The 97,007-nt window shown below is 70.9% G+C and carries 76 protein-coding genes, 1 tRNA gene and 1 pseudogene (1 of these 78 cut by a window edge); 35 read left to right on the top strand and 43 right to left on the bottom strand.

The window, feature by feature from the left end; translation table 11 throughout:
- The 8 genes and pseudogenes from ACYVK5_RS10970 to ACYVK5_RS10935 form a co-directional block, all read right to left on the bottom strand.
- Positions 1-634, bottom strand: a pseudogene (locus ACYVK5_RS10970) (IS1634 family transposase); the annotation flags it as partial.
- 532 nt (positions 635-1,166) lie between these two features.
- Positions 1,167-1,382, bottom strand: coding sequence for a hypothetical protein (locus ACYVK5_RS10965; protein WP_460704747.1), 216 nt, complete (start codon positions 1,380-1,382; stop codon positions 1,167-1,169).
- Positions 1,383-1,645: 263 nt separating this feature from the next.
- Positions 1,646-2,008: a hypothetical protein gene (locus ACYVK5_RS10960; RefSeq protein WP_460704745.1), complete on the bottom strand. Its 363-nt coding sequence runs from the start codon at positions 2,006-2,008 to the stop codon at positions 1,646-1,648.
- A gap of 166 nt (positions 2,009-2,174) precedes the next feature.
- Positions 2,175-2,486 carry a hypothetical protein gene (locus tag ACYVK5_RS10955; RefSeq protein WP_460704743.1) on the bottom strand — a complete coding sequence of 104 codons (312 nt, stop codon included), beginning with the start codon at positions 2,484-2,486 and terminating at the stop codon, positions 2,175-2,177.
- Between the two features lie 95 nt (positions 2,487-2,581).
- On the bottom strand, positions 2,582-9,061 hold the full coding sequence (locus ACYVK5_RS10950; RefSeq protein WP_460704741.1) for an RHS repeat-associated core domain-containing protein: 6,480 nt from the start codon (positions 9,059-9,061) through the stop codon (positions 2,582-2,584).
- A gap of 107 nt (positions 9,062-9,168) precedes the next feature.
- Positions 9,169-12,798, bottom strand: a complete 3,630-nt coding sequence (locus tag ACYVK5_RS10945; RefSeq protein ID WP_460704739.1) for a LamG domain-containing protein — start codon at positions 12,796-12,798, stop codon at positions 9,169-9,171.
- Positions 12,799-13,159: 361 nt separating this feature from the next.
- Complete coding sequence (locus ACYVK5_RS10940) at positions 13,160-13,861, bottom strand: response regulator (RefSeq protein WP_460704737.1); 702 nt, start codon at positions 13,859-13,861, stop codon at positions 13,160-13,162.
- The gene (locus ACYVK5_RS10935; protein ID WP_460704735.1) at positions 13,858-15,390 is read right to left on the bottom strand and encodes a sensor histidine kinase; all 1,533 of its coding nucleotides are present in this window, start codon (positions 15,388-15,390) and stop codon (positions 13,858-13,860) included. Before ACYVK5_RS10935 ends, ACYVK5_RS10940 begins: the two co-directional genes overlap by 4 nt.
- Positions 15,391-15,577: 187 nt before the next feature.
- Between ACYVK5_RS10935 and ACYVK5_RS10930 the strand changes: the two genes are divergently transcribed.
- Positions 15,578-16,261 carry a response regulator transcription factor gene (locus ACYVK5_RS10930; protein ID WP_460704733.1) on the top strand — a complete coding sequence of 228 codons (684 nt, stop codon included), beginning with the start codon at positions 15,578-15,580 and terminating at the stop codon, positions 16,259-16,261.
- A gap of 4 nt (positions 16,262-16,265) precedes the next feature.
- Positions 16,266-17,624 (top strand): sensor histidine kinase, encoded by a 1,359-nt coding sequence (locus tag ACYVK5_RS10925; protein ID WP_460704731.1) that lies wholly within the window; start codon positions 16,266-16,268, stop codon positions 17,622-17,624.
- Positions 17,625-17,646: 22 nt separating this feature from the next.
- Here the strand turns inward: ACYVK5_RS10925 and ACYVK5_RS10920 are convergent, their stop codons facing one another.
- The 4 genes from ACYVK5_RS10920 to ACYVK5_RS10905 form a co-directional block, all read right to left on the bottom strand.
- On the bottom strand, positions 17,647-18,687 hold the full coding sequence (locus ACYVK5_RS10920) for a zinc-dependent alcohol dehydrogenase family protein (RefSeq protein ID WP_460704729.1): 1,041 nt from the start codon (positions 18,685-18,687) through the stop codon (positions 17,647-17,649).
- 174 nt (positions 18,688-18,861) lie between these two features.
- Positions 18,862-21,420, bottom strand: a complete 2,559-nt coding sequence (locus ACYVK5_RS10915) for an ABC transporter permease (protein WP_460704727.1) — start codon at positions 21,418-21,420, stop codon at positions 18,862-18,864.
- A 102-nt stretch (positions 21,421-21,522) separates the two neighbouring features.
- Positions 21,523-24,156 (bottom strand): ABC transporter permease, encoded by a 2,634-nt coding sequence (locus ACYVK5_RS10910; protein ID WP_460704725.1) that lies wholly within the window; start codon positions 24,154-24,156, stop codon positions 21,523-21,525.
- Positions 24,153-24,965, bottom strand: a complete 813-nt coding sequence (locus ACYVK5_RS10905) for an ABC transporter ATP-binding protein (protein ID WP_460704723.1) — start codon at positions 24,963-24,965, stop codon at positions 24,153-24,155. Before ACYVK5_RS10905 ends, ACYVK5_RS10910 begins: the two co-directional genes overlap by 4 nt.
- Positions 24,966-25,247: 282 nt before the next feature.
- On the opposite strand from ACYVK5_RS10905, the gene ACYVK5_RS10900 reads away from it, so the two are divergent.
- On the top strand, positions 25,248-28,208 hold the full coding sequence (locus ACYVK5_RS10900; RefSeq protein ID WP_460704721.1) for an FtsK/SpoIIIE domain-containing protein: 2,961 nt from the start codon (positions 25,248-25,250) through the stop codon (positions 28,206-28,208).
- Here ACYVK5_RS10900 and ACYVK5_RS10895 read toward each other — a convergent pair.
- A complete protein-coding gene (locus ACYVK5_RS10895) occupies positions 28,201-29,742 on the bottom strand; it encodes a ricin-type beta-trefoil lectin domain protein (RefSeq protein ID WP_460704719.1) in 1,542 nt (513 codons plus the stop codon). The two genes, ACYVK5_RS10900 and ACYVK5_RS10895, sit on opposite strands and share 8 nt — an antisense overlap.
- Positions 29,743-30,229: 487 nt before the next feature.
- Between ACYVK5_RS10895 and ACYVK5_RS10890 the strand changes: the two genes are divergently transcribed.
- From ACYVK5_RS10890 to ACYVK5_RS10875, 4 genes are all read left to right on the top strand, one after another.
- Positions 30,230-31,513, top strand: coding sequence for an ABC transporter substrate-binding protein (locus ACYVK5_RS10890; RefSeq protein WP_460704717.1), 1,284 nt, complete (start codon positions 30,230-30,232; stop codon positions 31,511-31,513).
- Between the two features lie 224 nt (positions 31,514-31,737).
- On the top strand, positions 31,738-32,640 hold the full coding sequence (locus ACYVK5_RS10885) for a carbohydrate ABC transporter permease (RefSeq protein WP_460704715.1): 903 nt from the start codon (positions 31,738-31,740) through the stop codon (positions 32,638-32,640).
- Positions 32,637-33,521 carry a carbohydrate ABC transporter permease gene (locus tag ACYVK5_RS10880; RefSeq protein WP_460704713.1) on the top strand — a complete coding sequence of 295 codons (885 nt, stop codon included), beginning with the start codon at positions 32,637-32,639 and terminating at the stop codon, positions 33,519-33,521. The genes ACYVK5_RS10885 and ACYVK5_RS10880 overlap by 4 nt, the downstream gene beginning before the upstream one ends.
- Positions 33,522-33,685: 164 nt before the next feature.
- A complete protein-coding gene (locus tag ACYVK5_RS10875) occupies positions 33,686-34,945 on the top strand; it encodes an ABC transporter substrate-binding protein (protein ID WP_460704711.1) in 1,260 nt (419 codons plus the stop codon).
- A 181-nt stretch (positions 34,946-35,126) separates the two neighbouring features.
- On the opposite strand, the gene ACYVK5_RS10870 is transcribed toward ACYVK5_RS10875, so the two are convergent.
- Entirely contained in the window at positions 35,127-35,588 is a 462-nt protein-coding gene (locus tag ACYVK5_RS10870) for a hypothetical protein (protein WP_460704709.1), read from the bottom strand.
- A gap of 287 nt (positions 35,589-35,875) precedes the next feature.
- On the opposite strand from ACYVK5_RS10870, the gene ACYVK5_RS10865 reads away from it, so the two are divergent.
- Positions 35,876-36,124 (top strand): WhiB family transcriptional regulator, encoded by a 249-nt coding sequence (locus ACYVK5_RS10865; RefSeq protein WP_123813288.1) that lies wholly within the window; start codon positions 35,876-35,878, stop codon positions 36,122-36,124.
- A gap of 111 nt (positions 36,125-36,235) precedes the next feature.
- On the opposite strand, the gene ACYVK5_RS10860 is transcribed toward ACYVK5_RS10865, so the two are convergent.
- Positions 36,236-37,726: a sensor histidine kinase gene (locus ACYVK5_RS10860; protein WP_460704784.1), complete on the bottom strand. Its 1,491-nt coding sequence runs from the start codon at positions 37,724-37,726 to the stop codon at positions 36,236-36,238.
- A 173-nt stretch (positions 37,727-37,899) separates the two neighbouring features.
- Between ACYVK5_RS10860 and ACYVK5_RS10855 the strand changes: the two genes are divergently transcribed.
- From ACYVK5_RS10855 to ACYVK5_RS10845, 3 genes are all read left to right on the top strand, one after another.
- On the top strand, positions 37,900-38,424 hold the full coding sequence (locus ACYVK5_RS10855; RefSeq protein WP_460704706.1) for a DUF2505 domain-containing protein: 525 nt from the start codon (positions 37,900-37,902) through the stop codon (positions 38,422-38,424).
- A 399-nt stretch (positions 38,425-38,823) separates the two neighbouring features.
- Entirely contained in the window at positions 38,824-40,362 is a 1,539-nt protein-coding gene (locus ACYVK5_RS10850) for a GH1 family beta-glucosidase (RefSeq protein ID WP_460704782.1), read from the top strand.
- A gap of 44 nt (positions 40,363-40,406) precedes the next feature.
- Positions 40,407-41,417 (top strand): LacI family DNA-binding transcriptional regulator, encoded by a 1,011-nt coding sequence (locus ACYVK5_RS10845; RefSeq protein ID WP_460704780.1) that lies wholly within the window; start codon positions 40,407-40,409, stop codon positions 41,415-41,417.
- Between the two features lie 117 nt (positions 41,418-41,534).
- Here the strand turns inward: ACYVK5_RS10845 and ACYVK5_RS10840 are convergent, their stop codons facing one another.
- Positions 41,535-42,293, bottom strand: a complete 759-nt coding sequence (locus tag ACYVK5_RS10840; RefSeq protein ID WP_460704704.1) for a helix-turn-helix domain-containing protein — start codon at positions 42,291-42,293, stop codon at positions 41,535-41,537.
- Positions 42,294-42,427: 134 nt separating this feature from the next.
- On the opposite strand from ACYVK5_RS10840, the gene ACYVK5_RS10835 reads away from it, so the two are divergent.
- Positions 42,428-46,006 carry a bifunctional proline dehydrogenase/L-glutamate gamma-semialdehyde dehydrogenase gene (locus ACYVK5_RS10835; protein WP_460704702.1) on the top strand — a complete coding sequence of 1,193 codons (3,579 nt, stop codon included), beginning with the start codon at positions 42,428-42,430 and terminating at the stop codon, positions 46,004-46,006.
- A 143-nt stretch (positions 46,007-46,149) separates the two neighbouring features.
- Here ACYVK5_RS10835 and ACYVK5_RS10830 read toward each other — a convergent pair whose 3' ends face one another.
- A complete protein-coding gene (locus tag ACYVK5_RS10830) occupies positions 46,150-46,599 on the bottom strand; it encodes a MaoC family dehydratase (RefSeq protein WP_460704700.1) in 450 nt (149 codons plus the stop codon).
- Positions 46,600-46,751: 152 nt separating this feature from the next.
- On the opposite strand from ACYVK5_RS10830, the gene ACYVK5_RS10825 reads away from it, so the two are divergent.
- From ACYVK5_RS10825 to ACYVK5_RS10815, 3 genes are all read left to right on the top strand, one after another.
- A complete protein-coding gene (locus ACYVK5_RS10825; RefSeq protein ID WP_460704698.1) occupies positions 46,752-47,369 on the top strand; it encodes a biotin transporter BioY in 618 nt (205 codons plus the stop codon).
- Between the two features lie 193 nt (positions 47,370-47,562).
- Positions 47,563-48,885, top strand: coding sequence for a Glu/Leu/Phe/Val family dehydrogenase (locus ACYVK5_RS10820; RefSeq protein WP_460704696.1), 1,323 nt, complete (start codon positions 47,563-47,565; stop codon positions 48,883-48,885).
- A gap of 303 nt (positions 48,886-49,188) precedes the next feature.
- Positions 49,189-50,253 (top strand): class I SAM-dependent methyltransferase, encoded by a 1,065-nt coding sequence (locus ACYVK5_RS10815; protein WP_460704694.1) that lies wholly within the window; start codon positions 49,189-49,191, stop codon positions 50,251-50,253.
- Positions 50,254-50,405: 152 nt separating this feature from the next.
- Here ACYVK5_RS10815 and hemQ read toward each other — a convergent pair whose 3' ends face one another.
- The 3 genes from hemQ to ACYVK5_RS10800 form a co-directional block, all read right to left on the bottom strand.
- Positions 50,406-51,212 carry a hydrogen peroxide-dependent heme synthase gene (hemQ, locus tag ACYVK5_RS10810; protein ID WP_460704692.1) on the bottom strand — a complete coding sequence of 269 codons (807 nt, stop codon included), beginning with the start codon at positions 51,210-51,212 and terminating at the stop codon, positions 50,406-50,408.
- Entirely contained in the window at positions 51,209-52,363 is a 1,155-nt protein-coding gene (locus ACYVK5_RS10805) for a ferrochelatase (RefSeq protein ID WP_460704690.1), read from the bottom strand. Before ACYVK5_RS10805 ends, hemQ begins: the two co-directional genes overlap by 4 nt.
- A 79-nt stretch (positions 52,364-52,442) precedes the next feature.
- Positions 52,443-53,330 carry a LysR family transcriptional regulator gene (locus ACYVK5_RS10800; RefSeq protein ID WP_460704688.1) on the bottom strand — a complete coding sequence of 296 codons (888 nt, stop codon included), beginning with the start codon at positions 53,328-53,330 and terminating at the stop codon, positions 52,443-52,445.
- 73 nt (positions 53,331-53,403) lie between these two features.
- Here ACYVK5_RS10800 and ACYVK5_RS10795 point away from each other — a divergent pair, with 73 nt between their 5' ends.
- The gene (locus tag ACYVK5_RS10795) at positions 53,404-54,693 is read left to right on the top strand and encodes an MFS transporter (RefSeq protein WP_460704686.1); all 1,290 of its coding nucleotides are present in this window, start codon (positions 53,404-53,406) and stop codon (positions 54,691-54,693) included.
- 203 nt (positions 54,694-54,896) lie between these two features.
- Here ACYVK5_RS10795 and ACYVK5_RS10790 read toward each other — a convergent pair whose 3' ends face one another.
- From ACYVK5_RS10790 to ald, 3 genes are all read right to left on the bottom strand, one after another.
- Positions 54,897-56,039 (bottom strand): glycerate kinase, encoded by a 1,143-nt coding sequence (locus ACYVK5_RS10790; RefSeq protein WP_460704778.1) that lies wholly within the window; start codon positions 56,037-56,039, stop codon positions 54,897-54,899.
- Between the two features lie 144 nt (positions 56,040-56,183).
- Positions 56,184-56,810 (bottom strand): GNAT family N-acetyltransferase, encoded by a 627-nt coding sequence (locus tag ACYVK5_RS10785; protein WP_460704684.1) that lies wholly within the window; start codon positions 56,808-56,810, stop codon positions 56,184-56,186.
- A gap of 161 nt (positions 56,811-56,971) precedes the next feature.
- Positions 56,972-58,066: an alanine dehydrogenase gene (ald, locus tag ACYVK5_RS10780; protein WP_460704682.1), complete on the bottom strand. Its 1,095-nt coding sequence runs from the start codon at positions 58,064-58,066 to the stop codon at positions 56,972-56,974.
- A gap of 92 nt (positions 58,067-58,158) precedes the next feature.
- Between ald and ACYVK5_RS10775 the strand changes: the two genes are divergently transcribed.
- Entirely contained in the window at positions 58,159-59,070 is a 912-nt protein-coding gene (locus ACYVK5_RS10775) for a LysR family transcriptional regulator (protein ID WP_460704680.1), read from the top strand.
- Positions 59,071-59,099: 29 nt separating this feature from the next.
- Here ACYVK5_RS10775 and ACYVK5_RS10770 read toward each other — a convergent pair whose 3' ends face one another.
- Positions 59,100-59,585, bottom strand: coding sequence for a MarR family winged helix-turn-helix transcriptional regulator (locus tag ACYVK5_RS10770; protein WP_460704678.1), 486 nt, complete (start codon positions 59,583-59,585; stop codon positions 59,100-59,102).
- Positions 59,586-59,743: 158 nt separating this feature from the next.
- A complete protein-coding gene (locus ACYVK5_RS10765; RefSeq protein WP_460704676.1) occupies positions 59,744-60,505 on the bottom strand; it encodes an isoprenyl transferase in 762 nt (253 codons plus the stop codon).
- Positions 60,506-60,776: 271 nt separating this feature from the next.
- On the opposite strand from ACYVK5_RS10765, the gene trhA reads away from it, so the two are divergent.
- Positions 60,777-61,472, top strand: a complete 696-nt coding sequence (gene trhA / locus ACYVK5_RS10760; protein WP_460704776.1) for a PAQR family membrane homeostasis protein TrhA — start codon at positions 60,777-60,779, stop codon at positions 61,470-61,472.
- A gap of 141 nt (positions 61,473-61,613) precedes the next feature.
- On the opposite strand, the gene ACYVK5_RS10755 is transcribed toward trhA, so the two are convergent.
- Genes ACYVK5_RS10755 through mca form a run of 3 tightly spaced genes read right to left on the bottom strand, consistent with a single transcriptional unit; the run spans position 61,614 to position 63,948 of the window.
- Positions 61,614-62,645 carry a carbon-nitrogen hydrolase family protein gene (locus ACYVK5_RS10755; RefSeq protein ID WP_460704674.1) on the bottom strand — a complete coding sequence of 344 codons (1,032 nt, stop codon included), beginning with the start codon at positions 62,643-62,645 and terminating at the stop codon, positions 61,614-61,616.
- Positions 62,642-63,016, bottom strand: a complete 375-nt coding sequence (locus ACYVK5_RS10750; protein ID WP_460704672.1) for a hypothetical protein — start codon at positions 63,014-63,016, stop codon at positions 62,642-62,644. Before ACYVK5_RS10750 ends, ACYVK5_RS10755 begins: the two co-directional genes overlap by 4 nt.
- Positions 63,013-63,948 carry a mycothiol conjugate amidase Mca gene (mca, locus tag ACYVK5_RS10745; protein WP_460704774.1) on the bottom strand — a complete coding sequence of 312 codons (936 nt, stop codon included), beginning with the start codon at positions 63,946-63,948 and terminating at the stop codon, positions 63,013-63,015. The genes ACYVK5_RS10750 and mca overlap by 4 nt, the downstream gene beginning before the upstream one ends.
- 153 nt (positions 63,949-64,101) lie before the next feature.
- On the opposite strand from mca, the gene ACYVK5_RS10740 reads away from it, so the two are divergent.
- Together ACYVK5_RS10740 and greA are read left to right on the top strand one after the other, a co-directional pair.
- Positions 64,102-64,521, top strand: a complete 420-nt coding sequence (locus ACYVK5_RS10740) for a DUF4307 domain-containing protein (RefSeq protein WP_460704670.1) — start codon at positions 64,102-64,104, stop codon at positions 64,519-64,521.
- A gap of 152 nt (positions 64,522-64,673) precedes the next feature.
- Positions 64,674-65,153: a transcription elongation factor GreA gene (greA, locus tag ACYVK5_RS10735; RefSeq protein WP_460704668.1), complete on the top strand. Its 480-nt coding sequence runs from the start codon at positions 64,674-64,676 to the stop codon at positions 65,151-65,153.
- 208 nt (positions 65,154-65,361) lie between these two features.
- Here greA and ilvA read toward each other — a convergent pair whose 3' ends face one another.
- Complete coding sequence (ilvA, locus tag ACYVK5_RS10730) at positions 65,362-66,564, bottom strand: threonine ammonia-lyase (RefSeq protein WP_460704666.1); 1,203 nt, start codon at positions 66,562-66,564, stop codon at positions 65,362-65,364.
- Between the two features lie 188 nt (positions 66,565-66,752).
- On the bottom strand, positions 66,753-68,084 hold the full coding sequence (locus tag ACYVK5_RS10725) for an AI-2E family transporter (protein WP_460704664.1): 1,332 nt from the start codon (positions 68,082-68,084) through the stop codon (positions 66,753-66,755).
- A gap of 219 nt (positions 68,085-68,303) precedes the next feature.
- On the opposite strand from ACYVK5_RS10725, the gene ACYVK5_RS10720 reads away from it, so the two are divergent.
- On the top strand, positions 68,304-68,882 hold the full coding sequence (locus tag ACYVK5_RS10720) for a hypothetical protein (protein WP_460704662.1): 579 nt from the start codon (positions 68,304-68,306) through the stop codon (positions 68,880-68,882).
- 78 nt (positions 68,883-68,960) lie between these two features.
- Positions 68,961-69,629: a peptide-methionine (S)-S-oxide reductase MsrA gene (gene msrA / locus ACYVK5_RS10715; RefSeq protein ID WP_460704660.1), complete on the top strand. Its 669-nt coding sequence runs from the start codon at positions 68,961-68,963 to the stop codon at positions 69,627-69,629.
- A gap of 57 nt (positions 69,630-69,686) precedes the next feature.
- On the opposite strand, the gene ACYVK5_RS10710 is transcribed toward msrA, so the two are convergent.
- Both ACYVK5_RS10710 and ACYVK5_RS10705 read right to left on the bottom strand, forming a co-directional pair.
- Positions 69,687-70,217, bottom strand: a complete 531-nt coding sequence (locus ACYVK5_RS10710) for a GNAT family N-acetyltransferase (protein WP_460704658.1) — start codon at positions 70,215-70,217, stop codon at positions 69,687-69,689.
- Positions 70,214-70,987, bottom strand: a complete 774-nt coding sequence (locus ACYVK5_RS10705) for a GntR family transcriptional regulator (protein ID WP_460704656.1) — start codon at positions 70,985-70,987, stop codon at positions 70,214-70,216. Before ACYVK5_RS10705 ends, ACYVK5_RS10710 begins: the two co-directional genes overlap by 4 nt.
- A 137-nt stretch (positions 70,988-71,124) precedes the next feature.
- Here ACYVK5_RS10705 and ACYVK5_RS10700 point away from each other — a divergent pair, with 137 nt between their 5' ends.
- Genes ACYVK5_RS10700 through ACYVK5_RS10690 form a run of 3 tightly spaced genes read left to right on the top strand, consistent with a single transcriptional unit; the run spans position 71,125 to position 72,757 of the window.
- Positions 71,125-71,466, top strand: a complete 342-nt coding sequence (locus ACYVK5_RS10700; protein ID WP_460704654.1) for a hypothetical protein — start codon at positions 71,125-71,127, stop codon at positions 71,464-71,466.
- Positions 71,463-71,909 carry a hypothetical protein gene (locus ACYVK5_RS10695; protein WP_460704652.1) on the top strand — a complete coding sequence of 149 codons (447 nt, stop codon included), beginning with the start codon at positions 71,463-71,465 and terminating at the stop codon, positions 71,907-71,909. The genes ACYVK5_RS10700 and ACYVK5_RS10695 overlap by 4 nt, the downstream gene beginning before the upstream one ends.
- A complete protein-coding gene (locus tag ACYVK5_RS10690; RefSeq protein ID WP_460704650.1) occupies positions 71,906-72,757 on the top strand; it encodes an HAD family hydrolase in 852 nt (283 codons plus the stop codon). The genes ACYVK5_RS10695 and ACYVK5_RS10690 overlap by 4 nt, the downstream gene beginning before the upstream one ends.
- Before the next feature lie 173 nt (positions 72,758-72,930).
- Here ACYVK5_RS10690 and ACYVK5_RS10685 read toward each other — a convergent pair whose 3' ends face one another.
- From ACYVK5_RS10685 to ACYVK5_RS10670, 4 genes are all read right to left on the bottom strand, one after another.
- Positions 72,931-73,326, bottom strand: coding sequence for a hypothetical protein (locus tag ACYVK5_RS10685; protein ID WP_460704648.1), 396 nt, complete (start codon positions 73,324-73,326; stop codon positions 72,931-72,933).
- A 173-nt stretch (positions 73,327-73,499) separates the two neighbouring features.
- Entirely contained in the window at positions 73,500-74,123 is a 624-nt protein-coding gene (locus ACYVK5_RS10680; protein ID WP_460704646.1) for a hypothetical protein, read from the bottom strand.
- Between the two features lie 450 nt (positions 74,124-74,573).
- Positions 74,574-75,140: an LPXTG cell wall anchor domain-containing protein gene (locus ACYVK5_RS10675; RefSeq protein WP_460704644.1), complete on the bottom strand. Its 567-nt coding sequence runs from the start codon at positions 75,138-75,140 to the stop codon at positions 74,574-74,576.
- 90 nt (positions 75,141-75,230) lie between these two features.
- Positions 75,231-76,181 (bottom strand): LysR substrate-binding domain-containing protein, encoded by a 951-nt coding sequence (locus ACYVK5_RS10670; protein WP_460704642.1) that lies wholly within the window; start codon positions 76,179-76,181, stop codon positions 75,231-75,233.
- 22 nt (positions 76,182-76,203) lie between these two features.
- On the opposite strand from ACYVK5_RS10670, the gene ACYVK5_RS10665 reads away from it, so the two are divergent.
- The 3 genes from ACYVK5_RS10665 to ACYVK5_RS10655 all read left to right on the top strand — a co-directional run bounded on the left by ACYVK5_RS10665 (position 76,204) and on the right by ACYVK5_RS10655 (position 80,245).
- The gene (locus tag ACYVK5_RS10665) at positions 76,204-76,605 is read left to right on the top strand and encodes a DUF5997 family protein (protein WP_460704640.1); all 402 of its coding nucleotides are present in this window, start codon (positions 76,204-76,206) and stop codon (positions 76,603-76,605) included.
- A gap of 10 nt (positions 76,606-76,615) precedes the next feature.
- On the top strand, positions 76,616-77,998 hold the full coding sequence (locus ACYVK5_RS10660) for a class I SAM-dependent methyltransferase (RefSeq protein ID WP_460704638.1): 1,383 nt from the start codon (positions 76,616-76,618) through the stop codon (positions 77,996-77,998).
- A gap of 294 nt (positions 77,999-78,292) precedes the next feature.
- Positions 78,293-80,245 (top strand): adenylyl cyclase, encoded by a 1,953-nt coding sequence (locus ACYVK5_RS10655; protein WP_460704636.1) that lies wholly within the window; start codon positions 78,293-78,295, stop codon positions 80,243-80,245.
- A 413-nt stretch (positions 80,246-80,658) separates the two neighbouring features.
- Here the strand turns inward: ACYVK5_RS10655 and ACYVK5_RS10650 are convergent, their stop codons facing one another.
- Positions 80,659-81,060 carry an FKBP-type peptidyl-prolyl cis-trans isomerase gene (locus ACYVK5_RS10650; protein WP_460704634.1) on the bottom strand — a complete coding sequence of 134 codons (402 nt, stop codon included), beginning with the start codon at positions 81,058-81,060 and terminating at the stop codon, positions 80,659-80,661.
- 191 nt (positions 81,061-81,251) lie between these two features.
- Positions 81,252-82,172: a LysR family transcriptional regulator gene (locus ACYVK5_RS10645; protein ID WP_460704632.1), complete on the bottom strand. Its 921-nt coding sequence runs from the start codon at positions 82,170-82,172 to the stop codon at positions 81,252-81,254.
- Positions 82,173-82,324: 152 nt separating this feature from the next.
- Here ACYVK5_RS10645 and ACYVK5_RS10640 point away from each other — a divergent pair, with 152 nt between their 5' ends.
- Positions 82,325-83,257, top strand: coding sequence for a DMT family transporter (locus ACYVK5_RS10640; protein ID WP_460704630.1), 933 nt, complete (start codon positions 82,325-82,327; stop codon positions 83,255-83,257).
- A gap of 143 nt (positions 83,258-83,400) precedes the next feature.
- Complete coding sequence (locus tag ACYVK5_RS10635; RefSeq protein ID WP_460704628.1) at positions 83,401-85,413, top strand: glycoside hydrolase family 15 protein; 2,013 nt, start codon at positions 83,401-83,403, stop codon at positions 85,411-85,413.
- 79 nt (positions 85,414-85,492) lie between these two features.
- On the opposite strand, the gene ACYVK5_RS10630 is transcribed toward ACYVK5_RS10635, so the two are convergent.
- The gene (locus tag ACYVK5_RS10630) at positions 85,493-86,341 is read right to left on the bottom strand and encodes a Bax inhibitor-1/YccA family protein (protein ID WP_460704626.1); all 849 of its coding nucleotides are present in this window, start codon (positions 86,339-86,341) and stop codon (positions 85,493-85,495) included.
- A 283-nt stretch (positions 86,342-86,624) separates the two neighbouring features.
- On the opposite strand from ACYVK5_RS10630, the gene ACYVK5_RS10625 reads away from it, so the two are divergent.
- Both ACYVK5_RS10625 and ACYVK5_RS10620 read left to right on the top strand, forming a co-directional pair.
- Positions 86,625-87,716, top strand: coding sequence for an ABC transporter ATP-binding protein (locus ACYVK5_RS10625; protein ID WP_460704624.1), 1,092 nt, complete (start codon positions 86,625-86,627; stop codon positions 87,714-87,716).
- The gene (locus tag ACYVK5_RS10620; protein ID WP_460704622.1) at positions 87,713-88,609 is read left to right on the top strand and encodes an ABC transporter permease; all 897 of its coding nucleotides are present in this window, start codon (positions 87,713-87,715) and stop codon (positions 88,607-88,609) included. The genes ACYVK5_RS10625 and ACYVK5_RS10620 overlap by 4 nt, the downstream gene beginning before the upstream one ends.
- 320 nt (positions 88,610-88,929) lie before the next feature.
- Here the strand turns inward: ACYVK5_RS10620 and ACYVK5_RS10615 are convergent, their stop codons facing one another.
- The gene (locus ACYVK5_RS10615; protein ID WP_460704620.1) at positions 88,930-92,322 is read right to left on the bottom strand and encodes an efflux RND transporter permease subunit; all 3,393 of its coding nucleotides are present in this window, start codon (positions 92,320-92,322) and stop codon (positions 88,930-88,932) included.
- 295 nt (positions 92,323-92,617) lie between these two features.
- On the opposite strand from ACYVK5_RS10615, the gene ACYVK5_RS10610 reads away from it, so the two are divergent.
- The 3 genes from ACYVK5_RS10610 to ACYVK5_RS10600 all read left to right on the top strand — a co-directional run bounded on the left by ACYVK5_RS10610 (position 92,618) and on the right by ACYVK5_RS10600 (position 94,529).
- Positions 92,618-92,866: a hypothetical protein gene (locus ACYVK5_RS10610; protein WP_460704618.1), complete on the top strand. Its 249-nt coding sequence runs from the start codon at positions 92,618-92,620 to the stop codon at positions 92,864-92,866.
- A 303-nt stretch (positions 92,867-93,169) separates the two neighbouring features.
- Positions 93,170-93,811, top strand: a complete 642-nt coding sequence (locus tag ACYVK5_RS10605) for an ArsR/SmtB family transcription factor (protein ID WP_460704616.1) — start codon at positions 93,170-93,172, stop codon at positions 93,809-93,811.
- A gap of 115 nt (positions 93,812-93,926) precedes the next feature.
- Positions 93,927-94,529 carry a ClpP family protease gene (locus ACYVK5_RS10600; protein WP_460704614.1) on the top strand — a complete coding sequence of 201 codons (603 nt, stop codon included), beginning with the start codon at positions 93,927-93,929 and terminating at the stop codon, positions 94,527-94,529.
- Positions 94,530-94,821: 292 nt separating this feature from the next.
- On the opposite strand, the gene ACYVK5_RS10595 is transcribed toward ACYVK5_RS10600, so the two are convergent.
- The 3 genes from ACYVK5_RS10595 to ACYVK5_RS10585 all read right to left on the bottom strand — a co-directional run.
- Positions 94,822-95,292, bottom strand: a complete 471-nt coding sequence (locus tag ACYVK5_RS10595; RefSeq protein WP_460704612.1) for a helix-turn-helix domain-containing protein — start codon at positions 95,290-95,292, stop codon at positions 94,822-94,824.
- 257 nt (positions 95,293-95,549) lie between these two features.
- Positions 95,550-95,626, bottom strand: a tRNA-Leu gene (locus ACYVK5_RS10590).
- Between the two features lie 117 nt (positions 95,627-95,743).
- On the bottom strand, positions 95,744-97,007 hold the 3' portion of the coding sequence (locus ACYVK5_RS10585) for an NAD(P)/FAD-dependent oxidoreductase (RefSeq protein WP_460704610.1). It continues 170 nt past the right edge of the window; 1,264 of the gene's 1,434 nt are visible here — the last part of the coding sequence; the start codon falls outside the window, past its right edge — the gene reads right to left on this strand; it ends in the stop codon at positions 95,744-95,746.

Genomic DNA, 97,007 nt, shown 5'->3' with positions numbered 1-97,007 from the left:
AACACCCGCGACCCGACACCAACATCGGCATAACCACGACCTCGGCGTAATTCGAGAACCCGGGTTTACGCAGGTCGTCGGCCTTGTCGGTCTCGAAGTAGAGAGTCGAGACATCGAACAGCACCAGGCTCGTGGGGCCGAGCGAGGCCCGGGAGGCCAGAGCCCGAGTGAGCTGGTCGCGGAAGGTCGTGTCTGCGTAGACCGGAAGCCGTCGCCGCAACGTCGGATACGAGACCGCCTCGATGCCCGTCTCGGCAAGAACTCGCAGGCTGTCCTGCTTCGAGGTCGGTTCGATGATCCTGGCCAGCACCATCTGACGGAACACCTCATCCTGACCGCTCGCGTCGTCCAGGCCGAGGGCGTCGAAGCCGGCGTTCAGCACGTCGATGAGGACCTCGGCCCGTGACGCGGTCACCGGCACCCGCGCACCCCGGCCCGGCTTGGGCACCGGACCGGCCAGATCCAGGCCCAGGTCGAGCTCGTCCTGCCCAGCCGCGATCTTCTGCGCCGCGACCGCCTTCAACAGCGCCAGTTCCTCACCGTCGTGCGCGGACCCGAGGTGCTCCAGGTCCAGTTTCCCACCCCGTTTGGAGTAAACAACCTGCACCGCCGTCGCACCAGACGCCGTCGTCACCGTTCGAATGTACGGAGCCACAACCCGCAGCATACGAGACCCCGTTAGTGCCCCAATCCACGCCCGTGATCCCGCAAAACCCCAGGTCAACGAGCTACGGAACTCCAGACCCGCCAGAAGTGATCAAAGTCAGGTACCTGTTCAGCCGCACGTCTCGTGAGGCTGTGACCTGCGGGAACGTGTAGGTTGGGTGGGTGGTCGAGCCGTCGCGTGAGCAGATCGTCGAAGCGCTCGCGCTGCGTGACGAGAGGATCGCGGCGCTGGAAGCGCAGCCCAGGCGATGTTCGACACCCTGGTCGGCGCGTTGCGCACCACCACCGCGGCGCGGGCTGCGCCCGCGTTGACGCCGCTGACCCGGGTGACCAGAATGGCGCCGTTCTCGAGCCAGTTCGGGATGATGCTGGCCCCGAGCATGTCGCAGCCCGACATTGGCCACCGCGTCTGTTCGGATGCCCGGGGGGGCAGGCGCAGTCGACCAGTAAATCCCTGGAACAATCAGGATTACGCCGCTCCTGGCCGTTTGGCCGGGCGTTCACTTATAATCGTACGTATAGCACCATGCGAACGCTTCGACGATCTCCTCCGGAATCCCCGGGTGGGCCGCCCGAAAATCGGCGGCGGCCTGTTCACCCATAGATGAGATATCCGGCGCCGTCATATGCGCGGTGGACCGGTAGAAATCCTCCTCCAAATCGCGCACTTGTTGCACCAGGTCGTCCGCATAATTGGCGCCGAACTCGCTTCTCACGAGATTGTCGTCACGCAATGGTGACCGCGCGCTTCCCCGGCCGGTCCACACGAGAACGGCTCGGGTCAGGTCCTCATATGCCATATATCACCGACTCCAAAGGCCATTGCCGCTCCAGCTGATGGATCTATCCCTGTAATCGAGAGAACGCTCGGATCTACCCTGGACCGGACCACCCCAGACTCGCTCGAGCCAGTGAATAGGGAATTCGAAGGCAGACCATCAACGCACCAAAGCACTAATACTGAGTCCAGGCAGCCAAACTACGAGCCGAAAAGTGCATCAAAGTATCTGTCACGTAAGGGCATGATCTCTGAGACGATAGCTGATTGAACACGGAGCTCTCTCAACATCTCCTCAGCCGGTCGCGCACGAGTATCCAGGTCGCTGGCGAGCCTCGATGCAAGTCCTTGATACTCATCGGGGCCCTCCTTCAATGCCTGCCAGAGCAGGACGCGCATCTTCTTGCCGCCATGGGCATACCACCCCGGAGGTCGTCGACCGCCAACCGTACGGCAGAGCAACACATCCACAATCACCTCCCTCCACTCGAACTGAACTTCGATTGTGATCGGATCCATCACGAACACGAGAACATCCGTGACGGAATCGTGGTCCAACGTCACAGTTGCACCATAGGAGTCCAGGAGGAACGCGAATTCCGAACGCGCCAGCGAGAGAATTCTACCCCGGTCGTCATCGTCAGAAATCAAGTCCGGGAACACCCCCGTTGACCCGTCGCGCTCGAGAGGCCGAACGGACGATCAGGCCCGTCAAGACCCCGAAGACTTATCAACCGCCCTCCAGACGATCGACAAGATCACGCAACGACCTGGCCACGACCGGCCAACGTCCGTCGATGGCCATAAAGCGCACACACGGCATGCTCGCCCGGTAGTCCAATGCGATTGGGCGGTCGTAGCCCAGCTCTCCGATCAATACTGACCGTGCAGGATCGATGGCATCCGGCTCGACACCAAACCAGGCAGAGTCTTCCTCTTGGCGCCAATCCTCTGTCATGCCGACGACCTCATCGAACGTGTAGAAGCGCCACGACCGATCCGGCGCTTCGCCGAAGATCTCCTCGACGAGAGTTGGCAACACGCGAGGATCCTGTCGGTACGCAGTCCACTGAGGAGTGTTGATGGCCGCATCCCATTCATCAGGAAGAGGAAATCCCGCAACCAATCGACTAGACATCACTGTCCTCTCACCGTTCTTCCGGTCAGGCCGCCCATGGTATCGAGTATCCCCTGACGCAGGTCAGCCGGCACGTAAGGGTCTCCCATTCTGCCGTTAACCGAGCGCGACAGCCACTCGACGTTCAAGCTTCCGTCCCCCTGAAGGATCGCCGTAAAACCGGCCCTCCTTTTAGTGGGCGCTCCCATTGCCTGGGTCATACGAGCGTCCACGACGGCATGGCCTCCGCGACGAGGCACATAGCCATTTGGCAAGTTCGCACCCGCCCGGCTTGGGAACGCCAACACCGCGCCAGTTGCTTCGTCGTAAACGCCACTGAACCCCTGACCCGCTGAGAAGCCGTCCAAGTACGAGGACGCCAGATCCGACGCCTTGCCCAACGTTGTCAGCGCACCGGCGGTCTCGTTGTTCGCGGATTTCATGCCAGCGCGGGCGAGGACTCTGCTGGCGGCTTCGACCTTCTTGTAGAAGGAGATGACGCCGTCGATCATCTTGTACAGGACCTTGATGGCCTTGGCGCCCTTGCCCCATGGGGTGATGCCGATCGCGAGCATGGCGCACGAGCCGATGTCTGACTCGAGACAGCCCATGAGGTCGTTGTAGCCGACGAAGTCCTTCAGGAGTTCCCACCCGAGCTCCAGGGCGACATCGGCGACGGACTTGTCCATCACTGCTTGAGCCTTGGCGATCTCCTCCTGGGTCGGTCCGACAGTCGACGCCCCCGTAGTCCCGACACGATCACCAGGCACGATCGGACCGGGCCCTGGCACAACGGGACCATCACCCGTGATCGTGCCAGCCCCTTCAACCTCCAGAGTCACTTCGTCAGATATTGGCGTCACGATGGGCGTGATCGGCTTGATCGCGAAGAGCCCATCAGGATCCGACAGCGTGGTCGGATTGTTGTTGGAGTAGTTGTACCCGTGCATCTGGGTCGGGTCAGTCAGATCCATGACCGGATCCAGACTGATGAACCTGCCCAGAGCGGGGTCGTACTCACGCGCGCCCAACGAGACCAGACCCGTGGTAGCGCGGTCGTCGTACCCGCCGACGAACCCGCGCGTACCAGGCCACTGGTCCGGGCCCACGCTGCCCGAGCCGCGTTCCGTACCGAACGGGGTGGTGCGCCGCTGAGCGACGTCCGACAAGTCCGCAGCATTGACGGTCAGCTGACCGGTGCCGTGGTGATCCGCCAGAACGAACTGGGTAGCCCCGGCGTCGTCGACAACCGCCATGTGCCCGTCACCCAGATCGACGTACTGCGTCATCTTGGTATCGCCGGAGGCGGTGGACGTCGAGCTGATCTCCGTCGGCCCAAGGTACAGGGTCGACGTCGTCACCCCGTTCGTGTCGGTCTCGTGGCCGACCAGACGGCTACCGTCCGCGTCGTACACGTACTCCGCACTCGACCCGTCCGCGTTGACCACACTCGCCAGACGACCATCAGCACCCCAATCAAGCGTCTGAGTGTCACCGCCGATCTGCCGGGACGTGGTCCGGCCCACCGCGTCGTAGGTGTACTGCTCCATCGACTCGACCGCCGGACTTCCTCCAGAAGCGGCCACTGTCTGGTTCACCTGTGCGACCGCGTGAGGCTGGGTCTCGCTGTACTGATAGTTCCGGCCAGTCAGGGGATGCTCGGGATTGGTGTGCTGGACTTCACTGAGCCGAGACCCGGCCTCGTCGTAGGACCACTCGTGCCAGTAGTAGGCCGGTCCGCCGAGCATGCCCGCGTCAGCGCCGGCCTGTCCGGAACTCGCGCAACCAAGGACGTCCTGCGTCCACGCCTCGGTGAGCTGGGCCAGATGGTCATAGTCGAAGCACTGAACCTCCGTGCCGGTCCGAGAGACGTCGGTCAACGACAGGATGTTGCCGGCCTCGTCGTATTCGTACGTCTCGTTGCGGTCCACGCCGGGCTGGTCGAGGCGGTCGATGCGATACGTGGACAGGCGGTTGGTGCCGTCCTCGTACGTGTTGGTCGCCCATAGGGACTTGCTCAGTGGGCCGTGCATCTCGGTCTGCGTGAGCTTGCCGACGTAATCGTAGGTGTGGGTTGCTTCTACGCCGTTGGATGCCAGGGTGCCGGTGATCCAACCGGTGTCAGGGTCACGTTCGTATGCCACCGATACCCCATCCTGAGACCCGAGCAGGGCGGGCCTGGGCTGGCCGGCGAGATTACCGGCCACCGTGTAGGAGGTGGGGGTGATGTAGGTGCCGGCCAGGTCGCCCTCGGACTCGGGGATCAAAGTCAGGGTGCGGCGGGCCCGGTAGAGGCTGTCGTACTCGATGACTTGTGTCGTGTACGCGTTGCCGTCCACGTAGCTGGTCGCGGTGGCGGGTTGTCCCTTCCCGTTGCGGACCGTGTCGTAGGTCCAGGACCTCAGCAGCGTCCCGCCCGATCCTCCCGCGCGGACCTCGGTGGGCCTACCGAGCCCGTCATACGCGTGCCACGTGATCTCGTTCTCGGCATTGGTGGTGGTGATCAACTGTCCGCGGTCGTCATACGTGCTGGTCGTGGTGCCAGAGTCGGGGTCGGTCGTGGAGGCCTGCCGACCGCGCTGGTCGAACTCGTACGACCACTCGTTCCCCTCGGGATCGGTGACCGTGGCCAGTTCTCCGCGCGGAGTGTACGTGTAGCTGGTGGCATCGAACCCGGAGGTGTCTCCCGGCCGTGCATTGACCGCGTCGAGGTGTCGGCGCAGCTCGATCGTCTGCCCACGCGCGTCCGAGATCGCAGTCGTTGCTGTCCCACCGGTCAGGGGGATCGTCGTGGTGCGGTCCCCGCGGTAGATCCACCTCGTCGTGCCAACGGTGTACTCGCCGTCCGAGTCGCTGTACATGGTCCGCGATCGTGTTGGCCGGCCCGTGCCGTCGAAGTCTGTGCGGATCATCGTGTCGACCGACGAGGAGTCGTACGGATCGAAGATCCCGGCGGCGGGCGCCTGGTCGTTGTAGTACGGCTCGTAGGACTGGTGGTTCAGTCCACGTGCGTCGTAAAACGTGTCCGAGATGATCCGCCCGCTTTCAGGGCCGGGGACCTGGGTCTGCCGCACACGCAGCTGCCCATCGTAGATCGTCCAGGAGGTGCGCTGCTCGCCGTTGTCGTTCAGGACCGTGGTCCCTACTGCGGCGGGCTTGCCCTCGGCGATGCGGTAGGTGTACTGCATCGAGGGCAGCTGCGTGGTAGCCCTGTCGGTCAGCCAGACCTTGCCTACCCGGCCCAATGCGTCGACGTGCACGGACGTGTTCTTGCCGTTGGCGTCTACGACCCGCGTAGGGGTACCGCGCCGTGGGTCCAGCATCGTGGTCGTGGTCAGCGCCGTCGCGGAGTCTCCTGGAGTCGCCGGCGGCGTTGTCTCCGTCATCGACGTGGCGAACCCACTCGCCGGCGAGTACGACGTCGTCGTGGTGCGTCCGTCCGAACGGGTGCTACGCGACAGGGCGCCGTTGCCGTGGTCCGTGACCCGAACGTCGGCGGACAGATCCGTCACCGACGTGACCCGGCCGTACGAGTCGTAGGTGGAAGACGCCTCGACGTACTCGGCGGTTGTGCCGTCGAACCCGGCGAGGTCCGCGGTGCGGGTGATGCGCCCCGCCGTCGGCGCGGCACCGTAGCCCTGTCCGTCGTACGCGTAGCGGACGTCGTTGACCACCTCACCGCCCGCGTAGTCGGGCGCGCCCTGCCAGCAGCCGATAGCCCAGGTCACCTTCCGGCTGTGCAGGCCCAGGATGTTCTTGGACGCGTTGGTCGCGTACCACATCTTCGAGCAGCGCTCATCGCCGGTGACGCTCGTGTCTCCCGCATCATGCACATGCGTGATACGGCCGGCAGTCGTCTCGAATAGGTTCGACACCTGCGTGGTCCGCCACGGCGACCCGCCGGTACCGAGCGATGTCCAGGTCTTGGACTCCTTCGTACGAACGAACCCGGATCGAATGGTGCCCCAGTCACGCTCGCTGATGGCGGTGCGGTGCCACCACGGCCGGTTGACCGTCTTGGACAGGATCTCCCCGTCGATCTCGGCGAACTGCGCGGTCTTGTAGGCGAACCCGGCCAGCCAGTCACTGTCGGTGATCGGATCCCCTTCGCCGCTGCCGAGAGAGACCTCGACGGAGCGCTTCCCGCCCGACCTGTTGGACCGGTCGCCGTCCATGCCGCGCAGGAACCATGATTCGGACTGGCTGACCTGCTCCGTCACCGACCCGGTGGTGGTACGGACATGGCCGTAGCCGCGCCAGTCCGACCAGGTCTTCTCCTCATCGGGCGTCAGTCCGGTCGACTCGTCCCAGTGCCATGCGCCTCCGCCGAGGTACTCGTACCGGGTCTCGGAGTCCGGGGCGCCGCCCGTGCGGTCCGTGGTCACCGTGGAGGTCACGACGTACTTGTTGAACCAGTCGGTCACCGGATCCAGCTCAGCGCCGGGCAGCCGGCGCTGCGGGAAGCAACGCGTGGTGTTGGTGTTCTCGGCCGGGAGGTTGCTCGCCTGGCATGCCGGGTCCGAGTAGCCGACGTCGACCTGTCCGCCTGTCTCGTCCACCACCGTGGCCAGGCGCGCCTTGACGAACGGCGCCTGACCGTCCCCGGTCTCGTCGAGCCGGTTCACCAGTTGCTCGTAGCCGAACTCCACCGGCGGCAGAGCAACGTCACCTGACAGGTCCGCGTCGGTGGCGTGCCCGGTCTTGCCGGTGCGGGTGATCGACTTCAGCAGCAGCTGGTAGTCAGTGTCCGCGGTGCCCCACTGGTGCTTCAGGCTCCACGTGTCCACCGGGGTGAACGCCCCGTCGACATGGACCCTCGTCGTGATCGACGTGAGCCTGTCGCGGACCCAGAACGACGCGGAGGTCCGGCCGTTGTCACACGTTGCCGTCGAGCTGCAGTTCAGGTCCCACGGCGTGTCGAACCAGCCGTTGGGCTGCTCGTTGATGTCGTCGCACTGGGCGCCTTCCACCGCACCTGGGATGCACCGCTCGCCGTACCCGAACGTCACCCTGCCCAGCGGCGTCGCGCCCGACACATCCGACGAGTCGAGACCATAGTCGATGCGGTCGAGCGTCCCGCCACGCGTGTAGCGGACGTTGTCCTCCGGGTCGCCCAGGCTGCCGTAGGAGTTGGTGTCCTCGGTGTAGTAGTACGAGATCGCGTTCCCCGCCGGGTCCACCGCGTAGTCCAGGTTCCACCGCCACGCTTGATCGCAGACCGACGCCGCGCGTGTAGAGGCATGGCAGGGGTCCCCGGCGTCATCACCGAGTACCGGCACTGTCCATGTCGAGTTCGTGACGCTGTCGCCCGAACTCCAGCCTGGCAGCCGGTGATACCCGAAGTAGTACTTCACGCCCTGGGGAGTGGTGACACGCCAGTACTCGTTGTTGTTGTCGCCGTTGGCCCGGGCGCTGTTGGTGAGCAGGTCGACCTTCGTGCCGTCATCCTTGGCCAGCCGCCAGGAGTTCTCCCCGTCCGGGACCAGCTCACCCGCGGCTCCGTTGAACGAGATGTGCGCGTTGTCGTAGTCCCAGCACTGGTCACCGATCGCGTGACCCTCGTCGTTCTTGACGTCGTCGATCGAGCAGGACTTGTACTTGCGCTCGATGAAGCCCGGCCACAGATCGAACCCGTCGCCGACCAGGGATCCCTGGTTGTTCGTGCTGGACGTGCGCCCGTCGATCCCACCCGAGTTGTAGGACAGCCCGAGAGTCGGAGTGAAGGAACCCGGAACGTCCGGCACACCGATCGGATAGTTCCACGCGAACGAGCCTGACCTCAGGTCCGTCGACCATGAGGCGGACTTCGACAACGGCGTCGCGCCGAAGTCTCCCGTGTCACCCGAGGTCGCGGCCGCCACTGCCAGCGTAGTCGGTTCCGCGGCATTGAGTTCGACGCTCTGCGCGGTCAGTGTCTGCTTCTCAGCGTCGTTGACCGTCTCGACCGGCACGCCGGACTCGTCCACCAGCGTCAGACGCCCGCCATAGCCGCCACCGGACGCCCCAGCGAACTTCGAGTAGTCGACCTCCACGTCGACCACGACGTCACCCGCCCCTGCACCACCGGTGCGGGCTCCGGGCGCTGCGGGCCCGGACTGCTTCGGGACCGACAGGCGTACCGCCGGTCCAGCACCGTCGGACGGCGTGCTCACCTTGACGGTGACCTCATCCAGCTCCGCACCGGCACGCCGGGTGACGGCAACGGGCAGGTCTCCCACCGTCGTCGGGCCGCCCACCGCAGCCCGACGCTTGCCACCATCGCGCTCATCGATGGCGTTCCCAGGAGCGACCGGGATCGTGGCCGTACCGCCGCGCGGCAGGCCCTGGGCCGGAGCGGCGGGATCCGGCAGCTCGGGCAGGTCGGCGGCGCGCGCTCCCCTGTCCTGGCCGGACACGACGGTACCGAGGTCGGCCTCCGGCGGCTCGCTCGGTGCCGCCGACGCCGGCGCCGTCATCGCCGGCACCAGCAGTGTGGCAACCAGGGCCGTCGTTATGGTCATTCCCGACCACAACGCCGCCCCGCGCCGCCGACTCTCGCTGGTCCGCCAGGAACGGGTCACCGGTGAGCTGATCGTCATCTCGTTCACCCTCATACCGTTCGTCATGGTCATGCTCCCGGGACCGCTGTGGGCAGGTCATCGCCCGTGGCCAGCAGTTCGATCTGCGTGGACGACAGCACGCCCTGGAACACCCAGGCGTCATCGATCACGCCAGGCCAGTGTTCGCCCCAGGCGTCACCCGCCCGGCCCGCACCGAGCGTCACCCGCCTGGCGGGAGTGAGCAGCTCTACCTGCTCCAGCTGCGCCATGTCCGGACTTGCGCCGTTGATCCACAACCGGGCCGTGCGCGCCACCGAATCGTAGGTGACCGCCACATGTGTCCAGTCGGTCGAGTCAGCACCGGTCCAGTCACCCGTCAGGCGCGAGACAGTCCCACCGGTCCCGTCGGTATCCCGAACCACCAGCTCCCACACCGTCACCGGCGCCCCCGTCTCGTCCGTGCCCGGAACAGCTCGCACCCGCAGTGCCGACTCGTTCAGGCCCGTCAAGGACATCACCGTGGCCGGCTCACTCAACACACCGACCGATGAGACGAACGCCGCGACCGTCAGGCTGCTGGACGTATCGATCGGCATCTGACCCCATGGGGTGTAGGCGTGCTGGGTCCCGTCCAGGTCCAGAGCCCGCAGACCGACCTTTCCCCATCCGAAGTCGCTCAACCCCGCACCGGCCTGTGGCGCCATGACCGGCCCCGGCACGCCGGCGTCGTCCACATACTGGTTGGGAACTTCTCCGTTGGTGTCCAACTCCTCGAACGACCACCGGGATGCTACGGCCGGACGTCGATCTGCCAACTTCTTGGCTTCCACGCCCGGGACGTACCGGTTGTAGAGCCTCACGCTGTCAATCTTCCCCGGCCAGTACGACGTCGGATCGGCAGTGGCCGAGTAGCGTCCCGCGCCGATGGTGACCGGTCCGGACTCGTCCACCGGTTCGTAAAACTTCATCGACGAACTGGACACACCGTCGACATATATCAGTAGCGTGTTCGACAACGAATTGTGCACGCCGACCAGGTGCGTCCACCGCCCGGACCGTACCGGCACGTCGGAACTGGCGGCCCGGATCGCCTGATTGGGAGTGTATCGGCCGAACGCCCATCGATCGGTGCGCCCGTCCTCCGAGCCGGTGTAGTACAGCTTGTAGTCCATGTAGTCGGGCCCAGCCTGGGACACGAACACGGCCTGCCCGGGCGTCTTGGCGTCCAGGTACACCCAGGCCTCGACCGCGAACGAAGAGGTGGTGGCGACACGCTCCGAGGACGGCGCGGTTCCCGAGTCTCCGGTGCTGTCCAGTACCAGGGCATCGCCGTCGACGCGCTCACCCGCAGGCAGCGTAGCCACGTGCGCGTCTCCAGAGAGAGTCAAAGGGCTGTCGGTCTGGGCGCCGTCGAACCCCCACGTGGAGACTGGCAGCCGACCTGCTCCGATCCGCACCTGATAGACGCCCGTGTCGGACTTGTTGCCTGCCGCGTCCAGCGCCTGCGCATTGACCGTGTAGACACCGGGCTCCGACGGCATGAGCCAGAACCCAGCCTGTGCCGCGGAAACCTCCGGGCTTGACCCGGTCGGCTGCGCGTTGATCTCGTACCGATACTTGACCACGTCGCCCGAAGACGAAGAGAAGTTGAACTTGCCGGACTGTCCCACCCCGTCGAGCCACGGATCCTCAGGGTCTTCCGGGTCCGACGCCGACCATCGACCGGACGTGATTTCGGGGGCTTGTGGAGCCGAGGTGTCGTACCTGAAGTGACACTTCCACCCCGAACCCTCGTACGACCACGCGCTCCAGTCGTGCCCGTCCCACACCCGCACGGCCCACCGCAGCGTCTGATTCTGCGGAATCTCCGCCTTGGGGACTTGCACGCTGAATGCCGATCCATTCGCCTTCGAACTCGACGGCACCAGGCCCGAGGTCCATACCTGATCGTTGTTCAGGTCCATGATCGTGAACCGGACCCGCAATCGGTCCACATCCGGATCCGTGGCCTGAGAAACCACCAGCTTGTCGATCGACCGGATCTGAGGCGCATCTGCGAAGTCCGCGCACGTCCCGCCGGGGTTCATCGACAACTGGGTCGCCTTAACTCGGTTCGGCGGGCGGTTGTACTTCACTCGCACATAGCCGTCGCGCGAGAACTTCTTCCAGTAGGACTTGTCGGTCTCGGAGTACGCGCGCATCCCGAGAGTCAGGCGCCCCCATCCCTCGTCGGCGAACCACTGCATCGTGTCCCGGATGCCGAACTCCGCGTCCGCCGCACTGTTGCACGTGGACTGGTTCCCGCCGTAGTGGAACGAGTCGTGCGCGATCAGTTCCTTCCAGAACGTCGAGTTGCTCGTCTTGTTCCACGACGTGTTGGACGAGTTGATCGCCCCTACACGCCACAGGTCGACGCGGTGGTTCGAGCACACCGCGGAGTGCGTGTTCTTCACCACGAACTCGGCGGAGAGGATCCTGGTGCCCTTGAACCGCGACACGTCGAACTGGTACATCAGCCGGTAGGTCGACCCGCCCGGGCAGTCCGACCAGCCCGTACACGTGCCCAGACCCTGTGTCGACTTCCCGTTGAACTTCCAGCCCATGTTGTCCGGGTACGACTCGTTCGGCGACGCCCACGCTCCCGCCTTCGGCGTATGCCACTGCGGATCGATCACCACCGGGAACGTCGTCTCCGGATCCGTCAGCAACTCCTGGTCCGGGATCAGCGTCAGCCGGTCGCGCTCCGCCGAGACCTCGACGCCAACCTCGGCGAACGTGTCGGGGTCGCCCGTCTCGCCCGCCGCGTCCGCGGCGGTGTCCGCGTCACCAGCGCCCGAAGCGCTCGACCGAACGGCCGTCTCCTCGGCAGACTGCCCGCCAGCCTGATCAGGCTCGGCAACCGTGTCCCACATCGCCGCCGGCGGAGCGGCGAACACCACGCCCGCCGCACCCTGGTCCCGGGCTTCCAGACCACCATCCTCGGTCTCCGAGACGTCGAGCCCCTGGGTCTCCAGAGCGAACCGGATCTCGGCCAACTCCGGCGACGCGGCAGCCTCGGGGGTCTTGACCACGAAGTACGAGGCGTACCCGTCCTCCGTGGCCGTCATCTGCAGGTCCACACCGTCCAGTACCTCGCTGTACGTGGCGGTGTCCCCGTCCAGCCCCGGACTCGGCAACGGCTCCGGCCACGTCAGCTGCACGACCCGCCCCATCCGGTCCATCCGCACCAGCGGGCCGTCGCCACCGGCGGAGAACTCGACATCCACCGTGGAAGCCACCGGCGCCACCACGCCGTCAGCCTCTCGCAGCGCGGTGTCCACGCGGGCCCAGTCGCCGTCGACCCGCGTCCACTGCGGAACCACGAACGAACGCCCCTCCAGGGTGCCGTCCGGCTGTGCCCATACCTCGCCCTGCTCGCTGCGCTGAGCGACGACCTCGACCGGCTCACCGGTATCGGCGGCCTCGGCCAGCGCCTCCGACTCGGCCTGCGACACCGTCTCGATGTCCTCGACCGGCTGCGACCCGTCACCCGGCGCCTCCAGGACCGGCCGGCCGTCGTCCGCCAGCCCGTCCCCGGTCGGACCGTCCTCGGCCTCGGGCCCTTCCTCGACGGGATCGGTCACCGGCAGTTCATCCGCGAACGCTGGTGCCGACACCGCCGGCACGAGCACCACACCGCTCAGGGCAGCGACGGTCACGAACGCCGCCGCGAGAACAGGCCATCTAACCGCCATCGAAGGTCGAACCGCCACAACTGCTCCATCCGTATCGAACAGGACGACACTCACGGAGCCGTCGGACCGTCGACAACTTACCCAGGATCAGGTAAGTCGTGTCAACGTTTATGCCTATTCGAGGCGCGATTTCACCCATAACGCAAAGCTCGCCACGGCACGGAAACCTGTCGGCAAGTTCCCGGCCATCGTCACGTCACGAATGCCTTCGGGCGCGCCACGCCCGAGCACCGCCGCGCAAGGACGACTACATCGTGTGCATTCGGACGGCTAGGAGGGGCGCGCGAAGACGGTCAGCACGCGCGGGCCAAGACCGGCAGGACACTCACGCCCCCGGCCGCACCAGCCCCGTCTCGTACGCCGTCACCACCGCCTGGACGCGGTCGCGCGCACCCAGCTTGGCCAGGACCCGCCCGACGTGCGTCTTCACGGTCGCCTCGGCGACGTACAGCTCCGCCGCGATCTCCTGGTTCGACCTGCCGCGCGCCATCAGCACGAGCACCTCGCGCTCGCGCTCGGTGAGCGCGCCCAGCGCCGCGTGGGCCTCCGCGCCCTGCGGGTCGGTCGCGGGCAGCGCGGTCACCAGGTGCTCCAGCAGCCGGCGCGTCGAGGACGGCGCGATCACCGCGTCACCCCGGTGCACGGTGCGCACGGCGGCGAGCAGTTCCTCCGGCGGGGCGTCCTTGAGCAGGAACCCGCTCGCGCCGACCCGGATCGCCTCGAGCACGTATTCGTCGAGGTCGAACGTGGTCAGAACGACGACGCGCGGCGTGTCCTCCCCGGGGAGGACGCCGTCGCGCCCCAGCAGCCGTTCCGTGGCCTGCAGGCCGTTGAGGTTGGGCATGCGCACGTCCATGAGGACGACGTCGGCCGGGGTGGCGGCGAGCAGCCGCAGCGCCTGGAGTCCGTCACTCGCCTCGCCGACGACGGTGAGGTCGGGCTGCGAGTCGATCACCATGCGCAGGCCGGCGCGGACGAGTTGCTGGTCGTCGACGAGGACGACGCGGGTCGGGGCGGTCTCGGTCATGACTCCTCGTCGGTCGGGGTAGCGGGTCGTGCGTCAGACGCCCTGGCGGCGGGCGTAGGGGCCGGCGCTCCCGCCGTTCCGCCGGCCGGCGCCTCCGTCGCACCGTTGGCTGGATCGCCCGTCGGCGGGCCTGCCGGCGCGTCGTTCGCCGCGTCCGCCGGTATACCGGTCGGCACGTCGGCCAGTGTGCCATCGGCGACGCCGGCCGGCGCCAGTTCAAGGTGTCCGACGTCGCCCACCGCGGCCGGCACCGGGACGACGAACCGCACCTGGAAGCCGCCGCCGGACCTCGGGCCGGCGGTGAGCCTCCCACCGAACAACTCGGCTCGCTCCCGCATCCCGACCAGACCGTACCCCGCGCCGGGGGCGCCGGGCTGGGTGTTCGAGGCGAGCCCGCGGCCGTCGTCGGACACCGTGAGCTCGATCTCGCGCTCGCCCCAGCGGATCAGGACGGTCACGCGGGGGCTCGGCCCGGCGTGCTTGCGCACGTTCGTGAGCGCCTCCTGGGCGACGCGGTAGATGTTGAGCCCGATGCCGGGCGGGAGCTGGCGTTCCTCGCCGATCCGGGCGTAGGAGACGCGCAGCCCGTCGGAGCGGGACTGCTCGACGAGCGCCTCGATCTGCGTGACGTCGGGCTGGGGCGCGATCGGGGCGGGCCCGTCGCCCTGGCCGCCGGAACCCTGCTCGCCCGACAACGCCGGTGCGCCGCTTCCGGGGACGCCACCCGGGGGCGGGGACGTCCGCAGCACCCCGAGGATCTTGCGCATGTCGGCCAGAGCGGCGCGGCCCGTCTCGGCGATGGTGTCCAGGGCACGAGTCGCCGCGGCAGGGTCGGACCTGGCGGCGTAGCGGCCGCCGTCGGCCTGGGCGATGACGATCGACAACGAGTGCGCGACGACGTCGTGCATCTCGCGGGCGATCCGCGCACGCTCGGCGCCGGCTGCGATCGCCGCCTGCTGGTCGCTCTCGAGCTGGAGCCGCTCCGCGCGATCCCTCAGCGCGTCGAGCATCGCCCGGCGCGACCGGCGGAACAGGCCGAGCGCCCAGGCGGTGCAGAAGATGAGGAACGCGAACGTCCCGGCGCCCTCGGCGGCGCCGTTGTCGTCGCCGAGCAGGAGCTTGATCTCCAGGAACAGCAGGAGACAGCCGGCCGCCGCCGCGATGATGCCCGCCCGCGGCCCCCACCGCGGGCCGTAGGCGGTCAGGCCGTAGAGGGAGTAGGGCAGCATGAGATCGACCGGCATCAGGACGGGCACGGCCAGCGCCATGTGCGTCAGCGCGAGAACCAGCATGGCGGCCGTCGAGGCCACGGGCCGGGTACGCACCCAGGCCATCGGCACCATCATGAGCACGGACCACACGACGGGGAACCACGTCGGGAGGTTCGCCTCCCACACGACGGCCCCGTACGAGCCGGTCGAGGAGACGAGCACGAAGCCCCCGAGGATCACCGCCACGGTCACGTCGGTCGCGAAGCGGTGACGCTCGAACCACCCGGACACACGTTCGTACAGACTGGGGCTCTCCACGGTCGCCAGCGTATGGCCAGCCGTTGACCCGCGCGTCATACCGTGGTAGCACTTTCCCTGGACAGGGGGAGGATTCGCACGGTTCGTGGCGGCTTCGCCGAGCGACGCGCCGAACCGATTCGTCAAACCACTAGATATACCCCTGCCGGTGGCAGCCAGGACGCGCGTTATGCCCTACCATGGCGGAATGACTCACGTACTCCTAGCCGAGGACGACCCGGCCATTGCCGAGCCGTTGGCGCGTGCGCTCACCCGTGAAGGTTACGATGTCGTCGCGCAAGGAACCGGCAAAGGTGCGATCGAGCACGCGAGTGCCGCGGACATCGTGGTTCTGGACCTGGGCCTGCCTGACATGGACGGTTTGGACGTCGCGCGGGAGATTCGCGGTAACGGCCTGACGGTTCCGGTCCTCGTGCTCACCGCTCGCGCCGACGAGGTCGACCTCGTCGTGGGCCTCGACGCCGGCGCCGATGACTACGTCACCAAGCCCTTCCGGCTCGCCGAGCTGCTCGCGCGCGTGCGCGCGCTGCTGCGCAGGACGCACGGCGAGACCGGCGAGGAGGAGGAACTGCACGCACAGGACGTGCGGGTGGACGTCTCCGCGCACCGCGCGTTCCAGGGGGACCGTGAGCTGCACCTGACCACCAAGGAGTTCGACCTGCTCCGGGTGCTCGTGCAGAACGCCGGCTCCGTCGTCGTCCGCGACACCCTGATGCGGGACGTCTGGGGCTCGGACCCGGTCGGCTCCACCAAGACCCTCGACATGCACGTGTCGTGGCTGCGCCGCAAGCTCGGCGACGACGCGAACGCTCCGCGCTACGTCTCGACCGTGCGCGGTCTCGGCTTCCGCTTCGAGATCGGAGCGAGCTAGCCACATGCGCCACCGCATCGTCCAAGCGACGATGGTCGCGGTCGCGGTCGCGGTCCTGCTGCTCGGAGTACCCTTCGCCATCTTCGGTGCGCGGTTCGTCTACGACACCGAGGTGAAGCGGATCGAGCAGCGGGCCGTTGCCATCACGGAGGATGTCACCCGTGAGGTGTCCCGCCCGGGATACGTCGAGGGCGAGCTCCCCGAGACGCTCCTCGCGGACGCCGTGCAGCCGGCCGAGACCGAGACGCCCGCGCGCGTGACGGTCAGCCTGCCCAACGGAACCCTCCTCTCGCGCGGCGAGGCGCCGACGGGCTCCGTGATCGACGCTTCCTGGAGCACCATGACCCCGCGCGTCGTGGCGGTCACCATCGAGGTCTCCGCCTGGCCCGCCTACATCAAGTCCGGTCAGCTCGTCTTCCTCATGCTGATCGGCAGTGCCGCGGCGTTCACCGCGGGATCGGTGACCGCGGCCTGGCAGGCCGAGCGCCTGGCCCGGCCGTTCGTGTACCTGGCGGGCGCGGCCGAACAGCTCGGCGCCGGGCAGGTCCGGCCCCGGCTCGACCCGTCCGGCGTCGAGGAGATCGACCTGGTCGCCGCCGAGCTGGCGCGCAGCTCGGACCGGCTGGCCTCCCGGCTCGCCGTCGAGCGGCAGTTCACCTCCGACGCCTCCCATCAGCTCCGCACACCGCTCACGGCCCTGACGATGCGGCTGGAGGAGATCACCCTCATGTCCTCGGAGCCCGAGGTGCAGGAGGAGGCCCGGATCTCGCTGGAACAGGTGGAGCGGCTGGTCGGCGTCGTCGACGATCTGCTCGCCCGCTCCCGCAAGGCGCAGGGCGGCACGACCGAGTCCGTGGACCTGGCGGTGGTCTTCCGGCAGCAGCACGAGGAATGGCGCGACACGTTCGAGGCCGCCGACCGCACGCTCGTCGTCGAGGAGCCCGGTGACGAGCGCGTGCTCGCCACGCCCGGCGCCCTCGCCCAGACCCTGTCGACCCTGCTCGAGAACTCGCTGCGGCACGGCGCCGGCGCGACGACCCTGCGGTCCCGCCCGTCGGGCACGCGCGGTATGGTCGCGGTCGAGGTCACCGACGAGGGCGAGGGCGTCCCCGAGGACATGGTCGGCCAGATCTTCGAGCGCGGCGTGACCTCCGGCAACGGCACGGGGCTCGGGCTCGCGCTCGCGCGCGACCTCGTCGCGGCCGACGGCGGGCGGCTCGAGCTCAGCCAGCGCAAGCCGCCGGTGTTCTCCGTGTTCCTGGCGGGCGTGCCGCGCACCTACGACCCGCAGGCAGTACTGCCGGTCGGGTCGACGGTCTCATCGATGGAGAACGGCAAGCGGCGACGCTGGGGGCGGGGCTGACGCCAGGGGCGAAGCTGAGGAGCTACGCCCCCGGGTGGATCATCGTCATCCCGGCGACCGTCGCACGGTCGAAGCGCGGCAGCAGCTCCGCCGCCTCGGCGAGGCCGATCACCCGTTCCACGAGGTCCTGGGGGCGCAGCACGCTCTGTTCGATGAGCGCGAGCATCCCCGGGTAGTCCGCCGCGGACATGCCGTGGCTCCCCAGCACGTCGAGCTCCCACCCGATGACGCGGTCCATCGGCACGCGCGGATGCCCGTCGACGGGCGGCAGCAGGCCGATCTGCACGTGCCGGCCACGGCGCCGGAGGCTGAGCAGGGCGTCGGCGCAGGTCCGCTCGCTGCCGACGGCGTCGACGGCGACATGGGCGCCCCCGCCGGTCAGCTCGTGGACGACGTCGGGCACCCGGGTGGCGTCGTCGGACACGACCACGTGCTCGGCGCCGAGGGAGCCGGCGACGGCGAGCGCCTCCCGGTTGCGGTCGACGACGACGACGCGCGCGCCGAGCGCCCGCGCGATCATCACGGCGCTCAGCCCCACGCCGCCTGCGCCGATGACGGTGACCCACTCGGATTCCCGGACGGCGGCGCGGCCGACGAGGCCGCGGTAGGCCGTGGCGAAGCGGCAGCCGAGGGCGGCGGCCGCGTCGGAGCTGACGGTCTCGGGGACGGCGACGAGGTTGGTGTCGGCGGCGTGCAGCGCGACCTTCTCGGCGTAGGAGCCCCAGTGCGTGAAGCCGGGCTGTTCCTGGTCGGGGCAGACCTGCGCGTCGCCCTGGGCGCACCAGGTGCACCGGCCGCAGCCGCAGACGAACGGGACGGTGACGCGGTCGCCGATCCTCCAGTTCTCGACGCCGGGGCCTAGTGCGGTCACGACGCCGGCCAGCTCGTGGCCGGGGACGTGCGGGAGGGCGATGTCGTCGTGCCCGGCCCAGGCGTGCCAGTCGCTGCGGCACAGCCCGGTGGACTCCACCTGGACGACGGCGCCGCCGTCGGGCGCGACGGGCTCGGGGACGTCCCGCACCTGGGGTGTCGCGCCGATGGCGTCGAAGATCACTGCTTGCATCGCGGACCTCTCGTGGATGGCTCTCGGAGGGACGACCCAGGCTACCGGCGGCGCGGCCCGGCCTCCGTGACACGGGACCGTCGAGGTAGCGGGCTGTACGAGCGGCCTCGCGCCTCGGCGGTCTCGCGGCCGGGGTCGTCGATCGCCCCAGCACTTCTGGTGTCGTAGCAGGCGTCACTCGGCCGCGAGCGCCTCCACCGGGGAGGTGCGCACTGCCCGGCGGGCAGGGAGGACGGAGGCGATCAGGCCGGCGACGAGCGCGACGGCGAGGACGGCGATGAGCTGGGTCCAGGGGATGGTGAAGGTGACGTCGCCCATGACGGACAGTGCGGTGACGGATCCGGCCCAGCCGAACACGAGGCCGAGGACGATGCCGGCCACCGCTCCGACGCCGGCGACGAGGACGCCCTCGACGGCGAGCGTTCCGCGCAGTTGCCTTGTGCTCATGCCGATCGCACGGAGCATCGCGTTCTCGCGGGTACGTTCGACGACGGACAGGGACAGGGTGTTGGCGACGCCGACGATCGCGATCGCGATCGCGACGGCGAGCAGTCCGAGCACGAGTCCCAGGACGACGTCGACCATGCGTTCGTATCCGGCGCGCGCCGCGACGGGGCCGACGACGAGCACGTCCTGGGTCGCGAGGCTCTCCTGGGTCTGGGAGAGCGCGTCGATGGGGTCGGCGTCCGGGTCGACCGATGCCCAGATCTGGCGTGCGGCGTCGGGGTCGATCGTGTCGAGGTCTGCGCGGGTGACCAGGCCGGCGAGGTGCTCGTTGCTGGTGACGGTGACGGTCAGTGGTGTGGTGTCGCCGGGTCCCGTGACCTCGACGGTGTCGCCTTCGGTCACGTCCAGGAGTGTCGTCTGGGGATCGGTGAGCAGGATGGTTCCGGGGCTCAGGCCGTCGATCGCGGCCGGGTCGTTCACAAGCGCACGCAGGTCGGCGGGTTCGGCGCCACGGAGGTAGAAGTCCTCCCCGTCGACGGTCGCCGAGGTGTTGCGGACCTCGATGGCCCGGTCCACGGGCGGGAGCGCGGCGACGTGGTCGGCCGTTCGTTCGGGTAGCTCTGTACCGGTCGGGTAGACCTGGAGGTCGACGGGGTACCGTTCGGCGAGGGAGGTGTCGGCGACGCTCCGGGCGCTGGCCGCGCCCGTCGACATCATGACGACGAGGGTGACACCGATCAGCAGGGCCGACGACGTCGCGGCGGTGCGGCGGGGGTTGCGCCGGGTGTTGGCCCCGGCGAGGCGGGCGGTGGCGCCGAGCTTGTCGGTGAGGCGTCCGAGGAGTGCGGTGAGTGGCGTCGACCAGAGCACGGCCCCGAGGACCACGCCGATGAATGCCGTCGTTCCGCCTGCGACGCCGACCGCGAGCCCGGTCGTGGCGCCGTCCTGCGTGCCGAGCCAGGCTCCGGTGCCGAGGAGGGCGAAGCCGGCGCCGGTGGCCAGCACGGTGAGCGCCACGCGAGCGCGTCCGGCACCTCGGTGGAAGCGGGGGACGCCGGAGGGCTGCAGCGCCTCCAGCGGTGCGACGCGGGTCGCCGACCGCGCCGGAGCCAGGGCCGCCAGTACCGTCACCGTCGTGCCGGTGAGGAGCGGGGCGGCCACGACGGCGGGTGTGATCTCGATCGTCGCGGGGAGCGGCACGCCGACGTCGAGGCCCGGCGCCAGTAGGAGGGTGAGTTGCGCGAGTGCCGCACCTGCCACGACGCCGCCGAGTGAGGCCAGCACGCCGAGGACCGCCGCCTCCAGCAGCATGGACCGGTACAACTGCCCGCGTCCGGCCCCGATGCAGCGCAGCAGCGCGAGGGTGCGGGTGCGCTGGACGACGAGCACCTGAAACGTGTTCGCGATGACGAGGCCGGCGACGACGAGTGCCACGGCGGCGAACGTCAGGACGAGCACCAGGAACACGAGGTTCTCACCGCCCGTCTTCTCGGCGGCCAGCTCCTCGGCCAGCTCCCGTACGCTCTTCACGGTCACGTCGCCGGGACTTGCCGCCGCGGTGGCCAGCGTGTCGCGGATGCCGGCCGCCGGTTCGCCGTCGTGCAGCGTGGCCGGCTCCAGGACAGCGACGATCTCGAGCGGGTCGCCGCCGGGCCACTGCTCTGCGAACCAGGCGCCGGCGTCCCCCGGGTCCAGGACCACGGCCCCGCCGCTCTGGGCGTACGCGCCGTACGGGTCGTCGGCGAGTCCGACCACGCGCAGGCCGGTCGCCTCGTGCTCGTCGCCGCCCTGCGGCGCGGTGATCTTCCAGGGGCCGGTCTCGACGGTGTCCCCGACGCTCAGCCCGAGACGTTCGGCGAGGTCGCCGGACAGCGCGATCTGGCCGTGCGTCGTCGGCCACGCTCCTTCGGTCAGGTCGAGCGGGAGGAGCCGCTGGTCCGACGGCGCGACGACGGCGGGCGCGTACGCCCGGTCGTCGCCGTTGCCGAGCTGGACCTGGGCGGGGAGCAGTGCTCGGGCGGCGGTGACCCCGTCCGCGGCGCGTACGGCCTCGAGGTCGTCCCGCCAGGCGGTACCGCTCGTGGTGACCACGAGGTCGCCGTCGGCATATTTCGCGGCCACCATGTCGTACGTGGTGCGCGTGGCGACGTCGCCGGCGAGCAGCGCGACGACGACGAACGCGGTGCTGATCATGATCGCGACGGCGGCGGCCGCCAGCCGGCCCGTGCTGCGCCGCATCTGGGCGAGGGTGTAGCGGGCGGTGGGGTGGCGCGCGATGGTACCCACAGCGGTGTTCTCCTTCGAACGAGTCGTTCTGACGAAACCGCCGGGGTAGCGGGTGCCCGTGCGGGACCCGCTACCCCGGCGGTGAGGGACGAGAGTGGGTCGTCACTCCGCGGCGAGCGCCTCCACCGGGGATGCCTTCAGTGCGCTGCGCCCTGGTGCCACCGACGCGACGAGGCCGGCGATGAGCGCGACGACCAGGACGAGTCCGAGGTCGAGCCAGGGGACGGTGAGCGTCACCTCGCCCATGATGGACAGTGCGGTGAGTGCTCCGGTCCAGCCGTAGACGAGGCCGAGCACGATGCCGAGCACGGCCCCGACCCCGGCGATGAGCATGCCCTCGACGGCGAGCATGCCGCGTAGCTGGGGTTTGCTCAGGCCGATGGCCCTGAGGGTCGCGGACTCGCGCCGGCGTTCGATGACGGACAGGGACAGGGTGTTGGCGACGCCGATCACTGCGATCACGACGGCGACGGCGAGGAGGCCGACGACGATGCCGAGCATCACGTTGATCACCTGTTCGAACTGGGCGCGCTGTGCGGCGGGGCCGGTGACGAACACGCCGTCGTCGGAGGTGGCGTCCTGGACGGCCGTGAGGACGTCGGCTGCGTCTGCGTCCTCCGCGAGGGAGGCCCAGGCCTCGCTGAACGCCGCGTCGGGGTCGACCTCGCGTAGGTCGGCGAGGCTGACGAAGCCGCTGAGGCCGTCGCTCGGGGTCGACGCGACCGTGAACGGCACGGCGTCGCCGGTTCCGGTGATCTCCAGGGTGTCACCCTCGGCGACCTCGAGGTACTCCATCTCGTTCTCGCTGAGCAGGACGGTGCCCGGCGCGAGGTTCTCGAGGGCGGCAGTGTCGTTGACGGTGGTGCGCAGGTCCTCGGGGTCGGCGCCCCGGAGGTACATGTACTCGTCGCCGGGGAGTTCGGCGTCCGTCGCGTAGATCTCGGTGACGGTGCTGACGTGGTCGACGCCGGCGACGGTGTCCACGGCCGAGGGCGGGACGCTGCCGGAGCCGGGGATGACCATGAGGTCGACGGGGAACGTCTCGTCCAGGGTCGAGTCCGCGGTCTGGCGGGCGGCGGCCGCGCCGGTCGTCATCGCCACGATGAGCGTGACGCCGATGAGCAGTGCCGTGGCGGTGGCCGACGTGCGCCGCGGGTTGCGCAGCGTGTTCGCGGCGGCCAGGCGGGACGCGGGGCCTGTGCGGGCGACGAGCTTTCCGAGGAACGCAGCGACCTTGGGCAGCCAGAACACCGTGCCGATGATGACGCCGATGAGCGAGATCGCCACGCCGAGCACGGTGGCGGCCAGACCGACGTCGACCCGCCCGTCCGTACCGAAGGAGACGCCGAGCCCGACCAGGGCGAACCCGCCGATGGTGGCGAGCGCGGAGAAGACGGCGCGTACCCGGCCCGCGCCCTTGCGCACGCTCAGGGTCTCGGCCGGCCGCAGTGCGGCGAGCGGGGCGACGCGGGTGGCGTTCCTGGCGGGCGCCATCGCGGCGACGAGCGTCACGAGGACGCCGACGGCGAGCGGGATGAGCACGACCTGCGGGGTGATCGTGACGGCGGCCGGCAGCGGCACCCCGATGTCGAACTGCGGGGCGACGAACAGGGCTGTCTGGGCGAGCAGGACGCCGACGGCCACGCCGCCGAGCGAGGCGACGAGGCCCAGGACGGCGGCCTCGAGCAGCACGGAGCGGTACAGCTGTCCGCGTCCGGCCCCGATGCAGCGCAGCAGCGCGAGGGTGCGGGTGCGCTGGGCGACGAGCACCTGGAACGTGTTGGCGATGACCAGGCCCGCGACGAGGAGCGCGACCGCGGCGAACGTCAGGACGAAGACGAGGAACACGAGGTCCTCGCCGCCGGTGCGCTCGGCGCTGACCTCCTGGGCCCGCTCGTCCACGGTCTGGACGTCGTGCTCGCCGCTGCTCACCACCGCGGCGTCGACGGCGTCGCGGACGGCCTGCGTGGGCTCGTCGCCGGACATCGCAGACGGCTCGAGGAGTGCGGCGATCTCGAAGGGTTCGCCCGGTACGGGATCCTCGCCCCACTCGTCGATGTCGGCGGCCGTCGCGACGACGGCGCCGCCGCTCATGGCGTAGGCGTTGTAGGGGTCCTCGGTGATGCCGACGACGCGGACGGGTTCGGCGACCTCTTCACCGTCGCCGGTCTCGGGGTCGGTCTCCACCCAGCGGTGGATGTCGATCTCGTCACCGATGGCGACGTCGAGACGTTCGGCGACGTCGTCGGGTACGGCGATCTCGCCGCGTTCGGACGGCCACTTGCCGCCGGCGATCTCGAGCGGCATGAGGCGGTCGTCCTGCGGGCGGGCGATGCCTTCGGCGTACGCGTAGGTGCTGCCGTTGCCGAGATTGAGGTAGGTGCTCCGGACGGCGTCCGCGGCGACGACGCCGTCGGTGCCACGCACGGCCTCGACGTCCTGACGCCAGTCGTTCCCAGAGGTCGTGACCAGGATGTCGGCGTCGGCGTAGCGTGCGGCGATCGTGTCGTAGGTGGCGCGGGTGATGACGTTGCCGGCCAGGAGCGTCACGGCGACGAACGCCGTACCGATGAGGATCGCGATCCCTGCGGCGGTCAGGCGGCCGGCGCTGCGGCGCATCTGCGCCATCGTGTAGCGGGCCGTGGGCAGGTTGTTGCGCTTCGGGGGCACCGCCGCGACACCGGCGGGCGCGGTGCCCGGTGCGCCGGTGGACGGCGCCGTCGTCGTGGTGGTCATCGGGCACCAGCCCCGGGGACGACCGGCATGGTGCCCGTCGAGACGTTCGGCTCCAGCGTGCGCAGCGCGTCCAGGCCGGCCAGCGCCGACTCGGGGGTCGGGTCGGAGATGTCACCGGCGATACGGCCGTCGGCGAGGAGGACGACACGGTCCGCGTAGGCCGCGGCGGCGGGGTCGTGCGTGACCATGATGATCGTGCGACCGAGCTCGCGGACGCTGCGGCGCAGGAAGCTCAGCACCTCGGCGCCTGACCGGGAGTCGAGGTTGCCGGTGGGCTCGTCGGCGAAGACGACGTCGGGCTGCGCGATGAGCGCGCGAGCGATCGCGACGCGCTGCTGCTGACCGCCGGACATCTCGGCCGGACGGTGGGTCAGGCGCTCCGTCAGGCCCAGCGTCTCCACGAGAGTGGCGAACCACTGGCGGTCCACCGTGCCGCCGGCGAGCTCCACGGGGAGCGTGATGTTCTGCTCTGCCGTGAACATCGGCAGGAGGTTGAACTGCTGGAACACGAAGCCGACGCGGTCGCGGCGCAGCTTCGTCAAGGCACTGTCGTTGAGCGCGGTGACGTCGGTGGTCCCGACGAACGCCTGCCCGGACGTCGCGCTGTCCAGCCCGGCGAGCAGATGCATCAGCGTCGACTTGCCCGAACCCGACGGGCCCATGATCGCCGTGAACTCGCCGGCGGCGAAGTCCACGTCGACGCCCGCCAGAGCGTGCACGGCGGCCTCCCCGGATCCATAGGTCTTGGTGAGGTCACGCGCCCGGACGGCGCGGGTGCCGTCGACGGGGACGTACACGGTGGTGTCCACGGAAGTTCTCCTCGAGATGAAGGGACGTTTTCTCCAGCACCCAGGAATCTACGGACCGGCTGGCCGGGCCCGCGTCGTGCGACGGGATGGTCCTGTGCGACGGCTATGTCATACCTGAGTCGTACAACCACCCTGAATCTGTAGGACCGGGGGCCCGGGGGTACCCCGATCACGAAGATCCGCGCTGGTGACGGCGACGCGAAGCTGTGGAGAACGCCCGTCGCGCACAGGGCGGGCGGATGCGCCGCCCGCCCGCGGCGGCCGTGCGGCAGCGTGGAGCCCATGACCGTCCGTGTGACCGTGCACCCGGGCGAGGACGTCGAACTGTCCGACGGCGTCCCGCCCGCCACCTTCCGCGATCCGCTCGCCGCGCTCGTCCGCCGCCCCGAACTGCGCCGCGCCACACTGCTCGCCGACGGCGACCCCGTCCCCGAGGACTGCCGCGCCGGCGAGCGCCCGCTGCTGCCCGGAGCCACCCTGACGACCCCGTACCAGCACCCCGCCACGACGCCCGACGACGCCGCGGTGCTCCGCGCGCCGTGGATACTCACCCGCACCACCGGGACCGCCGCGGGCATCCTCGTTCCCGTCGGCCGGCCACGAGACCTCGCGTGCGGCGCACGGCAGCTGATCGGCGCCCACCCGACCCCGGGCACGTGGCGCGGGCTGCGCCTCCGGCGCAGCGGCCCGCGCCGGATCCTCGCCCCGCCACGGACACCGGCCGATGCCACCTGGGCTCTCAGCCTCCTGCCGGTACTCGTCTCCGTCGGCCTGGCCGTCCTCCTGCGCCAGCCCACGCTCGCCCTGTTCGCGCTCGTGGGCCTCGCGGCCCTGCTCCCCCAGGCGCTCCGGCGCCGCGCCGCTCCCGGCATCACGCCCGGAACGACCTCCGGCAGGGCCCGGCCCCACCGGGCCGGCCCCGACGCCCTGCTCGCCTTCGCCGTCGCCGCCCACCACACCGCGCCGGGCACCTGGCGCGCCGCCCGGGCCGCCTGGGCCGCCTGGGCGAGGACAGGCGCACCGCCAGGATGGCCCGGCGGGATGTGGGACGACCTCCTCGGCGACGGGACCGTGGCCGTCGCCGGCGCGGACGAGCCCACCCACGCCGTCGCCCGCGCCATCGTCGCCGACCTCGCCGCACGCGGCCGGCCCGTCCAGATCCTCGGCACCACCCGCCACTGGGCCTGGTGCCGCTGGCTCACCCCACCCGCACCCACCCCCGACCCACCCACCGCACACGAACCCCGCCACCACGCCCCGCTCCCCGACAGCGACACCACCGACGACACCAGCGCACCCGTCCTCGTCGTCGACCACGGCACACCCCACGACCACGCCACCGCACGCCACGCCGTCGCCCGAGGCGCCGTCGCCGTCGTCCTCGGCACCACCGACAGCTGCCGCACCGTCATCACCATCCGGGACAACCGCCTCCACGTCACCGGACCCGAGGTCCGCCGCCGCACCCGACCACTCATCGGCGTCACCACCGAGTGGGCGGAACACTACGCCCGGCGCCTCGCCGGCGCCCGGCACCTCGGCCGCACCCTCCCCACCCTCACCGGCACCACGACCGCCACCACCCTCGCCACCACGAACCTGCCCGACGACGTCCCCCTCAGCAGCCTGCACGACCTCGACGGACTACCCGCCGACCCGGCCGGCCCGCGCACCGGCAGCTGGGCCGTACCCCTCGGACGCGCCACGACCGGAACCGTCACCTGGGACCTCGTCACCGACGGACCACACCTCCTCGTCGCAGGCACCACCGGATCCGGCAAGTCCGAACTGCTGCGCGCACTCGTCCTCGGGCTCGCCCTCCAGCACCCACCCCAGCACCTGATCCTCGGCCTCATCGACTTCAAAGGCGGCGCCGGACTCGGCGCCCTGACCGGACTCCCGCACGTCGTCGGGCAGGTCACGGACCTCGACGCGGCGCTCGCGGCGCGGGCGCTCGCCGGGCTGCGGGCCGAACTGCGGCGCCGCAAGGCGGTCCTCGCCGAGCAGGGCGTGGCGGATGTCGCGGCGCTGGCACCCGGCGTGGTGCCGCGCCTGGTCGTGGTCGTCGACGAGTTCCGAGCACTCACCGACGAACTGCCCGAGCTCCTGCCCGGCCTCGTCCGGATCGCCGCCCAGGGCCGGTCGCTGGGTGTGCACCTCGTCCTCGCGACGCAGCGACCGGCCGGCGCGGTCAGCGCCGACGTGCGGGCGAACGTCACCGCGCGGCTCGCGCTGCGCGTCACCGACCCGCTCGAGTCCCGCGACGTGGTGGACTGCCCCGATGCGGCGGCCCTGCCGGTGGACCGGCCCGGTCGCGCGGTCCTGCGGATCGGGTCGGGCACCCCGGCCGTGCTGCAGTGCGCTCACACCGGCCCCGGCCGTCCGGCGGCCCCGGTCCGGCGGGCCGTACCGTTCGGCAGGACCGGCAGCGAGCAGCCCGGCGGTGGGCGGACCGAGACGGTGCTCGGCACGACGCCTGTGCGGGGACGGCACCGGTCCACGACCGGGCAGACAGGTCCGGTCCCGCTCGCGGTGGGACCCGGGAGGCCCCTCGAAGGGCCCGCCGGCCTCGTCGCCGCGATCCGTACGGCCTACGGTGGCCCCGCTTCCCACGCGCCGCTCTGGCTCCCGCCCCTCCCGGAACAAGTGGCGTTCGCGGACCTGGCCGACGGGGACGGGCACCCCGATGCCCGCGGCCTCCTCCTCGCCCTCGGCGACCTCCCGGACCAGCAACGCCGGACGACGATCCGCTGGGATCCCGCCGACGGAAACCTGGCCGTGCTCGGCCGTGCGAAGTCCGGCCGCACGACCGTGCTCGCCGCTCTGGCCGAGGCCGGGCGGGCGCGCGGCATGACCGTACGGACCGTCACGCCCGCCGCGCTGTCCGACACACCGGCCTCGGCATCCACGCCGGGGCACGGCCCGGGATCAGCACACGCCGCCGCGCCGGTTCGCGACCCCGATCTCCTGCTGGTCGACGACCTGGATGCCGTCCGCGCGGCCCGCCCGGGCTGGGAACCGCCGCCCGGCGTCCCGGTCGCCGTCGCCACGCGCAACCCTGCTGCCGCCCACGCCTACGGCGTCGGGCCGCGCCTCGTCATGCTGAGTCGCGACCGTGCCGACGACATCGCCCTGGGCGCCCCCGCGACCCTCGCGGGCTCCGGAGGCGTCCCAGGGCGTGCCGTGTGGTGCGGGCGTACCGGGACGGTGCTGTGTCAGACGGCCTCCCCGACGGTCACCTGAGCCACCACTTCTGGTTCGCGCCGCCGTGGCACTCCCAGATCACGAGCTTCGTGCCGTCGTCGCTGTTCCACCCCTGGACGTCGACGCACTTGTTCGCGGCGATCGAGACCAGGTCACCGGCCCCGGACAGCACCCACTGCTGCGCGACGTTCCCGTTGCAGTTCACGATCTGCACGGTCGTGCCGTTCGCGGGATCGCCCCAGGCGAGGTCCATGCACATGCCGCCGGCGCGCACCGTGCCGTCGGAGTGGAACGTCCACCGCTGCGCGGCGGTGCCGTTGCAGGTCCAGATCTGCAACGGCACGCCGTCGGAGAAGTTCGAGTTCGGCACGTCGATACATTTGCCCTCGTACCCGACGATCTCCTGCCCGCCACCGCCTCCCCCGGTCGTCGTGAGGCTCAGGCCGTAGTTGGACAGGAGGGGGTTGATGGGCTGGTAGATGAACCGGCCGTTGCTCGAGCAGTCGCCGATCCGGCCGGAGGTCACACCCTGCGCCTGGTCGCCGGAGATCACGGAACCGCCGGAGTCGCCGCCCTCGGCGCAGGCCGAACCGGTCGCCATCCCCGGGATGTCACCGTTCCCGTAGTTGATGGTGACGTTCTTCTCCTGGATCACACCGCAGCGCCAGCCCGTGGTCCGGCCCGAGCGGCACACCGACGCGCCGATCGGCATCTCGTTCGAGCCCGCGACGGCGACGGTGCCGCCCCCGTAGTTGTTCACCGCCGGCGTGGGCGTCCAGTTGCTGTTGGTCCTGACCCACGCCCAGTCGTGTCCCGGGAACTGCGAACCGGCGTAGGTGCCGAGCGCGGCGCCGTCGGGCGCGTTGACCGCGTCGCCGGTGTTGCCGCAGTGGCCGGCCGTCACGAACCCGCCCGCCACGGCGAAGCCGATCGAGCACAACGTCACGTACCCGTCGCCGGTGGGCCGGTGGAACTCGTTGCCGCCCACGATGTCGCGTGCGGGCACGGGAGCCGTGTCGGAGTGCTCGACTCGCACGACGCCGGACGGCACACCCGCGTCGTCCGCCAGTGCACGCGCGGCCTCGGCGTCAGCAGCCTCGATGACCAGCGTGTTCGTCTCGGGATCGGCGTACCAGGCGTGCACCGACCGCGGCGCCCCGACCTCGTCGAGCGCCTCCTTCCAGCGGGTGAGCTCGTCGAGACCGTGCCGCACGACGACGGCCTCCGCCCCGGTCTCCCGGACCGCGTTCGCCGCGGCCCTCGTCGTGACCGCCACGCGGACGTCGTCGCCGCTCTCCGGCACCCAGGTGCCCGCGTAGTCGCCGCCGAGCGACGAGGCGAAGTGCTCCTCCAGACCCGCCGCGCTCGCGTCCAGCGCGAGGCGTGCGGGGATCTCCTCGGGCGTGAGGCCGAGGTCCCGCTCGAACGCCTCGGCCTGCTCCGGCGGAATGCCCGCCACGTCCGACGCCGTCGGGGCCGGGCCGGCGGCCCGCTCGGCGCCCGTGGCCGGAGCGCCCACGAGCGCGGCAGCGGCCAGCACGGTCACTACGGCCAACGGCGTCAGCGCTGTCACAGGCTTGCGATACGACCTTCTCGACGATCTGAGCATCAGCTACTCCCTCGGTGGGACCCGGCCGAGCCGGGGTGTGCGGGTGGGGGATGCGGCGCGCGGGAGACGACGACGGTGTCGTGCACTCACACACCGGCGATGCGGACGACGTCGCCCGCATCGCATGATGGCCACCCGCGATGCTAGTGAAAGCCCGACCGTTACTGAACAGTGACCAAGCAAGGATGTGGGAACCACCTATTCCCTGCTCGACTCCGCCGAATTCGGGCATATGTGCTGGTGAGAGGCATCGATGATGTCTCCAGATCACGGTCCGGCGTCAAAAGTCGCCACCAATTGACACCCTGCTCGGACACCCGTTGCATGGAAGGCAGGCGACGGGGTCCGCAGACCCCGGCCGTTCGCCGGACGGCGCAAGGCGGCATGGCAGCGCGCGCCAACCATCCGACGGGCACATCTCCGAACGACCGAGGAAGGCTCAGGACTCGAAATGCGAGTACATCGAAAGTCGGCCGGCGTGGTGGCTTCGGCCGCCGTGCTGGGTATGGCGTTGGCGGCGTGCGGCGGCGGCGGTTCGGAGGAGGCCGGCACCGAAGGCGGCGCGGATCAGGTGGAGGTGTTCACCTGGTGGGCGGCGGGTTCGGAGAAGGCAGGTCTGGATGCGCTGGTGGGCGTGTTCGAGGAGCAGCACCCGGACACCGAGTTCATCAACGGTGCGGTGGCCGGTGGTGCGGGGTCGGCGGCCAAGGACCTGCTGCAGACGCGTCTGCAGGCCCAGGACCCGCCGGACACGTTCCAGGCCCACGCCGGTGCGGAACTGCAGGACTACATCGACGCCGCCCAGATCGAGGACGTGTCCGGGCTGTACGACGAGTTCGGGCTCACCGACGTCTTCCCGGCCGACCTGGTCGAGCGGATCTCCACCGAGGACGGGGCGATCTACTCCATCCCGTCCAACATCCACCGCGCGAACGTGCTGTGGGCCAACCCGAGCGTGCTGGAGGACGCAGGGCTGGACCCGAGCGCGGAGTACGCGGACCTGGACGCGTTCATCGCGGACCTGGAGACGCTGGACGGGGAGGGAGTGACCCCGATCTCGGTGGCCACGACCTGGACGCAGGTGCACCTGCTGGAGACCATCTTGCTGGCCGGCCTGGGCCCGGAGGCGTATCAGGGCCTGTGGGACGGGTCGACCGACTGGACCTCCGCCGAGGTGACGGGCGCGCTGGAGGACTTCGAGACGATCATGTCGTTCACGAACTCCGACCGGGACGGCCTGGACTGGCCGGAGGCCACCCAGCAGGTCATCGACGGTCAGGCCGCGTTCAACATCATGGGTGACTGGGCCGTGGCCGCGTTCGAGGAGCAGCAGAAGGAACTGGGCACCGACTTCGTCGCCGTGCCCTCCCCGGGCACCGACGGCGTGTTCGACTTCCTGGCCGACTCCTTCACCAAGCCGGTCGGCGCTCCTGATCCCGCGGGCACCGACGCCTGGCTGGAGACCATCGGGTCCCTGGACGGACAGGTCGCGTTCAACAAGGCCAAGGGCTCCATCCCGGCCCGGACCGACGCAGACCCCGCCGAGTTCTCCGAATACCAGCAGACGGCGATCGAGTCGTTCGCGAACGACACCATCGCCTCATCGCTCGCCCACGGTGCCGCCACTCCGGTGGCGACCTTGAACGCGATCAGCGACGCGACGAGCAAGTTCACCACCGGCGCTTCCGACCTGGACGCCTTCCAGGCCGAGCTCGCCGCAGCCGCACAGAGCTGACACGACCGATGCGCCGCGCACCGGCTCCGGCCGGTGCGGGACACGGTGCAGGAACGGCAGGGTGCCGTGCACGGATGCGAGAGCCCGGACAGGCTCACGAAACGCGTCCGGCACGGCGCCCTGTCGCTTCCCGGAGGCAGGAGGCGGCAAACGCCACCGACGGCCCACGCAACCTCGCGTTCCTCCGAGCGCGGAACCCCGTCTCACACTCGTAAAGTGACGACATGCTGAAGAAACTGCGGCGGGTGGGGCCTCCCTTACTCCTGCTCGCCCCCTCTTTGCTGCTTCTGGGGGTGTTCGTCTACGGGCTGATCGCGGCGAACTTCCAGATGTCGTTCACCGACAACCACACCGCGGCCCAGGCCACCGGACAAGCCCCCGCCGCCACCGTCTGGTTCGACAACTACCTCGCCCTGCTGGCCAGTCAAGACTTCCAGCATTCCCTGACCAACCTGGTCCTGTTCACAGCCGTGTTCCTGGCCGGGACCATGCTCATGGGCTTCGGCTGGGCCTGGCTCCTGGACAAGCCCGTCAAGGGCGAAGGATTCTTCCGCGCCATCTACCTGTTTCCCATGGCCGTGTCCTTCGTGGCCTCCGGCGTGGTCTGGCGCTGGCTGCTCAACTCCAACCAGGACGAACAGGCCTCCGGCCTCAACCGCCTGTTCCAGATCGTCGGCCTGGACTTCCTGCAGAACAACTGGTGGAACAACGTCACCGTCGGCATCACCGCCATCGCGATTCCCGCCATCTGGCAACTCTCCGGCTACGTCATGGCACTCTTCCTCGCCGGATTCCGCGGCATCCCCGAGGAACTCCGCGAGGCCGCACGCATGGACGGCGCCACCGAGCTCCAGCTCTACCGCCATGTCCTGTTCCCCCAGCTGTCCCCCGTGGCTCTCTCCGCCCTCATCATCATCGGCCACATGAGCCTCAAGTCCTTCGACCTGATCATGTCCATCTCCAAGCCGGCCAACTACCAGACGAAGGTCCCCGCCGTGGACATGTTCGTGTTCAAGTCCAGCTTCGACTACGCCAATGCTGCCGCTGTCGGCGCCATTCTCCTGATCATCGTCGCCGCCGTCATCGTGCCCTACCTCGTCCACACGCACCGGGAGGAAAAGCGATGACCACCCTCCTGGAACCGATCAGCAGGAAGACGCCCGCGCAACGCGGCGCCACGACCCCTGCTCGCTACGCGGCCGGCCGGACCCTGCGCTACGCCGTGATGCTGCTCGTCGTCATCGTCGTGCTGATTCCGGTGTACGTGCTGTTCGTCACCAGCTTCAAGGGCGCCGGCGACGCCGCGCCCACGCGCGCGTGGGCGCTGCCGACCCTGTGGACCCTGGAGAACTGGCAGGGCGCCTGGACCACCCTCGCGCCCGCCATCGGGCGCTCCCTGCAGATGGTGATCCCCTCGACGATCATCTCCGCGTTCCTCGGCTCGCTGAACGGCTTCGTGCTGGCCCGCTGGCGCTTCCGGGGTGCCGACATCGTGTTCACCCTCATCCTGTTCGGGATGTTCATCCCCTACCAGGCCGTGATGATCCCGCTGAACCAGCTCGTCCTGGGCATGGGCATCCCCAGCGGCATCCCCTCGCTGATCCTGCTGCACATCGTGTACGGCATCCCGATCACCACGCTGATCTTCCGCAACTACTACATGACCGTGCCCGCCGAGCTCATCGAGGCCGCCCGCGTGGACGGGGCCGGCATGCTGCGCACCTACTGGAACGTGCTGCTGCCCATCTCCATCCCGAGCTTCACCGTCGTGCTCATCTGGCAGTTCACCAACGCCTGGAACGACTTCCTGTTCGCCGTCTTCTTCTCCTCCAGCCAGAACGGCCCCGTCACCATCGCCCTCAACAACCTCGCCAACGGCGCGCTCCTGCAGAACTACGGCGTCTCCATGGCCGGTGCCCTGCTGGCGTCGCTGCCGACGCTGCTGGTCTACATCATCCTCGGCAAGTACTTCGTCGGCGGCCTCATGTCCGGCTCCGTCAAGGGCTGAAACTCACGGCTCCGCCTGTTCGCTATGCTCCTGGGCACCACCACCCAGCCGGGCAGCGGATGTCTCACCCCCAGCCGGAGTCCAGGCAGTTCTCTGCCCGGTCTCCAACGACGAAGGAAGTTCAGGTCCACCAGATGCGAGTGACTCGGAGGACGACGGCGGCGGTGGCGACAGCTACCGCGCTCGTCATGACGCTTGCCGCCTGCGGCGGCGCATCACCAGGAGAGACCACGCCATCTCTCAGAACCCATGCTGACGTCGGTGTGTACACCTGGTGGGCCGCGGGAGTCGAGAAGACAGCGCTGGACGCGCTGGCTGAGGTGTTCGAGGAGCAGCACCCGGACATCGAGTTCATCAACGACGGCGTCACCGGTGGCAGCGGCTCCGCGGCCAAGGACCACCTCCAGTCACGTCTGGAGAACCAGGACCCGCCGGACACCTTCCAGGTCCACGCCGGCGCGGAGATCGACGACTACATCAAGGACGGCTACGTCGTCGACGTGTCGGACCTGTACGAGAAGTACGGTTTGACCGACGCGTTCCCCGAGGACCTGATCGATCGACTGTCGACCGACGACGGGAAGATCTACTCGGTCCCCTCGAACATCCACCGCGCGAACGTGATGTGGGCCAACCCCACCGTACTGGAGGACAACGGGATCGATCCCTCCGCCCGGTACGAGAGCATCGGCGCCTTCATCACGGACCTCGAGAAGCTCGACAAGGCCGGCGTCACGCCGCTCTCGGTCGGGACCACGTGGACGCAGGTGCACCTGCTGGAGACGGTCCTGCTGGGCACGCTCGGCCCCCAGGCCTACAACGGGCTCTGGGACGGCCGCACGGACTGGACGAGCCCGGAGGTCACCACCGCGCTCCAGAACTTCAAGACGCTGATGTCGTACACGAACGACGACCGCGAGGACCACGACTGGGCGACGGCCACCGAGATGGTCATCAACGGCGAGGCCGCGTTCAACGTGATGGGCGACTGGGCGGTGAGCGCGTTCGACGAGGCGGAGATGACCCTCGGCGAGGGCTATGTGGCCGTCCCGGCCCCCGGCACCGCCGGCACGTTCGACTTTCTCGCCGACTCGTTCACGATGACCGCCGGCATCCTGAGCCCGGAGGACACGGAGGCCTGGCTGGAGACGGTCAGCTCGCTCGAAGGCCAGGTGGCGTTCAACAAGATCAAGGGTTCCATTCCCGCCCGCACCGACGTGGACCGCGACGAGTTCACCGAGTACCAGCGGCTGGCGATCACGTCATTCGAGGAGGACGCGATCGTCTCCTCCCTGGCGCACGGCGCCGCCGTCCCGGTTGCGCAGCTCAACGCGATCTCCGAGGCGACGCTCGCCTTCGCCGGCCCCAACGGCAGCGGCGACGTCGCGGCCTACCAGGCCGCCCTGGCGGCGGCCGCGGGCTGACGCTCCGCGGGAGCAACACGCCGAGGTGACGGGTCCGGCGGCCCGTCACCTCGGCCTTCTCATGCGGCTGACACGTCGCGGTGGTGCCGGCGCAGCGGACGGCCGCGGACCGTCGCCCCGGATCGTCACGGGCCGCGACGACGCGCCTCCGGAACTGCGCCGCGACCTCGCACAGAATGCATCAATCCTCATGGACGGACGTCCTAGTCGTTGCTTCTATTACCGGCGGCATCATGAGCAGCACCAGCACCACGACCGCGAGAAGGACGACCGTCCAGCCACTGATCACCGCCCACAGCGGTCCGCCGCCCAACGCCCCTGCCAATCCCGCGAAGATCTGGAACAACTGCCAGGTGACGGCGAAACCTCTTGCCACGCGGCTCCCCCGCAGCAGTGCCCTCCCGGCGGCCACGAGAGCCCATGCCGCGCCACCCAGGGTGAGCACGAGGAAGATGGCGACCTCAGGAGCCTCGGAGCCGCGCAGCGCCATCTCTCCGAGGATTGCCAGCGCGAAGGCGCCGACGCCGACGGCCTCTACCACAAGGAGTGCCAGAAGTGAACGTAGCAATGGCAAAGATCTGCTCACAGTATCGCTTTCGTGTGTGGGGTTGTCAGAGGAGATAGCGGTGAAGTGCAGATTCACAATAATGTGACGGAAACCTCACCTGCTGTGACAGGGAAAGTTTGCTGCAACCCCTTGTGCGCGGCTTCACGAGATGTGAACCTAGTACCAGCAAGCCCAACCCCCCGAACACACCTGAAGTTCGAGCGCCCTCGGCGCACTGCGGCCGAAAACGTTGCACAGCCGCTGCCCACGGACGCAGAGCATGCCCGGGCCGGTGTGCGCCCCCAGAACGCACGACAACGGCGCGGGTCATCACCGCCCGGCACCCGAACGGCAGGTACGTTCCACCACAAGGAGTATCCGACATGGACTGGCGCCACCGTGCAGCGTGCCTCGAAGAAGACCCTGAGCTGTTCTTCCCCATCGGCAACACCGGACCTGCCTTGCTGCAGATCGAGGAGGCCAAGGCTGTGTGTCGTCGATGCGACGTCGTCGACACCTGCCTCAAGTGGGCGATCGACTCCGGGCAGGACTCCGGCGTCTGGGGCGGCATGAGCGAGGACGAGCGCCGCGCGCTCAAGCGCCGCACCGCCCGCGCCCGCCGCGCCGGCTGAGGGCCACCCCACCAGTCACGCACCCCCACGTTCGTCGGCGAAGCGCCCGGGACTCCCCCATCGTCCCGGGCGCTTCGTCGCGTCCAGCCGGATGCGGACGACCGCGAGGCCTCACGACGCCCGCCCGCCGCCGTCGCGCAGCACCAGGCGCAGCTCCACCTCGGTGCCGCCGCCGTCGCGCGCGGACCACTCGATCGTCCCGCCGAGCTCGTTCATCACGAGCGTCCGCACGATCTGCGTGCCCAGGCCGCTGCCCGGTCCGGCCCCGCCCGCGGCGCCGTCCTCTCCCGACGGCAGCCCGACGCCGTCGTCGGACACGATCACCCGCATGTCGCTGCCGCTGCGCTCCACGTTCACCTCGACCGTGCCCGAGGCCCGTCCCCCCGGGAACCCGTGCTCCACGGCGTTCGTCACCAGCTCCGTGAGGACCAGCGCGAGCGGCGTCGCGTCCTGCGCGGGCACGAGCCCGAACGACCCGTTCCGTACGGTCCGGACTGTGGTCTGGGCCGACGCCACGTCCGCGGTGAGGCGCAGCGCGCGACCCACCATGTCGTCGAGCTCCACCTGTTCCTCGAGCGTCTGCGAGAGCGACTCGTGCACGAGCGCGATGGTCGCGACGCGGCGCATCGCCTCCTCCAGGGCCGCGCGCGCCTCGGGCACGTCCATGCGCCGCGCCTGGAGCCGCAGCAGCGCTGCGACGGTCTGCAGGTTGTTCTTCACGCGGTGGTGGATCTCGCGGATCGTCGCGTCCTTCGTGATCAGTTCCCGCTCGCGGCGCCGCAGCTCCGACACGTCGCGGCACAGCAGCACGGCACCGATGCGGTGACCGTGGTCGGTGAGCGGCATGGCACGCAGCGACAACGCGACCCCCCGCGCCTCGACGTCGGTGCGCCACGGCGCCCGGCCCATCATCACCAGCGGCAGCGACTCGTCGACGGGGTTCGCCTGCCTCTCGACGACCCGGGCGACGACCTCGACGAGCGACTGGCCGCCCAGCGGCCCGATGACGCCGAGCCGGTGGAAGCACGACAGCGCGTTCGGGCTCGCGTACAGGACCTCGCCCTCGGAGTTCAGCCGGATCAGGCCGTCGCCGACGCGCGGCGCGCCCCGTCGCGGCCCGGTCGCGGCGTTGGGCAGCGGGAACTCGCCACGGGCGATCATCGCGACGAGGTCGTCGGCCGCCTCGACATAGTTCAGTTCGAGGCGCGACGGTGTGCGGCCCGACCCCAGGTTCGTCTGCCGGGAGACGACGGCGATCGCGCGTCCCTTGTGCACCACCGGTACGGCCTCCTCACGCACCGCGTACGCGCCGAACCAGCGGGGCTCCCGGGCGCGCTGGGCGCGGGTCTCCTCGATGGCGCGACGGAGCTGCGGGCGCTGCCCCTCGGGCGCGTACGACCCGACGATGTCGTCGTAGTGCACGGTCGACCCCGTCGACGGCCGGCACTGGGCGAGCGCCACGAACCCGTCCGTGGTCGGTAGCCAGAGCACCAGGTCGGCGAAAGCGAGGTCCGAGATCACCTGCCAGTCGCCGACGAGAAGATGCAGCCACTCGACGTCGGCCGGTTCCAGCTCGGCATGCTCGAGGATCAGGTCACTCATCGCGGACACGGCTCAAGCGTAGAAGGTCGCGCCAGGAGTCCGTGCGCCGGGTCCGCCGTCGGTCCCGCTCTCCCCCGCTCCGGACCGGGTTCCCCGGCCGCCCTCGGAACCTGCGGGCAACCCCGACACGTTAGAGTTCTGACCACTGGCACGACCGACCTCGAGGAGAGCACGTGCACCTGACGGTCGACCTGACATACCCCGCCGGCCTTGACGACGTCTCGGCGATGTTCGCCGACGTGGAGTTCGTCCGCTGGCGGTCGGAGCGGACCGTGCGTGCCGGGACACCGGGCGGTGGCACGGTCGAGCAGGTGGACGTCACCGGCTCCGTGGACCACGGATTCACCGTGGTGGTGCGCCGGACGCTCGCCACCGACCAGATCCCCGCGCAGGCGCGCTCGTTCGTGGGCGGCGCCCTCGAGATCCGCCAGGCGGAGGCCTGGGAGGCCGCGGCGGACGGCAGGCGCGTCGGCACCCTGTCCGTGGAGATCATCGGCGCGCCCGTGCGCATCACGGGGACGGGCCGGCTGCAACCGCTGGCCGACGGCGGCACGCGACTCACCTACGACGGCGACGTCCGGTCGACCGTCCCGCTGTTCGGCGCCGTGGTGGAGGAAGCGGCTTCCAAGGCCGTCCGCACCGCGCTGGAGGCCGAGGCCGAGGCGGGCCGCGCCTGGCTCGCCGGCGAGCGGCCGTAGCGACACCGGCAGCGGGATGAGGTTTCCGTCCTGGGCACGAGGTTTCCGCGCGTCCGCCGGGAGGGGGCGGCGGAAAACTCGTGGCAAGGACGGGAACCTCGTGTCGGGGCCCGGACCACAGGCTCCACGGCGACCAGGAAGCCGGGCCGTCCGTGAGAGGTCGCGCAGGTAGGCGCTGTCCGCGCGCCGTCTTAACCGTTTCACGTCGCTCGACGCCGCGCACCGGCGTGGCGAAGACTCGTGGGCCGTGCGGCGCGCGCCGTTCAACGGCCCCGGCTTGACACGACACGGGGATCAGACAACGATCGTTCGGGCATGGGAGCGCTACCACACCTCATCCGAGTGCTGCCGACCGGCACAGGTCGTCCGGCCGCACCCGCCCACGTCGAAGGGAACACGATGGACGTCGAGATCGCAGCAGCGACCGGACCTACGGGCGGAGGCACCCTGGCCGCACCGGGAACCGCGCTCCCGTACACCCCGAGTACGCCCCGCCCGGCGCGCGGTGCCAACGGGAGCGGGCGCGTGGACTTCCCGCCGGACTTCCTCTGGGGCGCGGCGACCGCGGCCTACCAGGTCGAGGGCGCGGCACGCACCGACGGACGGGAGGACTCGATCTGGGACGTGTTCGCGCGCGTTCCCGGCGCCGTCCTCAACCAGGAGGACGGCGAGGTCGCCTGCGACCAGTACCACCGATACCCGGAGGACGTCGCACTGATGCAGGAGCTCGGCATCAAGGCCTACCGGTTCTCCACCTCCTGGGCCCGCATCCAGCCCGGCGGCCGCGAGTTCAACGCCGCGGGCCTGGACTACTACGACCGTCTCGTGGACGAGCTGCTCGGCGCCGGCATCCTTCCCTGGCTCACGCTCTACCACTGGGACCTGCCGCAGGGCATCGAGGACGACGGCGGCTGGCCGGTCCGGGACACGGCCTACCGCTTCCGCGACTACGCGGTCGCCACGCACGAGCGCCTCGGCGACCGGGTCGGCGTGTGGACCACGCTCAACGAGCCGTGGTGCGCCGCGTTCCTCGGGTACACGGGCGGCCAGCACGCGCCCGGCCGGCAGTCCCGCGAGGACGGCCTGGCCGCCGCGCACCACCTCATGCTCGGCCACGGCCTCGCCATCGAGGCGCTGCGCGAGCGCGCGCCGGACGCGAACCTCGGCATCACCCTGAACTTCGAGGTGGAGGACCCGCTGAACCCGGACGACCCCGCCGACGTCGAGGCCGCCCGCCGGCTCGACGGCGCCTTCAACCGGATCTTCGCCGACCCCGTCCTGCGCGGCGCCTACGCGGACGACGTCCTGGCCGACGTCGAGCCGTACGGCCTCACCGAGCACATCCGGGACGGTGACCTCGAGACCATCTCGACGCCGATCGACACCCTCGGCGTGAACTACTACCACGGCAACGCCGTGGCGGCCGTCCCCGCCACGAACCCGCTGGCCGGCAACGCCCCGCTCAGCCGGCCGACGTCGTCCCCGTTCCCCGGCGGGGACGGCGCGTACGTGCACCCGCGCGGCCTGCCGCTCACCGACCAGAACTGGGAGATCCAGCCCGAGGGCCTCACGCGGCTCCTGCTCCGGCTGCAGCAGGACTACACCGGCCCTCGCGGCATCGCCATGTACCTCACGGAGAACGGCTGCGCCTACGACGACGTGCCGGACGCCGACGGCTATGTCGAGGACCACGACCGCATCGAGTACATCGACGGTCACCTGCGCGCCATCAAGGACGCCATCGACGAGGGCGCTGACGTCCGCGGCTACTTCGGCTGGTCGCTGCTCGACAACTACGAGTGGGCCTGGGGCTACGGCAAGCGGTTCGGCCTCGTCCGCGTCGACTACGAAACCCAGGAACGCGTCGTGAAGGCCTCCGGACGCTGGTACGGTCAGGTCGCAACGGGCGGTTCCGTGCCGGAGCTGCCCGCTCGCTGAAGCACTCGGCCGCACGCGCGGCCGGCCTACTGAGGGGGTGCGCGCTGGCGCCTGAGGGACCACCCACGCTGGACGACGTCGCGCGCACTGCCGGAGTATCACGGTCCACCGCGTCCCGCGCGATCAACGGTGGCCTGCGCGTCTCCCCGGAGGCGCAGGCGGCCGTCGACGACGCCGTCGCCCGGCTCGGGTACCTGCCCAACCGCGCCGCCCGCTCCCTGGTGACGCGGCGCACCGACTCGATCGCGCTCGTGATGCCCGAGCCGGACGAGCGCATCTTCACCGACCCGTTCCTCGCGGCGACGCTGCGGGGCGTCTCCGCCGGCCTCGCCGGGACCGACCTGCAGCTCGTCCTGCTGCTGGCACGGCCCGGCGAGCGTCCGGGCCACATGGCCCGCTACCTGGGCAGCGGACACGTCGACGGCGTCATCGTCACCTCGCACCACCGGGGCGACCGGCTGGAGCCGGAGCTGGCCGGCGGATCGCTGCCCGCGGTGTTCGTGGGCCGGCCGTTCGAGGCCGAGGGCCTGCGCTGGGTCGACGTCGACAACGTGGCAGGTGGCCGACTGGCCACCCGTCGGCTGATCGACCGGGGATGCCGCCGCATCGCCACCCTCTCGGGACCGCTCGACATGACCTCGGGCGTGGACCGTCTGGCGGGCTGGCGGGCCGAGATGCGGGAGGCCGGGCTGCCCGACGACGCCGTCGTCGAGGGGGACTTCACCATCGCCGGCGGGACCGAGGCGACCCAGCGCCTGCTCGACGAGCACCCCGACGTGGACGCGATCTTCGCCGCGTCCGACCTCATGGCGGAGGGCGCCCTGCGCGCGATCACCGCCCGCGGGCTGTCGGTACCGGACGACGTGGCGGTGACCGGGTTCGACGATCTGGGCGTCGCGGCCTCCACGACTCCCCGCCTGACCACCGTGCGCAACCCGGCAGTCGAGATGGTCAACGCGGCCACGAGCACGCTGCTGGCGCTGCTGGCGGGCGAGAAGGTTACCCCGGACCCCCAGGTCTTCGAGGTCGAACTGATCGAGGGCGCCTCGGCCTGAGCCGCGCTCCGTGGTTTCTGTGGTCGGTACTTTCTTGAGTGATCGGCAGATCGAACTGCCGATCACTCAAGAAAGTACCGGCCACGCGCCTGACAGCACCCGCACGCCGCCGCCCCGTCACGCACTGCGGCGCCGGAACGCCGCCGGGGTCTCGCCCGTGACCCGCGCGAACGTGCGCGTGAACGACGCCTGGTCCGAGAAGCCGGCCGCCGTCGCGACCTGCGCCAGCGGCACCATCGTCGATGTGAGCAGGTGCGTCGCGCGGTCCACCCGCAGCCGCAGCACGAGCTGCCGCGGCGAGAGCCCGAACACCCTCCGGACACGGCGGTCCAGGGCGCCGGCGCCGTATCCGGACAGCGCGACCAGGTCCCGCACCGACGGCACCTCCCCGAGGTCCAGGCGCGCCTCGACCTCGTGGCGCAGATGAGCCATGTCGCGGATCGTCGCGTCGTCGGCGTCCCCGGAGCGCAGGTCCTGCGAGACCGAGACCAGTCCCACGAAGTCGCCCGCCGCGTCCTGCACCGGCAGCTTGGCCGTGAGGAACCAGCCGGGCGCCCCGCCGACGTGGCGGATCAGCTCCAGCTCGCCGCGCAGCGGCCGTCCCGTCACCCGGACCTGGTCGTCCTGGCTCTCGTAGCGCTCGGCGAGATCGGCGACGAAGAGGTCCGGCGCCCGCCGCCCGACGACGTCACGCCGCGACCGCTCGCGCGTCCGCGCCACGAAGACCTCGTTGACCAGCACGTATCGGCCGCCCGCGTCCTTCGCGCAGAACATCACGCCCGTCAGTTCGTCCATCAGCGAGACCATTGCCGGGCTGAGCGCCTCCAGCAATGCCCTCGCCTCGGGCCAGGTCGCCTCGGTCGCGGAGATGCTCATCGTCCCATCATCTCGCCCATCTCCCGCCGGCGTGTCCGCGGCGCCGGCCTGCGGTTCGGCCTTGACCGGAATCTCTCCGGGGAATGAGGAATTCCGCCAATACGCTCCGCGCGCGCAGGGTGCACCCTGGAGGGATGAAGACTTCTGCCCAGCACCCCCGTGCAGTCTCGGTGCACGACGACGTGCCGGCAGGCGCCACGAGCGCCGCCGTCTCCGCCGAGTCCCTGGCCGACGACGCCGTCGCCCTCGCCCGCCGCTGGATCCGCGCGAGCGAGGAACGCGCCACCCGTCCGTCGGCCGCCGACCGCGCCGCCGCGCGCGCCTCCGAGTCGCTCAGCGCCCTGGTCTCGGACCCCGCCGGTCTCGAACTCGCGATGAGCTTCGTGGACGACGTCGCCCGCCCCCAGGACTCGCATGTCGCCGCCAAGGCCCTGGCCCGGCTCGGCAGCCAGGCCGGCACCGCCACCTTCCTGGGTCCGGTCGACAAGCTGCTGTTCCGCGCCGGGGCGCTGGCCGCGCCCGTCGCACCCGCCGTCGTCGTCCCCGCCGCGCGTGCCCGGCTCAAGCAGCTCGTCGGCCATCTCGTGGCCGACGCCGGCCCCGGGCTCACCGCCCACCTGTCCCGCACCCGCGCCCAGGGCTACACCCTCAACGTCAACCTGCTCGGCGAGGCGGTACTCGGCGAGGCCGAGGCGGCAGCGCGCCTCGACCGCACGATCAGGCTCGTCGAGCGGCCCGACGTCGACTACGTGTCCGTCAAGGTGTCGAGCGTCGCGGCGCAGCTCGTGACCTGGGACCTGCCGGGCTCCCGCGACCGCGTCGTCGAGTCGCTCCTCCCGCTGTACCGCGCCGCGCGCGAGCACGGCGTCTTCGTCAACCTCGACATGGAGGAGTACCGCGACCTCGCGCTCACCGCCGAGGTGTTCAAGGCGGTCCTCGACCGGGACGAGTTCCGCGAGCAGGAGGCCGGCATCGTGCTCCAGGCGTACCTGCCCGACGCGCAGGGCGCCCTGGACGACCTCACCGCGTTTGCGCAGAAACGCGTCGCCGCGGGCGGCGCCCGGATCAAGGTGCGGCTCGTCAAGGGTGCGAACCTGTCGATGGAGCGCGTCGAGGCGGCCCTGCACGACTGGCCGCAGGCCCCCTACCCGACCAAGCCCGACGTGGACGCCAACTACGTGCGCCTCCTGGACGACGCGCTGCGGCCCGAGCGTGCCGCCGCCGTCCGGATCGGCGCAGCCTCGCACAACCTCTACCACGTGGCACTCGCCGTGCAGCTGGCCCGCGGACGCGGCGTCGCCGACGCGCTCGACATCGAGATGCTGCAGGGCATGGCGCCCGCCGAGTCGGCGGCCGTGCGGGACGAGATCGCGCCCGACGGCGGTCGCGTGGTGCTCTACACGCCGGTGGTGCGGGACGAGGACTTCGACGTCGCGATCTCCTACCTGGTGCGTCGCCTCGAGGAGAACGCGACCAAGGAGAACTTCGTCTACGCGATGTTCGCCGAGGCGCACGAGGGCGGTGCCGCCGTCGATCCGATGGAGCTGCAGGAAGCGGCGTTCCGCGGATCGGTCGCCAACGGCGTGCACTACGGCCCGTCCGACGTCGCCTCCCGCCGCGTGCCGCGCGCCGCCCTCCCCGGGCTCCCGGAGACGGGGCCGTCCGAGGACGCGCTGCCCTCCGACAACTCGGCCGGGTTCCGCAACGCCGTGGACACCGACCCCGCCGTCGGCGCCTCGCGCGACTGGGCCGCGCACGTGATCGGCGACCGCGCGGGCTTCGTCCCCGCCATCGCCCGGCCGCTCGCGACCGTCGAGCAGGTGGACGACGTCGTCGCCACGGCGGGCCGGGCCACGGCCGCCTGGTCCCAGGTCGCCCCCGCCGACCGCGCGAAGGTGCTGCGTGCCGCCGCCCGCCACCTGGAGGCCGCGCGCACCGATCTGGTCGCCGCCGCCGTGCACGAGGCCGGCAAGACCGTGGCCGAGGTGGACCCCGAGATCAGCGAGGCGATCGACTTCGCCGACTACTACGCGGTGAGCGCCGAGCGCCTCGACCCGGCGTCCGGTGCGTACCCGGGCGCGGAGTTCCACGCGGGCGGCGTCACGCTCGTCACCCCGCCCTGGAACTTCCCGGTCGCGATCCCGATCGGCGGCGTCCTCGCCGCGATGGCCGCCGGCTCCGCCGTGATCGCCAAGCCCGCGCCGCCCACGCCGCGCTGCTACGAGCTGGCGGTCGACGCGGTGCACGCGGCGCTCGACGAGGTCGCCCCCGAGATCGGGCTGGACCCGGCCGTGGCGCGCGACGTCGTCCAGTACGTCCGGGTGCCCGACGGCGACCTGGGCCGACGCCTCGTGACGCACGACGGCGTGGCCCGCGTGGTGCTGACCGGCGCGATCGAGACCGCCGAGATGTTCGCCTCCTGGCGGCCCGGCCTCCAGATCCTGGCGGAGACGAGCGGCAAGAACGCGCTGGTCGTCACGCCGTCGTCGGACCTGGACCTCGCGGTCGCGGACGTGGTGCGCTCCGCCTTCGGGCACGCCGGGCAGAAGTGCTCGGCGGCGTCGCTGGTGATCCTCGTGGGATCGGTCGGTGACCCGAGGAGCGTGACCGGGGAGCGGTTCCGGCGCCAGCTCGTCGACGCGGTGCGGTCGCTCGCCGTCGGTCCGCCGACGTCGTTGTCCACCGTGATGGGCCCGCTGACCGAGCCCGCGCAGGGCAAGCTGCTGCGCGCGCTGACCACGCTGGAGCAGGGCGAGTCGTGGCTGGTGCGGCCGCGCCGCCTGGACGCCGCGGCCCGCGAGGCGGGCCTGGCGTACGGCCGCCTGTGGACGCCCGGCGTGCGTGAGGGCGTCCGGCCGGGGTCGTTCTTCCACCTGACCGAGGTGTTCGGGCCGGTGCTCGGCATCATGACCACGCGCACCCTGGACGAGGCGATCGAGCTGCAGAACGCGGTCTCGTTCGGCCTCACCGGCGGCCTGCACTCCCTCGACGAGGCGGAGATCGACCACTGGCTGGACCGCGTCGAGGTGGGCAACGCCTACGTGAACCGGCACATCACCGGGGCTGTCGTGCAGCGGCAGTCGTTCGGCGGGTGGAAGGCGTCGTCGGTCGGACCGGGCGCCAAGGCCGGCGGGCCGAACTACGTGGCCCAGCTGGGCGCGTGGTCCGACGCGGTGGACGTCCCGTCGCGCGACGACGACCCGGACGGCTGGCTCGCCGCCGCCGTGGCCGACGACGAGCGCTGGTGGGCCCGCGAGTTCGGCGTGGAGCACGACCCCACGGGGCTCGACGCGGAGGCGAACGTGTTCCGCTACCGGCCGGTGCCGGGCCTGACGGTGCGCGTGGGAGACGGCGCGCGCGAGGTCGAGGTGAAGCGGGTGCTCGCGGCGGCCGAGCGCGCGGGCGTGCCGGTCGACGTGTCGCGGACGGCTGTCGTCGGCGAGGGCCCCGCTCCGGCGGGCACGCCACGGACCGCCGTCGGGCACCTCACGCACGACGAGTTCGCCGAGGCGGTCGCGGACGGCCTGGTCACCGGAAGGATCCGGGTGCTCGGCGAGGCGCCGGGCCTGCGGGAGGCCGCGGCGAGCCGCCTGGCGACGGTCACGGTCCTGGACGCACCCGTCCTGGCCAGCGGGCGCCGTGAGCTCCTGACCATGCTCCGCGAGCAGGCGATCAGCCGCACGATGCACCGCTACGGGCACATCCGCCGCTGAGCGGAGTACTGGCCCACCGCGGCGGCGGGCCGGAGCAGCGTGCTGAGCTGGGTTCAACAGGGTTTCGAATCCATTTAAAGGGTCTCAGAAGGTCTGCGGGACCCTGTTGAACTCCCGTCAGTTACCCGGGGCGATGGCTCGGGTCAGGCCGGGATGTGGAGGGCGATGGTGCGGGCGATCAGGGCGGGCTTCGCCTCGCCCTCGATCTCGACCGTGACGTCGCTCTCCACGCGCGTGCCCCGCTCGCCGGGCGTGACCGCGGCGACGACGGCCGTCGCGCGCACCCGCCTGCCGGAGCGGACCGGGGTGAGGAAGCGCACCCGGTCGGACCCCGCGTTGACCACCATCGCGGCGCCGTCCACCACGAGCAGCCCGCGCATCAGGCGCGGCAGCAGCGACAGTGTCAGGTAGCCGTGTGCGACCGTCCCGCCGAACGGCCCGGCGCCCGCGCGCTCGGCGTCGACGTGGATCCACTGCGGATCCTCGGTCGCCTCGGCGAACCGGTCGATCCGCTCCTGGTCCACCTCGACCCAGTCGCCGGGGCCGAGCGTCGTCCCGACCAGGCGTTCCAGCTCTCCGAATGTGGTCCGCATCGTCACAGTTCCTTTCAGGTGGTGGCTGCCGCAGCGTGCCTCAAGTCTCCGCGACCCGGAAGGTGGTTGTCGGTTTCCCACAAGTTGACCGCGCTTTCACGGGCATCTGATCCCGACGACGCCGTGCCCCACCGCCTCGTACTGTCGTGTTCATGACAAGCCTTGCCTTCCCCCTCGTGCCGCGCACGAACCCGCGCCGCGTCCTCGCCGACCTGATCCCAGCCGAGTCGAGCCGTGCCCGCGCGATCACCCGGGACGTCACGCTCGTGGTCGCCGTCGCCGCCCTCACGGCTCTGGCCGCACAGCTCCGCATCCCGATCCCCGGCCTGCCCGTCCCGATCACCGGACAGACCTTCGCCGTGCTGCTCGGCGCCGCCGCGCTCGGCCCGTTCCGCGGCACCGCCGCCCAGGTCCTGTACGTGGGCGTGGGCCTGGTCGGCCTGCCGGTCTACGCCGGGGGCGGCGCCGGGGCCGAGGTGCTCTTCGGCGCGTCGGGCGGCTACCTGATCGGCTTCGTCGTGGCGAGTGCCGCGGTCGGCGCGCTGGCCCGGCGCGGCATGGACCGCGGCGTGCTCGGCACCGTGCTCGCGTTCGCCGCCGGTTCCGCGGTGATCTACGCGATCGGCGTGCCGTGGCTGGCGGTCGTCGCCGGCATGGCGCCGGGCGAGGCCTTCATGGCCGGCGCTGGCGTGTTCCTGATCGGCGACGCGATCAAGGCCGTCCTCGCGGGCGCCCTGCTGCCGGCCGCGTGGCGGCTCGCCCGGGACTGAGTCCGTCCCTCACCCGCCGGTCACAACGGCGGGCGGGATGTTTGCCGTATCGTCACGATTCGATCCGGCATTCATCCTGCCTGCCTGGCCCGTTGAGGGATAGATTGAAGACAGGGCGCAGATCCCGCGCTCTGATGATCCCGCGCCATCGGCCCCACAAAGGCATCGGCGCCCGTTCTCCCCGGAGGACCATGTGACAACGACGTCCGCCACCGAGGCCGCTGAGGCCGCCCCGGTCGCTCCCACCACACCGACCGGGGAGGCCCCTCCGGCCACCGGTTCGGCACTCGACACCGCGCACGCCCAGCTCGCCGCTGCGGTCGACATCCTCGGTTACGACGACGGCCTGCACACCATGCTGCGCATGCCGCGCCGTGAGATGCACGTGGCCGTGCCCCTGCGCCGCGACGACGGCACCACCGAGGTGCTGCACGGGTTCCGCGTGCAGCACAACGTGAGCCTCGGCCCCGGCAAGGGCGGTCTGCGCTACCACCCGAGGGTCGAGATCGACGAGGTCCGGGCCCTCGCCATGTGGATGACCTGGAAGTGCGGCGTGGTGAACCTGCCGTACGGCGGCGCCAAGGGAGGCGTCGCCATCGATCCGCGCGGCTATTCCACCGGCGAGCTGGAACGCGTCACCCGGCGCTACACGTCCGAGATCATGCCGATGATCGGCCCGGACAACGACATCATGGCGCCCGACATGGGCACCGACGCCCAGACCATGGCCTGGGTCATGGACACGTACTCGGTCGCCAAGGGCTACACGATCCCTGCCGTGGTCACCGGCAAGCCGCTCGCCGTGGGCGGGTCGCTGGGTCGCGGCACGGCGACGTCCGCGGGACTGGTGCACGTCACGGCCGCCGCCCTCGCGGACGCGGGCGTGCCGCTGGAGGGCACCACCGTGGCGATCCAGGGTTTCGGCAAGGTCGGCGGGCACGCCGCCGAGATCTTCGCCGAGCGCGGCGCGAAGGTGGTCGCCGTCAGCGACCAGTACGGCGGCATCCGGAACGACGGCGGCCTGGACGTTCCCCGCCTCATGGAGCACGCGCGTGCCACCGGCTCGGTGGTCGGGTTCGACGACGCCGACCCGATCACCAACATCGAGCTGCTCGCGCTCGACGTCGACGTGCTGGCCCCCGCCGCCATCGAGGGAGTCCTCGACGAGCACACCGCGGGCACGGTCCGGGCGCGCTGGGTGGTCGAGGGTGCGAACGGTCCGACGACGGAGGCGGGCGACACCCTGCTCGCCAAGAACGACGTCGTCGTGGTGCCGGACGTGCTGGCGAACGCGGGCGGCGTCGTCGTGTCCTACTTCGAGTGGGTACAGGCGAACCAGACGTACTGGTGGACCGAGCAGGAGATCGCCGAGAAGCTCGAGCACAGGATGCACCAGGCGTACCGGGGCGTGGCCGAGCTGGCGCGGCGGGAGGGCCTGTCGCTGCGTGACGCGGCCATCACGATCGGCGTGCAGAAGGTCGCGGAGGCCCACCAGATCCGCGGCCTCTACCCGTGAGCCGCGGGCACACACCCGTGGGGTGAAGCCTCCGGACAAGCCGGCCCTCCAGGGGTCGCGGCCCCCGACTCGTTCTCTGCCGGTACACCGCTGAGCGGTCGGTCAGACATCGAGTGGTCGGCTTGATGTCGGGTGATCGGTCGCTCGGGGGACCGATCATCCGACATCAAGCCGACCATCCGACGTCTGACCGACCACACGGCGTCAGTCCGACCGCCTGGCGTCCCGTGGGCGTCCGCCGATCCCTGCCACCAGCCGCAACTCGATTTCGGTGGCGGGGATCGGCCGCTCTACGATCGGCCGATGCATGAGGACCCCGCGCTTGTCGCGCGGCTACGGGCGGCCGGCTGTGTGTTCTCCGAGGACGAGGCGCAGCTTCTGACCGAGGCGGCCCGCACCTCGCCGGACGCCGGAACAGGCGCCGGCGAGACGACGCCCGGCGGTCGCGCCGATCCGGAGCGCCTCGAACGCCTGGTCGCCGCGCGGATCGGCGGGGCGCCGCTGGAGCAGGTGCTCGGCTGGGCGGAGCTGTGGGGCCGGCGCTGGGCGGTCGCGCCGGGCGTCTTCGTCCCGCGCCGCCGGTCGGAGCTCCTGGTCGCGGAGGCGCTGTCCCACCTGGACTCACCGCCCGGAGCACACCCGACTGCCACCTCCGCCGCCCGGACCGGGGTGGATACGCCCGGTCCGGCCGCAGTCGGCACGGCGACGCCTGGTGCCCAGCGGCTCGACGATGCCGAGTCCCACCCGGACGGGCCGGCGCCCGATTCCGGCGTCGGGCACGCGGGCCTCGTCGTCGTGGATCTCTGCTGCGGGTGCGGGGCGCTGGGCGGGTCGGTCGCGCTCGACCTGATCGCCGCGGGGTTCGACGTCGAACTGCACGCGGCCGACGTCGACCCCGCAGCCACCACGTGCGCACGGAGGAACCTGACCGGCCCTGCCGTCGACGCCGGCACAGCCACCGGGGCAGATGCCGGCGCGGGCATCGGCGCCGTCCGGGGCGGCCGGCTGACCGCCGTCGTGCACGACGGCGATCTCGACGCTCCCCTGCCGCGATCGCTCCGGGGCCGGGTGGACGTCCTGCTGTGCAACGCGCCCTACGTGCCGACCGAGGCCATCGCGCTCATGCCCCGCGAGGCCCGCGACCACGAACCCCGGCTCGCGCTCGACGGCGGCGCGGACGGCCTGGGCGTCCTGCGTCGCGCGATCGAGGCCGCACCGGGCTGGCTCCGCCCGGGTGGCGCCCTCCTCTTCGAAACGGGCCACGACCAGGCCGAGGCGGCCGCAGGCGCCGCCCGCCGGGCGGGTCTCACCCCGCGGACCATGTCCGACGACCTGGGCGCCACCGCAATCGTCGCCCACCGCCCCTGACTGCGCCGGGGCCCGGCCGAACAGCCTCCTGGTTCCGACCCGCTCTGCCGAGCAGTCACCTGGTCCCAGCTCGCGCCGCCGAACAGTCACCTATGCCCTGCGGCACAGGGGTTGAAACGAACCAACTGACTGTTCGGCAGACCGTCGGGTCCTCAGCTCAGGGGCTGGCGGGACGCCCAGTCCGTGAGCGTGGTGCGCGGCCCGGTGAAGAACGGCGTCTCCTCGCGGACGTGGCGGCGGGCCTCGGTGGCACGCAGGTCCCGCATGAGGTCCACGATGCGGTGCAGTTCGTCCGCCTCGAAGGCGAGGATCCACTCGTAGTCGCCCAGGGCGAACGCGGAGACCGTGTTGGCGCGCACGTCCTTGTACCCGGCGGCCGCCATGCCGTGGTCGCGCAGCATGGTGCGGCGCTCGTCGTCGGGCAGCACGTACCAGTCGTAGGACCGCACGAACGGGTACACGCACAGGTAGTCGCGCGGCTGCTCGCCCGCCAGGAACGCCGGCACGTGCCCGCGGTTGAACTCCGCGGGGCGGTGCAGCGCGGCCACGGACCACACCGGCTCCAGGTACCGTCCGAGCGTCGTGGCGCGCAGCCGCTGATAGGCGCCCTGCACGGCCTCGATCGACGGCCCATGCGTCCAGAGCATGAGGTCGGCGTCGGAGCGGAGGCCACCCACGTCGTACCAGCCGCGCACCACGAGGTCTCCCTCGGTGCGTGCGCTGTCCCGCCCGGCGTCCGTCGTCGTCCCGTGATCGCCCCAGGCGGCGTCCTCCGCCTCGGCGACGAGCTCCTTGCGCTCGCCCTCGTCCTGCGGGAGCGTCTCGGTGAGGCTGAACACAGAGAACATCGTGTAGCGGATGGTCGCGTTGATGGCGTCCGAGTCGACCTGCTGACCGGTGTCGCCGTGGATGTGGTGGTTGTCCGACGCCGGAGCGCCGGGGCGGGTGCTGTCGCTCACTGGTACATGTCCTCCGAGCAGAGTGCGGGAATGCCGCCGGGCTCCTCATGGCGCCGCAGGCAGGAGTTCGGGCCGGTCACGGACGGCAGTGCCGGCAGGTCACCCACCGTAGTCTCGATGACGTCCTCACCGCGGGCGAGCGCGGCGCGTTCCAGCAGGAGGTCGACCAGTCCACGGACGAACGGCTCACGCGTGCCGACGGTGCCCGCGCGCACGGCCGTGATGCCGAGACCCTTCGCTGTCGCCAGGGCTTCGGTGTCGAGGTCGTAGGCGACCTCCATGTGGTCGCTGATGAAGCCGATCGGGGAGATGACGACGTCCCGGACACCGTCCGCGGCGAGGGCTTCGAGGTAGTCGTTGATGTCCGGCTCGAGCCACGGCTGGCTCGGCGGGCCGGAGCGGGAGCAGTAGGCGAGGTCCCACTCGACGTCGTGCCCGAGCTTCTCGGAGACCGCCGCCGCGACGAGCGCGGCCACGCTGCGGTGCTGCTCGGAGTAGGTGGCGTGCCCGACGCCGGACGCCGCCTCCATGGTGTCCGGGATCGAGTGGGTCACGAAGACGAGGCGTGCGCGATCCCCGGCGCCGCCGGCATCGGCGAGCGCGGCATATCCGTCCAGCACGGCGTCGATGTTGCCCTGGACGAAGCCCGGGTGGTTGAAGTACGAGCGGATCTTGTCGAACTGCACGCCGGTGGAGCCGTCGGGCCCGAGCTGCCCGCGCTCCCGCAGCGTGACCGCGAGGTCCTCGCGGTACTGGCGGCAGCCGGAGTAGCTGCTGTAGGCGGAGGTCACCAGGGCGACGGCGCGCTTCGCGCCGAGCCGCTCCAGCTCGTCGATCGCGTCGGTGGTGTAGGGCGCCCAGTTCCGGTTGCCCCACACGACGGGCAGGGTGATCCCGCGCCGCTGGAGCTCCGCCTCGAGCGCGGCCTTGAGCGCGAGGTTCTGCTCGTTGATCGGGCTCTTGCCACCGAACTGGTAGTAGTGCTCCCCGACCTCCGCGAGCCGCTCGTCGGGGATGCCCTTGCCCGCGGTGACGTTCCGCAGGAACGGGACCACGTCCTCGGGCTTGTCCGGGCCGCCGAAGGAGTAGAGCATCAGCGCGTCGTAGGGCGCCGCGGCGTGCGCCGCAGGCTGGGGGAGATTCGCGGGCATGCCCATATCTTTCCACCGACCGGTTCCCGGGCCCGACCGCAGGACGGCCAACGGGACGTGACATCCATGCGACACCCTGTCAGGAACCACTCCCCCGCGCGTGGACGTTCCCCTCCCGCAGCCGCTCTCTCAGGGCCGGCAGCGCGTCGAGCAGGACCGACGGCGCCGGGCTGCGACTCACCATCGACAGCCGGACCCGGGACCGGATCGGTGACGGCTCGATATGGTCGCCGGGCGCCGCATACCAGCGCGCCACCATGTCGGGCACGACGACCGCGCAGCCCCGCTCCCGCGCCGTCCGCACCGCCGACTCCGCCGTGGCCGAGTGCCTCGCGTGCGCGCCCAGCGCCGTCAGCCTGCGCAGCAGCAGGTCCCGGGACTCGTCGAGCGCGCAGCAGATCACGGTCTGTCCGGCGTAGGGCCGCCGCCCCGACCCGCGCCCCGGGGCACCGTGCGGCAGCAGCGTGACGAGGTCGTGCAGCCCCACCTCCGTGACCACCAGGCCGCGCGCGATCGGGACCTGCTTCGCGATGGTCACGAACGCCGCGTCGAGCGTGCCCCGCTCCACCCATTCCAGCAGCCGCGGGCCGTGCTCCACCTCGGGCTGGACCACCACGTCGTCGAGCAGGACGTCCAGCGCGGCGAACAACGTCCCCGCGAGACTCGGAATGGTGCCGGCCGACGTCGTACGCGACTGCGCGGCGGCGAGCGAGCGCTCGGAGATGCCGCGCAGGTGGTCCAGGATGTGCGCGGCCTGCGCGCAGAACTCGCGGCCCGCGGGGGTGGGCCGCGCCCCGGTGGTGTCGCGGTCGAACAGGCGAGTCCCGATCCGGCGCTCCAGCGCGGCGAGCCGCTGGCTTGCCGACGGCTGGGTGATCAGCAGCTCGCGGCCGGCCGCGCCGAGCGACCCGTGCCGCGCGACGGCGTCGACCAGCCGCAGATCGTCGACACTGGGCAATGAGGCCATAGGCCAATTCTATGAGCGAGGGTGGTGATCCCGCGTCTACCGGGTCGGCGGCGCCGCCCTCAGGATCGAAGGTGTGGATCGCAACCTCCTCACACTCACGGGCACCACCTTCGTCACCTGGACCGGCCAGCGCATCACCGCCGTCGCGCTCCCGCTCGTCGCCCTCGACCAGACCGGCGACGCCTGGACGACCGGCCTGGTCGGAGGCTTCGCCGGCCTCCCGCTGCTGACGTCCGCGTGGTGGGGGCGCCCGTTGCGGCACCTCCTGATCTCGGGGCGGGCGCTGGCCGTGCTGCTCGCGATCCAGGTGGCCGGCCTCGCCCTGGTCCCGGTGGCGGCCGTGACCACAGGAGTCGACGCCGTCGTCCTGTGTGCCGCCGGCCTGGTCACCGGCGCCACCGGCGCACTGCTCGCGCCTGCCCAGCGGTCCCTCACCGCGGATCTCGCCGACGACGTCGCGCCCGGCGTCGGCGCCAAGGCACTCGCCTGGCAGGACATGGCCCACCGGTCGTCGATGATCTTCGCGCCGCCGCTCGGCGCGTGGTTGCTGGTGGTATGGGGCGCGGTACCGCTGCTCTGGTGCGAGGCCGCCGCGGTCGGGCTCGCGGCGGTCGCCATGGTCACGGTGCCGGGCGCCCGTCGCGACTCCGCCGTCGCCGACGGGGACGACCGTGACGCGGCGCCCGCGCAGGGAGTTGCCGCGACGTCGTCGGACACGCCGGCGGCGGCCGTCCTGCGCGACCGCGTCACGATCCGGTCGGTGCTCCGCGGCGACCTCGACCTGGCGATCGGCATCCTCCTGGCCGGGGTGGGTGGCATCACGTGGTTCGCGTTCCCCCTGGGTCTCGCGCTGCTGGGCGCGGAGCTCGACCGGCCCGGGCAGATCGTCGCGGCCGCGATGTCCGGCTACGGCGCCGCGACCGTCGGCGTCTCGTTCCTCGTCCCGCTGGTGATCAACCGCGTACCGCGGATGGCGGCGATCCTCGTCTCCTGGGCGGTGCTCGGCATCTCGTTCCTGCTGTTCCCGCTGGCCGCGCCGGACCTGGTCGCCGTGACCGCCGTCGCCGCCCTGGGCGGGATCCCGATCCCGTTCGGGATCGCCGCGCTCAACGCGCTCATCACGGAGCGGACCTCGGGCGACGCACGACGAGCGGCCTTCACCGCGGAGACGGTGCTGCACAACGGCGGGGCGTCCGCCGGGCTCCTGGTGGGCGGGGCGATCATCGGAGCGTTCGGCGCAGGCCCGGTCCTCGTGACGACGGGCCTCATCCAACTGGCGGCGGTAGCCGCGGTGATCCCCCTGATCCGCCGCCCCGCCCGCACGGCCGGCCCCCGAGCGACACCGACCCCGGCCACCCCCTGACGGCCGACCACGCCATTTCGCCTGCTGGACGCGCGACCACGTCATTTTGCTTGGTGTGCGCGCTCTCATCAAGCAAAATGGCGTGGTCGTGCTGCCGCCAGCCGGAATGGCGTGGTCGCGCCGCAGACGGCCGCAGACGGCCGCAGTGGGCCGCAGCGACGGCGGCGGCGACCGCAACCGGGCGGCGGTTCGGCAGGAGCCGGTCAGCCGCGGGAGGTCAGGACCAGGTTCGTGACCTGGGCCGCCAGGTCGGTCAGGCGGGCCGGTGTGCGGTGGAGCAGGTCGTCCAGTTCCACCGGGCCGGGCGCGATCGAGAACGCCGCCGCGATCCCGGCCTCCCAGGCCAGCGGCGCGGGCAGCAGCACCTGCCCCGCCAGCACGACGACGGGCGGCTTGCCCGGAGCCGCCGCTGCGAGGCGTGCGATGCCGTCCGCGACCTTGCCTCGCACCGACTGCGAGTCGAACGAGCCCTCGCCGGTGAACACCAGACCGGCGTCCGCGAGCGCCTCGGGGAGCCCGATCGCCTGGGCGACGAGCAGCGCACCCTGTTCGGTCTCGGCGCCGAGGACGGCGACGAGCCCGGACGGGACGCCGCCGGCGGCTCCGGCACCGGGCAGGTCGTGGGTACGCACGCCGGTCTCGCGTTCGAGGACGCCGGCCCAGCGGCGCAGCGCGTCGTCGAGGTAGCCGACGTCGCCGTCGCTCGCGCCCTTCTGGTGACCGAACACGTGGGCGGCGCCGTGCTCGCCCACGAGCGGGTTGGTCACGTCGACGGCGAGCCGCCAGCGGACCTCGCGGGCCCGTGGGTGCAGACCGTCGAGGTCGATGCGGGTCACCCGCGCGAGGCCCTCGCCGCCGTCGGGCACGTCGGCGCCGTCGTCGTCGAGGAGTCGCGCGCCGAGGCCGGTGAGGATGCCGGCGCCGCCGTCGGTCGAGGCGGAGCCGCCCAGGCAGACGAGCACCTCCTCGACGCCGGCGTCGAGGGCGGCGCGGGCGACGGCGCCGGTGCCGCGCGTGCTCGCGTGCAGAGGCTGCGGCGGCGCGTCGCTGACGTGCGGGAGGCCGCTGGCCTCCGCGAGTTCGACGACGCCGGTCCGGCCATCGGGCGAGGCGGCCCACCTGGCCCGGCGGGGCCGCCCGACGGCGTCGACAGTGTCGACCGTCCGGGGCGCGACGTCCCATGCGGCGAGCAGTGCCTCGAGGGTGCCTTCACCGCCGTCCGCCATGGGCAGGCAGGTGATGACGGCGTCCGGCCGGGCGACGCGGACGCCGTCGGCGACGCGGGCGGCGACCTCGGGGGCGCTGAGGCTGCCTTTGAAGGAGTCGGGGGCGACGATGACACGCATGGTGCTCACGGCCCCGATCGTAGATGGACGAACCGGCGACGCGCCGGGACGGCTCACCGGTCGAGGCGCCGGACCGTGGCTCGGCCCAGCTCCTGAAGCTGCGGCCGGCCCGCGACCGGACCCGCGACGGCGTCGGACGACGTGTCACCACTCCAGGCGCATGACCGCACGGCGCTCGGTGGGCCGGCTCACCTCGCGGAACCCGGCGGACTCGAACATGCCGACGCTCCCGACGAACAGGTCGCCGGAGTTGTTGCGTCCCGCGCCGGCCTGGCGCGGAAGCAGCGGGTAGCCCTCGACCGCCGTCGCGCCACCTTCCCGCGCGAATCCGGCGGCCGCCCGGGCCAGCGCGGTCCCGATGCCGCGCTGCCGGTAGCCCTTGCGGGTCACGAAGCAGGTCACCGCCCAGACCGAGGCGTCGTCGGGGTCCTCGGAGCGACCGGACCACACCAGCCGGGAGGTCCGCAGCCGGGGGTACGCGGTCCGCGGTTCGACGGCGCACCAGCCGGCGGGCTCGCCGTCGAGGAACGCGATCATCCCGCTGGTCGACGACGCGCCCGGGTCGCCGCACGCCGTCTGCTCCCGCAGGTGCTCCTCGCGTGCGGGACGGTCCAGCGCGTCCATCTCCCGGGCGGGGAACTTGAACCACTGGCACTGGCACCACGCGGGAACGCCGCGCTCCCCGAACACCGCCCGGATGTCGTCCCAGGACGCTTCGTTGGCAGGGACGACGACGATCTCGGTGGCCTTCTCCGCAACCTCCTGAGCCATGTCGTCCAACCTATGGCGCGGCGCCGCTCGCCCGCCAGGGCTGATGGTCGGTCGACACCGGACCGGCCACACGCGCACGGCAGGAACGACGTCGTTCCGGGCGAACACCGCGGAACAACCGGATCGGCCACACGCGCACCGCAGGAACCTCGCGGCCTCGATCAGGCGTAGCCGAGGCCCAGCGCCTCCGCGACCTCCTTGCTGCGGAGCTCGCCCGCGTGGGTGCTGAGCCCCTTGGCGAGGGACGGGTCCGCGGCCAGGGCCTCCTCCCAGCCCTTGTCCGCCAGGGCGACGACGTACGGCAGGGTCGCATTGGTCAGCGCGCGCGTGGACGTCTGCGGCACCGCGCCGGGCATGTTGGCGACGCAGTAGAAGAGCGCGTCGTGCACGCTGTACGTCGGGTCGTCGTGCGTGGTCGGGCGCGAGCCCTCGAAGCAGCCGCCCTGGTCGATGGCGATGTCCACGAACACGGTCCCCGGCTTCGCCGCCTTCACCATCTGGTCGGTGACCAGCTTGGGCGCCGCGGCGCCGGGCACCAGGACGGAGCCGATGACGAGGTCGGCCCGCTCCACCTGCTCGGCGATCTCGTACTGGGTGGAGTGCCGGGTGTGGAGCTGCCCGCCGAAGCGGTGGTCGAGCTCGCGCAGGCGCGGCAGGGAGATGTCGACGACGGTCACGTCGGCGCCCATGCCCAGCGCGTTCGCCGCCGCGTGCTCGCCGGCCACGCCGCCCCCGATCACCAGCACCTTCGCCTTGGGCGTGCCCGGGACACCGCCCATCAGGAGGCCGGCGCCGCCGGCCGCGCTCAGGAGGTGGTAGCCGCCCGCCTGGATCGACAGGCGGCCGGCCACCTCGCTCATCGGCGCGAGCAGCGGGAGGGAGTGGTCGGGGAACTGGACGGTCTCGTACGCGACGGCGGTGGTGCCGGCATCGAGCAGCGCGCGGGTGCATGGCTCGGACGCCGCCAGGTGCAGGTAGGTGAACAGCACCTGGTCCCCGCGCAGCCTGCCGTACTCCGGCTCGATCGGCTCCTTGACCTTGACCACCATGTCCGAGTCCGCCCACACCTCGTCGGCTCCTGCGAGCGTGACCGCACCGGCCACGCGATAGGCCTCGTCGGTGAAGCCCGAGCCGATACCGGCGCCTGCCTGGACGAGGACCTGGTGACCGCGACGAACGAGCTCGTGCGCGCCGGCGGGGGTGATGCCGACACGGTTCTCGTTGTTCTTGATCTCCGTGGGGATTCCGATCTTCATTCTTCGACGGTAGGCCGGTCCCGCTGTGCGGTCCAGGTCACATTTCTGAATAGAATGTTCGGAGAAACCGAACAGAGAGGCGCTCCACCGGCATGCTCGATCCCTGGCGACTCCATCTGCTGCGCCAGCTCCACCAGCTCGGCACCGTGCGCGCCGTGGCGGAGGTGCTGCACATGAGCCCGTCGAGCGTCTCGCAGCAGCTCGCCACCCTGGAGAAGGAATCCGGGGCCCACCTGCTGGAACGTGTCGGGCGCCGCGTCCGCCTGACGCCGGTCGGGCTCGCGCTCGCGCGGCACGCGACGGAGATCCTGGATCACATCGAGTCGGTCGAGGCCGAGATCGCCGGCCTGCACTCGGAACCCACCGGCACGGTGCGGGTCGCCGCGTTCACGAGCGTGCTCCACACCATCCTGATCCCCGCGGTGCGGCACCTGCGCGCGACGCACCCGAGGATCGCCGTCGTCCTGACCGAGGCGGAGCCGTCGGAGGCCCTGCCCGCGCTGCATCGCGGCGAGGTCGACCTCGCGGTGAGCGGAGACTTCGAGGACTCCCCCGAGCCGTCCGACCCCGACCTCGTCCGCACCCCGCTGACGAGGGACGACGTCGTCCTGGTCCTGGCCGAGGACGCGACTCCGCCGGGGGTGCCGACGCCCGGCGGCCCGCACGACGCGGTACACCTGGCGGCGCTGGCGGACGCGACCTGGGCCTTCGAGAAACCGGGGGCGCACCTGGCGGACCTGGCCGAGCGCCTGTGCCTGCGCGCGGGGTTCCGGCCACGGGTGGCCGCGCGCTGCATGTCGCACGGCTCCCTGCTGCGGTACGTGGAGGCCGGCCTGGCGGTGACGCTGCTGCCCCGCCTCGCCGTCGACGGCCGCTACGCCGTACGGATCCTGCCGTTCAGCGACCCGCTGGAGCGGGACATCCACCTGGTGGGCCGGCGCGCTGCGATGTCACGGGTCGCCGTTCGCGAGGTCGCGGACGCGATCACCCGGGTCACTCTCTGACCTGGGGGACGGATCTCGGGTACCGGCCGCTACGAGCCGACCCGGGATCGGTCCGGTACTCCCGACTGCGCCGCGCGGAGCTTGTCGAGGAGCGCCCGCAGGGTCGCGAGGTCGTCGGCCCGCATCGCGGACCCGACGTAGTGCGCGATCGACCGCACGTGCCGCAGCCCCACTTCCTTCTGCAGCCTCGCGCCGGCGTCGGTGAGCACCACCTTCACGCCCCGGCCGTCCTCGGGTGCGGACTCCCGCCGCACCAGACCCCGCCGCTCCAGGCGATCGACCAGGCGCGACAAGGACGACTGAGCCATCAGGATGTTCTCGTTCAGGTCTCGCAGCCGCATCGAGCCGGCGCCGCCGGAGAGCGTGAACAGCACGTCGTACTCGCGCATGCTCAGTTCGTCCCAGATGTCGTCGGCGAGGAGCCGGCGCATCAAGGTGACCTGCGTACGGAAGAGCGACTCCCATGCCTCCGCCGCCTCGCGGGCTGTCGGAGCCGGCCGTTCTCTCACTGTCATCGAGTGTGTTCCTCTCCTGCCTGGACTTGCACGCTACCCGAGGGCGGCTCAGATTTCCGCAGGAAGGACTAATATGATGTGGATTTTCAGGACAGGTGCCTCCACGCGGAAACCCGCGTCAGGACACCGTCCGCGCCGAGCGCCGCGGAGGCGCCGGATCATCGGCCGAGACGGCGCTCCCGCTGGGCGAAATCGCGCAGGGCGCGCAGGAAGTCGACCCTCCGGAACGCGGGCCAGTAGGCCTCGCAGAAGTAGTACTCCGAGTGCATCGACTGCCACATGAGGAACCCGCCGACACGCTGCTCCCCCGACGTGCGGATGACCAACTCGGGGTCCGGCTGACCCCGCGTGTACAGATGCTCGGCGATGTGCTCGACGTCGGTCCGCTCGGCGAGTTCCTCGAGCGTCGCGCCGTTCTTGGCCTCCTCCGTGAGGTAGGAGCGCACGGCATCGGCGATCTCCTGCCGGCCGCCGTAGCCGATGGCCACGTTCACCTGCAGCCCGCCGACGCCGGACGTCGCCTCCTGCGCCTGGCGCAGCGTCCGCGAGAGGCGCTCCGGCAACAGGTCGAGCCGCCCGATCGCGCGCAGGCGCCAGCGACCGGACTCCGCCAGGTCGCGGACCGCGTCCTCGATGATCTCCAGGAGATTCTCCAGCTCGGACGCCGAACGGCTCAGGTTGTCCGTGGAGAGCATCCACAGCGTCACGACCTCGATCCCCAGCGGCTCCGCCCAGCCGAGCAGGTCCGCGATCTTGTCGGCGCCCCGCCGGTGTCCCGTGGCCGCGGTCTCACCGAACGACTTGGCCCAGCGCCGGTTCCCGTCGAGCATCACGCCGATGTGCCGGGGCAGCGAAGCACCGTCGAGGCTGCGGGCGAGGCGGCGCTCGTAGAGTCGGTAGAGAGGTGAGGGCAGACGCACGGGAAAACGCTACCGCGCCCCGGGATGCGTATAGCACGGGCCCTCCCGTCAACCCGACGCAGGATCTTCACAGCCCCGCCGCCGGTCCCGGGATCGGCCACCTACCCTGGTTGAAACCTACGCTACCGTAGGTTCGTTGTCGGCCGAGCAGAGGAGATGAAGCGTGGCAGCAGCAACGAACCAGCCCGGCCGACCGCCGTCGGGCCCCGTGGAGAACGTCCGCGACAAGGTGTCCGGCACCTTCGACCGCGTCGGCGATACCTTCGACGACATGCGGGGCAGTGTGACCGGCGTCGTCCAGACCATCTCCACGACCGTCTCGGACACGGTGGAGCGGAAGATCAAGCCGCACCTGCGCGGCTGGATCCACGCGGGAACCTTCCCGCTCGCCCTCGCGGCGAGCATCACGCTGGTCGTGCTCGCGCCGGACGCCGCCGCCAGATGGTCCGTCGCGGTCTTCGGCCTCACGGCCGCCCTGCTGTTCGGCACCAGCGCGGTGTACCACCGCGGCACCTGGTCCCCGAAGGTGGAGGGGGTCCTGCGCCGCGCCGACCACTCCAACATCTTCCTCATCATCGCCGGTACCTACACCCCGCTCGCGGTCACGCTGCTGGACCGGCAGGCCGCCACGATCCTCCTGTGCATCGTGTGGAGCGGGGCGCTGGCCGGGCTGATCGGGCGCATCGTGTGGCTGCACGCACCACGCTGGGTCTACACGCCGATCTACGTGGCGCTCGGCTGGGTCGCCGTCGGCTACATGCGGCCGTTCTGGGAGGCCGGCGGGCCGGCCGTGGTGTGGCTCATCATCGCCGGGGGTGTCGCCTACACCCTGGGTGCCGTCGTCTACGCGACGAAGAAGCCCGACCCCAGCCCTCGCTGGTTCGGTTTCCACGAGATCTTCCACGTGCTCACGGTCGTGGGCTTCGCCTCGCACGTCGTGGCGATCTACCTGGCTGTGCTGTCCTGAACTCTGTTCTCCTGAGCTCGGTTCTCCTGAGCCGCCGGGCTCAGCCCCTGCGGGCGCTCCTGCGTCGCGTCCTCGTGTCTTCACAACGTTTCCGGCGGCCAGGGAGTGGTCGGCCGGCCGTAGGCCTGACCGGCTCGTGAGCTACTTCGGGACGACGGCGTAGCGGCGGTTGGCCAGTGACGGGTTGGTGCGGCGCGCGGCGCTGACGCCCGCCGGATCCAGGTCGACGGTGCGGATCTCCGGCCCGTCCCCCAGTTCGAGGCCGACGACGCCGTCCGGCCCCACCAGCAACGATCGTCCCGTGACGCTCTTGCCTGCCATCCCGACGCCGAGCACGATCGCGGTGTTCTCGATCGCCCGCGCCCGCAGCAGGGTGTGCCAGTGGTCCGCCTTGAGCGGCCCGGCCATCCAGGCCGCCGGGTAGACCAGGACATCGGCGCCCGCGTCCACGGCGCGCCGCGCGGACTCCGGGAAGCGGAGGTCGTAGCAGGTCAGCACCCCGAACGTGAGGTCACCGAGAGGCAGGGTAACCGGCTCGGCGTCGGCGGGACCGGGCTCCAGACGGTCCGACTCCCGCGTCCCGAACGCGTCGTAGAGGTGCACCTTGCGGTAGACCCCGGCCAGCGACCCGTCGCGCCCCACGACGACGAGCGCGTTCGCCGCGCGCCCGTCGGCGGCCGGGAGGACGGCCCCGGCGATCACCGCGACGCCGGTCTCGGCGGCACGGCGCCGCAGCATCGAGACGTACGGGCCGTCGAGCGGCTCGGCGTGGTCGGCGCCGACCCCGCGCGGGTCGTACGCCGAGGCGTACTCGGGCAGCACCAGCAGGTCCGCCCGGACGCGAGCCGCCTCACGGAAGGCCGACTCGGCCGTCATCCGGTTGGCGGCCGCGTCGTCGGAGACGGTGAGCTGCGCCACCGTGACCCGGACCTTGGCCGGGGCGTCGGCGGGCCGGTCCGGCGTCCCGGCGGCCGCCGTCGTCGTCCCCGGTCCGTTCCGCCCTGGCTGCTCCGTCATCGTTCCGGCGCGGGTCGCGCCCGCCCGCTCCGTCGTCGTCGTCGTCAAGTCCGTCAGGCCTGCTCGCTCCGCCGACGTTCCGGCACGGGTCGCGGCTGTCACCGCCGTCGTCCCCGTATCGTCCGGCGTGACGCCGGATGCCGCGTCGCTCGTCACGCGGGCCCCACGCCGCCGGGCGGGATGTGGGTCTGGCCCTGGCCGTCCCGGGGATAGCGGTCCGCCGGCGGCCGGTGGTCCACATCCCGCTGGATCTCGATCCCCTCGCGCCTGCCGACGTCCAGGCCCTGCTCCTCCGCGTTACGCCGCGCCTTGCGCAGGTGCCGCGTCAGGGACAGGAAGAGGAACACACATACGACCGCCACCGCGAACGTGACGAGGAACCCGATCAGGCCGGGCGTGATGTCCGTCTCCTCCAGGCCCGGCCGCAGCACGCCCTCGGTCGGGTCGGGGACCGACGCCGACGTCAGGAGCTCCGCCCACCGTTCGCCGACGACGACGGCGGCCGGCGCGGACATCGCCCCGGTCATGCGATCACCTCGGCGTGCTCGCGGCCGTCTTCCTCGGCTCCGCTCGCGGCGTCGAGCGCCTCGCGCACGCCCGCGAACAGGTCGTCCTCGTGCTCACCGTGCGCGCGCTCGGGGAGCGGGATGTTCGACTCTGCCAGCTCGTACTCGTCCCACGGCCACACGTCGGCCTCGATGTCGCGGGGCACCGCGAAGAAGAACCCGTCCGGGTCGATCTGGGACGCGTGCGCGCGGAGTGCGTCGTCGCGCTGGGAGAAGTAGCCGGACACGGCCACGTAGGTGGTGACCTCCCGCTCGGGGATCTCCCGGGCGGTGCGGGACTCGATCCAGTCGCCGAACGGGGACTCCAGGCCCGCGCCCTCCATCGCCTCATGCACGGCACGCAGGCTCTCCATCGAGAAGCCGTGGTTGTAGTAGAGCTTCATCGGCTCCCAGGGCTCGCCCGCGCCGGGGTAGCGCGACGCGTCGCCCGCGGCGGCGAACGCCTCGGCCGACACGTCGTGGCACTTGATGTGGTCGGGATGCGGGTACCCGCCCGAGGGGTCGTAGGTCGTCACGACGTGCGGGCGGAACTCGCGCACCAGGCGCACCAGCGGCTCCGATGCCTCCTCGAGCGGGACCAGGGCGAAGCAGCCCTCGGGCAGCGGGGGCAGCGGGTCGCCCTCGGGCAGCCCGGAGTCGACGAAGCCCAGCCAGTGATGCCGCACGCCCAGCGCGGCGGCCGAGCGGGCCATCTCCTCGCGGCGCACCGCGCTGCGACCTTCGAGCGAGTCGAACTCGTGGCCTTCGGGCACGACGTACGACGGGTTGAGGATGTCGCCCCTCTCTCCGCCGGTACACGTCACGACCAGGACCTCCACGCCCTCGGCCACATAGCGGGCCGTGGTCGCGGCTCCCTTGCTCGACTCGTCGTCGGGGTGCGCGTGCACCGCCATGAGGCGGAGCGGCTCACGCTCGGATTCGGACACCTGGACCTCCTGGCCGGCAGTCGACGGCAATGTAGTACGCGCCCGACATCGATCGGCGTCTTCTGCCGGGCTCCCAGCGGGCTCTTCGTCGATGTCGGCGACATGCACCATCATGTCACTATGAGCTCCGACCCCCTAGCAGACCGCTACGGCCGCCCGCCGCGCGAGACCGGTCCCTCCGGCCGGCCGCGCCTCTCGGCCGGTGCGCGGATCGCGATCGCGGCGGCACTGTCCGCCGGCGTCGCCGGCGCGGCCTGGTTCGCCTGGTCCGACGCACAGCGCAACCCGGTCTCGTTCCGGGACATCGGGTTCTCCATCGAGAGCGCGGAGCAGATCTCGGTGACGTTCGACGTGCTGATGCCGCCGGGGACGACGGCGGTGTGCACCGTCACGGCGCTCAGCCCCAGCTACGCGGAGGTCGGTTCGCTCGACGTCGAGGTGGGCCCGGGAGAGCGCGACACGATCCGGGTCACCGCCGATGTCCGCACCACGCAGGAGGCGACGACCGGCATCGTCGACCATTGTTCGGTAAGCCCTTGACACTTCCGGGGCGGTCCGTTGATAGAATTGTCGTTTCACACGCTGTACAGACCCGCTGAACGGGCACGTGCGTGCTTTCCCGTTCGGCGGGTCTTGCGCGTTGTCGGTGCCCCACCGCCGCTCGAACGAGCAACCACGAAAGGAGAGCCCCCGTGACCGACACCTCTGTCACCTGGCTCACCCAGGACGCGTACGACCGGCTTCAGGCCGAGCTGGAGCGCCTCTCCGGCCCTTACCGCGCGGAGATCACCGAGCGCATCGCCGCCGCACGCGACGAGGGCGATCTCAAGGAGAACGGCGGGTATCACGCCGCTCGCGAGGAGCAGGCGAAGAACGAGGCCCGCATCAAGGAGCTCACGGAGAAACTCCGCACCGTCCAGGTGGGGCGCCCGTCCGACGACGGCACGGTGCAGCCCGGCATGGTCGTGACGGTCTCGATCTTCGGGGACCGCGAGACGTTCCTGCTGGGCTCCCGCGAGATGGCCGGCGACACGGACATGGATGTCTTCTCGCCGACCTCGCCGCTGGGCGCGGCCATCGTCGAGAAGAAGGTCGGCGACAAGAGCAGCTACGAGGCGCCGAACGGCAAGACGATTGAGGTCGAGATCATGGACGCCAAGCCGTTCGCCTGATCTCCCTCCTGCCGCTCCCGGCTCCCGAACCGCAACGGGAGGCCAGGGAGGCCAATCCCGGTCGCCGAACCGCAACGGCGGCCCGGCGACAGCCGCCGAACCGCAGGGACGCGCCGACAATCCCGAGGATTGTCGGCGCGTCCCTGCGGTTGAGCGGCCGGGAGCCACGCCGGCCTTGCGGTTCAGCGGGCGAGGCCCCCGGGGCTGTCTAACTCACCTCGACCGCGAACCCGTCTTGACGCAGGCGTTCGACGACGGACGTGCGGTGCTCGGCGCTCTTGGTCTCCACCTGAAGATGCACCAGCACCTCCGACACCGACAGCGACACGTCCGTGCGCGAGTGCTCCACCTGCACGATGTTCGCGCCGGCCGCCGCGATCGCGTCGACGAGGCCGGCCAGTGCGCCGGGCCGGTCCTGGACACGGACCCGCAGCTGCAGGTAGCGGCCGGCGGCGACGAGGCCGTGCTGAATCACGCGCAGCAGCACGAGCGGGTCGATGTTGCCGCCGCTCAGCACCGGCACGATCGGCCCGGCGAACTCTCCGGGGGCTGCTGCCAGCAGTCCGGCCACGCCGGCCGCCCCCGCGGGCTCCACCATGAGCTTGCCGCGCTCCAGCACCAGGAGCAGCCCGCGCGACAGCAGGTCCTCGCTCACCGTGCGCACTTCCACGCCACGCTCCGCCACGATGCCGAAAGGCACCTGGCCGGGCGTGCCGATCGCGATGCCGTCGGCCATGGTCGGCTGGAGGGTGACCGCCGTCGGACGGCCCGCGTCCAGCGATCCCGGGTAGGCCGCCGCCTGCGCGGCCTGCACACCCACGACGCGCACGTGCGGTGCCGCGTCGGCCAGCACGGCCGCGATCCCGGCCACGAGGCCGCCGCCACCGAGCGGCACGAGGATCGTGGCGACGTCGGGCACCTGTTCGAGGATCTCCAGGGCGATCGTGCCCTGGCCGGCGACGATGTCGGCATGGTCGAACGGGTGGATGAGGATGCGCCCCGAGCGGGCGGCCTCGACGCGCGCCGCGGACAGCGCCTCGTCCACGCTGCTGCCGACCTGGCGCACCTCGGCGCCGTAGTTGCGCGTCGCGGACAGCTTCGGCAGGGGCGCGTCGACCGGCATGAACACCAGCGCGTCGATGTCGAGCATGCTCGCCGCGAGCGCCACACCCTGGGCGTGGTTCCCGGCGCTGGCGGCGACGACACCGCGCGCACGCTCCTCGGGTGTGAGCCGGGACAGGCGCGTGTAGGCACCGCGGACCTTGAAGGAGCCGGCTCGCTGGAGGTTCTCGCACTTGAGGACGACCTTGGCGCCGGCGAGCTGGGAGAGTGCCCGGCTCTCGACGACGGGCGTGCGGGTGATCACGCCGTCGAGGAGGCTCGCGGCCTCGCGGACATCGTCCGCGCTCACGGAGGGAACGGTACTGGGGGTCACCCCGCGACACTAGGACGGGCGTCGGGGCGCCACAAGTCAGCTGCTGATCCTGTGGATGGCGCGGCGCGGGTAGGCGATGTGGTCGGTCGGCTGTCCTTGCAGTCGGCCCCTCAGGAGACCGACCACAAGGACGACCGACCGACCACACCCATCCGCGCGACCTCTTACTCGCCGTCGTCGGCGGTGTCCGCCACCCGGCGGAGGGGGATGCGCAGGGGCGGGGCGTCGGGGGCGATCCATCTGATGGGGAGTTTGTCGTCGTCGCCGAGTTCCGGGAACTTGTCGTGCCCGTTCAGGTAGAGGACCACGGTGTTGAGCAGGGCGACGAGCGGCACGGCGAAGAGCGCGCCGGCGATGCCGGCCACGAACGATCCGGCGGCGACGGCGAGGATCACGGCGACCGGGTGCAGGGAGACGGCCTGGCCCATGAGGAAGGGCTGGAGCACGTGGCTCTCGATCTGCTGCACGAGGATGACGATGCCGAGCATGATGAGCGCCGCGACCCAGCCCTGGGCGACGAGGACCACCACGGTCGCGATCACGCCGGTGACGACGGCGCCGACCATCGGGATGAACGCGCCGATGAACACGAGGACCCCGATCGGCACGGCGAGGGTCGGCACGAAGAACGCGGCGCCCAGGCCGATCCCGATCGCGTCGACGCCGGCCACGAGGATCTGGGTGCGCGCGTAGGCGGAGAGGGTCACGATCCCGCGCCGTCCCGCCTGGTGCACCCGGTCCCGCGCTCCTGTCGGGAGCAGGCCGACCAGCCAGCTCCAGATGCCCCGGGGGTCGTGCAGGAAGAAGAACGTGCAGAACAGCGCGATGAGGGTGCCGATCAGGAGGTTACCGGCGGTGACGGCGGCGCCGAGGGCGCCCGCGATGATCGCGTCCCGCTGGGCCTCCAGTTCGGTGACGACCTGGGCCTGATAGTTGTTCAGATCGAACCCGAACTGCTCGTCGAGGAGCGTCGTCAGCTCCCCGAACCCCGCGATGGCCTCCTCGGACAGGTCGGTGAACCCGGTCGCGAGCTGCTGCCCCGCGATGGTGACGAGCGCGGCGGCCGCGGCGATCAGGCCGACCAGGGAGAGGCCGGCGGCGACCCCGCGCGGCACCCGGAGCGTGTGCTGCAGGAGCCGGCGCGCGGGGGTGAGCATGACCGCCAGCAGGAGCGCCACCGCCACGGGGACGACGATCACCTGGAGCCTCGCCAGCAGCCACCCGACCGCGGCGAGCGCCGCGCCGATCAGCAGGATGCGCCAGGACCACGACGCCGCCTCGCGTATGGTGCGGGGAACCGTGGTTCCGCCGTCGTGGTCGGACGACGCCGGGGACGCGGCGGCCTCGGAGGGGCCGGCCGTCGGCCGCGTCGGCTCGGGCGCGTCGGTTTCCTTCACCTCGTCCTGCGCAGCACGTGTGATCGTGCCCGCGGAAGACGTTGCATCGGCCCTCGGTTCGGTCACGGCGGAGGCCACGGCAGGCTCGTTCTCGATCACGATTCCCAACGTAGGCGATGCACGCACGCACACCACTTGCCGCCACGCGCAGATCACAGGGACACGCCAGTTCCTGCACAGAAACCCCCGCCGACGTCGCGGGTCGTGCACGGACGCGGCGGGAGCCGGAGCCGGGCCGTCCTTTCGGCCAGGGCTGAAACATCGGCGGTACCACCGACTTTCCTTTCGCTCCGTCGGGCCCTTTGTCATCCTGGGCAGGTGTCCAGCGTTTACGAGCTCCACCGGACCGCAGGCGACCCGGGCCGGGTCGTGACAGTACTGCCCGGATCCGACTACACCGCTACGGCCCCCCTCCTCTATCACTCACGCGCGGCGCTGCGCGAACTGGGCTGGACCGTCCGTGTCGCGGAATGGTCCGGGGAGCCCGGCCTCGCCGCTGCCCGCGCGGCGGTCTCCGCGTTGCTCGAAGGACCCGACGCGCCCGGCGACGGCGCGACCCACCTCGTGATCGGCAAGTCCCTGGGCACGCTCGCGATCCCTGCCGCCGCGCGGCTGGGCCTGCCGGGCATCTGGCTGACACCGCTGCTGACGTCGGACGACGCGGCCGACGTGCGGGAGGCCGTCACCGGCCTCGAAGCGGACCATCTCCTGGTCGGCGGCAGCGCGGATCCGGCCTGGGACCACGACCTCGTGTCGGGGCTCCGGGCCGACTTCGTCGAGGTGCCGGGCGGCGACCATCGCCTGGAGATCCCCGACGACTGGCGGAAGAACCTTGAGACCGTCGAGGACGTGACCGCCGAGATCGAGCACTTCGCTTCCTCCTTCGACGTCGCCTGACGGAGACTGTGGTCACGTCCGGAACAGCGCGCGCCGCAGCGGCGTTCTCCCGGACGCCACATCAAGGAGGTTGCAGCCATGTCGTTCTTCGAGTCGCTGTTCGGCCAGGGCAAGACCACGATGGTCGCCCCCGAGGACGCTCTTCCCGGCCGGGAGTCACCGGTCCTCCCGGCACCGCGCACGCACACGGTGCTCGGCACGTCGCTCACCGGGCCGTGGGAGCCGGGTACCCGCGTGCTGTACCTCGCCATGGGCTGTTTCTGGGGTGCCGAGGAGATCTTCTGGCAGGTGCCCGGGGTGGTGTCGACCGCCGTCGGCTACATGGGCGGCACGACGCCGAACCCCACCTACGAGGAGGTCTGCTCCGCCCGCACCGGGCACACCGAGACCGCCATGGTGGCCTACGACCCGGCCCGTGTCTCGGAGCAGGAGCTTCTGAAGCTCTTCTGGGAGCGCCACGACCCGACCCAGGGCTTCCGTCAGGGAAACGACGTCGGCACCCAGTACCGCTCTGCGATCTACTGGACCGCGCCCGAGCAGGGTGCGGCCGCCCGTGAGACTGCCGCCCGCTACGCGGAGGTGCTCGACGCCAAGGGGTACGACCCCATCACCACGGAACTGCGCCCTGCCGCCGAGGTGGGCCCCTTCTACCTGGCCGAGGACTACCACCAGCAGTATTTGGCTTTGCACGTAGATGGCTACCGCTGCCATGCCACGACGGGTGTCGCGTACCCGGACGCGGCCTGACCGAGGGCCGTCGTCGGCTTCGGCTTCAATGCCCTCAGAGCCCTGCGACCCTGCCGTTCACCTGGTGTCTCGTTCTTCGCGGGTCGCGGCTTGCTGGAAGAGGGCGCCGCTGCCTCGGTGGGGGAGGTTGACGGTGCGGACGTGCTCGAAGCCGTGTCGGAGGTAGTAGTTGTGCAGTTCGGCGTTGGTGCGCCAGGCGTCCAGGCGTAGCCACTGTTTTCCTTGCGCGGCGGCGCGCGTCCGGGCCCACTCGATCATCTGTCCGCCGGTGTCCTGCCCGCGAGCTTCTCGCGCGACGACCATGCGGTGTACGTACAGCGCGTCGTGGGGGTGGTCGCCGGGCATCCAGAACTCGGGGTCGGCGTACTCGTCGAGGGTGATGGTGCCGGTGATGCGGTCCTCGTCGCGCACGATGTAGACCTCGCCGCGCTCGATGGCCTCGGCGAGGCTGCGTCCGGTGCCGTGGCGGTGAGGCCGCAGGTCTTGCCACTGGTCTGTGCCCAGGGCCTGGAGCCAGGCGACGGCTTCGTCCTGGAGGCTTGGACTACCGGTTCGTCGAGCGGGCCGTGTGGTCTTGAGGGTCGTCATGGTGCCGGGTCTTCCTCGGGAGTCAGGCCCGGCCGCTCGAAGATGATGACGTGCCGGTCGCCGGGCAGCACGGTGACGGCGACGCGCAGCGGCTTGTCGTCGGGGCCGTAGCCGGTGGTGAGCTGATAGGCCACGGGAGTTCCTGGGGCGAGATCGAGCCGGTGCTGCTCGTCGGGGGTGGGCATGCGGACGGTGAACTCGTCCGTGGCGCGCACCTGGACGTGCCCGTGCTCGGCGAGAACCTGGTTGGCGCCGCGAGCGATGTCCTGCGGATGCATGATCGGTGTCCCCTGCGTGATGTCCAGGGGGAAGTAGGAGTCGTTGGTCAGGAAGGGTTCGTCCTCGAGGGATCGCAGGCGCCGTCGCACGACCGCGACGTCGTCCGGGCCAAGCAGTAGGCGTTCGGCGACGTCCTGTGGAGGGCGGACGATGGCCACCTCGATGGTCTGGGTCGGTGCGCGACCGGCCTTCTCCTGATCGGTCAGGAACCCAACCCGTGACGCGTCGTCGGTGCGACGTACGAGATCGGACTGCGGGCGGTACTGCATCCGGCGGCGGGTCCGGACGAACGTGCCGTGAGGACGCACCGTCTGGATCAGCCCTTCGTTGATGAGGATGCCCAGGGCGTCGCGGACGGTCATCCGCGCGACGTCGTAGGTCTTGATGAGCTCCACCTCGGTCGGCAGTTTGTCACCCTCGGCGAGCTCGCCGCTGAGGATCTTCTGCCGCAGCTGGTCGGCGATCACCTGCTTGCCCATGCGGGACGCCACGCGGGTCACCGCCTTCTGGGTCGTCGGAACATCTAGCCAGTCTATTCCTCGGCGTTGACCTGCCGCGCCATCCCATGATCTACTCCATATGCTAGATGATCTAGATTATCCAGACCGGCTAGGGGGACGAGGATGGGATGGCTGAAGCCGACGAGATCGACAGGGCCTACAAGACCCTCGCAGGGCTGGCCGTTCAGTACGGCGCATCCCTCATCCCCGTTGGGGCGGTGGCCGAATCCACCGGCCACTTCGACCAGGCCGGTCGGCCGGTGCATGCGGTGGTGGTCGAGGTGATCGCATCGACACACGCGGACGGCACTCGGATGTCCAGCCGACTCGGCCTCGTCCAAGGCGGCACGAGCATGATCAGGAACACCGAGTTCGTGCGCTGGACCGGCTGGTTGTCGACTGTCCGCGGCCCGCGTCCCGCCGCGGTGCGCATCTACGTTCCGGCCACGATCCAGGCGGCCGGAACGTGAACGCGCCCGCCCCGGTCGCGGTCGGGTACGTGTCCGCGTCCGACGACGGCGAGCTGGACCAGCAGCGCGCGACCGTCACCGACTACGCGCGTACTGAGGGGTACGCGCTGGCGCAGATCGTCACCGACCGGTTCGACGGCTACACGATCAGCCAGGTCCTCGACGCGGCACGTCGGCACGAAGCCCGGCTCGTGACCATTCCGGCCGCTACCACCCTCGCGACCGCATACGCGCTCATCGCTCATGAGCTGGAGCCCATCGGGGCGGCGTGCGTCGTCATCGGTGACACACCGGAAGCGAGGGACGGGCCAACAGCGACGCACGAGCCCGCCACGACCGCCGTCGAACCCGGAACCCCGACGGCGGCGCTCCGCCCGACCGGCGCTCTCGGACGCCACGCACTCCCTCACACACCCCGCCACGCAGCTAGGACCACTCGATGAACAGCACCAGAACGACCACCACCGCCCCGCCCCCGAGCCCCACGGACCCCATGTTGTTCGCGCTCGACGTGGATGGCACCATCGTCGCCGAGGGCACCATCGACGTCCCGCCCATCACCACCGATGTCGTCCAGGACGCGGTCGCCGCCGGACATCACGTCGTCCTGAGTACCGGCAGGTCCCTCGTGGGTGTGCTCCCGGTCGCCGCCAGCCTCGGCCTCACCTCAGGATGGATCGTCTGTTCGAACGGTGCGGTCATCGCCCGCCTCGCGGCCAACGCTCCCGGTGGATACGAGATCACCGACACCCACATGCTCCACGCCGCACCCGTCGTCCAACGCGCCCGTGAACTCGTACCCGGGGTGCAGATCGCCGCCGAGACCGTCGGCGTCGGCTACCACGTCACCCACGAGTTCGAGCCCGGCACCCTGAACGGCCGCCAGACCCTCGTCGCCCCCGAGCAGCTACCGGAGGCCACACCTCGCCTCGTGCTGCGCGCACCCGACATCGCCGAGACCCTGACCCATCAACTGCGGGAACTGGACGTGACCGCGACACCGGCGTCGGACCGCTGGCTGGATCTGACGCCCGCCCCGCTGTCCAAGGCGACGGCTTTGTACCACGTGCGCCGCCGCCTCGGCGTCCACCCTGACCGCACCCTCGCGATCGGGGACGCCGTGAACGATCTGCCGGCGTTCAGGTGGGCGGCGATCGCGGTCGCCATGGGTGGCGCGTCCGCCGTCGTCCGTGCCGCGGCCGATGTCACTACGGGAACTCTGGAGCAGCACGGGGCCGCCACGATCCTGGAAGCCGTCCTGGCCGGGGGTCTACAGAAGACTCGGTTATAACGTTGCCCCGTCCGTCGACGTTGAGCCCCCGCGCACACACCGTCGTCGACCCGCGGTCGCCGAAGAGGAACGGTTCGACGACGTCACCCAGGAACCGTCTGGCGGTCTCCGTGCCGGCGATCGCGCCACAGGAGTCGACGCGAGATCAGCGTCCGCTCCAGCGCGCCGAGGCGTCAGCGCAGGCTCGGGAACTCGCCCGTGTCGTCGTCGACCACGAACTTCGGCGCCGCGCGGCGAGGCCGCGGGCTCGCTTCCGGCGACGGCTCCGGCCGGGGTTCGTCCGCCGGCGCCGATCCGCCGACGGCATTCGCCCGCCGCCTCCGGCGCCGGAGCAGGAACATCACCGCCGCCGCGGCGGCGAGACCCGTCGCCACGAGTGCGGTGACGACGATCGTTCCTGGGCCGGACAGGATCCGCTCCGCGGAGACGCCGACGGCCCTTGTCGCCGGAGTACCCGTCGGCGCCCCGGTCCGTGACCCGTTCCCGAGCGACGCGTCGACGTCTGTCGCGTGAGCCGGTCCCGTCGCCTCACTCCGAATCTCGCGGTACGTACCACCAGTGGCGTCCATGTCATCCTCAGCTTCCTCGACCCCGTCCTCCACCGGGCCGCTGGGCATCGGGCTCGGTCCGGAGCAGCGCTCCCCCGGACGCAAACCCTAGTGCGGAAGCGCACGCCGCCGGGGTGGCGACCCGAGAACCGGGCCGCCACCCCGGCGGGATCACTCGATACGCAGCAGGCGGATCAGGACATCCGGCGCTTGCGCAGCACCAGCAGCGCGGCACCGCCGCCGGCCAGGGCGAGCGCGAGCAGCGCGTAGCCGATGGCAGGGCCGGCACCGGTCACGGCGAGCACGTCACCGTCCTCGTCCGGGGTTTCCTCGCCAGGCTCCTCGGTGGCCGTGCTCGGCTCGGAGGTCGGAGTCGACGTCGGGGTGGGTGTCGACGTCGGGGTGGGTGTCGACGTCGGGGTGGGTGTGGGGGTGGGGGTCGGCGTCGGGGTGGGGGTCGGCGTCGGACCCGGGACCGTGATGAAGGCGTAGTGGCTGATCGCCTTGCCGGACGGGTGCTCGATCGTCAGCTCGGCCACAGGCGTTTCGAGGTACTCGACCCATACTCCGGCGCCGCTCGCCGCATCGCCGGCCTTGACGCAGTATGCGGAGATCAGCCTACCCTCCGGGGCCTCCACGGGGTGGGTCAGCTTCTCGCCGGGGAGGTCGATCTTCTCGACATCCGCGAAGTCCGGCACGTCCTTGCAGGTGTTGGCGTCGTCAACGTAGTCGGTGGCGATGGGCGCGGCGGCGGCCGGGGCGGTGCCCAAGCCGACCGCGAGGAGCGCTACGGCTCCGAGCGCGGCGAGACGGTTCATGGGGTGCTCCTTCAGCTGGATGTCGCGCCTCGATGCGCGCAACAGGCCGAAGAATAGCGTCGATTCTCAGGAACACCAAAGCCCGACGTTATCGGGATATCCTGGGAAGTAGGTCGCTCGACTATCATGCAGTTTTTTCACCCCTTTGAGGACGGAGGGGCCGCCCGCGCGCCCGGCCAATTTTTCGTCGATCCCCCAGAGTTTCTTTGCCGTTGCTTTTCTTTTTTCGCGCACTTCGGTGTCGATACACCGGCCGGAACGCGGCGACGGCAATCCGCGGCCACGTCCGGGGAACTCTTACCCCTTGCCGACGGCGACATCGAAGTCGCTGTCGACGCCGACGCCGACCACCACGCCCACCCGGCATCTGAGGCACGGCTGCGGGCGTGGCCCCTCGTGCGATGACGCACGAGGGGCCACGCCCGCGATCAGGCTGTGTCGGCGTGTCGGTCAGGCGCGACGCCGCAGCAGCAGGAACGCGATTCCGCCCCCGGCCAGCGCGAGTGCGATCAGCGCGTAGCCGATCGCCGGCCCGGCACCGGTCCGGGGGAGCTCGTCGCGGCCCCCGTCTACCACCTTCGGGGTCTCCTCGGGCTCGTCCATCGGCTCGGACGGGGTGGGCGTCGGCTCCGGGGTCGGAGTCGGAGTCGGCGTCGGCTCCGGGGTCGGCGCCGGCACGAAGAACACCGTGTAATGGCTGATGTCCTTACCCGACTCGGGCACGATCGTCACTTCTTCGACCGGCTCGTCGAGGGTGACGGTTTCCGGCGTCGGCCCGGCCTTGACGCAGTAACCGGAGATGAGCTGGCCCTCCGGCGCGGTCACGGTGACCTCCGATGGGCCCTCCGGGGTCTCTACCTTGCCCTCCTCCGGACAGACCTGGTCGTTCTGACCGGTGGCGATGGTGGCGCCGCGCTCCATCACGGTGGCCGATGCGGCGGCCGTGGGAACGACGCCCAGCCCGACGGCGAGAAGCGCCGCGGCCCCCAGGACGGATAGTCGGTTCGTTCGGTTCATGGGTACTCCTTCGATTTCTGGTGATACCGAAGCCTGACCCCTCGAAGTTATTCGTGATCTCACATAGGCGCAAAAGGAGAAGGGATATAGCTAGTTCCTATTTCCTTTCCTCCGCCCATTTCGGCCGCTCCCCTTACCTCCCCCACGCCCCCGCGAGCCGCTGCTCCGGCCCTGAACGCCCGCACGACCCGCCGACGACTTCTCGCCCCGCTTCCCGCCCCGCGATGGCTCCTTCCGGTCACGCGCCGGCGCGGCCGAACCGGTCTGCGCAGCCCCGGCGCCGCCGGCAGACCGCGACCTGCCGCTCCCCCGCGAACTGTTGACGGTGCGCCCGCGGACGATGCCGATCATCTCCTCGACGAGGTCGGTCGTGCGATCGGCGGGCCACACGAGTCCGACAGGCGCCGTCGGACCGCCGTCGAGCGGGCGGTACACGACGTCCTTGCGGTGGTGCAGGCGGGCGAGCGACATCGGCAGCACCGTGACGCCGGCCGCCGCGCCGACGATCGCGAGTGCGTCCGCCGCCGTGTCGGGCCGCTCGAGCGGCACGCCGTCGGGGTCGACGGGTTCCCGTCCCGGAATGGTCACGGGCCCCGACGCCGGATCGGACCCTGACGCGTCTCCGGTCTCCGGCCCGCCGCCCGTCGTCGACCCGCTTGAGCCCGCCGTCGTCCCCGGCTCAACGGACGGGCTGTCCGGAAGCCGGTAGAGCACGTCGTCCCGCGGCAGCCATACCGTCTCGTCGGCGAGGTCGGCAGGTGCCACGGTCTCGTCCGGTTCGAGTGCCGCGAGGAACTGCTCCCGGTGCACGCAGACCACGGAGATCTCCTCGTACAGCGGGATGCGGGAGAAGACGTCCGTGTCGACGGGGAGCCGGCCGATGGCGGCGTCGGCGCGACCGTCCCGGAGCGCGGCGGGGGCGTCCGCGGCGTCGACCTGGACGAGTTCCAGGGTCACGTCGGGCAGCCGTTCGCGCCACACACCTGCCCATTTGCCGGGGGTGGTGCCGGGTACGTAGGCAAGGCGGAAGGTCTCGGACACCAGGCAAGCATATTCTTGGGGCATGGCAACTCCCTTCTCCCAGCAGGTCATCAAGCCGATCAACGCCGCCAAGCGGCTCGGCGTCCTCCTCCCGGCGACGCCGCCGGAGTTCCAGGAGAAGGGCATCACCCGCGCTGAGCTGGAAGAGCTCGAGAAGAACCCGCCGGAGTGGCTGGCCGAACTGCGCCGGAACGGCCCACACCCGCGCCCCGTCGTCGCCGGCCGGCTGGGCATCTCCATCTCGGGCCTGACCCGCGGCGGCGTCACGGAACCTCTCACCACAGAGCAGATCGACGAGTTGCGCGCGGACCCGCCGGCGTGGCTCGTCGCCGAGCGCGAGAGGCAGGCGCGGGTCCGTGCGGAGGAGGAGCGGGCCGAGGAGACCAAGGCGTCCAGGCGTCACCGCGACACCCCCGCGAAGTAGTGCGTCCAGCGTGACCGATCCCCTCACCGCCGTCCTCGACGCCGTGCGCCCGTACCCCGAGGACGGCTCACGAGCCGACGGTCCGGTCGCGGTCGACGCCACCGATCGCCTGGTACTGGACGAGGCTCGCGGCGTGATCGCGTCGGCCGGTCCGGGCGAGGTCGTGACGATCGGCGACCGGTTCGGCGCGCTCACTCTCGGCGCGCTCGGCCTGGGCGCCCGCGAGGTCCGCGCCCATCAGGACCCGGTCGACGCGGAGGCCGCGCTACGCGCCAACGCGTTCGTGGCGCAGCTCGGCTCCTTCGAGCACCGTTCGCTCGGGCCGGAGCTGCTGGGGGACGCACGCGTCGTCCTGCTCCAGCTCCCGAAATCCCTGGCGGAGCTGGCCGAGATCGCCGAGCGGGTCGCGCGGCACGCCGCCGACGACGTCGTCCTGTACGCGGGCGGGCGCGTCAAGCACATGACGCACGCGATGAACGACGTGCTCGGCGCGTGCTTCTCGGAGGTCACGCCGTCGCTCGCGCGGCGGAAGTCGCGGCTGCTCGTCGCGCGCGGACCTCGGCCCGGCGTCCGTGAGCGGCCGTTGACGTACCCGGCGCGCGAGGTACTGCCCGACGTGCCGGGCTTCACCGGCCCGGTCACCGTCGTCACTCACGGCGGGGTGTTCGCCGGAGGCACGCTCGACGGCGGCACGCGGTTCCTGCTCGAGCAGGCGGGCGGCTGGCCGGCGTCGGGCTCGAGTCCGACGCTCGACGGGTGGGCACCGTCGCCCGGCGGTCGGTCGTCGTCCGGGAGCAGGCGCTCGCCGTCCGGAGGCGGGCCGATGGCCGACGACGGCGGAGCGGGCGCCGCATCCCGGAGCGTCTCCGTAGCACCTCGCGAGGAAGACCCGCGATCGTTGTCGGCGTCGAGCGAGAACGCCGCAGGTCGGGACGACGGCCGCGGACCGCACGTACCCGCGCGGAAGCTCGCCGTCGACCTGGGGTGCGGGAGCGGGATCCTGGCGATCGCGCTCGCGCTGCGCGGTTTCCAGGTCGTGGCGACCGATCGCAGCGCCGCGGCGGTGGCTTCCACGGACGCGACTGCGGCAGCGAACGGCGTCGGCCCTCTGGTCCGGACCGTGCGCGACGACGCCGGCGCCTCCCTCCCCGACGAGTGCGCCGATCTGGTCCTGATCAACCCGCCGTTCCACGACCGGGCCGCGGTCAGCACCGACGCCGCGCACCGCATGTTCGCGACCGCGGGCCGCACGCTGCGGCCGGGCGGCGAGCTGTGGACGGTGTTCAACTCGGCGCTGCGATACCGGCCCGCGCTGGAGCGCGCCGTCGGCCCCACGGAGCAGATCGCCCGGGACCGGCGCTTCACGGTGACACGCTCAACACGGCCCGCCTGAGCGTGCGGGACGACGCCGGCTGTCGCCGTCGGCCGCGATCTTCCGTACGGATCGCGGGGAGCGTGGTCGGACAGTTGTCGAGTGGTCGGTCCGTTGTCATTGCGGTCGGTCCCCCGTAGTGCCGACCGCAATGACAACGGACCGACCGCTCCCCCTCGGTCGATCGCACAGGTCCGCCGCAATTTCCCTTACTGACAAGTAAGTACTGGGCCGCTAAGCTCGCCCGGAACGGAACTCGATCATCGACGCTCGGGGACTCTCCGGACATCCCGAGCGCGGAAAGGACTGTCGACGATGACACCCCATTCTCCCCGGGCACGGCGCCGTACCGGCGTCGGGCTCGTCGCCGCGCTGGTCGCGGGAGGTGCGATCGCCGCCCTCCCGGCGCCCGCCGCGGCCGACCCGCGCGACCACGGCCACGCGGCCGAGGATCCGGACTTCGGCCCGAACGTCACCTTCATCGACGAGACGTGGTCCACGGACGAGATCAACGAGTTCCTGGACTCCGTGAACGACGAGGCGGAGTTCAGCCAGAACCGGCACCAGGTGTTCTTCGAGCCCGGCGTGTACGGCAGCGCCGCGGGCGAGGACGACCCGGCCACGGCCGAGGGCATCGTCAACGCGGAGCTCGGCTACTACGAGTCCGTGGACGGCCTGGGCGCCGTGCCGGGCGACGTCCTGATCAACGGCGCCATCCACGTGGAACCGCACGTGGAGTGCCCCGACACCCCATGGGCCTGCCAGGGCCCGGGCTCGCTGACCCGCTTCTGGCGTTCCATGGCCAACCTCGGGTTCAACCCCATCCAGCGCCCGACCCCCGAGGACGCCACGCGCCCCTTCCCGACCGGCGTGGCGGAGCCGCACCAGATGCGCTACGCCGTGTCGCAGGCGGCCCCGCTGCGCCGCGTCGACATCCAGGGTGACCTGACCGTGTTCGGCCGGTTCGGCGAGTACGCCTCGGGCGGCTACCTGGCGAACTCCCGGGTCGCCGGCACGATCTCGACCGGTTCGCAGCAGCAGTGGTACACCCGCAACAGTGCTGTCGGCGCCTGGGACGGCGGCGTCTGGAACATGGTGTTCTCCGGCGTCGAGGGCGCGCCCGCCACCGACTTCGGCCAGCCCGCCGGGGACGGCACGGTCGGCGTCAAGACGTCGCTCGACACGACCCCCGTCACACGCGAGAAGCCCTTCTTGTACCGGGCCGACGACGGCGACCTGCGCGTCTTCGCCCCGCACGCCCAGACCGGCACCCGGGGCGTGAACTGGTCGACCGACGAGGCCGCGGGCGACTCGCTGCCGCTCGACGAGTTCTACATCGCACACGCCGACCGCGACACGGCGGCCTCGATCAACCGCCAGTTGCGACGAGGGAAGCACTTGATCCTCACGCCGGGCGTGTACGAGCTGTCCGACCCGCTCCGTGTCAGGCGCGCCGACACCGTGGTGCTCGGCCTCGGCTACGCCTCGCTCACGCCGACCGACGGCAACGCCGCCCTGGTGACCAGCGACGCGGCCGGTATCCACATCGCCGGGATCACCGTGGACGCCAACGTGCCGGAGTCCGAGGTGCTGGTGCAGGTGGGGCGGAAGTGCCCGCCGTGGGCCAAGGGCCACGGCCGACCGCACCACGGGTCCGACCCTTCCGACCCGACCACGCTGACGGACGTCTTCGTCCGCGTAGGCGGCCCCTGGGTCGGCAAGGCGGTCACCTCGATCGAGGTGAACAGCGACGACGTGCTGCTGGACCACCTCTGGGCCTGGCGCGGGGACCACGGCAACGGCATCGGCTGGGAGGACAACACCGGCGCGCACGGCGTCGTCGTCAACGGCGACCGCGTCACCGCCACCGGCCTGTTCGTGGAGCACTACCAGGAGAACCAGACGATCTGGAACGGCGAGGACGGCCTGACCGTCTTCTACCAGAGCGAGCTGCCGTACGACCCGCCGAACCAGGAGGCGTGGATGGACGGCGACCGCCTGGGCTACGCCTCCTACCGGGTCGCCGATCACGTACGGCGCCACGAGGCCATGGGGCTGGGCGTGTACTCGTACTTCTGGAACGGGCTCGACATCCGCGCGGAGTCGGGCATCCAGGTCCCCGAGACACCGGACGTCACGCTCCGTTCGATGACCAGCGTCTTCCTGAACGGCGACGGCGGCATCAACCACGTCGTCAACGACACGGGCGAACCGGCCGTCGGCGAGTTCGGCTCCCCGCAGGTGATCAGCTACCCGACCACCAGCTAGTTTCCCGCGCCTGAGATTCGGGGCACAACTCCGCCGGCCTCACCGCAAATCGCGGTCTCGCGTCGGTTCGCGCTGCCGAACCGCAGTCTCGACCCGGATCCCACTGCCGAGCCGCAGGTACACGCCGACAGAATCGCGAATTGTCGGCGTGTCCCTGCGGCTCGGCGGTCGATGCCGACGTCGGACTGCGGTTCGGCAGCGGGACCAGGGCAGAGGTTGCGGTTCGCCGACACCCCACAAGCTGACCTGGCACGACGGCGGCCGGATGGCGCGGCGGGCGGCAAGGTGTTGTACTCGGACCTATCTTTTCCCGAAGTGGTGAGCCCCCCTGGGGCCCGTGAACGGGTCCGAGCACGACACTCAGCCGCGCCAGCCGCCCGCCGCGCCGTCCGGCCGTCGTACCTCAGCGAGCCTTACTGCACGCCCTTCACCTCAACGACGAAGACCAGCGTCGCCCCGCCCGGGATGCCCGCCTGCGGGACACCGCGCGAGCCGTAGCCGTGCTCGGCCGGGATGGACAGCAGAACCTTGTCGCCGACGTTGCGGCCGACCAGGCCCTTGTCCCAGCCGCCGATCACGGCGCCGACACCGATCGGGAAGTCGATCGTGGTGCCGCGGTCGTAGCTGTTGTCGAACACGCCGCCGCCCCAGGTCTGCCCCAGATAGTCGACGACGATCGTCCGGCCGGCCTCGACGACCGGTCCGTTGCCCTCCTCGAGCACCTGAACCTGCAGGCCCGTGGGGGCCTCGCCTTCGGGGAAGGTGAGCGCCGGCTTGCCGCCGGCCTGCCACTCGACGGTGGGGAGCGTAGTCACGAGAAATGCCTCTCGGTCGGGTTGGCGCCAGGGTCCTGACGCCCGAACCGCTCCACCCTACGTCGCGCAGGTCGGAGGCCGCGCGCCCTCCCGCGGCCGCGGTACCGGCGGCGTGGAGAGGTTTCGCGGTCGAGCAACCGTCCGCTCGCAGCGACCGTCCGCTCTCAGCGGGCGGCCTAGCTGCGGGCGGCCTAGCTGCGGGCCGCCTCGCGCCGGGCCGCCTCGCGGGTGGCCGCCGTGCGGAGGGCGTCGATCGCGGCGCGCACCGGCGGCGTGTCCGCGACCGGGTCCGCGGCCACCACGTAGACGGACCGGACCGGCGTGGGGCGCACGATCCGCACCGCCACCGTGTGGGGCGGCAGGCTGATCGTGCCGAGCTCGGGCAGGATCGTGGGCCCGATCCCCGCGTCCACGAACGCGAGCGCCGTCGGGTAGTCGTGGGCCTCGACGTGGAAGGTGGGGCTGAAGCCGGCTGCCGCGCACGCCTCCAGGAGGTTCCGGCGGCACCAGCCCCGGGCGAAGTCGTTGTCGACCCAGGGTTCGTCGGCCAGGTCGGCGAGCTCGATCTCCTCCTTGCCCGCGAAGCGGTGCCCGGACGGGACGACGGCGACGTAGGAGTCGTCGAGCAGGTGGTGGGCCGTGAAGCCCTTGGTGGTGCGCGTGTACTCGGGCTTCATGACGACGAGTTGCAGGTCGGGGCGTTCCTCCGGCAGGTCGGCGACGTCGTCGCGCAGCTGGAGGTCGAGGCGCAGGCCGGGGAAGTCGGTGGTGAGTGCGCGGACGACGTCGGGCAGCCACGATGCGCCGATCGATCCGAAGTAGGCGATGCTGAGCGATCCGGTGCGGCCCTCGCGCAGGTCGGAGACCAGGGTCTCGGCGGCGCCGAGGCGGGCGAGGACGCCGTCGGCCTCGTCGGCGAGGGCGAGCCCGGCGGCGGTGGGGCGCAGTCCGCGGCCGGCCTTGACCAGGAGTGTCAGGCCGGTCTCCCGTTGCAGCGCGGCGAGGTGCTGGCTGACGGCCGACGACGTGTAGCCGAGGTTGACCGCGGCCGCGGCGACCGAGCCGCTGGCGACCACGGAGCGGAACACGCGAAGGCGGTGGACGTCGAGCATACGGATACCGTACAGCGAGACTGAAGTGTCGTACAGAACAAGTCGCTTGTGCTTCACGGTTGCGGCGGGTGAGCATCGTAGCCATGACGACCGCCGATGCCCTGTCCGAAAGCCGCCGGACACGACCCGTGGACACGGGTGATCCTCGCGGCATGAACACCACCGCCATCGCCCTGGAGCCCCTGGAGCCCCGCCAGGGCGAGCCGTCCGGATCCCGCGCCGGCTACCTGGTCCCGCTCGCCGCCGGAGTGACGGTCGTGCTGTGGGCCTCCGCGTTCATCGGGATCCGGGCCGCCGGGCACGACTACTCCCCCGGCGCGCTCACGCTCGGGCGGATCGCCGTCGGCACCCTCGCCCTGACCGTGCTGGCCGGAGTAGCCGGGAAGCTCCGGATCCCGCGCGGTCGCCTGCTCGCGGGCGTGATCGTGTGGGGAGTGCTGTGGTTCGGGGTGTACAACGTCGCCCTGAACGCGGCCGAGCGCACGCTCGACGCCGGGACCGCGGCGCTCCTCGTCCAGCTGGCGCCGATCCTTACCGCGGTGGTCGCCGGACTCGCGCTGGGCGAGGGGTTCCCGGCGCGGCTGCTGACGGGGATCGGGATCGCGTTCACCGGCGTGGCCGTGATCGCGTGGGCGTCGTCGTCGGGCACCTCCGACGTCGGGGCCGTGCTGCTCGGGCTCGCCGCGGCGGTGCTGTACTCGGCAGGCGCCCTGCTGCAGAAGCGGATGCTGCCGCGGGTCGACGCCTTGACCATGACCTGGCTGGGCTGCCTCGCCGGCACCGTGGCCGCCCTGCCGTTCGCCGGGACGCTGATCGCGGAGGTGGCAGCGGCGCCCGTGCCGGCCACGCTCGGGGTGATCTACCTGGGGGTGTTCCCGACGGCCATCGCCTTCGCCACCTGGGGTTACGCACTGTCGCACACGACGGCGGGCCGCCTGTCGGCGACCACCTACGCCGTGCCGCCGATCGCGGTCCTGCTCTCCTGGTGGCTGCTCGCCGAGGTCCCCACACCGATCGTCCTGGCGGGCGGCGCGCTGTGCCTGGGTGGCGTGATCCTCGCGACACGACGCCCCCGCACCCGCTGAGGGCGGCACGCGCGCTCGCCGGCTCCGCCTGAGGTCAGCGCGGAGCCGGCGTCCCGCAGCCGCGCGGCAGCGCTGTCAAAAGAAGTCCGACACCGGCGCCCATGGTTTGTCCAAGTGACCAAGCGTGGGGAACCCTTGGGTTCATGACGACGGATTCACCCGAGGCCGCGGCCCCACAGGCGGCTCGGCGGCGCCCGCAGAAGCGCGCCGACGCCCTCCCAGGCCCGATCAAGGGCCACACCTCCAGCGACGGAGCGTCGCCCCAGGCGTGGGACTGGCGCAGCAAGTTCCCGTCGATCGCCGACTACGGGTTTCTCTCGGACTGCGAGGCCAACGCCCTCATCGCGCCGTCGGGCGCGGTGGAGTGGATGTGCGTGCCCCGCCCGGACTCGGCCAGCATCTTCTCCGCGATCCTGGACCGCGGCGCCGGCCGCTTCCGCCTCAGCCCCTACGGGGTCCGCGTGCCGGTCGCGCGCCGGTACGTCCCGGGCACCCTCATCCTCGAGACGACGTGGCAGACGTCCACCGGCTGGCTCGTCGTGCGCGACACGATGGTGATGGGCCCGTGGCACGACGTCGAGAAGCGGTCCGGCACCCATCGCCGCACCCCGACGGACAACGACGCCGAACACATCCTGCTGCGCACGGTGAAGTGCGTGTCCGGCACGGTCGACCTCGAGGTGATGTGCGAGCCGCGCCCGAACTACGCGCGGAACGAGCCGGCCTGGTCCTACGACAACAGCGGCTACTCGAACGTCACCGCGAAACTCGGCAAGCACAACCCGGACATCAGCCTGACCTCGGACCTGCGCTTCGGTCTCGAGGGCCGCCGGGCCATCGCCCGCACCCGGATGACCGAGGGCACCACGCACTTCGTCGCGATGTCGTGGGGCTCCCAGCCCGCGCCGAAGAACTGGACCGAGGCGACCGAGGCGATGTGGCGCACCGAGCAGTACTGGCGCGACTGGATCACCCAGGGCAAGTTCCCCGACCACCCGTGGCGTATCTACCTGCAGCGTTCCGCACTCACGCTGAAGGGGCTCACCTACTCTCCCACCGGCGCGCTCATCGCCGCGGCGACGACGTCGCTCCCCGAGACCCCGGGCGGGGAACGCAACTGGGACTACCGGTACTCCTGGATCCGCGACTCGACGTTCGCCCTCTGGGGCCTGTACACGCTCGGCCTGGACCGTGAGGCGAACGACTTCTTCTCGTTCATCCACGACGTGTGCCGCGACAACAAGCAGCTCCAGATCATGTACGGCGTGGGCGGGGAGGAGACCCTCGAGGAGGCCGAGCTCGCGAACCTGTCCGGCTACGAGGGCGCACGCCCCGTGCGGGTCGGCAACGGCGCATACAACCAGAAGCAGCACGACGTCTGGGGCGCCGTCCTCGACTCCGTCTACCTGCACACACGCTCGCGCGAGCAACTGCCCGAGTCGCTCTGGCCCATCCTCAAGCGCCAGGTGGAGGAAGCCGCGAAACACTGGCACAAGCCGGACCGCGGCATCTGGGAGGTGCGCGGGGAGCCGCAGCACTTCACCTCCTCGAAGCTGATGTGCTGGGTCGCGATGGACCGCGGCGCCAAGCTCGCGAGGCTGTACGACGAGCACGACTACGCCGAGCAGTGGCAGAAGATCGCCGACGAGATCAAGGCCGACATCCTCGCCAAGGGCGTCGACGAGCGCGGCGTGTTCACGCAGCGCTACGGCGACCCGGCGCTGGACGCGTCCCTGCTGCTCGTGCCGCTGCTGCGGTTCCTGCCGCCGGACCACGAGAGCGTGCGCGCGACGGTGCTCGCCATCGCCGACGAGCTCACCGTGGACGGGCTCGTGCTGCGCTACCGCGTCGAGGAGACCGACGACGGCCTGGCCGGCGAGGAGGGGACGTTCACGATCTGCTCGTTCTGGCTGGTGTCCGCGCTCGTCGAGATCGGCGAGCTGGAACGAGCCAAGGCGCTGTGCGAGCGGTTGCTGTCGTTCGCGTCGTCGCTGAACCTCTACGCCGAGGAGATCGACCCCTCGAGCGGCCGGCACCTGGGGAACTTCCCGCAGGCGTTCACCCACCTCGCGCTGATCAACGCGGTCATGCACGTGATCCGCGCCGAACAGGGCGAGCACCAGAACCACTACTTCGGCGACGCCGACCAGCCCTGAGCGGTCCGGGTACGACGACGGCCCGGGTCCCTTCGCGATGAAGGGCCCGGGCCGTCGGCGTGAGTGGTTCAGCGGGTGATCAATCGCCGCTGAAGATGTTGATGATCGCCAGCAGGCGCAGGATCTCGGTGTACAGCCAGACCAGCGTCACGATCAGCCCGAACGCCGCGGTCCAGGCGAACTTCGCCGGGATTCCCTCCTCGACACCACGCTTGATGAAGTCGAAGTCGACCATCAGGGACATGATGCCGAGCACGATCGCGAACGCACCGACGGCAATGCCGAGCCAGCCGTTGCGCATGCCGAAGCCGCCGAGCGCGCCGGTCCAGATGAGAACGAGGTTGACCAGCGAGAACAGCGCGTAGCCGATCAGCGCCATCATGAGGAAGCGCGTGAACTTGGGCGTGACCTGGATCCTGCCGGTCTTGAACAGGAACAACGAGCCGGCGAACACGCACAGCGTGCCGAGGATGGCCTGGAAGACGATGCCCTCGTAGGCGTTGAACACGAAGGAGATGCCGCCGACGAACATGCCCTGGAACACCGCGTACGCGATGATCAGGAACGGCGACGGGTTCTTCTTGAACGCGTTGACCAGCCCCAGGATGAGGCCGCCGATCAGGCCGACCCACACCAGCGCCGGCGCGAGCATGAACGTCGCCGCGGCGACGACCACCAGCAGCGCCAGCAGGCCGCCGGTCTTGATGATCACATCGTCATACGTGAGGCGCTTGGTGTCGGCCGGGGTGGCCGACGGCGCGTCGTACATGGCGCCGAGCTGCGAGGCGCCCATGGGCGACTGGCCGGTCGCGCCGTACTGGGAGTAGGGGTTGGGGGCGGTGGCAGTACCACCACGGGCGCCTCGCGGCGCTCCGGTGCGACGTGGTTCACCGAATACGTCGCTGTTCGAAAAGACGGGGTTGCTCATGTGCTCCTCCTGGTCGTGGCACCCATGCTAGTGAACGTCACCGACACCCCGACAGTTCCCGGGCTGAGGGACCGGTCACCCGGCGTAGGCCTATGGGATGACCTCGTTCCGCCTATCGGATGATTCGCCTCGTCTCAGGGTTGAATCAGGGCTACTTCCGATGACGCGTGCCGGTGGGTCGCTCTAGTGTCGTGGGTACACGGCGTCGTCCCCCGACGACCCGACGCCCCCGCATCCGGAGAGCGAAAGCCGTCACCATGACTTCATCCACGAGGAGCGCATCATGATCGAGGCCCACGGTCTCGCCAAGCGATATGGCTCCAAGACCGCCGTCGACCACGTCACCTTCACCGTCCCGCCCGGCCGTGTGACCGGCTTCCTCGGCCCCAACGGGGCCGGGAAGTCCACCACGATGCGCATGATCATGGGCCTGGACAAGCCCACGGCCGGCACCGTCACGGTGAACGGGCGCCCGTACGCGAAGCTCACCCGCCCGCTGGCCGAGGTCGGCGCGCTGCTCGAGGCCAAGGCCGTGCACTCCGGCCGCTCCGCGTTCAACCACCTCCGTGCTCTGGCCGCCACGCACGGCATCCCCCAGCAGCGTGTGCACCACGTCATCGAGCTGACCGGGCTGGAGTCCGTCGCGAAGAAGCGCGTCGGCGGGTTCTCGCTCGGCATGGGGCAGCGCCTCGGTATCGCGGCCGCCCTGCTGGGCGACCCGCGGACGCTCATCCTCGACGAGCCGGTCAACGGCCTCGACCCCGAGGGCGTCATCTGGGTGCGCAACCTCGCCAGGCATCTCGCGTCCGAGGGCCGCACGGTCTTCCTGTCCAGCCACCTGATGAGCGAGGTCGCGCTCACCGCGGACCACGTCATCGTCATCGGCCGGGGACGCATCCTGGCCGACACGTCCGTCGAGGACCTGCTCGCGGCGTCGGAGCGCAAGCACGTCCGGGTGCGCTCACCGCAGGCGGGCGATCTGGCCGCACTCCTGCGGGAGAAAGACGCACAGGTCACGACCCCGGAGGCCGGCGTCCTGGAGGTCACCGGCCCCGACGCGGCGTCGGTGGGCGAACTCGCCGCCGCGGGCAGGATCGTGCTGCACGAGCTCACGCCCATCCAGTCGACGCTGGAGGAGGCGTACATGTCCCTCACGGCCGATGCCGTGGAGTACCGCTCGGAGACCATGACCGGTGACGCGGAAGCGCCCCGGACCGACACCACGCCGGCCATGGCCGGCGCGCACCTCGCCGACGGGCCGGCCGCGGAGACGCCCGTCGATCACCCGACCGCGTCGCACCCCGGACGACACTCCGGACGGCACTCCGCCGGCACGGTTCCCGCAGGTTCCTCGCAGGAGGTGAACGACCGATGAGCACGACGACACTCGACGCGCCCGCGACGCGGACGCCGTCGCCCGCTGTGACGGTGAAGAAGGTGACCTTCGCGCGCCTGCTGCACTCGGAATGGATCAAGCTCTGGTCGCTGCGGTCCACGTGGTGGACGCTCGGGTCGACGGTGGTGATCATCATTGGGATAGCCATGATCATCGCGATCGTCGCGCAGTTCCTCGCGGGCCAAGCCGCGGACGCTGGGGGTGAAGGCCAGGAGTTGGCAGGCCAGCTGTTCCCAGCATCCTCGGTGATCACCGCCGGCTACGACTTCGGGGCACTGGTGGTCGCGGTCCTGGGATCCATGCTCATGACCGGCGAGTACTCCACGGGGATGATCCGCTCCACGTTCACCGCCGCACCCGGCCGCCTGGGTGCGTACATCGCCAAGGCGACCGTGCTCGCCGCGGTGACGTCCGTGCTGGTGGCAGTAGGGTTCGGGCTGGCGTGGCTGACGACGTACCCGATCCTGGAGCCCCACGGCATCACGATCGACTGGTCCGACGCGGACCAGGTCCGGCCGCTCTACGGCGCCGTTCTGTACATGGTGCTCGTGGCGCTCTTCGCGATCGGAATCGGAACCCTCATCCGACACACGGCTGGGGCGATATTCACAGTGGTGGCGCTCTTCTTGGTCATCCCGATCCCGTTCGCGGTCGCGACGGCCTTCCCCGGTGCTCCGCAGTGGGCGATCGAGGTAAACCAGTTCCTGCCGAGCATCGCCGGCTCCGCGATCATCAACTCGGGCGGAGCACAGGCCGAGGGCATTCCCGGCCCGGAACTCCTCGACCCATGGGTCGGCGTCGGGGTTCTCGCCGCGTACGCCGGCGCATTGCTCGTCGCCGGCGCGATCTCCCTCAAGACGCGCGACGCCTGAGCAGCCTCCCTCTGGGGAACGACGGCGGCGCGGGTCCGGATTCCGGACCCACGCCGCCGTCGTCGTGCCCCCACTCCGGCCCCTTGAACCACGGGCACAGGACTGCCCGGACCGGGACTGACTTCGGTTCAGTAGGGCTTCGAATCCATTTAAGACGGCGCCAAAGGTCTGCGCGGCCCTGCTGAACGTGGCCCAGTAGCGGATGCCGAGAAGGGGCCCTGCCGGCCCGCCGGGCGAGGTGGTATCGGCAGGGACAGCGGCCGGTCCGGCACCCGCTCACCTCCGGCGAGCGCAGTGGCCGGCCCGGCCGCCCGTCCCCGCTACCGCGCCCCGGAGGTCGCCGGCTCGGCAGCAGCCTGGTGGGCCTTGATCTCCTCCCTCGCGGCGTTCCGGCGACGCCTCGCGTCCCGCTTGTCCGCGCGCCGGAGCTTGCCCCGCTCGATGAGCGAGTACAGCACCGGCACGATGAACAGCGTGAGCAGCGTCGAGGAGACGAGCCCGCCGATCACCACGAGAGCCAGCGGCTGCGCGATGAACGCCCCGCCGCCCGTGAGCCCGAGCGCCATCGGCGTCAGGGCGAAGACCGTGGCGAGCGCCGTCATCACGATCGGCCGCAGGCGCTGGCGGGCACCCTCACGCACGGCCTCGTCGAGGTCGCTGCCGCGCGTCCGGTACTGGTTGATGAGGTCGATGAGCACGATCGCGTTCGAGACCACGATCCCGACCAGCATCAGGACGCCGATCAGCGCGGGCACACCAAGCGGCGTGTTGCTGAGCAGCAGCGCACCCAGGGCGCCGGTCGCCGCGAACGGCACCGACACCAGCAGGATCAGCGGCTGCACCAGCGACCCGAAGGTAGCGACCATCACGACGTACACGATGAAGATCGCCGCCAGCAGCGCGAGCCCCAGATCGCTGAACGCGTCGGCCTGGTCCGCGGCGACACCGCCCACCACGACGCTCGCACCTGCGGGCAGGGTCACGTCCGCGATGCGCTCGTCGAGCGCGGTGGTCAGCACGTTGAGGTCCTCCCCGGCGGGAGTCACCGACACGGTGGCCGTCCGCTCGCCGTCGGTCCGGGTGACGGTCGTCGGAACCTCCTCGACCACCACGTCCGCCAGTTCGGTGAGCTGCACCGTGCCCGACGCCGTCGGGATCTCCAGATCTTCGAGCTCCGCCCGGGTCGCGGGCGCCTCGCCCGTGGACACGACCACGTCGAGGGTGCGCTCGTCGAGGTCCACGCTGCCCAGCGTCCGCTCCGGCGTCATCGCGGCGGACACGATCCCGGACACCGCCGACTCGCTCAGCCCGGCCTCCGCCGCCTTCTCGCGGTCCACCTCCACCTGCACGATCTGCTGCGCGGCGGCGAGGTTGTTCGACACCTCGGCGGCGCCTTCGACGTCGGCCACGGCGTCCTCCACCTCGGAGGCCGCCTCCGCGAGCGTCTCGGAGTCGAGTGCGCTCACCACGAGGTCCACGGTGGACCCGCCGAAGCCGCTGTCCTGGGAGGCGACCGTGACGCCGGAGGTCACGCCCGTGGCGAGGGGCTCGACGGCCTCCCGCACCTCGTCCGCGACGGCGGTGCCGTCCGCCTCCTCGTCCAGCGTGAGGGAGTACGACGCCGAGTCACCGCCGCCACCCATGAAGGCGATCTGGTCCGCGCCGCCCGAGCCCACGGTCGTCTGCACGGTCTCGACACCCTCGACACCGGCCAGCACGTCCTCGGTCTCGCGGGCCGCGTCGTCCTGCGCATCGAAGGACGTGCCGGGCTCGAAGTCCTGTGTGACCGTCAGCGTGTCCTGACCGCTGTCGCCGATGAAGTTCGTCTGCAGGCGCGGCACCATGGCGAGCGTCCCGCCGAGCACCACCACGGCGAGGAACAGGCTGACGACCGGGTGCCGCAGCGCGGCCCCTAGGGTCGGCACGTAGGCCCGCTGCCACAGGCCGCGGCGCTCCTTGGCCTCGGCGGCCTCCCGCTCGGCGGCCCGCGCCGCCTCGCGCTCCTCCTCCGTGCTGCCCGGCAGGTGCGGCGCCTTGACGAACCAGTACGCCAGCACGGGCACGATCGTGAGCGCCACGATCAGCGAGGCACCCATCGCAATCGCCACGGTCAGCGCGAACGGCCGGAAGAGCTCGCCGGTCATGCCGCCCACCAGGGCGATCGGCGCGAACACGGCCACCGTGGAGACGGTCGACGCGGCGATCGCGCCGCCCACCTCGCGCACGGCTCCGAGGATCGCCGGCAGCTTCTCCTCGCCGTACGACAGATGTCGCTTGATGTTCTCGATGACCACGATCGCGTCGTCGACCACACGTCCGATGGAGATGGTCAGCGCGCCGAGCGTCAGGATGTTCAGGGTGTAGCCGGTGAGGTTCATGATGATGAACGTCGCCGCGAGGGACAGCGGGATCGAGATCGCCGAGACCAGCGTGGACCGCATGGACGCGAGGAACAGGAGAATCACGAGGACCGCGAACAGCAGGCCGAGCCCGCCCTCGGTGGACAGCCCCTCGATGGACTCCTCGATGAACGGCGCCTGGTCGAACACGACGCCGACGGTGACGTCACGCGCGTCGAGCGTGGTCGAGAGGTCGTCGAGCACCTCCTGCACCGCGTGCGACACCTCGACCGTGTTGCCGTCCGGCGTCTTCGTGATCGCGATGCCGAGCGACGGCTCGCCGTCGAGGCGTGACGCGGAGGTGACGGGAACGGGCTCGCGCTCGACCGTCGCGACGTCGCCAAGGGCGACGGGCTCGATCGTGGGCCCGGCGGTGTCCGCCGGCAGCCCCGTGCCCGACGACGGGTCCTGGGTGCCCGCACCGCCGGTCGTGGCGCCCGTTCCCGGGCCGGCAGCCGCGCCTGCCCCGCCGGCCGCAGCACCGGCGTCGGCTCCGGCCGCCGCACCGGCTCCGGCTCCCGCCTCTGCACCAGCACCTGCCCCGGTTCCGGCCGCGCCCTGACCACCCCCTGCGGAAGGAATCAGCGGGAGTTCCCGGAGCGCCGCGATGCCGTCGAGGCTGGTGCCGAGTTCGACGGACCAGGTCCGATCACCCTCGGTGAGGGTGCCGCCGGGCACAACGACGCCGTTGTCCTGCAGGAGCGTGGAGAGCTGATCGGTGGTGAGGCCGGCATCGGCGAGCTCGTCCTCGTCCGGCGTGATGACGATCCGGTCCTCCTGGACGCCGCTGACCTCGACGCCGCGGACGTCGCCGAGCTTCTCCAACTCCGGGACGATCGCGGTCTCCACGGTGTCCGCGAGCGCGTCGTTCGACTCGTCGCCGGCGACGGCGAGCTGCACCACCGGGAGGTCGTCGAAGGATCCGGCGATGACCTGCGGGTCGACGTCGTCGGGCAACGCCTGGCCGATTCTGGTGATGGACGCCTCGAGGCGCTGCGTGACGCGCTCGATGTCGGTGCCGTAGGTGAACTCGACGGTGGTCATCGACAGGCCGGTCGAGATGTCGGAGGTCACCGACTCGACCCCGTCGATCGTCTGGGCGGCCGACTCGATCGGTTCGGTGACGCGCTCCTCGATGACGGAGGGAGAGGATCCGGGGTACGGCGCGACAACGATTCCCATGGGGAGCTGGAGCGACGGGATCAGCTCTTGTTTGAGCTGGCCCATGCTCAGCACGCCCATGACGGCCACCGCGACCGTCGTCAGTGCGACGACGGCGCGATGCGCCAAGGACAGGCGGGCAAGACGGAACACGATTGCCTCCACGAACGGGCGGGACTTCTGGGGGACAGCCCCACGACTCCGTCGTCGTGGTGCATCCGGTCCAACGAGGGGCACGCCGGCCGGAGTTCCCACTCTACGAGGTTTTTTTGCAGCCGCTGCAAATTTGTTGTCGGCCCGTGACCGGAGGCCTCCCACGAGTCGGACGCGGGCCGGATCCAGTTGCCGACACTTGTTTGCAAAGAAATACTTGCAAAGATTTCTTGGCATCAGTACGGTGGTGGCACAGCACGGCGTTCCGTACCTGTCCTACCCAGGGAGACCCACCATGAGCACGCTCGACGCCACCTTCACCACCGTGTACGCCAGCCAGGCCGCCGGCCGGAGCGACAGCGCCACGAGCACCGCCCGCCCGAGCGCCCACGCCGACGCGCGTGACCGGAACGCGAGCCGCGCCGAGCGCGCCGCCCGGCGCCGGCAGGACGCCGTCCGCCACGAGCGCGACGCCCGCCGGGACGAGCAGATGGAACGCGCCCGCGACAACGCCGCGGCTCGTCACCCGCTCGGCCTGCGCTGAGGTGCCGCATCCCTGCCGCACCGGCGCCGCATCGCTGCGGCATTCGCGCCGCATCTGTGCCGCATCCGCCCGCATCCCTGCGGCGTCCCTGCCGCACTGATGCTGCATCCCTGCGGCTTCTCTGCTGCATCTCGGCTGCATTCGTGCCGCGTTTCGGCTGCATCTCGGCTGCATCCGCCCGCTCCGCGCGGCGTCCCTGCCGCGTCCCTGCCGCGTCCCTGCCGCGTCCGTGCCGTGGGTTCGAAGCACCGCAGGTTCGGCGAATGCACGAGTCGCCGTGAACCACGAAGTAACGTCTGGTCCATGACCGGAGCGAAAGAGCAGAGCGCCCCACTCGACGCGCCCGACACTCCCGGCCCGCCCCCGCAGCTCGGGCCGGCCGCGCTCCGGGCGCTCGCCCACCCGTTGCGCCTGCGGATTCTCGATCTGCTCTCCGCCCGGGGAACCCTCACCGCGAGCAAGCTCGGCGAGATCGTCGGCGAGTCGAGCGGATCCACCAGCTACCACCTGCGTCAGCTCGAGAAGCACGGCCTGGTGCGTGAGGTGGAGGGCAAGGGCACGGCCCGGGAGCGCTGGTGGGAGCGAACCCCGGGGGGCTTCTCGATCTCCATGACCAACCGGGAGTCCCCGGCGGCCCGGGCGACCGCCGAGGCCGTGAACCTGGAACTCCTGCGTCTGCGGAGCGAGCGGACACTGGCGTTCATGAGCCACGCCAACGACGCCGACGACGCGATCTCCGACACCTGGCTCCCGGGGACCACCTTCGCCACCGCCCACCTGTGGGCCACCCCCGAACAGCTGGCCGACGTCCTCGCCGCGTGGAACCGGTTCAGCGCCGAGCACCTCGACCCGCTCAGGGGGCAGGCGGAGAAGACCGGTGCGGTACCCGTCGAGGTCCACTTCGACGCCTTCCCGCTCATCGACGGCCAGGGCAACCCGCTCTGACCGCTGCCGCGCGGTGTCCGAGGGCATCCAGCACTCGCTCCCGTATGCCGTCGGCAGATCTGCCGCAGGCCGAAGAGTCTTCCCGTCCGGGCCGACGTCGGACACCGTGGTCGACATGACCGACAGCCGGACCATCCCACTCGACGACCATCTCGCCACGCGCCTGCTGCACCAGCGGATCGTGGTGATCGGGCACGAGATCGACGACGCCCTGGCGAACCGTGTGACCGCACAGCTCCTGCTGCTGTCCGCCGAGGACCAGGACGCCGACATCGCCCTCTACATCAACTCCCCCGGCGGTTCGATCACCGCCGGCATGGGGGTCTACGACACGATGCAGCTCCTCCCGAACGACGTGGCGACCGTGGCGCTCGGGTTCGCCGGGTCGATGGCGCAGTTGCTGCTCACCGCCGGAGCCGCCGGGAAGCGGTACGCGCTGCCGCACGCGCGGATCATGATGCACCAGCCGCTCGGCGGGATCGGCGGGACCGTCTCCGACATCGCGACCCAGGCCGAGAACCTCAAGCACACCAAGCAGGTGGTGACCCGGATCCTGGCCGACCACACGGGCCAGTCACCCGAGACGATCGCCGCGGACTCCGACCGCGACCGCTGGTTCACCGCCGAGCAGGCCCAGGCCTACGGGATCGTGGACAAGGTGGTGAATCGCGTGGGCGATGTCCGGCCCGCGGGCCACGGCCGGCGAGCAGGGCTCTGACCGACCACGGGGCCGCCCGGCACGAGGTTGCCGACACGAGCACGAGGTTGCGGGCCGCCCTTCTCGGGTGATGCGCGGCAACCTCGTGCTTGTGTCGCTCGCCTCGTAGCCGCGCCACCAACCTCGTGGCCGCAGCGCTGACCTCCTGGTCACGTGGCTGACCTCCTGCCGCGCCACCCTCGTAGCCGCGCCACCAACCTCCAGGCCGCGTCGCCAACCTCGTGGCCCGCCGCACCGCCGAGTGAGCGGCGATCGACGCGCAGACGTTGGGGCGAGTCTCCGATGCAGGACCCTACGCGGCGAGCAGTACCGCGTCTCCGGCCCGGCCCGTGTCGTGCGCGGTCCGGCTCGGAAGGCGAGTGAGATCCGCGCTGCCACCGCGCTCGGGGACGGCGAAGCCCGCCCGGTTGCGCCGCGCCCGGGAGGACAGCACGCGGATGCGGCGCTCTTCGTCGGCTCGGGCGCTCGCGAGGGCGAGATCGGCCCACGCCCGCTCGACGAGGTCGGCCAGCCGCATCCCGAGCGCCGCGCACACCGCGGCCAGCACCTCGGACGACGCTTCCTTCCGTCCGCGCTCCACCTCGGACAGGTACGCGGTGGAGACCCGCGCCTCCGCAGCGACGTCCGACAAGGTACGGCGCTGCGCCGTGCGGGCACGCCGGAGGATCCTGCCCACGAGGTCTCGGAGGAGCGGCTCCGGCGTGGTGCCGAACTCGGCCGGTTCACCCGGCCGACTCATCTGCTGCGTCGGCTGTGTCGTCACGATGCCTACCACCCTCCCCGTCGACTGCCACCACCGTAGCCGGGGACACTGACACCCGAACAGACGACGTCACCCATCGGCCGCCGTCGTACGCCAACCGCGTAAGCGGGAACACGCCCGACCCGGCCACCGGGCCGCCGTCGTACCCGATCCACGCGACCGGCTCCCCCGTGAGCTGGGCAATCACGACGGCATTCGCTCGCGGGCCGGCTGAGCCGCCCCTCGCGAGGGGCAGGGCAGCGGACGCACGGATCGGGTGGTGCCCCCAACGGGATTCGAACCCGTACTCTGCCGGGTTTAAGCCGGCTGCCTCTACCAGTTGGGCTATGGGGGCGTCACACCAGAGAATAGCGGCGGACCAGGTGGTGGCCTTCCGCTCAGACGCGCTGAGCCGGAACCACCGCCCGGTCCGCGAACGATCGCCGGTACGCCCGCCCGACGGCGGAGCCCTCTACTTCCCGGCGGACACCTCGACGTTCTGCACGGCCTGCTCCTTCGGCTTCGGCGGCACGGCCGCGGCGCGGAACTCGCTGCGCGGGTCGTGCATCGAACCGAGCGACACGAGCTCGCGGCCCAGGAAGAACTGGCTGATCCAGCCGGCGAGGATGCGGGACTTGCGCGTGAACGTCGGCATCGCCATGAGGTGGTAGGCCCGGTGCGCCATCCACGCGAGCGGGCCGCGCAGCTTCAGCCAGCCGAACAGCTCGGCGACGCCCTGATAGAGGCCGAGCGACGCGACCACGCCGAGGTTCGCGTGCTCGTAGTCCTTCGAGGTCCTGCCGTGGTGCTCGGCCACGATGTTGTCCGCCAGGCGCTTCGCCTCACGGATCGCGTGCTGCGCGTTCGGCGGGCAGAAGGAGCCCGGGTTGAGGACGTCCGGCACGGCGGCGCAGTCGCCCGCGGCCCACGCGCCCTCGACGACGACGCCGTCCTCGCCGACGACCTGCAGCGTCGGCTTCACGGTCACCCGGCCCAGCTTGTCGAACGGGAGGTCCGAGTCCTCCTTGATGACCGGGTTCGCCTTGACACCCGCCGTCCACACGACGGTGTCGGTGTCGAACTCGACGCCCGTGGACGTCACCACGTGGCCGCCCTCGCAGGAGGACAGGAACGTGTTGAGGTGGAACTCGATGCCGCGTTCCTTCATCTTCTCCAGGGCGTAGAGGCTCATCGGCTCCGTGACCTCGGGCAGGATGCGGCCCGCGCCCTCGATCATGACGAAGCGCAGATCCTCGGGCTCGATCGTGTCGTACTGGCGCGTCGCGTAGCGCGCCATGTCCTCGATCTCGGCGAGCGCCTCGATGCCCGCGAAGCCGCCGCCCACGAAGGTGAAGGTGAGCATGCGCTTGCGCAGGTCGGCGTCCCAGGTGGAGGACGCGAGGTCGAGACGGTTGATCACGTGGTTACGGACCGCGATGGCCTCCTCCACGTTCTTGAAGCCGATGGCGGTCTCCGCGAGGCCCGGGATCGGCAGGGTGCGCGACACGGAGCCGAGTCCGACGACGAGCTCGTCGTAGGAGACCTCGTACGGCTCGCCCTCCTCGGGCGTGATCTGGACGTGCTTGCGGCCGTGCTCGATCCTGGTGACCTTGCCCTGCAGCACGTCCACGCCCTTGAGGGCGCGACGGTGGGGCGCGACGACGTCGCGGTCATCGATCGATCCAGCGCTCGCCTCGGGCAGGAACGGCGCGTACGTCATGTACGGACGGGGATCG

The organism is Myceligenerans halotolerans (assembly GCF_054782975.1).
The sequence above is the reverse complement of the archived record's forward strand: the minus strand, read 5'-3'. Positions and strand labels throughout refer to the sequence as shown.

Excerpts from the sequence above, each read along its gene's own strand:
- ACYVK5_RS10950 (WP_460704741.1), bottom strand. The coding sequence starts at position 9,061 with ATGACCATAACGACGGCCCTGGTTGCCACACTGCTGGTGCCGGCGATG.
- ACYVK5_RS10940 (WP_460704737.1), bottom strand. The coding sequence starts at position 13,861 with ATGACCGAGACCGCCCCGACCCGCGTCGTCCTCGTCGACGACCAGCAA.
- ACYVK5_RS10930 (WP_460704733.1), top strand. The coding sequence starts at position 15,578 with ATGACTCACGTACTCCTAGCCGAGGACGACCCGGCCATTGCCGAGCCG.
- ACYVK5_RS10925 (WP_460704731.1), top strand. The coding sequence starts at position 16,266 with ATGCGCCACCGCATCGTCCAAGCGACGATGGTCGCGGTCGCGGTCGCG.
- ACYVK5_RS10920 (WP_460704729.1), bottom strand. The coding sequence starts at position 18,687 with ATGCAAGCAGTGATCTTCGACGCCATCGGCGCGACACCCCAGGTGCGG.
- ACYVK5_RS10910 (WP_460704725.1), bottom strand. The coding sequence starts at position 24,156 with ATGACCACCACGACGACGGCGCCGTCCACCGGCGCACCGGGCACCGCG.
- ACYVK5_RS10900 (WP_460704721.1), top strand. The coding sequence starts at position 25,248 with ATGACCGTCCGTGTGACCGTGCACCCGGGCGAGGACGTCGAACTGTCC.
- ACYVK5_RS10890 (WP_460704717.1), top strand. The coding sequence starts at position 30,230 with ATGCGAGTACATCGAAAGTCGGCCGGCGTGGTGGCTTCGGCCGCCGTG.
- ACYVK5_RS10885 (WP_460704715.1), top strand. The coding sequence starts at position 31,738 with ATGCTGAAGAAACTGCGGCGGGTGGGGCCTCCCTTACTCCTGCTCGCC.
- ACYVK5_RS10880 (WP_460704713.1), top strand. The coding sequence starts at position 32,637 with ATGACCACCCTCCTGGAACCGATCAGCAGGAAGACGCCCGCGCAACGC.
- ACYVK5_RS10865 (WP_123813288.1), top strand. The coding sequence starts at position 35,876 with ATGGACTGGCGCCACCGTGCAGCGTGCCTCGAAGAAGACCCTGAGCTG.
- ACYVK5_RS10860 (WP_460704784.1), bottom strand. The coding sequence starts at position 37,726 with ATGAGTGACCTGATCCTCGAGCATGCCGAGCTGGAACCGGCCGACGTC.
- ACYVK5_RS10850 (WP_460704782.1), top strand. The coding sequence starts at position 38,824 with ATGGACGTCGAGATCGCAGCAGCGACCGGACCTACGGGCGGAGGCACC.
- ACYVK5_RS10840 (WP_460704704.1), bottom strand. The coding sequence starts at position 42,293 with ATGAGCATCTCCGCGACCGAGGCGACCTGGCCCGAGGCGAGGGCATTG.
- ACYVK5_RS10835 (WP_460704702.1), top strand. The coding sequence starts at position 42,428 with ATGAAGACTTCTGCCCAGCACCCCCGTGCAGTCTCGGTGCACGACGAC.
- ACYVK5_RS10830 (WP_460704700.1), bottom strand. The coding sequence starts at position 46,599 with ATGCGGACCACATTCGGAGAGCTGGAACGCCTGGTCGGGACGACGCTC.
- ACYVK5_RS10825 (WP_460704698.1), top strand. The coding sequence starts at position 46,752 with ATGACAAGCCTTGCCTTCCCCCTCGTGCCGCGCACGAACCCGCGCCGC.
- ACYVK5_RS10815 (WP_460704694.1), top strand. The coding sequence starts at position 49,189 with ATGCATGAGGACCCCGCGCTTGTCGCGCGGCTACGGGCGGCCGGCTGT.
- ACYVK5_RS10805 (WP_460704690.1), bottom strand. The coding sequence starts at position 52,363 with ATGCCCGCGAATCTCCCCCAGCCTGCGGCGCACGCCGCGGCGCCCTAC.
- ACYVK5_RS10800 (WP_460704688.1), bottom strand. The coding sequence starts at position 53,330 with ATGGCCTCATTGCCCAGTGTCGACGATCTGCGGCTGGTCGACGCCGTC.
- ACYVK5_RS10790 (WP_460704778.1), bottom strand. The coding sequence starts at position 56,039 with ATGCGTGTCATCGTCGCCCCCGACTCCTTCAAAGGCAGCCTCAGCGCC.
- ACYVK5_RS10785 (WP_460704684.1), bottom strand. The coding sequence starts at position 56,810 with ATGGCTCAGGAGGTTGCGGAGAAGGCCACCGAGATCGTCGTCGTCCCT.
- ald (WP_460704682.1), bottom strand. The coding sequence starts at position 58,066 with ATGAAGATCGGAATCCCCACGGAGATCAAGAACAACGAGAACCGTGTC.
- ACYVK5_RS10775 (WP_460704680.1), top strand. The coding sequence starts at position 58,159 with ATGCTCGATCCCTGGCGACTCCATCTGCTGCGCCAGCTCCACCAGCTC.
- ACYVK5_RS10770 (WP_460704678.1), bottom strand. The coding sequence starts at position 59,585 with ATGACAGTGAGAGAACGGCCGGCTCCGACAGCCCGCGAGGCGGCGGAG.
- trhA (WP_460704776.1), top strand. The coding sequence starts at position 60,777 with ATGCGGGGCAGTGTGACCGGCGTCGTCCAGACCATCTCCACGACCGTC.
- ACYVK5_RS10750 (WP_460704672.1), bottom strand. The coding sequence starts at position 63,016 with ATGACCGGGGCGATGTCCGCGCCGGCCGCCGTCGTCGTCGGCGAACGG.
- mca (WP_460704774.1), bottom strand. The coding sequence starts at position 63,948 with ATGGCGGTGCACGCGCACCCCGACGACGAGTCGAGCAAGGGAGCCGCG.
- ACYVK5_RS10740 (WP_460704670.1), top strand. The coding sequence starts at position 64,102 with ATGAGCTCCGACCCCCTAGCAGACCGCTACGGCCGCCCGCCGCGCGAG.
- msrA (WP_460704660.1), top strand. The coding sequence starts at position 68,961 with ATGTCGTTCTTCGAGTCGCTGTTCGGCCAGGGCAAGACCACGATGGTC.
- ACYVK5_RS10710 (WP_460704658.1), bottom strand. The coding sequence starts at position 70,217 with ATGACGACCCTCAAGACCACACGGCCCGCTCGACGAACCGGTAGTCCA.
- ACYVK5_RS10700 (WP_460704654.1), top strand. The coding sequence starts at position 71,125 with ATGGCTGAAGCCGACGAGATCGACAGGGCCTACAAGACCCTCGCAGGG.
- ACYVK5_RS10690 (WP_460704650.1), top strand. The coding sequence starts at position 71,906 with ATGAACAGCACCAGAACGACCACCACCGCCCCGCCCCCGAGCCCCACG.
- ACYVK5_RS10685 (WP_460704648.1), bottom strand. The coding sequence starts at position 73,326 with ATGGACGCCACTGGTGGTACGTACCGCGAGATTCGGAGTGAGGCGACG.
- ACYVK5_RS10680 (WP_460704646.1), bottom strand. The coding sequence starts at position 74,123 with ATGAACCGTCTCGCCGCGCTCGGAGCCGTAGCGCTCCTCGCGGTCGGC.
- ACYVK5_RS10675 (WP_460704644.1), bottom strand. The coding sequence starts at position 75,140 with ATGAACCGAACGAACCGACTATCCGTCCTGGGGGCCGCGGCGCTTCTC.
- ACYVK5_RS10665 (WP_460704640.1), top strand. The coding sequence starts at position 76,204 with ATGGCAACTCCCTTCTCCCAGCAGGTCATCAAGCCGATCAACGCCGCC.
- ACYVK5_RS10655 (WP_460704636.1), top strand. The coding sequence starts at position 78,293 with ATGACACCCCATTCTCCCCGGGCACGGCGCCGTACCGGCGTCGGGCTC.
- ACYVK5_RS10645 (WP_460704632.1), bottom strand. The coding sequence starts at position 82,172 with ATGCTCGACGTCCACCGCCTTCGCGTGTTCCGCTCCGTGGTCGCCAGC.
- ACYVK5_RS10640 (WP_460704630.1), top strand. The coding sequence starts at position 82,325 with ATGAACACCACCGCCATCGCCCTGGAGCCCCTGGAGCCCCGCCAGGGC.
- ACYVK5_RS10635 (WP_460704628.1), top strand. The coding sequence starts at position 83,401 with ATGACGACGGATTCACCCGAGGCCGCGGCCCCACAGGCGGCTCGGCGG.
- ACYVK5_RS10630 (WP_460704626.1), bottom strand. The coding sequence starts at position 86,341 with ATGAGCAACCCCGTCTTTTCGAACAGCGACGTATTCGGTGAACCACGT.
- ACYVK5_RS10625 (WP_460704624.1), top strand. The coding sequence starts at position 86,625 with ATGATCGAGGCCCACGGTCTCGCCAAGCGATATGGCTCCAAGACCGCC.
- ACYVK5_RS10620 (WP_460704622.1), top strand. The coding sequence starts at position 87,713 with ATGAGCACGACGACACTCGACGCGCCCGCGACGCGGACGCCGTCGCCC.
- ACYVK5_RS10610 (WP_460704618.1), top strand. The coding sequence starts at position 92,618 with ATGAGCACGCTCGACGCCACCTTCACCACCGTGTACGCCAGCCAGGCC.
- ACYVK5_RS10605 (WP_460704616.1), top strand. The coding sequence starts at position 93,170 with ATGACCGGAGCGAAAGAGCAGAGCGCCCCACTCGACGCGCCCGACACT.
- ACYVK5_RS10600 (WP_460704614.1), top strand. The coding sequence starts at position 93,927 with ATGACCGACAGCCGGACCATCCCACTCGACGACCATCTCGCCACGCGC.